Source organism: Microbacterium sp. M28 (assembly GCF_025836995.1).
Lineage (GTDB): Bacteria > Actinomycetota > Actinomycetes > Actinomycetales > Microbacteriaceae > Microbacterium.
The window spans coordinates 2,773,702-2,889,044 of the sequence record NZ_CP107546.1 but is presented as its reverse complement, the minus strand read 5'-3'; the positions used below and the strand labels follow the sequence as shown (position 1 = coordinate 2,889,044).

The 115,343-nt window shown below is 68.9% G+C and carries 103 protein-coding genes and 4 tRNA genes (2 of these 107 only partly in view); 67 read left to right on the top strand and 40 right to left on the bottom strand.

Annotated elements, in window-relative coordinates:
• A protein-coding gene (locus tag OED01_RS14005; RefSeq protein WP_264155896.1) for an HTTM domain-containing protein crosses the window boundary here: on the top strand, positions 1-309 show its end. 753 nt of this gene lie to the left of the window's left edge; 309 of the gene's 1,062 nt are visible here — the last part of the coding sequence; the start codon falls outside the window, past its left edge; the stop codon is at positions 307-309.
• Position 310: 1 nt separating this feature from the next.
• Here the strand turns inward: OED01_RS14005 and OED01_RS14000 are convergent, their stop codons facing one another.
• Positions 311-730 carry an OsmC family protein gene (locus OED01_RS14000; protein WP_264155895.1) on the bottom strand — a complete coding sequence of 140 codons (420 nt, stop codon included), beginning with the start codon at positions 728-730 and terminating at the stop codon, positions 311-313.
• A 164-nt stretch (positions 731-894) separates the two neighbouring features.
• On the opposite strand from OED01_RS14000, the gene OED01_RS13995 reads away from it, so the two are divergent.
• The 13 genes from OED01_RS13995 to OED01_RS13935 all read left to right on the top strand — a co-directional run bounded on the left by OED01_RS13995 (position 895) and on the right by OED01_RS13935 (position 21,372).
• Positions 895-2,976, top strand: coding sequence for an acyl-CoA dehydrogenase family protein (locus tag OED01_RS13995; protein WP_264155894.1), 2,082 nt, complete (start codon positions 895-897; stop codon positions 2,974-2,976).
• Positions 2,977-3,016: 40 nt separating this feature from the next.
• Positions 3,017-3,586: a DNA-3-methyladenine glycosylase I gene (locus OED01_RS13990; protein WP_264155893.1), complete on the top strand. Its 570-nt coding sequence runs from the start codon at positions 3,017-3,019 to the stop codon at positions 3,584-3,586.
• A 129-nt stretch (positions 3,587-3,715) separates the two neighbouring features.
• A complete protein-coding gene (locus tag OED01_RS13985; RefSeq protein WP_264155892.1) occupies positions 3,716-9,793 on the top strand; it encodes an Ig-like domain-containing protein in 6,078 nt (2,025 codons plus the stop codon).
• A gap of 47 nt (positions 9,794-9,840) precedes the next feature.
• Positions 9,841-10,812 carry an AAA family ATPase gene (locus OED01_RS13980; protein WP_264155891.1) on the top strand — a complete coding sequence of 324 codons (972 nt, stop codon included), beginning with the start codon at positions 9,841-9,843 and terminating at the stop codon, positions 10,810-10,812.
• Entirely contained in the window at positions 10,812-12,074 is a 1,263-nt protein-coding gene (locus OED01_RS13975; RefSeq protein WP_264155890.1) for a DUF58 domain-containing protein, read from the top strand. Before OED01_RS13980 ends, OED01_RS13975 begins: the two co-directional genes overlap by 1 nt.
• On the top strand, positions 12,071-14,452 hold the full coding sequence (locus OED01_RS13970) for a transglutaminase domain-containing protein (protein WP_264155889.1): 2,382 nt from the start codon (positions 12,071-12,073) through the stop codon (positions 14,450-14,452). The genes OED01_RS13975 and OED01_RS13970 overlap by 4 nt, the downstream gene beginning before the upstream one ends.
• Positions 14,449-15,738 carry an RDD family protein gene (locus OED01_RS13965; RefSeq protein WP_264155888.1) on the top strand — a complete coding sequence of 430 codons (1,290 nt, stop codon included), beginning with the start codon at positions 14,449-14,451 and terminating at the stop codon, positions 15,736-15,738. The genes OED01_RS13970 and OED01_RS13965 overlap by 4 nt, the downstream gene beginning before the upstream one ends.
• Positions 15,735-16,547, top strand: coding sequence for a PP2C family protein-serine/threonine phosphatase (locus OED01_RS13960; RefSeq protein WP_264155887.1), 813 nt, complete (start codon positions 15,735-15,737; stop codon positions 16,545-16,547). Before OED01_RS13965 ends, OED01_RS13960 begins: the two co-directional genes overlap by 4 nt.
• Positions 16,547-17,893, top strand: a complete 1,347-nt coding sequence (locus OED01_RS13955; RefSeq protein ID WP_264155886.1) for an FHA domain-containing protein — start codon at positions 16,547-16,549, stop codon at positions 17,891-17,893. The genes OED01_RS13960 and OED01_RS13955 overlap by 1 nt, the downstream gene beginning before the upstream one ends.
• Positions 17,890-19,497: a serine/threonine-protein kinase gene (locus tag OED01_RS13950; protein ID WP_264155885.1), complete on the top strand. Its 1,608-nt coding sequence runs from the start codon at positions 17,890-17,892 to the stop codon at positions 19,495-19,497. The genes OED01_RS13955 and OED01_RS13950 overlap by 4 nt, the downstream gene beginning before the upstream one ends.
• Before the next feature lie 14 nt (positions 19,498-19,511).
• On the top strand, positions 19,512-20,222 hold the full coding sequence (locus OED01_RS13945) for a hypothetical protein (RefSeq protein ID WP_264155884.1): 711 nt from the start codon (positions 19,512-19,514) through the stop codon (positions 20,220-20,222).
• 12 nt (positions 20,223-20,234) lie between these two features.
• Positions 20,235-20,990 carry a hypothetical protein gene (locus tag OED01_RS13940; protein ID WP_264155883.1) on the top strand — a complete coding sequence of 252 codons (756 nt, stop codon included), beginning with the start codon at positions 20,235-20,237 and terminating at the stop codon, positions 20,988-20,990.
• Between the two features lie 34 nt (positions 20,991-21,024).
• Complete coding sequence (locus OED01_RS13935; RefSeq protein WP_264155882.1) at positions 21,025-21,372, top strand: hypothetical protein; 348 nt, start codon at positions 21,025-21,027, stop codon at positions 21,370-21,372.
• Positions 21,373-21,427: 55 nt separating this feature from the next.
• On the opposite strand, the gene OED01_RS13930 is transcribed toward OED01_RS13935, so the two are convergent.
• Both OED01_RS13930 and OED01_RS13925 read right to left on the bottom strand, forming a co-directional pair.
• Positions 21,428-22,177 carry a hypothetical protein gene (locus tag OED01_RS13930; protein ID WP_264155881.1) on the bottom strand — a complete coding sequence of 250 codons (750 nt, stop codon included), beginning with the start codon at positions 22,175-22,177 and terminating at the stop codon, positions 21,428-21,430.
• The gene (locus tag OED01_RS13925) at positions 22,161-22,838 is read right to left on the bottom strand and encodes a hypothetical protein (RefSeq protein ID WP_264155880.1); all 678 of its coding nucleotides are present in this window, start codon (positions 22,836-22,838) and stop codon (positions 22,161-22,163) included. Before OED01_RS13925 ends, OED01_RS13930 begins: the two co-directional genes overlap by 17 nt.
• Positions 22,839-22,914: 76 nt before the next feature.
• Between OED01_RS13925 and OED01_RS13920 the strand changes: the two genes are divergently transcribed.
• The 16 genes from OED01_RS13920 (at position 22,915) to OED01_RS13845 (ending at position 40,389) form a co-directional block, all read left to right on the top strand.
• The gene (locus OED01_RS13920; RefSeq protein WP_264155878.1) at positions 22,915-23,985 is read left to right on the top strand and encodes a hypothetical protein; all 1,071 of its coding nucleotides are present in this window, start codon (positions 22,915-22,917) and stop codon (positions 23,983-23,985) included.
• The gene (locus OED01_RS13915) at positions 23,982-28,319 is read left to right on the top strand and encodes an FtsK/SpoIIIE domain-containing protein (RefSeq protein WP_264155877.1); all 4,338 of its coding nucleotides are present in this window, start codon (positions 23,982-23,984) and stop codon (positions 28,317-28,319) included. The genes OED01_RS13920 and OED01_RS13915 overlap by 4 nt, the downstream gene beginning before the upstream one ends.
• A gap of 91 nt (positions 28,320-28,410) precedes the next feature.
• Positions 28,411-28,995: a hypothetical protein gene (locus OED01_RS13910; protein ID WP_264155876.1), complete on the top strand. Its 585-nt coding sequence runs from the start codon at positions 28,411-28,413 to the stop codon at positions 28,993-28,995.
• A gap of 109 nt (positions 28,996-29,104) precedes the next feature.
• Positions 29,105-29,398: a WXG100 family type VII secretion target gene (locus OED01_RS13905; protein ID WP_060928559.1), complete on the top strand. Its 294-nt coding sequence runs from the start codon at positions 29,105-29,107 to the stop codon at positions 29,396-29,398.
• Between the two features lie 52 nt (positions 29,399-29,450).
• Complete coding sequence (locus OED01_RS13900; RefSeq protein ID WP_264157975.1) at positions 29,451-29,876, top strand: WXG100 family type VII secretion target; 426 nt, start codon at positions 29,451-29,453, stop codon at positions 29,874-29,876.
• Positions 29,873-30,172: a hypothetical protein gene (locus tag OED01_RS13895; RefSeq protein ID WP_264155875.1), complete on the top strand. Its 300-nt coding sequence runs from the start codon at positions 29,873-29,875 to the stop codon at positions 30,170-30,172. Before OED01_RS13900 ends, OED01_RS13895 begins: the two co-directional genes overlap by 4 nt.
• Before the next feature lie 4 nt (positions 30,173-30,176).
• Positions 30,177-33,809, top strand: coding sequence for a WXG100-like domain-containing protein (locus OED01_RS13890; RefSeq protein WP_264155874.1), 3,633 nt, complete (start codon positions 30,177-30,179; stop codon positions 33,807-33,809).
• Positions 33,806-34,237, top strand: coding sequence for a hypothetical protein (locus OED01_RS13885; protein ID WP_264155873.1), 432 nt, complete (start codon positions 33,806-33,808; stop codon positions 34,235-34,237). Before OED01_RS13890 ends, OED01_RS13885 begins: the two co-directional genes overlap by 4 nt.
• 22 nt (positions 34,238-34,259) lie before the next feature.
• The gene (locus OED01_RS13880; protein WP_264155872.1) at positions 34,260-35,063 is read left to right on the top strand and encodes a hypothetical protein; all 804 of its coding nucleotides are present in this window, start codon (positions 34,260-34,262) and stop codon (positions 35,061-35,063) included.
• Entirely contained in the window at positions 35,060-35,833 is a 774-nt protein-coding gene (locus OED01_RS13875) for a PoNi-like cognate immunity protein (RefSeq protein WP_264155871.1), read from the top strand. Before OED01_RS13880 ends, OED01_RS13875 begins: the two co-directional genes overlap by 4 nt.
• 12 nt (positions 35,834-35,845) lie before the next feature.
• A complete protein-coding gene (locus OED01_RS13870) occupies positions 35,846-36,772 on the top strand; it encodes a DUF1444 domain-containing protein (protein WP_264155870.1) in 927 nt (308 codons plus the stop codon).
• Positions 36,773-37,310: 538 nt separating this feature from the next.
• On the top strand, positions 37,311-37,691 hold the full coding sequence (locus OED01_RS13865; RefSeq protein WP_264155868.1) for a hypothetical protein: 381 nt from the start codon (positions 37,311-37,313) through the stop codon (positions 37,689-37,691).
• 135 nt (positions 37,692-37,826) lie between these two features.
• The gene (locus OED01_RS13860; protein ID WP_264155867.1) at positions 37,827-38,360 is read left to right on the top strand and encodes a hypothetical protein; all 534 of its coding nucleotides are present in this window, start codon (positions 37,827-37,829) and stop codon (positions 38,358-38,360) included.
• Positions 38,341-39,240, top strand: coding sequence for a hypothetical protein (locus OED01_RS13855; RefSeq protein ID WP_264155866.1), 900 nt, complete (start codon positions 38,341-38,343; stop codon positions 39,238-39,240). The genes OED01_RS13860 and OED01_RS13855 overlap by 20 nt, the downstream gene beginning before the upstream one ends.
• Before the next feature lie 3 nt (positions 39,241-39,243).
• Positions 39,244-39,873, top strand: coding sequence for a hypothetical protein (locus OED01_RS13850; protein ID WP_264155865.1), 630 nt, complete (start codon positions 39,244-39,246; stop codon positions 39,871-39,873).
• Between the two features lie 24 nt (positions 39,874-39,897).
• Positions 39,898-40,389, top strand: a complete 492-nt coding sequence (locus tag OED01_RS13845; protein WP_264155864.1) for a DUF6630 family protein — start codon at positions 39,898-39,900, stop codon at positions 40,387-40,389.
• Positions 40,390-40,401: 12 nt separating this feature from the next.
• Here the strand turns inward: OED01_RS13845 and OED01_RS13840 are convergent, their stop codons facing one another.
• Positions 40,402-40,872, bottom strand: coding sequence for a recombinase family protein (locus OED01_RS13840; protein ID WP_264155863.1), 471 nt, complete (start codon positions 40,870-40,872; stop codon positions 40,402-40,404).
• 42 nt (positions 40,873-40,914) lie between these two features.
• Positions 40,915-41,904, bottom strand: a complete 990-nt coding sequence (locus OED01_RS13835) for a malate dehydrogenase (protein ID WP_264155862.1) — start codon at positions 41,902-41,904, stop codon at positions 40,915-40,917.
• 35 nt (positions 41,905-41,939) lie between these two features.
• On the opposite strand from OED01_RS13835, the gene ypfJ reads away from it, so the two are divergent.
• Both ypfJ and pip read left to right on the top strand, forming a co-directional pair.
• On the top strand, positions 41,940-42,827 hold the full coding sequence (gene ypfJ, locus OED01_RS13830) for a KPN_02809 family neutral zinc metallopeptidase (protein WP_264155861.1): 888 nt from the start codon (positions 41,940-41,942) through the stop codon (positions 42,825-42,827).
• Positions 42,828-42,882: 55 nt separating this feature from the next.
• Entirely contained in the window at positions 42,883-43,848 is a 966-nt protein-coding gene (pip, locus tag OED01_RS13825; protein ID WP_264155860.1) for a prolyl aminopeptidase, read from the top strand.
• Here the strand turns inward: pip and OED01_RS13820 are convergent.
• Genes OED01_RS13820 through OED01_RS13810 form a run of 3 tightly spaced genes read right to left on the bottom strand, consistent with a single transcriptional unit; the run spans position 43,845 to position 46,419 of the window.
• Positions 43,845-45,587, bottom strand: coding sequence for an aldehyde dehydrogenase family protein (locus OED01_RS13820; protein WP_264155859.1), 1,743 nt, complete (start codon positions 45,585-45,587; stop codon positions 43,845-43,847). The genes pip and OED01_RS13820 overlap by 4 nt on opposite strands.
• A 57-nt stretch (positions 45,588-45,644) precedes the next feature.
• On the bottom strand, positions 45,645-45,908 hold the full coding sequence (locus OED01_RS13815) for a glutaredoxin family protein (RefSeq protein ID WP_264155858.1): 264 nt from the start codon (positions 45,906-45,908) through the stop codon (positions 45,645-45,647).
• Between the two features lie 58 nt (positions 45,909-45,966).
• On the bottom strand, positions 45,967-46,419 hold the full coding sequence (locus OED01_RS13810; protein WP_264155857.1) for an FAD synthase family protein: 453 nt from the start codon (positions 46,417-46,419) through the stop codon (positions 45,967-45,969).
• Positions 46,420-46,600: 181 nt separating this feature from the next.
• Here OED01_RS13810 and OED01_RS13805 point away from each other — a divergent pair, with 181 nt between their 5' ends.
• From OED01_RS13805 to OED01_RS13795, 3 genes are all read left to right on the top strand, one after another.
• On the top strand, positions 46,601-47,788 hold the full coding sequence (locus tag OED01_RS13805) for a glycosyltransferase (protein WP_264155856.1): 1,188 nt from the start codon (positions 46,601-46,603) through the stop codon (positions 47,786-47,788).
• A 57-nt stretch (positions 47,789-47,845) separates the two neighbouring features.
• Positions 47,846-49,165 (top strand): phenylacetate--CoA ligase family protein, encoded by a 1,320-nt coding sequence (locus OED01_RS13800; protein ID WP_264155855.1) that lies wholly within the window; start codon positions 47,846-47,848, stop codon positions 49,163-49,165.
• A gap of 96 nt (positions 49,166-49,261) precedes the next feature.
• Positions 49,262-50,164, top strand: coding sequence for a YveK family protein (locus tag OED01_RS13795; protein ID WP_264155854.1), 903 nt, complete (start codon positions 49,262-49,264; stop codon positions 50,162-50,164).
• 6 nt (positions 50,165-50,170) lie between these two features.
• Here the strand turns inward: OED01_RS13795 and OED01_RS13790 are convergent, their stop codons facing one another.
• The 3 genes from OED01_RS13790 to OED01_RS13780 all read right to left on the bottom strand — a co-directional run bounded on the left by OED01_RS13790 (position 50,171) and on the right by OED01_RS13780 (position 53,867).
• A complete protein-coding gene (locus OED01_RS13790) occupies positions 50,171-51,742 on the bottom strand; it encodes a glycoside hydrolase family 16 protein (RefSeq protein WP_264155853.1) in 1,572 nt (523 codons plus the stop codon).
• Positions 51,743-51,846: 104 nt separating this feature from the next.
• Positions 51,847-52,749, bottom strand: coding sequence for a hypothetical protein (locus OED01_RS13785; protein WP_264155852.1), 903 nt, complete (start codon positions 52,747-52,749; stop codon positions 51,847-51,849).
• Positions 52,746-53,867, bottom strand: coding sequence for a Gfo/Idh/MocA family protein (locus OED01_RS13780; RefSeq protein WP_264155851.1), 1,122 nt, complete (start codon positions 53,865-53,867; stop codon positions 52,746-52,748). Before OED01_RS13780 ends, OED01_RS13785 begins: the two co-directional genes overlap by 4 nt.
• Positions 53,868-54,059: 192 nt before the next feature.
• Here OED01_RS13780 and OED01_RS13775 point away from each other — a divergent pair, with 192 nt between their 5' ends.
• From OED01_RS13775 to OED01_RS13765, 3 genes are read left to right on the top strand one after another with little or no spacing between them, the layout of a single operon-like run.
• Positions 54,060-54,968, top strand: a complete 909-nt coding sequence (locus OED01_RS13775; RefSeq protein ID WP_264155850.1) for a glycosyltransferase family 2 protein — start codon at positions 54,060-54,062, stop codon at positions 54,966-54,968.
• Between the two features lie 3 nt (positions 54,969-54,971).
• A complete protein-coding gene (locus OED01_RS13770) occupies positions 54,972-55,421 on the top strand; it encodes a glycosyltransferase family 28 protein (RefSeq protein ID WP_264155849.1) in 450 nt (149 codons plus the stop codon).
• Positions 55,418-55,987, top strand: coding sequence for a glycosyltransferase (locus OED01_RS13765; RefSeq protein ID WP_264155848.1), 570 nt, complete (start codon positions 55,418-55,420; stop codon positions 55,985-55,987). Before OED01_RS13770 ends, OED01_RS13765 begins: the two co-directional genes overlap by 4 nt.
• A gap of 11 nt (positions 55,988-55,998) precedes the next feature.
• On the opposite strand, the gene OED01_RS13760 is transcribed toward OED01_RS13765, so the two are convergent.
• The 6 genes from OED01_RS13760 to OED01_RS13735 are packed head-to-tail and all read right to left on the bottom strand — an operon-like array spanning position 55,999 to position 65,509.
• Complete coding sequence (locus OED01_RS13760) at positions 55,999-57,510, bottom strand: lipopolysaccharide biosynthesis protein (RefSeq protein WP_264155847.1); 1,512 nt, start codon at positions 57,508-57,510, stop codon at positions 55,999-56,001.
• Positions 57,500-58,843, bottom strand: a complete 1,344-nt coding sequence (locus OED01_RS13755) for an O-antigen ligase family protein (protein WP_264155846.1) — start codon at positions 58,841-58,843, stop codon at positions 57,500-57,502. Before OED01_RS13755 ends, OED01_RS13760 begins: the two co-directional genes overlap by 11 nt.
• Positions 58,844-58,850: 7 nt before the next feature.
• A complete protein-coding gene (locus OED01_RS13750) occupies positions 58,851-59,564 on the bottom strand; it encodes a CDP-alcohol phosphatidyltransferase family protein (protein ID WP_264155844.1) in 714 nt (237 codons plus the stop codon).
• Positions 59,561-63,259, bottom strand: a complete 3,699-nt coding sequence (locus tag OED01_RS13745) for a fibrinogen-like YCDxxxxGGGW domain-containing protein (RefSeq protein WP_264155843.1) — start codon at positions 63,257-63,259, stop codon at positions 59,561-59,563. The genes OED01_RS13750 and OED01_RS13745 overlap by 4 nt, the downstream gene beginning before the upstream one ends.
• A 28-nt stretch (positions 63,260-63,287) precedes the next feature.
• Entirely contained in the window at positions 63,288-63,974 is a 687-nt protein-coding gene (locus OED01_RS13740; RefSeq protein ID WP_264155842.1) for a hypothetical protein, read from the bottom strand.
• Positions 63,974-65,509 carry a sugar transferase gene (locus OED01_RS13735; RefSeq protein WP_264155841.1) on the bottom strand — a complete coding sequence of 512 codons (1,536 nt, stop codon included), beginning with the start codon at positions 65,507-65,509 and terminating at the stop codon, positions 63,974-63,976. Before OED01_RS13735 ends, OED01_RS13740 begins: the two co-directional genes overlap by 1 nt.
• 348 nt (positions 65,510-65,857) lie before the next feature.
• On the opposite strand from OED01_RS13735, the gene OED01_RS13730 reads away from it, so the two are divergent.
• From OED01_RS13730 to OED01_RS13720, 3 genes are all read left to right on the top strand, one after another.
• Entirely contained in the window at positions 65,858-67,018 is a 1,161-nt protein-coding gene (locus OED01_RS13730) for a low temperature requirement protein A (RefSeq protein WP_264157974.1), read from the top strand.
• Between the two features lie 157 nt (positions 67,019-67,175).
• On the top strand, positions 67,176-67,445 hold the full coding sequence (locus OED01_RS13725; RefSeq protein ID WP_264155840.1) for a hypothetical protein: 270 nt from the start codon (positions 67,176-67,178) through the stop codon (positions 67,443-67,445).
• Between the two features lie 211 nt (positions 67,446-67,656).
• Positions 67,657-68,688: a fatty acid desaturase family protein gene (locus OED01_RS13720; RefSeq protein WP_264157973.1), complete on the top strand. Its 1,032-nt coding sequence runs from the start codon at positions 67,657-67,659 to the stop codon at positions 68,686-68,688.
• A gap of 9 nt (positions 68,689-68,697) precedes the next feature.
• Here OED01_RS13720 and OED01_RS13715 read toward each other — a convergent pair whose 3' ends face one another.
• The 4 genes from OED01_RS13715 to OED01_RS13700 are packed head-to-tail and all read right to left on the bottom strand — an operon-like array spanning position 68,698 to position 72,242.
• Positions 68,698-69,321: a response regulator gene (locus OED01_RS13715; protein WP_264155839.1), complete on the bottom strand. Its 624-nt coding sequence runs from the start codon at positions 69,319-69,321 to the stop codon at positions 68,698-68,700.
• Positions 69,318-70,490: a sensor histidine kinase gene (locus tag OED01_RS13710; RefSeq protein WP_264155838.1), complete on the bottom strand. Its 1,173-nt coding sequence runs from the start codon at positions 70,488-70,490 to the stop codon at positions 69,318-69,320. The genes OED01_RS13715 and OED01_RS13710 overlap by 4 nt, the downstream gene beginning before the upstream one ends.
• 37 nt (positions 70,491-70,527) lie before the next feature.
• A complete protein-coding gene (locus OED01_RS13705; RefSeq protein ID WP_264155837.1) occupies positions 70,528-71,361 on the bottom strand; it encodes an ABC transporter permease in 834 nt (277 codons plus the stop codon).
• Entirely contained in the window at positions 71,358-72,242 is an 885-nt protein-coding gene (locus tag OED01_RS13700; RefSeq protein WP_264155836.1) for an ABC transporter ATP-binding protein, read from the bottom strand. Before OED01_RS13700 ends, OED01_RS13705 begins: the two co-directional genes overlap by 4 nt.
• A 113-nt stretch (positions 72,243-72,355) precedes the next feature.
• Here OED01_RS13700 and OED01_RS13695 point away from each other — a divergent pair, with 113 nt between their 5' ends.
• Complete coding sequence (locus tag OED01_RS13695; protein ID WP_264155835.1) at positions 72,356-73,753, top strand: amidase; 1,398 nt, start codon at positions 72,356-72,358, stop codon at positions 73,751-73,753.
• Between the two features lie 13 nt (positions 73,754-73,766).
• Here the strand turns inward: OED01_RS13695 and OED01_RS13690 are convergent, their stop codons facing one another.
• Genes OED01_RS13690 through OED01_RS13660 form a run of 7 tightly spaced genes read right to left on the bottom strand, consistent with a single transcriptional unit; the run spans position 73,767 to position 82,624 of the window.
• On the bottom strand, positions 73,767-75,167 hold the full coding sequence (locus OED01_RS13690) for a threonine/serine exporter family protein (protein ID WP_264155834.1): 1,401 nt from the start codon (positions 75,165-75,167) through the stop codon (positions 73,767-73,769).
• A gap of 29 nt (positions 75,168-75,196) precedes the next feature.
• Positions 75,197-77,842: an exo-rhamnogalacturonan lyase family protein gene (locus tag OED01_RS13685; RefSeq protein WP_264155833.1), complete on the bottom strand. Its 2,646-nt coding sequence runs from the start codon at positions 77,840-77,842 to the stop codon at positions 75,197-75,199.
• Positions 77,839-78,498 (bottom strand): YesU family protein, encoded by a 660-nt coding sequence (locus tag OED01_RS13680; protein ID WP_264155832.1) that lies wholly within the window; start codon positions 78,496-78,498, stop codon positions 77,839-77,841. The genes OED01_RS13685 and OED01_RS13680 overlap by 4 nt, the downstream gene beginning before the upstream one ends.
• Positions 78,495-79,376, bottom strand: a complete 882-nt coding sequence (locus OED01_RS13675; RefSeq protein WP_264155831.1) for a carbohydrate ABC transporter permease — start codon at positions 79,374-79,376, stop codon at positions 78,495-78,497. The genes OED01_RS13680 and OED01_RS13675 overlap by 4 nt, the downstream gene beginning before the upstream one ends.
• Complete coding sequence (locus OED01_RS13670; protein WP_318841108.1) at positions 79,376-80,347, bottom strand: ABC transporter permease; 972 nt, start codon at positions 80,345-80,347, stop codon at positions 79,376-79,378. Before OED01_RS13670 ends, OED01_RS13675 begins: the two co-directional genes overlap by 1 nt.
• A gap of 56 nt (positions 80,348-80,403) precedes the next feature.
• Complete coding sequence (locus OED01_RS13665; protein WP_264155830.1) at positions 80,404-81,936, bottom strand: extracellular solute-binding protein; 1,533 nt, start codon at positions 81,934-81,936, stop codon at positions 80,404-80,406.
• 43 nt (positions 81,937-81,979) lie between these two features.
• On the bottom strand, positions 81,980-82,624 hold the full coding sequence (locus tag OED01_RS13660) for a YesL family protein (protein WP_264155829.1): 645 nt from the start codon (positions 82,622-82,624) through the stop codon (positions 81,980-81,982).
• A gap of 327 nt (positions 82,625-82,951) precedes the next feature.
• On the opposite strand from OED01_RS13660, the gene OED01_RS13655 reads away from it, so the two are divergent.
• Both OED01_RS13655 and OED01_RS13650 read left to right on the top strand, forming a co-directional pair.
• Positions 82,952-83,251 carry a hypothetical protein gene (locus OED01_RS13655; protein WP_264155828.1) on the top strand — a complete coding sequence of 100 codons (300 nt, stop codon included), beginning with the start codon at positions 82,952-82,954 and terminating at the stop codon, positions 83,249-83,251.
• A 3-nt stretch (positions 83,252-83,254) separates the two neighbouring features.
• Positions 83,255-83,908 (top strand): nucleotidyltransferase domain-containing protein, encoded by a 654-nt coding sequence (locus OED01_RS13650; RefSeq protein WP_264155827.1) that lies wholly within the window; start codon positions 83,255-83,257, stop codon positions 83,906-83,908.
• Between the two features lie 9 nt (positions 83,909-83,917).
• On the opposite strand, the gene OED01_RS13645 is transcribed toward OED01_RS13650, so the two are convergent.
• The 5 genes from OED01_RS13645 to OED01_RS13625 form a co-directional block, all read right to left on the bottom strand.
• Positions 83,918-84,214 (bottom strand): hypothetical protein, encoded by a 297-nt coding sequence (locus tag OED01_RS13645; RefSeq protein WP_264155826.1) that lies wholly within the window; start codon positions 84,212-84,214, stop codon positions 83,918-83,920.
• A 67-nt stretch (positions 84,215-84,281) separates the two neighbouring features.
• Positions 84,282-84,683, bottom strand: a complete 402-nt coding sequence (locus tag OED01_RS13640) for a hypothetical protein (RefSeq protein WP_264155825.1) — start codon at positions 84,681-84,683, stop codon at positions 84,282-84,284.
• A gap of 108 nt (positions 84,684-84,791) precedes the next feature.
• Positions 84,792-84,864: transfer RNA gene (locus OED01_RS13635), tRNA-Phe, on the bottom strand.
• Positions 84,865-84,935: 71 nt separating this feature from the next.
• Positions 84,936-85,009, bottom strand: a tRNA-Asp gene (locus OED01_RS13630).
• A 31-nt stretch (positions 85,010-85,040) separates the two neighbouring features.
• Positions 85,041-85,113: transfer RNA gene (locus OED01_RS13625), tRNA-Glu, on the bottom strand.
• A gap of 233 nt (positions 85,114-85,346) precedes the next feature.
• Here OED01_RS13625 and OED01_RS13620 point away from each other — a divergent pair.
• On the top strand, positions 85,347-86,741 hold the full coding sequence (locus tag OED01_RS13620; RefSeq protein ID WP_264155824.1) for a M23 family metallopeptidase: 1,395 nt from the start codon (positions 85,347-85,349) through the stop codon (positions 86,739-86,741).
• Between the two features lie 71 nt (positions 86,742-86,812).
• Here the strand turns inward: OED01_RS13620 and OED01_RS13615 are convergent, their stop codons facing one another.
• Entirely contained in the window at positions 86,813-87,304 is a 492-nt protein-coding gene (locus OED01_RS13615; RefSeq protein ID WP_167945513.1) for an inorganic diphosphatase, read from the bottom strand.
• A 100-nt stretch (positions 87,305-87,404) separates the two neighbouring features.
• Between OED01_RS13615 and tilS the strand changes: the two genes are divergently transcribed.
• On the top strand, positions 87,405-88,397 hold the full coding sequence (gene tilS, locus OED01_RS13610; RefSeq protein ID WP_264155823.1) for a tRNA lysidine(34) synthetase TilS: 993 nt from the start codon (positions 87,405-87,407) through the stop codon (positions 88,395-88,397).
• Position 88,398: 1 nt separating this feature from the next.
• Here the strand turns inward: tilS and OED01_RS13605 are convergent, their stop codons facing one another.
• On the bottom strand, positions 88,399-88,932 hold the full coding sequence (locus OED01_RS13605; RefSeq protein WP_264155822.1) for a DUF937 domain-containing protein: 534 nt from the start codon (positions 88,930-88,932) through the stop codon (positions 88,399-88,401).
• An 84-nt stretch (positions 88,933-89,016) separates the two neighbouring features.
• Here OED01_RS13605 and hpt point away from each other — a divergent pair, with 84 nt between their 5' ends.
• The 12 genes from hpt (at position 89,017) to OED01_RS13545 (ending at position 99,077) form a co-directional block, all read left to right on the top strand.
• Entirely contained in the window at positions 89,017-89,568 is a 552-nt protein-coding gene (hpt, locus tag OED01_RS13600) for a hypoxanthine phosphoribosyltransferase (RefSeq protein WP_264155821.1), read from the top strand.
• 116 nt (positions 89,569-89,684) lie between these two features.
• Positions 89,685-90,143 carry a carboxymuconolactone decarboxylase family protein gene (locus tag OED01_RS13595; RefSeq protein WP_264155820.1) on the top strand — a complete coding sequence of 153 codons (459 nt, stop codon included), beginning with the start codon at positions 89,685-89,687 and terminating at the stop codon, positions 90,141-90,143.
• Positions 90,144-90,168: 25 nt separating this feature from the next.
• The gene (locus OED01_RS13590; protein WP_264155819.1) at positions 90,169-91,056 is read left to right on the top strand and encodes a sigma-70 family RNA polymerase sigma factor; all 888 of its coding nucleotides are present in this window, start codon (positions 90,169-90,171) and stop codon (positions 91,054-91,056) included.
• Positions 91,057-91,134: 78 nt separating this feature from the next.
• Positions 91,135-93,150 (top strand): ATP-dependent zinc metalloprotease FtsH, encoded by a 2,016-nt coding sequence (ftsH, locus tag OED01_RS13585; protein WP_264155818.1) that lies wholly within the window; start codon positions 91,135-91,137, stop codon positions 93,148-93,150.
• Positions 93,151-93,152: 2 nt separating this feature from the next.
• Positions 93,153-93,761, top strand: coding sequence for a GTP cyclohydrolase I (folE, locus tag OED01_RS13580; RefSeq protein ID WP_264155817.1), 609 nt, complete (start codon positions 93,153-93,155; stop codon positions 93,759-93,761).
• A complete protein-coding gene (gene folP / locus OED01_RS13575) occupies positions 93,758-94,561 on the top strand; it encodes a dihydropteroate synthase (RefSeq protein WP_264155816.1) in 804 nt (267 codons plus the stop codon). The genes folE and folP overlap by 4 nt, the downstream gene beginning before the upstream one ends.
• A 2-nt stretch (positions 94,562-94,563) precedes the next feature.
• Positions 94,564-94,941 carry a dihydroneopterin aldolase gene (folB, locus tag OED01_RS13570; protein ID WP_264155815.1) on the top strand — a complete coding sequence of 126 codons (378 nt, stop codon included), beginning with the start codon at positions 94,564-94,566 and terminating at the stop codon, positions 94,939-94,941.
• A complete protein-coding gene (gene folK / locus OED01_RS13565; protein ID WP_264155813.1) occupies positions 94,941-95,504 on the top strand; it encodes a 2-amino-4-hydroxy-6-hydroxymethyldihydropteridine diphosphokinase in 564 nt (187 codons plus the stop codon). The genes folB and folK overlap by 1 nt, the downstream gene beginning before the upstream one ends.
• Positions 95,501-95,989: a DUF3180 domain-containing protein gene (locus OED01_RS13560; RefSeq protein WP_264155812.1), complete on the top strand. Its 489-nt coding sequence runs from the start codon at positions 95,501-95,503 to the stop codon at positions 95,987-95,989. Before folK ends, OED01_RS13560 begins: the two co-directional genes overlap by 4 nt.
• Positions 95,940-96,536 (top strand): PH domain-containing protein, encoded by a 597-nt coding sequence (locus tag OED01_RS13555; protein WP_264155811.1) that lies wholly within the window; start codon positions 95,940-95,942, stop codon positions 96,534-96,536. The genes OED01_RS13560 and OED01_RS13555 overlap by 50 nt, the downstream gene beginning before the upstream one ends.
• Complete coding sequence (locus OED01_RS13550) at positions 96,533-98,398, top strand: PH domain-containing protein (protein ID WP_264155810.1); 1,866 nt, start codon at positions 96,533-96,535, stop codon at positions 98,396-98,398. Before OED01_RS13555 ends, OED01_RS13550 begins: the two co-directional genes overlap by 4 nt.
• Entirely contained in the window at positions 98,388-99,077 is a 690-nt protein-coding gene (locus OED01_RS13545; RefSeq protein ID WP_264155809.1) for a DUF2520 domain-containing protein, read from the top strand. Before OED01_RS13550 ends, OED01_RS13545 begins: the two co-directional genes overlap by 11 nt.
• Positions 99,078-99,091: 14 nt before the next feature.
• Here the strand turns inward: OED01_RS13545 and OED01_RS13540 are convergent, their stop codons facing one another.
• Positions 99,092-100,903 carry a DUF2207 domain-containing protein gene (locus OED01_RS13540; RefSeq protein WP_264155808.1) on the bottom strand — a complete coding sequence of 604 codons (1,812 nt, stop codon included), beginning with the start codon at positions 100,901-100,903 and terminating at the stop codon, positions 99,092-99,094.
• Between the two features lie 56 nt (positions 100,904-100,959).
• Here OED01_RS13540 and lysS point away from each other — a divergent pair, with 56 nt between their 5' ends.
• Positions 100,960-102,480, top strand: coding sequence for a lysine--tRNA ligase (gene lysS / locus OED01_RS13535; protein WP_264155807.1), 1,521 nt, complete (start codon positions 100,960-100,962; stop codon positions 102,478-102,480).
• A 13-nt stretch (positions 102,481-102,493) separates the two neighbouring features.
• On the opposite strand, the gene OED01_RS13530 is transcribed toward lysS, so the two are convergent.
• Positions 102,494-103,618: a DUF4192 domain-containing protein gene (locus OED01_RS13530; protein WP_264155806.1), complete on the bottom strand. Its 1,125-nt coding sequence runs from the start codon at positions 103,616-103,618 to the stop codon at positions 102,494-102,496.
• Positions 103,619-103,751: 133 nt separating this feature from the next.
• On the opposite strand from OED01_RS13530, the gene OED01_RS13525 reads away from it, so the two are divergent.
• From OED01_RS13525 to OED01_RS13515, 3 genes are all read left to right on the top strand, one after another.
• Positions 103,752-103,928 carry a hypothetical protein gene (locus tag OED01_RS13525; RefSeq protein ID WP_264155805.1) on the top strand — a complete coding sequence of 59 codons (177 nt, stop codon included), beginning with the start codon at positions 103,752-103,754 and terminating at the stop codon, positions 103,926-103,928.
• An 83-nt stretch (positions 103,929-104,011) separates the two neighbouring features.
• Positions 104,012-105,466, top strand: a complete 1,455-nt coding sequence (gene cls, locus OED01_RS13520; RefSeq protein WP_264155804.1) for a cardiolipin synthase — start codon at positions 104,012-104,014, stop codon at positions 105,464-105,466.
• 19 nt (positions 105,467-105,485) lie between these two features.
• Positions 105,486-106,217, top strand: a complete 732-nt coding sequence (locus OED01_RS13515) for a hypothetical protein (RefSeq protein ID WP_264155803.1) — start codon at positions 105,486-105,488, stop codon at positions 106,215-106,217.
• 3 nt (positions 106,218-106,220) lie between these two features.
• Here OED01_RS13515 and OED01_RS13510 read toward each other — a convergent pair whose 3' ends face one another.
• Positions 106,221-107,219, bottom strand: a complete 999-nt coding sequence (locus OED01_RS13510; RefSeq protein WP_264155802.1) for a diacylglycerol/lipid kinase family protein — start codon at positions 107,217-107,219, stop codon at positions 106,221-106,223.
• A 72-nt stretch (positions 107,220-107,291) separates the two neighbouring features.
• Between OED01_RS13510 and serS the strand changes: the two genes are divergently transcribed.
• The 5 genes from serS to OED01_RS13485 all read left to right on the top strand — a co-directional run bounded on the left by serS (position 107,292) and on the right by OED01_RS13485 (position 112,177).
• Positions 107,292-108,587 carry a serine--tRNA ligase gene (serS, locus tag OED01_RS13505; RefSeq protein WP_264155801.1) on the top strand — a complete coding sequence of 432 codons (1,296 nt, stop codon included), beginning with the start codon at positions 107,292-107,294 and terminating at the stop codon, positions 108,585-108,587.
• Positions 108,584-109,423, top strand: a complete 840-nt coding sequence (locus OED01_RS13500) for an HAD family hydrolase (protein WP_264155800.1) — start codon at positions 108,584-108,586, stop codon at positions 109,421-109,423. The genes serS and OED01_RS13500 overlap by 4 nt, the downstream gene beginning before the upstream one ends.
• Positions 109,424-109,498: 75 nt before the next feature.
• Positions 109,499-109,583: transfer RNA gene (locus tag OED01_RS13495), tRNA-Ser, on the top strand.
• 87 nt (positions 109,584-109,670) lie between these two features.
• Positions 109,671-110,864 carry an LCP family protein gene (locus OED01_RS13490; protein WP_318841107.1) on the top strand — a complete coding sequence of 398 codons (1,194 nt, stop codon included), beginning with the start codon at positions 109,671-109,673 and terminating at the stop codon, positions 110,862-110,864.
• Positions 110,865-110,899: 35 nt separating this feature from the next.
• Positions 110,900-112,177 carry an LCP family protein gene (locus tag OED01_RS13485; RefSeq protein ID WP_264155798.1) on the top strand — a complete coding sequence of 426 codons (1,278 nt, stop codon included), beginning with the start codon at positions 110,900-110,902 and terminating at the stop codon, positions 112,175-112,177.
• Positions 112,178-112,200: 23 nt separating this feature from the next.
• On the opposite strand, the gene OED01_RS13480 is transcribed toward OED01_RS13485, so the two are convergent.
• Both OED01_RS13480 and OED01_RS13475 read right to left on the bottom strand, forming a co-directional pair.
• Positions 112,201-113,616, bottom strand: a complete 1,416-nt coding sequence (locus tag OED01_RS13480) for a rhamnulokinase (RefSeq protein ID WP_264155797.1) — start codon at positions 113,614-113,616, stop codon at positions 112,201-112,203.
• Positions 113,613-115,343, bottom strand: the 3' portion of a protein-coding gene (locus tag OED01_RS13475; RefSeq protein ID WP_264155796.1) for a bifunctional aldolase/short-chain dehydrogenase. Its footprint extends 306 nt past the window's final position; only the last 1,731 of its 2,037 coding nucleotides appear in the window; its start codon lies beyond the right edge, outside the window; the stop codon is at positions 113,613-113,615. The genes OED01_RS13480 and OED01_RS13475 overlap by 4 nt, the downstream gene beginning before the upstream one ends.

Genomic DNA, 115,343 nt, shown 5'->3' with positions numbered 1-115,343 from the left:
GTCCTGAGCGACCTCGTGACGGCGTGGGGGCCGATGGTCGTCGCGATCAGCTGGGGATCCATCCTGCTGCAGGTGGCGTTCCCGCTGATGCTCCTGACCCGGCCGACGCGTCTGATCGGACTCCTGGGCATCCTCTCGTTCCACATCGGCATCGCCGTGCTCATGGGTCTGCCGTGGTTCTCGCTGACCATGATCGCCATCGACTCGATCTTCATCAGGGATCGCACGTGGCAGCGCCTGAGCGCGGGCGTCGTGAGGCGCTGGGAGGCCTCCAAAGCGGATTCGCCACCTGAGGTGGCGGCCGCCTGACTCAGTCGGCCGGAGGATACGCCTCGACATGCGTGCGCACGGTGGCCGCTCCGGCCAGCAGCTTCGACACCGGGCAGCGGGCGTGCGCCGCTGCGAGGACCTCGCTGGCCTCCGCGGCGGAAGCGCCTTCGACTGACAGGTGGGCGTCGACGTGGAACTCGTAGCCGACCCCGGCGGGTGCCGGATGCAGAGCGGCCTCGACTCTGACCGCTGTCCGCCGTGCGCCGTTCACGATGACCTGGGCCGTGCCGTTCAGGCACGTCGCCCAGGCGAGGGCCAGCAGCTGCTCGGGATTCGTCGCCGCGGCATCCGGATCGGGACCGAGCGGCGAGGCGACCGCGACGCTCAGCCCGTCCCGCACTGCGCTGACACCGTCGGCGCCGGTGCGGTTGACGGCTTCGGTCCGGTAGATCGCGTCCATGAGTCCACCGTAGGCCCGCCCCGAGATGGACGGATGTGGGGAAGGGACAACCCACCGTGGCCCCGTGCGCGGGTGCGCTTGGCGAATGCCCACAGGTCGTTTTCCTCCACGTTGGAGGAGTCCTACCATCGAAGCAATCCTGATTCCCTCTGAGAGGTACACGCATGGTCGACGCCGCCGTCCGCCCCCAGGCCGCTTCGGGCGCCTCGAACGCCCCACGCATCGATATCGATCGTGTGAACGAACTGCTGCTGGGCACGTGGGCCGACACTCGCCGCGAGGCGCGCGAGATGATCAAGGACTCGGCGTTCTGGCGCAAGGACGAACTCGGCAAGGACGAGCACCGCGAGCGCGTGCTCAGCCAGCTGCACCTGCTCGTCGAGAACCGCGCCGTGCACCGCGCCTTCCCGAAGCGGTTCGGCGGCGAAGAGAACAACGGCGCCAACATCGCGGGGTTCGAAGAGCTCGTCGCCGCCGACCCCAGCCTGCAGATCAAGTCGGGCGTGCAGTGGGGGCTTTTCGGCTCGGCGATCCTGCAGCTGGGCACGGCCGAGCACCACGAGAAGTGGCTGCCCGGCGTGATGGACCTCTCGATCCCCGGCGCCTTCGCGATGACCGAGATCGGACACGGCTCGGATGTCGCGGCGGTCGGCACCACCGCGACGTACGACCCCGAGACCGAGGAGTTCGTCATCCACACGCCGTTCCGCGGCGCGACCAAGGAGTACCTCGGAAACGCCGCGCTGCACGGCATCGCCGCCACCGTGTTCGCCCAGCTCATCACCAATGGTGTGAACCACGGAGTGCACTGCTTCTATGTGCCGCTGCGCGGCGAGGACGGCAACGACCTGCCGGGCGTCGGTCGCGAGGACGACGGGCTCAAGGGCGGCCTCAACGGCATCGACAACGGACGCCTCAGCTTCGACCACGTGCGCGTGCCCCGCACGAACCTGCTGAACAAGTACGGCGACGTCGCCGTCGACGGCACCTACACGAGCTCGATCGACAGCCCCGGTCGTCGCTTCTTCACGATGCTGGGCACGCTCGTGCAGGGCCGCGTCTCTCTGGACGGCGCCGCCTCCTGGGCATCCGCGCTGGGCCTGAAGATCGCGATCACCTACGCGACGCAGCGCCGCCAGTTCGACGGTGCCGACGGTCAGGAGGTCGTGCTGCTCGACTACGGCAAGCACCAGCGACGCCTGCTCCCACGGCTGGCCACGACGTACGCCCAGATCTTCGCGCACGACGAGTTCCTGCAGAAGTTCGACGGCGTTTTCTCGGGACGCACGGACACACCGGACGACCGGGAGGACCTCGAGACCCTCGCGGCCGCGCTCAAGCCGCTGTCGACCTGGCACGCGCTGGACACCCTCCAGGAGGCGCGTGAAGCGTGCGGTGGCGCCGGCTTCATGTTCGAGAACCGGTTCGTGGGTCTGCGTGCCGACCTCGACATCTACGTCACGTTCGAGGGCGACAACAATGTGCTCCTCCAGCTCGTCGGCAAGCGGCTGCTGACCGACTACGCCAAGCAGTTCCAGGGCAAGGATGCCGCAGCACTCGCGAAGCTCGTCGCGGCGCAGGCCGCGGGCAAGGTGTTCCACGGTGCAGGGCTCCGCCAGCTCGGCCAGGCGGTCGCCGACCTCGGGTCGACGGCGCGTTCGGTCGAGAACGGCCTGCGCGAGGAGCAGCAGCACGAGCTGCTGGCCGGCCGGGTGCAGCAGATGGTCGCCGACATCGCCGGGCGCCTGCGTCCGGCAGGCAAGGACAAGGTCCTCGGTGAGCAGCTGTTCAACGAGAACCAGTCCGAGCTGATCGAGGCGGCCCGCGCGCACGGAGAACTGCTGCAGTGGGAGGCGTTCACGGATGCCGTCCGCACCATCGAGGATCCCGACACGAAGCAGGTGCTCACGTGGCTGCGCGATCTGTTCGGCCTGCAGCTGATCGAGAAGCACCTGGCATGGCATCTGATCAACGGCCGCCTGTCCATGCAGCGCGCCGCCGCCGTCTCGAGCTACATCGATCGGCTGTGCCGCCGGTTGCGCCCGCACGCCCTCGATCTCGTCGATGCGTTCGGCTACGAGCAGGAGCACCTGCGCGCGCCGATCGCGAGCGGCATCGAGCAGCAGCGTCAGGATGAGGCGCGCGCCTACTACGCCGAACTCGCGGCCTCCGGCTCTGCGCCGGTCTCCGAGAAGGCGCTCAGGGCGAAGCAGCGCGAAGAACGAGACGAGGCGAAGCGCGCCTGAGCGCGCGAGCGATGTCGGACGGGCGGCATACGCTGGGTGCATGACGTCCCTCGCCACCGGTTCCGATGGTCGCGTCCGCTGCGCGTGGGTCGGAGCGGACGCGGAGTACGAGCGCTACCACGACGAGGAATGGGGTCGGCCGCTGCACGGCGACCGCGCGCTGTTCGAGAAGATGTCGCTCGAGGGGTTCCAGGCGGGGCTCAGCTGGATCACGATCCTCCGCAAGCGCCCGCGGTTCCGCGAGGTCTTCGCCGGATTCGACCCGGACGCCGTCGCGGCGTTCGGCGAGGACGACGTCGAACGGCTGATGCAGGACGCCGGCATCATCCGCAACCGGGCGAAGGTCACCGCCACCATCGGCAACGCCGCGCTGGTCTCCGCGATGGGCGAGGACGAACTCGACGAACTGATGTGGTCCTTCGCCCCGGCAGCGGGACTCCGGCCGCGCAGCTTCGCCGATGTCCCGGCGGTGACCGCCGAATCGACGGCGATGAGCAAAGAGCTGCGCAGGCGTGGATTCCGCTTCGTCGGCGCGACGACCATGTACGCGCTGATGCAGTCCGCCGGCATGGTCGACGACCACGTCGAAGGCTGCTGGCGCGCCTCCTGAGATCGATGGGGAGAGGTCCCCATCGATGACGACCAGACTCGCCGGTTAGGATGTGCTGGGTTCACGTCTGCGCGCGCACGATGATCTGTGTTCGGCCGACGGCTCATACTGTCCCGGGGGGAAACGGAAATGAAGGCTCTGAGCTGGGTCCGAGCGCGGCCTAAGGCGCTCGCGTCCGCGGCGGCTGTCACCGCCGGCGTCGTGACGATCACGACCCTCGCACTCGCCTACGACGGCAAGCCCACGACCGAAGTCGACCTCAACGACGGCGGCGTGTGGATCACGAAGTCGTCGAGCCTGATGGTGGGGCACTTCAACAACGAGTCGACGGTGCTCGACGGCGGGCTGCGGACGACAGGCGAGGACTTCGACATCCTCCAGGACGAGTCGACCGTCCTCGTCGTGAACCGCGACGAGTCGACCGTCACCTCCGTCGATCCGGCCCGCGTCGCGCTCGGCGATCCCACCGCCATCCCCGGGGGTGCGCAGATCGCGCTGGGCGAGGACACCGCAGCGATTCTCGAGGGGCAATCGGGCAGCCTCTGGGTACGGCAGGCGAGCCGACTGTCCGGCTTCAAGTTCGCGGGCAGCGATCCGCTCCTCGAACTCGGCAAGGGCGCAGCGGTCACCGTCGGTGTCGACGGCACGGTGTACGCGGTCTCGCCGGAGAAGTCGGCGGTCTACACGATCGGAGTCACTCCACAGGGCGACCCCGAGGAGCCCACTGAAGCCTCCGTCGAAGGGCTCAAGAAGGACAGCACGCCGACCATCACGGCCGTCGGTGACGTCCCGGTCGTGCTCGACCCCGAGCAAGGCGTCGTGATGACACCCGGCGGCTTCCGCACCGAGATCGCGGATGCCGACACCGCCGTTCTGCAGCAGGCATCGCAGGGCACCGAAGCGGTGACGGTCGCGACGGCGACCGACCTGCTGCGTATTCCGCTCGATGGCGGCGAGGTCGAATCTGTCGGCTCCGGCTCGGAGGGCTCGCCCTCGGCGCCCGTGTCCGTGCTCGGCTGCTCGTACGGCGCCTGGAGCGGTTCGGGACTGTTCGTCCGCGACTGCGCGGGGGAGTCCTCCGATCTGAAGGCGCCCATCCCGGACGTGAAGCCGACCGCGAACCTGACCTTCCGCGTGAACCGCGACGTCATCGTGCTCAACGATGTGGTCGGCGGTGCGGCCTGGATCGCGACGGACAGCCTGCAGCAGGTCGACAACTGGAACGACCTCACGCCCCCCGAGGGAGAGACGCAGGAGGAGGAGGACACCACGGAGGAGACCGTGGAGACCTCGCTCCCCGAGCGCAGCCAGCAGAACACCGCCCCGATCGCCGTCGACGATTCGCTCGGCGTGCGGCCAGGCGGCACCACTTTCCTGCCCGTCCTCGACAACGACACGGATGCCGACGGTGATGTGCTGGTGGCCGCGCTGAAGGGCAATCAGCCCTCGATCGGTGAGGTGCAGCCGATCAACAACGGCAGCGCCCTGCAGATCGCGGTGCCGGAGGACGCATCCGGTTCGGTGGGCTTCGAGTACGAGATCGACGATGGTCGCGGTGGCAAGGACACCGGGATGGTGACGGTCGCGGTGCGCGACTGGAGCACGAACGCGGCACCGGAGCCGAAGCGCAAGAGCTCCTTCGCGGTCGAGGCCGGCGGCACGGTGTCCTACAACGTACTGCCCGACTGGATCGACCCCGACGGCGACGACGTCTACCTCAAGGACGTCTCGGCGGCACCGGGCGACGAAGTGGACTTCACGACCGACGGCCAGGTGACGTATCGCGCAATCGCGAGCCCGCCCGGCCGCGTGGAGATCCAGGTCGTCGTCGCCGATGGCTCGGGTGAACTCGCCAACGGCGTCATCCAGGTGGATGTCCGACCCGTCGGGTCGACCCTGCCGAAGACGAACGCCGACCACGTCGTCACCAAAGTCGGTCAGCAGGTCACGGTCGCCCCGCTCGCGAACGACACGAGTTCCAGCCGTGAGCCGCTGCGGCTGAACCGCGTCGACACCCTCGCCGATGCGACGATCGCACCCGACTACCCCAACAAGACGTTCACCTTCGTGTCCCAGAAGCCCGGCGTGTACTACGTCCAGTACTTCGTGACGGCCGGCGTGCCGTCGGCGACGGGGCTCGTGCGCATCGACGTCGAGGAGGGCACAGACGAGGATCTCGCTCCCATCGCCGTCCGCGACGTCGCCCTGCTGCCCACAGGCGGCGAGGTCCTGGTCGGCGTGCTGAACAACGACACCGACCCCGGCGGCGGCATGCTCGTGGTGCAGTCCGTGACGGTCGAACCCGGCAGCGGCGTCTCGGTGTCGGTGCTCAACCACGAGACCCTGCGCATCGGCGATCAGGGGTCGCTCGACGAACAGGTGCGCATCTCATACCGGATCTCCAACGGCACGAAATCCGCCGAGGGTGATGTCGTGGTCATCCCGATCCCGGCGCCGGACAAGCTCCTTCCCCCGATCGCCAACGACGACACGGCCGTGGTCCGTGCCGGCGACGTGGTCAGCATCCCCGTGCTGGACAACGACACGCATCCCAACGACCTTGCGATGCACGTCGAGCCCGAGCTGATCGAGCCGTTCATCGAGCCGGAGGACGGCGAGGCGTTCGTCTCGCAGGACACCGTCCGCTTCCGCGCCGGCCCTGAGGCGAAGACCGTCTACGCGACGTACAACGCGGTGGACGAGAACGGCCAGATCGACGCCGGATACATCACCATCCAGATCCTCGCGGTCGACGAGGAGAAGAACGCCGCACCGCGGCCGCGCGATGTGACCGCCCGCACGATCAGCGGTTCGACCGCGAACATCGCGATCCCGTTGGACGGCATCGATGCCGACGGCGACTCGGTCGAACTCCTCGGGCTCGACTCGAACCCGAAGAAGGGCCGCGTCACGGTCGAACAGAACTATCTCGTCTACGAGGCGTACGAGGACTCCACCGGAGTGGACGCGTTCACCTACAAGGTCCGCGACAACCTCGGCAAGGAGGGCCTGGCCACCGTGCGCGTCGGCATCGCCCCTGGGGAGCAGTCGAATCAGTCGCCTTACGCGGTGAAGGATGCCGTGGTCGTACGCCCCGGCCGCGAGGTCGCGGTGCCGGTCCTGGCGAATGACTCCGACCCGGAGGGCGATGAGGTCGTGCTCGTGGACGGCGGCATCACACTGCCCACGGGCGTCGACGGCCTCGACGCACGGGTCTCGGGTGACCGCGTCCTGGTGCAGGCGCCGGACCGCGCGGTCGAGACATCGTTGCAGTACACGATCGTCGATGAGCGCGGAGCCGAGGCTAAGGCGGTGCTGCAGATCACCGTCGACGAGGATGTCCCGCTGCTCTTTCCCGTCGCGCGGGACGACCGGGTGAAGTCGGAGGACGTCAAGGACGAGTTGACGGTCGACGTCGAAGTGCTCGCGAACGACGAGGACCCGGACGGAACCACCGATTCGCTGGAGCTGACGGCCGAGACCGGCGGTCGCGTGCTCGAGAACGGCAAGGTCCGTGTCACGGTCGGCGACGAGCGTCAGCTGATCCGGTACACGATCACCGACCGCGACGAACAGGCGAACTCGGCGTTCATCTTCGTCCCGGCGCTGAGCGATCTGCGACCGGTCGTGGACTCCACGAAGTCCATCGAAGTGGTCAGCGGCGAGACCGTCGTCGTCCCGCTCGACGACTACGTCACGGTCGCCGGCGGCGGATCGGTCGTGATCACCGAGGCGGAGAAGGTCGCCGCGGCGCACGCCAACGGCGACGACCTGATCCAGGACGAGCGCACGCTGGTCTACACCTCAGCGCAGGGGTACTTCGGCGCGGACGCCCTGAACTTCGAGGTCACGGACGGTACAGGCCCCGATGACCCCGAGGGGCGCAAGGCGACGCTCTCGATTCCGATCACGGTGCTTCCGCCGGACAACCAGCAGCCGACGTTCCTGCGCGGTGAGATGAACGTCGCTCCGGGCGAGAAGGCGGCCGAGATCGATCTCGCCGAGCTCACTGACGACCCCGACCCCAAGGACAAGCACACCTTCGCGTACGTCAGCGGCACCACCGACGGACTGAGCGCGCGCATCGACGGGTCGAAGCTGCTCGTGGAGGCCTCGTCGAACACGCCGAAGGGCACGGCGGCGACGCTGACCGTCCGGATCTCCGACGGCGAGACGGACCCCATCGAGGGTGCCGTCAACGTCCGGGTCACCGCATCCACGCGGGAGCTGCCGACGGCGAACACCGACACGTTCCCCGAGTCGAACCAGGGCGAGACCATCACGGTCCCCGTACTCCAGAACGACTTCAACCCGTTCGCGGGCGAGGGCGACCTGAAGCTGCTCTCCGTCCAGACGGAGAGCGGATCGGGAACGGCGAAGGTCGTGGGCGACCAGGTCGAGGTGACGCCGGACGCGAAGTTCGTCGGCAGTCTCGTGATCCGATACCGGATCGGCGACATCACGGAGGATCCGGATCGCGAGGTCGACGGACAGATCGTCCTCACCGTGCAGGGCAAGCCGGATGCTCCCGGTGTCCCCACGGTGTCGAGCGTTCAGGACCGCACGGTCGTGCTGTCGTGGTCGCCGCCGGCGAACAACGGCGCGCAGATCACCGGATACACGGTGCGCTCGGTGCAGGGCGACTCCTACACCAAGCAGTGCTCGTCGACGACGTGCACCCTGGACGGGCTGACGAACAACGTCAAGTACCTCTTCCAGGTGACGGCCACGAACCGCGTGGGCGAGTCCGAGGCATCGCCGTCGTCCGCAGAGGCGCGCCCCGACGCACGGCCGGACACACCGGCGGCTCCCACCCTGACCTTCGGCGACAAGCAGCTGAAGATCGATTGGGAGACCCCGACGACGCCCGGATCCCCGGTGCAGTACTACACGCTGGAGCTCTCCGGCGGCGTGGGCGCCGGGCAGAAGACCAACATCACCGGCAACAGCTATACGTGGACGGGTCTGGAGAACGGATCGTCGTACACGGTGCGTGTCCAGGCGCACAATCTCGCCCCCGAGCCGTCGAGCTGGAGCGGAAGCTCCCTGCCGGAGGTTCCGGCAGGGCCCCCGCTGGCGCCCGCCGCGCCGACGACCTCTGAAATGGCGCCGGTCGGCGACCGCGCCCAGATGAACGTCGTCTGGAACCCGCCGAACGACAACGGCGACTCGATCGACGGATACCAGCTCGACGTGATGCAGGGTTCGAGCGTCGTCAACACGATCGCGGTCGGTGCAGGCAAGACTTCGCAGGCCGTGGTCGTCGACACGTCGACGACCGCGTACACCTACAGGGTGCGGGCCGAGAACAAGGCGGGCTGGGGTGCGAACAGCCCGGCGTCCGAACCACGTCGTGGCGTGATCAAGCCCGCCACCCCGCCCCGCCCATCCGCGGATGCTGGCGACGGGAGGGTCACTCTCTCGGGTTACCAGCTCTCTCAGTCGCAGCTCAACGGTGCATCGACCGGCGAGACGAGCTACCAGTTCAACCTCAACAAGGGCGGCGGCTGGCAGAGCAACTGGGACGGTAAGACCATCTCGGGGCTCAACAACGGCACGTCGTACTCGGTGAGCGTCCGCGCGGTCGCGACGGTCGACGGCAAGCAGTACATCTCTGACGGCTCGGCGGCATCGAATGCCGTGACGCCGTATGGCATCCCGCCCAGACCGAATGTGTCCGCGACGAACAATGGTCAATCGATCACGTTCTCGTGGAGCGGGAACGGCAACAATGGTGCCGCTCTCGATCAAGCGCGCGTCAGCGTGAACGGCGGCGGCTGGCAGCCGGTTGCCGTGAATGGCTCGACGACAGTCGGTAACGGGTACAACCAGACACACTCGATCCGTGTCCAGGTGCACAACGCGGCCGGCTGGTCCGGCGATGGCACCGCGTCGCGGTCCACCAGCGCCCCGCCGCAGCCCAAGGTGTGGGTCACACAGGGCGCCGCTGCCGGCAGCTGTGTGAACGGGTGCCGTCAGTTCGTCGTGAACTTCGAGAACCTGAATATCGGCGCCTACGACGTCAGGTGCTACTCCAGCATGTATCCCGGCGGCGTGAGCAACTACAACTATCGCGTGAACTTCAACGGAAACGGGGCCCAGCAGATCGGCTGCTGGACCGGCCGTGATGGGCAGGATGTGTGGGTCGACATCCTGGGCTGGGGTGGCGGCGTCGACACGCAGAAGCACTTCTGGCCGAGACCGTAGCCGCGCGCCGTCAGACATTTCGAGTCGAGAGAAAGACATACACAGACATGACGATGACCCCCGAACAGGCGGCCTGGTTCCAGGGCACCTTCCACCGCCTCGTCGACAACATCGACAAGGCGCTGCAGGGCAAGCGCGAGATCGTGAGCCTCGTGCTCGCGTCGATGCTGGCCGAGGGCCATGTGCTCCTCGAGGATGCCCCGGGAACGGGCAAGACCAGCCTCGCCAAGGCGCTCGCCGCGACGGTCCAGGGCACCAGCGCGCGCATCCAGTTCACGCCCGATCTGCTGCCCTCCGACGTCACGGGCGTCACGATCTACGACCAGCAGGCGCACCGCTTCGAGTTCCACAAGGGCCCGATCTTCGCCTCGATCGTGCTCGCGGACGAGATCAACCGCGCCTCGCCGAAGACGCAGTCCGCGCTTCTCGAGGTCATGGAGGAGTCGCGCGTCACGGTCGACGGCGTCACGCACGAGGCGGGGCGACCGTTCCTCGTGATCGCGACCCAGAACCCCGTCGAGCAGGCCGGCACGTACAAGCTCCCCGAGGCGCAGCTGGACCGCTTCCTCATCAAGACGTCGATCGGCTATCCCGATCTCGCCGTCACCGAGAGCATCCTGGCCGGGGCATCCGACCGCAACCCGTCCGCGAGCCTGTCGGCGATCATCACGACCAGCGCCGTGGCCGACATGGCGGATCTCGCCGCGACGGCTCACGTCGAGCCGGCCGTGCTGCGCTACGTCGCCGAGCTCACCGAGGCGACGCGCGCCGACAACAGCATCCGGCTGGGCGTCTCCGTGCGCGGTGCGATCGCCATGGTGCGCATCGCGAAGGTGTGGGCCGCGGCCCACGGCCGCCACTACGTGCTCCCCGACGACATCAAGGAGCTCGCGCACGCCGTCTGGCAGCACCGCCTGCTGCTGGATGCCGAGGCCGAGTTCGCGGGCACGACCGGCGACGCCGTGATCACCCGCGCGCTCGAGACCGTCGCAGCGCCGCAGGCGCGAACGGCGGCGTGATGACGTCGGAGGCACCCCCTGTCGCGCTCGCGGCGACCGCACGCGACGCCGGCTGGCGGGATGTCGCGGCGCTCGTCGGCGCCCGCGTCTGGGCGCGTCTCCGACTGATCCTGTCCGCCATCCGTCCGCTCGCCTGGGTCCTGATCGGCCTCGCGCTGGGGCTCTGGATCGTCGGGCAGTCGCTCGGATGGTGGGAGCTCGCCGTCGCCGCGGTGATCATCGCGGTCACGGTCGTGGTGTGCGCCCTCTTCCTGATCGGACGCACGGAGTACGACGTGGCGCTCGACCTGGCCCGAACGAGAGTGGTCGTCGGTGAGCGTGCCGTCGGTGCCCTGACCCTCAGGAACAACAGCGAACGCGCCATCCTCCCCTCCCGCGTCGTCCTCCCGGTCGGGTCGGGACGCGGCGAGTTCGGCATCCAGCGCCTCGCGCCGGGGGAGCAGGCGGAGGAGCTGTTCGCGATCCCGACGCAGAAGCGCAGCGTTGTCAAGGTCGGGCCGGTCAGTGTCGTCCGCGGCGACCCGCTGGGTCTGTTCGAGCGCGCGCATCGCCGCGACCAGCCGGTCGATCTGTACGTGCACCCGAAGACGGTGCTCTTCGACGGGCAGTCGCTCGGCTTCCTCCGCGATCTCGAGGGGATGCCTGCGGCCGATCTCTCCCGCGACGACGTGTCCTTCCACGCCCTGCTGGAGTACCAGCCGGGCGACGACCTGCGGCACGTGCACTGGCGTTCGACGGCCCGCACCGGCGTCATGATGGTGCGCCAGTTCGAGGAGACGCGCCGCTCGCACTTCGTGATCGGCCTCTCCCGCAACACCGCGGAGTACGCCGAGGACGAGGAGTTCGAGCGCGCCATCTCGATGGCGGGTTCCATCGGCCTGCGGGCGCTGCGCGACTCGCAGCGCGTCGACCTGCGCGTGCAGGGCCGGGACCTCCCTGCGGGAACCGGCAAGCGGCTGCTCGACTCCCTCTCGACCGTCGAACCGTCCAAGCCCAAGGACGGCGGCATCACCGAACTCGCGGGCGTTCTCGCCGCAACCATGGCACTCGCGAGCTTCGTCGTGCTCGTCACCGGCTCCAAGACCCGCAGCGAAGACCTGCGCGCGGCGTGCTCGCGCGTCCCGTTCGGTGCCCGTGCGCTGGCGATCGTCGTCGACCTGACGGTCGAGAACCCGACGCTGCGTCGGATCGGCGACGCGGACGTCGTGACGGTCGCCGCACTCGACCAGCTGCCCATCGCCCTGCAGAAGGTGCTCGCATGACCTCCTCGGCCCCGATCAGCCCGCGGCGCTGGGCTGTCGATCTCGGCGCGTCCGCGCTGCTGCTCGGCGTCGCCGTCATCGGCTTCTGGCCGACGTTCGCCGGCCCCAGCTACCTCTTCGCCGCGATCGGCGCCGTCCTGCTGGGCCTCGGCATCGCCGCGGTCAGCGCATGGCGGCGCTGGGGCATCCTCATCATCGCGGGGCTCACGCTCGCGGTGTACTTCGTGTTCGGCGGAGCGCTCGCCCTGCCGTACACGACGATCGCCGGCTTCATCCCGACGCTCGAGACCCTCCAGGCCCTGGCGATCGGGATGATCACGTCCTGGAAGCAGCTGCTGACGACGGTCGCCCCCGTCGCGGCATCCGACGGACACCTCATCGTGCCGTTCCTGCTCCTGCTCGTCGCCAGCGTGCTGACCGCATCCCTCGCTCTCCGCCTGCACAACGTGGGCTGGGCGCTGATACCGGCCGGCGCTGCGGTGATGTTCGGCATCGCCCTCGGTGTTCCCTCGCCGGCGGCGCCGATCGTGCAGGGCACGATCTTCGCGCTCGTGAGCGCCGGCTGGCTCGCGCTGCGCCAGATCTGGGCCCCCCAGAACGCGGCCGTGTCCGTCGGCGAAGTGGACCCCGCGCGCGCCTCGCACATGCGGTGGCGTCGGATCGGCGCCGGTGCGGCCGTGCTCGTGGTGGCGACAGCGGCCGGCGTCGCGACGAGCGCCGTCGCCGAGCCGCAGCAGCCCAGGCACGTCTTCCGCGACACGATCATCCCGCCGTTCGACATCCGCGACTATCCCAGTCCGCTCCAGTCCTATCGGAAGATCGTCCGCGACGATCTGGAGGACACGCTCTTCACCGTCAAGGGACTGCCGGAGGGGTCGCGCATCCGCCTGGCCGCCATGGATGACTTCAACGGTCAGGTCTACAACGTCTCGGACGCCGGCAACGGGTCGTCCGGCGCCTTCACCCCGTTGCGCGGGAACATGTCGGTCGACGCCGAGGGCGACAGGGCGACGCTGCAGGTCGAGGTCGGCGAGTACGACGACGTCTGGATCCCCACCGCAGGGCAGGTGAACGAGCTGTTCTTCACGGGCGACCGCGCGGAGGATCTGCGCCGGTCGACCTACTACAACGAGTCCAGCGGCACAGCCATCAGCACGATCCCGCTCGCGGACGGCGACACGTACACGCTCGAGACGACGCTGCCGGTCGAGCGAGACGACGACAGCCTGGCTGAGGCGGAGTTCGGCTCCGTGTCGATGCCCAAGCAGAGCAACGTGCCGGAAGAGCTGGCTGGGCTGGCGGCCGAGCAGACCGAGAAGGCGAAGACGCCGATCGAGAAGGTCGCCGCGTTGGAGATCTTCCTCTCCGAGGGCGGGTTCTTCAGCCACGGTCTGCAGGGCGAAGTCATATCCCGCGCCGGTCACACGTCCGAGCGCATCTCGGCGCTGATCGGCGGCGACCAGATGATCGGCGACGACGAGCAGTACGCCGTCGCCATGACGCTGCTCGCGCGCGAGCTCGACATCCCCGCTCGCGTCGTCATGGGCTTCTACCCCGACGAGGACGACGCCGCGAAGGCGAGCTTCGCCGCCTCGGGTGACGACGTGCACGCGTGGGTCGAGGTCAACTTCGCCGGTCACGGCTGGGTGGCGTTCGACCCCACTCCGCCCGAGGACCAGGTCCCGAACGACCAGAACACGAAGCCGCGTGCCGACCCGAAGCCGCAGGTGCTGCAGCCGCCGCCTCCGCCGCAGGAGCCGGTCGATCTGCCCCCGACGCTGCCGGACGACCGGGAGGCCGAGGAGGACGACTTCAACCTCGCGGGTCTGATCGGTGCGATCCTCGTGATCGGCGGCATCTCGCTCGGCGTCATCGCGCTGCTCGCCTCCCCGTTCATCGTGATCGGCGCCTGGAAGGCGGCTCGGCGCCGGTCGCGTCGTGCGGCCGAGCGCGCCAGCGACCGGATCAGCGGCGGCTGGGACGAGCTGGCCGACCGCGCCGTCGACTACGGGGCGCGGATCACGCCCGGCGCGACGCGCGCGGAAGAGGCGGGGCAGGTCGTCGAGACCATCGCGGTGCCCGCTGTCACCGTGCTCGCGCAGCGCGCGGATGCCGAGGTTTTCGGGCCGAACGATCCGACGCCGGAACAGGTGGACGCGTTCTGGCAGGAGGTCGACCAGATCGTGCTCGGCCTCGGCAAGGACGCCGGATTCTTCACGCGCCTGAAGGCGCGCCTGAGCCTGCGCTCCCTGCTCAAGGATTCGACGGTCACGTCGCGTCTGCAGGGCCTGAAGGATGCCGCGACCGCGCGCGTCCGGCGAGAACCTGGCACCATCGACAAGAACAGTCCACCCGCATCCGAGAGCGAGAGCGCATGACGATCCTTCCCTTCGGGCAGATCGCCCCGACCTCACGTCGTGCCGTCGCGTACGTCATCGACGCGCTGATCGCCGCCGGCATCGGCATCGTGCTCAGCGGCATCCTGGTCACGATCGCCGTCGCCACGGGCTCACCGGAGGGCCTCCTCGTCGTGCTCGCAATCGGCGTGCCGGTCGTGGTCGCCCTGGAACTCGCCTGGCTGGTGGTGTACACCTTCATGCAGTCCGGCACCGGCTCCATCGGCATGCGCGCCCAGGGCGTCCGGCTGGTGGACGCTGCGAACGGTGAATCGATCGGCTTCTGGCGCGCGCTGCTGCGCAACGTCGTCTTCGGTCTCGCGGCCTCGATCGTGGTCGGCTACTTCACCCCGCTGTTCGACGGATCGGGACGCTTCCAGGGCTGGCACGACAAAGTGGCGAAGTCCGTCGTGATCGACGCGCGTGCTGCCGCCCCGGCCGCTCCGCCCACCCAGGCGATGCCGGTCGCGCAGCCGTTCGCACAGAGTCAGAACAGGCAGCAGCCACCCACGCCAGGAGCTCCGGTGCGGCCACCGCTCCCGAACGCGCCGGTCGCCGGGTCCGCGCCGTCCGCATCGCCGTTCGTGCCACCCGCACAGCCCGCCGCTCCGGCGCAGCCCGTGCCGCCGACACCAGGGCCGGCCATCGCGACGCCGGCACCGGCCAACCCGACGAGCGACCCGCTCATCGCGTTCGTACCGGGAATCACGCAGGATGCGCCTCCCGTGCGCCCCGAGCAGCCCGTTCCTGCCGTCCAGCCGACACCTCCCGCTCCGGAGGCTCCGGTAGCGCCTGCAGCCCCCGCAGCGCCGATCGCGCCTGTCGCCGCCGCCATCCCGCCTGCACCGGCGGCGCCGGTCTCCGCACCGGCTCCCGTCGTCACGCCGTCCGCACCGGATGACCTCGACGACGAGGACATCGAGAGCACACGCATCAGCATCCCGGGGCACCGGCTCGTCTTCACCTGGGATGACGGCACCAAGGTCTCGGTGTCGCGTCGTACCGTCTTCGGGCGCAACCCCTCCGACGAGGACGGCGCCGTCGTCGCACCGGTGCGGGATGAGACGCTCTCGCTGTCCAAGACCCACTTCGAGGCGGCGGCCGAGGCCGCCGGCGGCTGGGTGCGCGACCTGCACTCGACCAACGGCCTGACGATCGTCCGCGACGGCCGTCGGTTGTCCTGCCCGCCGGGCGAGCGCGTGCCGATCCGACTCGGCGACGCCATCGAGATCGGCGACCGCATCGTGACGATCGGCGGGTACGCGTGAGCGCATCGCTCGTCGTGTCGGCCGGGGCCTCCAGCCACACCGGCCGCCGCCGCTCCTTGAACGAGGACGCCTATCTCGCGAGCGCCCCGGTGTTCCTCGTCGCCGACGGCATGGGCGGTCATGAGGCGGGCGAACGGGCCAGCGCCGCGGTCGTGGACGCGTTCTCGCCGCTGATCGGGCGCCCGGCGCTCGTGCTGGACGACGTCCGGAGGGCGCTCGGCGACGCGAAGGATGCCGTCGAGGCGCTGTCCTCCGAATCCACGGGTCGCGCAGGAACGACGCTCAGCGGTGTCGTGCTCGCGGCGGTCGACGGCATGGGCTATTGGCTCGTGCTGAACATCGGCGACTCGCGCACGTATCGCCTCGCGGATGGCGAGCTCGAGCAGATCACGGTCGACCACTCCGTCGTCCAGGAGCTCATCGAGGCCGGGGAATTGACCGTCGAGGAATCCGCGACCGATCACCGCCGCAACATCATCACGCGGGCGATCGGGGCGGGCAGCACGGGCGACGCCGACTACTGGATGTTCCCCGCAGAGCTCGGCGACCGCATCCTGATCTGCTCGGACGGACTGTCGTCCGAGATCTCCGACGACGACATCCGCGAGATCGTCTTCGTCGAATCCGATCCGCAGCGCGCCGCCGACGTGCTGGTCTCCAGGGCAGTGAGCGCCGGCGGCAGAGACAACGTCACGGCCGTGGTCGTCGACGCCGTGCTGGTCGCGTCCCGGCCCGGATCCCCGGTCGCCGCCGATGAACCCGATGTCGCGGACACGCGTCCGCGCGAATCCGCAGGAGGTATGCGCTGATGCGTACGAGCTATCGCCCAGGACAGTGGAACGCCATCGTGGGCACGACCGCCATCGTCGTCCTTCCAGCGCAGACGGACGCCGCCCTGATCGCCGAGGTGTGGGGGGTCATCGGTGACGATGCGGACCTCGGGGCGATCGTCGACCGCATCACTGCGGGCTCCGGAGGGTCCTTCGCCGACCTTCCCGAGTTCGCCGCCGTGACGTTCGCCGGCGACACGGCGCGCATCGCGGTACGCGGTGCACCCGAGATCGTCGTGGTCGCGTCCACCGGCGAGGAGCGCATCGACGGCCGAGAGGTGACGACCTGGAGCGAACGTCTGGTCCGCGGTGCCAGCCGCCTCGACGTCGTGCTGGCCGAGGGGGAGACGACCGAGCTGCCGCTCGTCGCCGGCGTCGTCCGGGTGGCGGCACTGGCCGCGCAGATCGGCGAGGCCGACATCGTCGCCCCGGTTCTCGCGCGCACCGCGCAGCAGGCCGATGAGGCTGCGCCCGTCGTCGCGGCACCCGCGGATGCCGAACCGATCGTGCCGTCTTTGCGTCGCCTGTCGCCCGCCGCAGGCAGCGCACCGGCCCCGATGTTCGCGCCTGCCCCACCGCCCGCTGCCGCGCCCCCGGTGGCGGTCCCGAGTGCATCGGCCCCGAGCATTCCCGAAGAACCGGCGCCCGAAGCGCCGCAGACCGAGCCCGACGAGTCGGCGCCGGCAGAGCCCGAGCCCACAGCATCCGAGCCGGACGTCTCCGAGTCGAACGCACCCGCCGACAGCGTCGACACGCTCATGCCGGAGGACGTCGCCTCGGCGTCGGACATCGACGAGTTCGACCTGCTCTGGGGCGAGACCGTGCACAAGCCGATCGACCGGCCGGCTGCCACCACGGCACCCGTCGACGGCGATCACGACGGCGCGACGATCTCCGTCGCCGAGGCCAGGGCGATGCGCGGGCAGGAGGCACCCGTGTCACCGGATGCTCCGACCATGGCGCTCCCTGTCACGTCGGCCAGCTCCACCGGACGGATCGTGCTGTCCACGGGACAGACCGCCGAACTGGATCGCACCGTCATCATCGGCCGGCGTCCCCGGTCCACCAGGGCATCCGGAGCGAGCCTGCCGCACCTGATCGCGGTCGAGAGCCCGCAGCAGGACATCTCCCGCAGCCACCTCGAGATCCGGCCGGAGCAGGACACGGTCGTCGCGATCGACCTGCACACCACGAACGGCTCGACGCTGCTGCGCCCCGGTGCAGACCCCGTCCGCCTGCACCCGGGTGAGCAGACGCTCGTGCTCAGCGGCGACGTGATCGACCTGGGCGACGGCGTCAGGGTCACCTTCGAGGACCTGCCGTGAGCAGACGCCCCTCGCCGCCTCCCGAGCTGCCGGGATTCAGCTATCTGGAGCCGCTCGGCACGGGCGGGTTCGCCGACGTCTTCCTCTACGAGCAGCAGATGCCGCGGCGCCGCGTCGCGGTCAAGGTGCTGCTCGCCGACCGCATCGCGAGCGCATCGGTGCAGGAGTTCGCGGACGAGGCGAACGTCATGGCGATGCTGTCCACGCATCCGGCCATCGTCACGATCTATCAGGCGGGTGTCGCCGGCGACGGTCGGCCGTACCTGGTCATGGAGTACTGCCCGCGGCCGAACCTGCAGATGCGGTCGCGGAAGGAGCCGTTCTCCGTGGCCGAGGCGCTGCGGGTCGGCATCCAGGTCGCGGGTGCCGTCGAGACCGCGCACCGGGCCGGCGTGCTGCACCGCGACATCAAACCGGCGAACATCCTCGTCACCGAATACAACCGGCCTGCACTGACCGACTTCGGCATCGCGTCCACGACAGGCGCGGTGAGCGAGGCGACGGGCATGTCGATCCCGTGGTCGCCGCCGGAATCGTTCGCCGATCCGCCGCAGAGCGGCCTGCGCTCGGACGTGTACGCGCTCGGCGCGACGCTCTACACGCTGCTCAGCGGCCGTTCGCCCTTCGAACGCCAGGGTGAGCGCAATACCGGCGCCGATCTCATGGAACGGATCGAGCGCGCACCGCTGCCCCCGTTGAGCCGGGCCGATGTGCCTGGAAGCCTGCAGCGGGTGCTCGAGCGGTCGATGGCGAAGAAGCAGGACGAGCGCTACCCCAGCGCGGTGGCGTTCGCCAGGGCGCTGCAGAAGGTGCAGATCGAACTGGCGCACTCGGTCACTCCGATCGACATCGTCGACGAGCATCCGGTCGCGGAGGCCGAGGAGGACGACGGCGACGGCCTGACGCGGGTCCGCGGGGTCGTCAGCATCGAACCGGATGCCGGGCACACGCGACCCTCGGCCACGACGCGCCCCTCATTCGGGCCGGCGGGGCCGATGTTCGTCGCTCAGTCCTCGGCGCCCGATTCCGTCGACGAGACCGTCCGCCGTGCGGATCCCTCGTCGGAGCCCGATGACGACCGGACGATGCTGCGCGGACCGCAGGTCGTACCCGCGCACGCGACGCCGCCGCAGCTCGCGACGACCCCGTCGGCACCGCAGACGACGGAAGCACCCGCTTCGCCGCGATCGAGACGCGGTCTGTGGATCGGGTTGGGCAGCGCGGCCGCCGTGCTGGCGATCGTCGGCGGGGTCATCGGACTCAACGCGGTCGTCGCCCAGCTCAACACCCAGCCTGATCCTCAGGAGACCGCGGTCGAGGAGAAGCCGCAGGAGGTCATCCCGACCGCCGTGCCGACCGTCACCGAACTGGCCGGCACCCGCGCCGGCGGCGACGTCACCTTCACCTGGACGAATCCCGCGCCGGACGACGGCGACGGATACATCGTGATGCAGGTCTCGCTCAGCGGTGAATCCGACCCGGTCACCACCGAGGAGACCACCTTCACGATCCAGAACGCACCGGCCGGCGAGGTGTGCGTTGACGTGCTGCTGCGACGCAGCAACGGACAGGCGTCGCAGCCCGCCAGGGGGTGCGTGACGTGAATTCGGTCGGAACGGTGACCGTGGAGTTCTCCGGCGAGTACTTCACCGTGACGACGGGGGGTCGTTTCACGGTCGGACGCGAGGGAGACCTCGCGATCGACGACAACCTGTTCCTGCACCGCCACTTCCTCGAGATCGCGGAATCGGGCGGGTTCTGGTGGCTGTCGAACATCGGCACTCGGCTCACGGCGACGGTCACGGATGCCGCGGGCGGTGTGCAGGCGTGGCTCTCGCCGGGGGCCCGGTTGCCGCTCGTGTTCGAGCGCACCACCGTCGTCTTCAGCGCCGGCCCCACGACCTACGAGCTGATCGTGCACGCCACGCAGCCGGCGTTCCGTCCCACTCGACGCGAGGACACGAACGGTGAATCCACCATCGGGGACGTTCCGCTGACGGCCAGCCAGCGGCTGCTCATCCTCGCCCTCGCCGAGCCGCAGCTGCTCCGCGACGGTACGGGCATGAGCGGGCTGCCGACCTCGGCGAAGGCGGCCGAGCGCCTGGGGTGGACCGTGACCCGGTTCAACCGCAAGCTCGACAACGTGTGCGACAAGCTGGACCGCATCGGCGTGCCGGGGATGCGGGGCGGGCAGCGGGCCTTCGCCACGAACCGGCGCGCGCGTCTGGTCGAGTATGCGATCGCGACGCGGCTCGTGACCAAGCAGGACCTCGCGCTGCTCGATGCGCCGAGCGTCGCGGACGAGGATGAAGATGTCGAACGACCCTAGGAGTATGGCCGAATGTCCGATCTGAGCCCCATCGGCCTGTCCCGCACGCACGAGGAGGAGTGGCGGGAGTTCTTCCGCACCGGCCGCGTCTTCACAGCCCCGGTCGACCGTGAACGGCTGCAGCACCGCATGAACGTCAACACCACAGTGCTCGCGGTCACAGGCGTCATCGTCGCGCTCGTCGCGGTCGGAGCGGTCGTCGCCGCGATCACGGACTTCGGTCGGATCGCGACCTACATCCTGTTGATCCTGCTCATCGTGGCCGCCGGCTTCGTGTTCCTCAAGTTCTGGTTCACCCGTCGTCGCCTGCGCGCCGGACTCGCCTCCGCCGACGACTACCTCGTCGTCTCCGCCGAGGGCATCCGCTTCGCCGGACACGTCGATCTGCCCTGGACGATCGTGTTCGGCGGCATCGGCACAGACATGCGCGGTCTGTCCGGCAACCGCCCGGCCGCGCGCATCTCCCGTGCGGCCGGAGTCGCGGAGGCGGAGTTCGTGCTCGGCGTCCACGGCATCCGTGCGATCCGGGATACGGCGCCGAAGGACCTCCACGGCGTCTTCGAGGTCATGGCGCATCATGGCGGCATCCGCATCCCACTGGACAACGTCGTCGCGCCCGAATTCGTGCGATCCTCCCTCGCGGCGATCAGCATTTCGGGACACCTCGCCGGTGTCCGCGCCGACGTCTCGACGGAGCGCGACGTCGTGTTCAAGGCGACCATGGCCGTCCTCGGAGAGCCCGAGAAGTTCGAATCGGCCATGCCGTGACCCCGGTCGCGCATACCGAGATGATGGAGGAGTGATGGCAGATATCCGAGCGCAGCGCTGCGGCGACCTCGCCGACCCCGTGAGCAGGCTCACGGTCGCGGTCGTCACCTGCAACGAGCACAGCCCGCAGAGCCTGACCGACGTGATCGACGCGGCGAAGTCGGTGCTCGCGATCGCCGAGCTCGGCTCCGCAGGCGTCGACGACGCCGACTACATCGCGTGGGCGTCCGGTGCCCCGGCCACGCTCGAGCGGATGATCGAGGCCGCCGAGGCGAAGGACACCCGCGCCGTGTGGGCGGCGTTCTCGCACCCGGAGTTCGGGCTGCATCGTCTCGGCGCGGCGTGCGCCGGGCTGCCGCGCTGGGCGGCTCCTGGGGCCTGACCGCTGGCCGGCAGCAGGCCGGGCCGGCGGCCGACCGCGTGAGCAGTCGGGCGCTTCAGCAGCCGGCCGGGTCGCCGAGGTCGGGCATCTCGATCTCCTCGCCCCATCCGGCGAACGCGATATCGAGGGTGCCCGCGGGGTCGGCCCTGGTCAGCGAGAGCGGCAACGGAGCGCCGACCGCGTGCAGGTGAAGGGCGCCGAGCGTGCCCTCGGGCCCCAGGAGCAGGTCGACCTCGCCATCGGCGGGCTGGCCGAGCGCCACCGCATCCGCGGTCAGAGCGGAGACGGTCTGCAGGGGATGCAGCAACGGACCCCATTGCGTGACGGCGGGGGAGTCGTCGGCGACGCAGGAGTACACGTCGGCCGGCAGCGCCCATGCCGCCGCCGTCGTCGCTGACGGACGCACATACGACCGGCCGTCGTCGACCACCACGACGGTCTCCCCGCCGCCCATGTCGAACCGCGCGACCGTCTGACTGTTCGACCCGTGCACCGCGAGTCGGATGCTGCGGCCGCGCGCATCGGAGAACGTGCCGGACATCGCCACGGGGCCGGCGCCACGGATGGCGGAGAGAACGACCGCACGCGCGCTCGGGCCGTCGAGCAGATCGATGCCGTTTCCGGACTCGGGATCCCATGCCTCGAGATCGAGGTGCTCCGGCGTCGGCACGGGCGTCGGGGTCGCGGGCCCGCCGGAGGGAGCCCCGGTCGCCGCAGGTGCGCTGCTCGACGAGGAGCAGCCGGTCACCAGCAGGCCGACCGTCAGGACGATCGCGGCCAGGCGCAGATCACTCGGCCGCGGCATCCGCCACGCACTCCGATGCCGCGCCCTGTGCGTCCAGCGTGCCTCGGTCGAGGCCGACCTCGGCCTTCTCGTTGTCCTTCGCCGGCCGAACGACCACGCAGGAGCCGTCGTCGATGAGCCCTGCCGCACGGGGGATCCACGCCTGGGTCCCGGTGACCAACTGGGAGACGTCCACCTCGGGTCCGGAGGGGCCATCGACCACTATCACCTGGTACGGCACGTCAGGCCCGGTCCACGCGACGCGCACGGCGTTCTCGGTGACTTCGAGAGCCAGATCGGATGCCGCCGGCTTCGCCGAGAAGCCGCCCAGCACCAGGAAGACCACGAACGCGATCAGCGCGAGCACCGTGGTCCCGATGGAGATCAGGAAGGCGGGATGCCGCCACAGCGGCCGCCGCGAGTCGGGGGCGTCCTCGAGCTCGGGGAGCACATCGCCCGACGTTTCGAGCGTGCGGATCGTGCCGTGCACGGCCTGCAGGCTGGGGCGGGCGGTGTCCCAGCCGAGCTGGCCGTCCGGTGCTCCGGCGGGGGCCGTCTGCGTCCGAACCCAGGGCACCGGTGCCGCCGTGATCATGCCGCCATCCGGCTCGGATGCCGTGACGACGCCCGCCTCGACACGTGCGTCGGCGCGGCGGCGACGGGTGGGCGGGATGTCGTTCATGGGGGCGCGGTGGATTCTCTCTCGGAGGCTGGCGCGTCTATCCTAGTCTTGGCCTGCTCGCGATACTTGGAGTCCCATGTCCTCGAAGCCACGCTGGCGTCGCGCGGCGCTCGTCGTCCTGGCGCTCGCGGGCGTGCTCTTCACCGCCCTTCCCGCCGCCGCGGAGAGCGGCGGAGAGGAGGAAGAGGAATGGTCCGACGGAGCCGTCGAGATCACGTATCGCGAAGCCACTGAGATCCGCCCCGGTGAAGGCTGGCGCATCGTCTGCGAAGGAGTCGGAACGCTGCCGGGGGTCACGATCACGTGCTCGGACGACAGCGTGACGCTCGCCGCCGAGAAGTACGACCCGAAGTGGGGGACGAATCCGTTGCGGGTTCCTCAGGCCTTCGGAGATCGCGTGCTGGATCTCACGTACCGGGTGCGGTTCGAACCGCCGCCCGCGCCGGAGATCGCCGTCACGCGGCTGGACGAACCCATCCCGGTCGGCGAGCAGTTCCTCGTTCCGATCTCGGCGCTGGCGATCACGTGCGCCGTGTGCTCGGAAGAGGGGGGCGCGAAGATCGAAGCAGGTACGCCGCCGCCTGGCGTCGCCGTCGGCGTGACCGACACCCATCTGGTGCTGCGCGCATCAGCGCCTGGCGATGCCGTCATCCCGATCGCGGTCACCGACGACGCCGGACAGAAGGTCGACGTCGAGCTCACAGCATCCTTCGTCCCGGCATCCGGCCCCGCGCCCTTGGGTGCTCTGCACATCGTCAGCCCGGCCGACACCTGGGAGCTGGCCGACCTGGTGTGGGGCGACGACGTCCTGGTGGTGTGCAGCCCGACGCAGTCCATCGGGATCGGATGCACCGACGACGGCCGTGCCGAGCGCACGGGCACCGGGCCGGCGCAGTTGCTGTTCCGGGCCGTCGACGCCGATGGCCGGATGGCATGGGGCAGCATCACGGCGACCGCGCCGAGCGAGACGCCGGCGGACGGAGTCGACGCCGAGCAGGACGCAGTCGTCACGCTCGCAGCCCCGGCCTGGAAGACCTCGGCGCCGCTGGTGCAGATCATCGTCCCCGCAGACGGCGCGCAGGAGCCCGAAGCGACGACGCCGCTCGCCGATCTGGCGAAGCAGCTGGAAGGAATACCCGCATCATGAGCCTTCGGCTGACCGTCGCCGACCGCCCCGGCGCGTCGCACCCCGAGTCCTGGATCGTCAAGATCGATGAGGCCAGCACGATCTCCGAGATCGGCGAGTCCCTGGACGTGCCCTCCGACGTGCTGGCGCCGGGAGTCGACCCCGCATCGTCGTTCACCACGGCCGCGATCCGCAGCGGCGCGATCGTGCCGACCAGGACGCCGGCGGTCCTCGCGCCCGGCACGCTGAGGCTGGAGTTCGTGGCAGGCCCGTTCGCCGGCGAGGCGGTGGCGATGGAGTCCGGTGCCACCGTCCTGGTGGGTCGCGGCGGCACTGCGGGGCTGCGCGTCGACGATCCGCATCTCAGCGACGAGCACGCCAGGATCACCGTGTCCGGTGGAGTCGCCGCCGACGGATCGCTGCTGCCGCTGACGGCGCACATCGAGCTCGTCGACGCCGGTGCGCGCCTGGTCGTCAACGGCTCCGAGGGTGAGAGGGCGGCGGACATCGTCCCCGCCGACCTCGTGCAGCTGGGCAGCAGCGTGCTGCGCATCGGCGTCGCCCCGGCATCCGACGCCGACATCACGGTCGACGAGGTCGGCGCGCGGGCCTTCAACCGTCCGTCCCGCATTCGACCGGCGCAGAATCCGCCCATCATCACGCTCCCCGGTGACAAGCCGGAGGAGCAGGACGCCTCGCCGCTGCCGTGGTTGTCGGCGATCGTCCCCGTCGTGCTCGGTGTGACGCTCGCGATCGTGTTCCAGCGTCCCGTCATGCTGCTGATGGCCGCGGCGTCGCCGGTCATGGTGATCGGATCGTTCTTCGCCAACAAGAAGATCGCCAAGCGCAAGGGCGAGCGCACCGAGGCCGACTGGATCGACGAGATCGAGGCCGCCAGGGTGCGCATCGCGGCGAATGTGCGCCAGCAGCGGCTGACCAGCTGGTACCACCACCTCGATCCGGTCTACATCCGCGACGTCGTCACCCGTCCGCTGTCCCGACTGTGGGAACGCCGCCGAGGGGAGGCCGACGCGCTGCGCGCCAGGGTCGGCGTCGCCGACGTGCCGCTCGAGGTGCGCTTCGAGGGCGGGCCGCAGAAGGAGCGCAGGGAGGAGCGCCGAGTCGGCGTCTCCCCGTCGCCCGTCGCGGTGGATCTCGCCGCCGGCCCCGTCGGCATCGCCGGCCCGGCGGACGTCGCCGGGGGTGTCGCGCGCGCCATGCTCACCGGGCTCGTGGCGCTGCGCTCGCCGCGGGATCTGCAGGTCGTCGTGCTGTGCGACCGGGAGCAGGAGCGCGCCTGGTCGTGGGTGCAGTGGCTGCCCCACGCGCAGCCGGGAGTGGGCCCGGTCGCGCTGATCGGCAACACCGACCTGACACGTCGTGAGCGCATCCGCGAGATCGGCGCGCTGCTCGATATCCGCATGCGCATCGGCAAGGACCGCCGTCTGGAATCCGAATCCCAGATCGTCCTCGTCGTCGATGGGGCTCGGCGGTACCGCATGCTGCCGGGGATGGTCACGATCCTCGAGCACGGCGCCGCGTACGGCATCCACGTCGTCGCCCTGGATTCGGACCGATCGCGATTGCCGGAGGAGGCGTCGACCGTCGTCGTCGCGGATCCGGGCGACGCGCTGCTGGGCCGCGTGGAATCCGGTGAGGCGTACCACTCGCCCGTCCTGCTCGACCAGGTGAGCGTCGGGTACGCCGAGGAGATCGCGCGGGAGCTGTGCTCGATCGAGCACGTCCGCGGTGTGGGCGACGACGCGACCGTGCCGAGCAACGTCCGTTACACCGAACTGCTCGGGATCGACCTGGACGACCCGCAGCCGATCATCGACCAGTGGCAGGTGGCGCCGCGGCAGTCCTACGTCGTGATCGGGGCGGGGTCCGAGGGCGAGTACGCGATCGACATCGCGACCGACGGACCGCACGCGCTCGTCGCCGGGACGACGGGTTCGGGAAAGTCGGAGTTCCTCCAGGCACTGGTGATCTCCCTCGCGCTGGCCAACCGTCCGGATGCGCTCAACTTCGTGCTCATCGACTACAAGGGCGGATCGGCCTTCGCGGACTGCGCCCGCCTCCCGCACACGGTCGGCATGGTGACCAACCTCGACGCCCGCGAGACCGAGCGCGCTCTCGCCTCGCTGGATGCCGAGCTCAAGCGCCGCGAGCGCGTGCTCCGCGACGACATCGGTGCGAAGGACGTCGACGCCGCGTGGGAGAAGGATGCCGCGGCCGCCGCGCGGCTCGGGCTGGCGCGCCTCATGATCGTCGTCGACGAGTTCGCCGAGCTCAAGACCGAACTGCCCGACTTCATCAACGGGCTCGTGCGCATCGCGCGCGTCGGCCGCTCCCTCGGGGTCAACCTGGTGCTGGCGACCCAGCGACCCTCGGGTGTGGTGACGCCGGAGATGCAGTCGAACATCAACCTGCGCATCGCACTGCGCGTGACCGATCGTGCTGATTCGACGGACATCATCGGAACACCGGATGCCGCGCTCATCTCGGCCTCCACTCCGGGGCGCGGGTATGTCAGGGCCGGACTCGATGCGGCGCCGGTGCCCTTCCAGACGGCGCGCGTGGCCGGACTGCGCATCGGCCACCAGCGCACCACCAGGGTGCTGCCGCCGGCCGCGCGCTTCGACTGGCAGACGGTCGGTCTGCCGGCGCGCTTCCCTGCATCCGAGACGAAGACCCATCGCCCCGACCAGGACGACACGGACCTGCGCGGCCTCGTGCAGCTGGCAGGCCAGGCCACCGCTGCGCTCGGCATCGAGCGCAGCCCGTCGCCGTGGCTGCTGCCGCTGCCCGATCTGCTCCCGCTGGACCGGTTCGACGAATCGTCCGCGCCCGAGGGCGGGCTGGTCCTCGGCCTCGTCGACGTGCCGTCCAAGCAGACTCAGCGTCCGCTGGTCTGGAACGCCCTCACCGGATCGCACCTGCTGTTCTTCGGTGGCAGCCGATCGGGACGCACCACGGCGGTCCGCACGCTCCTGGCACAGGCCGTGCAGCGCTTCACCCCCGCAGACCTGCACCTGTACGCGGTCGACTACGGCACGGGGGCCCTGCTCCCGTTCGCGGATGCGCCGCACACGGGCGCGGTCATCACGCCGCAGGATGCCGGACGTCTGCCTCGCCTGCTCGACCGGCTCAGCCTGGATCTGTCCCGGCGCCAGGCGATCCTCGCACGCGCCGGCGTCGGCAGCATCGCCGAGCAGCGCAGGCAGGCCGATGCCAGGGACGCCCTGCCCTACGAGATGCTCGTGATCGACGGCTGGGAGCGACTGGGCGCGTCCATGAGCGCCGACGACATGGTGCTGCTGCGCGACCAGGTCATGCGCCTGCTGCGCGAGGGGCCGGCCGTCGGACTGCGGGTGATCCTCACCGCAGACCGCTCGATCGCCTCCGACAAGGTGTCGACGTTCATCGACACGCAGTACGCCCTGCGCATGCGCGACATCAACGACTACCGCAGCGCGGGCATCATGATCCGCGACCTGCCTCCGAACATGCCAGCAGGGCGGGCGCTGTTCGGCCCCGAGGGCACCGAGGCGCAGCTCGCTGTGCTGTCGGCCGACCCGAGCGGTGAAGGTCAGACCGCTGCGGCCCGCGGCATCGTGGAGTACGTGACGGGGCACTTCGGACAGTTCCCCCAATTGGCGGAGCTGCCGCAGCCGATGCGGGTCGACCCGCTGCCCGCCCGGATCGGGCTCAGCGTCGTCCACTCGCTGCCGATCCTCGCCGGCTCGCCGACCGAGACGCCGGTCGTCGCGGTCGGCGGGGACCAGCTGTCGCGGGTCACGATCGACTGGCCGGGCGTCGGCGGATTCGTGGTCGCCGGCGACCGGCGCAGCGGCAAGACGTACACGCTGGCGGCGATCGCGCACCAACTCGGCTGGCACAAGACGCCGCTCGTGGTGGTCGCCCGCGACGGGTCGATCCTCGCGGACGTCGCCAAGAGCCACGGAGCGCCGCTGCTGTCGCCGCGGAGTCCGGAGGAGGAGATCGCCGCGGCCCTCGCGCCGGGCGACACGGCGCTCACGATCGTCGTGGACGACAGTGAATCGATCAGGGATTCGGCGCTGGACAGGGCGCTCGGTGCAGCGCGCGGTCACGCGCGGTACATCGTCGGCGTCGGCGCCGAATCCGCCGGCTCGTCTTTGACGGTCGCACTGACCGAGGCGAAGAAGGGGCGCTGCGGCATCCTGCTGTCGCCGCCGTCGACGATCATCGGAACCCAGGTGTTCGGCGTGCAGCTGGCGCGGACTTATATCGGTCGGGGCGCACCGGGCAGCGGTGTCTTCTTCAGCGACGGCTCCTACATGCCGGTGCAGGTGCCCGACCTGACGGCCTGACGGATCCCGTCCTCAGACGGCGGGGCTAGACTTGCGCGGTGGGTCCGGAGACGTCCGCGACCGAGAACGACCAGGTGGGGGACTTTCTTCGATGAGCACTCAGTGCCGGTTCTGCGGCGAAGCCGTTCGACCGGACAGCATGTTCTGCCCCGCATGCGGTCAGATCATCGGGATGCCCGGATCGGCCGTGCCGCCGTTCCCCGGAGGTGCGACCCCGCCGCCGTCCGGCGCCCCGGTCATCGAGCGCCGTGCCGAGCCCCTCGCGCCCGTTCCGCTGCCTGCGCCCCTCGCCGCGGAGCAGCCCGCTGCACCGCAACCGCAGAGCCCGACCCCGGCTCCCGCACCGGTGCCGGCCGCTGCATCGCACGTGTCCCTGCCGAACGGCCGGCGGATCGACCTGGATCGCGTTCTCGTCTTCGGACGCTCGCCGGAGAGCGGCGCTGCGGCGTACCAGGGAACACCGGTGCGGCTGGATGACCCGGAGCGGGCCATGTCGCGCGTTCACCTTGTCCTCGCGCCGACGTCGGTCGGCGTGGTCGCGACCGACCCCGGGTCGGCCAACGGCACACTGCTCGAGCGCGCCGGGACGCAGTACGCGCTGGTCGCGGGCACCCCGTCGGTCATCGAGCCGGGAGACCGTCTGCTCCTGGGTGATTCCGTACTCCTCGTCGGCTGAGAAGTCCGACCATGGGGAGTTCTCCCCATGGGTGCCGGTTGCACCCGTGTGTTAGGAATGATCGACAGACCTAATCCGCGGCGTCCGCCGCAAGAGCAAGGGGTAAGACATGGCTGAGATCAAAGTCACTTCGGAGTCGCTCGCAGGCGTCGCCAACCAGCTCGCGTCGGGGGCGACGTCGATCGAGTCGCAGCTGGGCAACCTCAAGTCCCTCGTGCAGGGCCTGATCGCCGGCGACTGGGGCGGAAGCGCTTCGCAGACGTTCAACGAGCTGTACGAGCAGTGGGACGCCGCGGGCATCCAGCTGAAGGAATCCCTCAACGGCATCAGCGACCAGCTCTCGAAGGCAGCGCTCGCCTACGAGGAGTCCGAGAACAACATCGGCAACAGCTTCCGTTCGTAATTCTCGTCCGCCCGGTTCGCCGGGCTGCTCTCGGTGAGGGGGGTGCCTCTTGGTGCAGTTCCATGTGTCCACGCCGGCGCTGGGTTACTCGGCGTCGGCGATGACCGGCGCGGTCGCGCAGTTCGACGCGCAGCTCGCGCAGGTGAACGCGGCCGTGAACGCGGTCGTCGGCGCCACCTGGACGGGGAGTGCTGCTGACGCGTTCCTCGAGGAATGGACGGCATTCCTCACCAGCGCCGGGCTCACGCGCGAATCGCTGGTGAGCATCGCTGCGCGGTTGCAGGCGGCGCAGGGGGGTTACGAGGGCAACGAGGCGCAGCTGACGACGTCAGCGCGGTCGTCGACCGTGAACGTGCGGACGCCGTCGACCGGCGGGGGCGGCGCGCGGCAGAGCGAGACGGCCGAGGCACGGCCGGTGTTCGAGGCGATGCCGGCCTCGGTCGAGTTGAAGAACTTCCAGGGGGGAGCTGACGCATGAGCGCCAGCGGAGCACACACGTACGAGACGGCGGACATCCGCGGTCTCGAGTCCGCGCTGAAGCAGCTGCAGGGGTACTGCGCCGAGCTGCAGGCTCACGCCGCCGGTGCGACCGGAGCCGTGAGCGCGCAGTGGAGCGGTATCGCGAACAGCGAGTTCGTGAACTGCGTCCAGACCTGGCAGGTCGGTGCGAGCCTGCTGACGGCGCACGCCGAGTACCTCGCACTCTGGGCCGGGGATGCCGCCACGCAGTACGAGACCGCGCAGACGTCGGTCAAGAGCATGTGGAGCGCGTGACGACATGGTGAAGGTGACACCGACCAAGTTCTCGACGGCGGCGGATGCGTTCGACGCCGTCTCCCAGCAGGCTCTGGATTACGCGATCGCCGCGCGGGGCACCCTGAGCGGATACGGCGGCATGGCCGGAACCGATCCGGGCGGCGAGTCGTTCTCCGAGGCGTACGACCAGATGGCGGCCGCGGCCCTGCAGACCCTCTACGACATCGCGGTGGCCAGCCGTGGTCTCGACCGTGCGCTGACCGCGAGCGGGGGCACGCACGCGCAGGCCAACGGCAACGCCGAGGGCATCGCGTACGACGCGTCCGGCGCGTTCGTGCTGCGACCCGAGATCCCGGAGACCAGCGTGTCCCCGCCGCCGTCCGCGTTCGGCGGACGACCGGACACGATGGTGCAGGGACTCGACAGCGCCGCGATGTGGGTGTGGGACCAGGTCCTCAACTTCATCGGAACCCTGTTCCCGGACGGCGACCCGGAGAAGCTCGAAGAGGCGGGTCGCGCGTGGTCGGGCATCCTGGGCGACATCCAGGGGCTGCGCACCGACATCCGTCTCGCTGACAATGCGCTGATCGGCATGGAGAGCGGCGAGCTCGCCTCGATCGAGACGAAGGTCAACGACTTCGCGGACGGACTGACGACGTTCCTCAGCACCGACGAGGGCATCGGCGCGATCGACGACATCTGCAAGGAGTACGCGCAGACGATCCGCGAGACGCTCGAGGAGACGCGTCAGATGATCGCGCAGCTGGTGATCGAGGTGATCGCCGGTGCGGGTATCAGCTTCGCGCTGTCGTTCGTCACCTTCGGTGCCGCCGGCGTCGTCGGCGGTGGCGCGATCGCGGCACGCATCGCCGTGGTCGCAGGGCGCATCGCGTCCCTCGTGAGCAAGTGCGTCGGCACGGCCAGTCGCCTCGCGATCCGGCTGCGGGCGATCGTCGCCGGAATGCGCGCCGCGGGTGCGGCGTTCCCCAAGCTCACCCGCGTCGGCATCGAGCTCGTCTCCGGCACGGCATCGACCGTGCTCGCCGAGTCGGTGCAGGGCGGCGACGCGAACTACCTCGCCGCGTTCACGTCTGGTCTGGCCGGTGGGTCGATCACGTCGGCCATCACTGCTCCGTTCGGCAAGGCGGGTGAGCGATTCCTCGTGCGGGCGCTCAGCAACGGTGCCGGCGGCGCGGGTGGCACCGTCGTGGACTCCGGTGTCCGCGGCGAAGACATCACCCCCGGTTCGATCGCGATGGGCGCGGGGCTCGGTGTGGCCATGTCGGCCCGCCTGCCCGGGCGTCGTGGCCCGGGTGCGTCGTCGTCGTCCGGAGGTGGAAGCGGCGTCGACGTGGATGCTTCGGGCATCCCGACCGGCGCGGGCAACGCGGCGAACAGCAGCTCGGTGGACGGCGCGGCTCCGCGTGCGGAGTTCGACGGCCCGTCGGGTCAGGGCGGCGACGTCAGCAGCAGCGGTGGCGACGGCGGCGGAGCTCAGAGCAACCACGGCGAAGCGCCTGCGGAGCAGGAGATCGTCGTCACGCCGGAGAACAGCGGCTCGAGCAACGACGGTCCTGGTGCCGACGGTCCTGTGAACGATGGGCCTGTGAAGGACGGTCCTGTGAACGACGGTCCTGTGAACGACGGTCCTGTGAACGATGGGCCTGTGAACGACGGTCCGCAGCAGACCGCACCGGGCAACGACGGTCCTGGTGGCGATGGCACGGCGAATGACGGCCCCGGCCAGAGCGGCACTGCGGACGACGCGCCGTCGAACTCGACTCCCGAGCAGAGCGCCGGCGATGACGGTGCCGCAAGCGACGGTTCGCAGCAGAACGGTCCGGATGGCAGCGACGGCAGTGCGAACGGTGGCTCAGGCACGAACACCGGTGCCGGCGCGGTCGAGCCGCCGGCCGGCGCGGGTGGTTCGGGATCCGATGGCGGTACGTCCTCGAGTGAACCAGGCGGCCTGCTGCCGGATACCGCTGCGCCGGACGGCTCCACCGAGATCCGTGTCGACGAGCCGGTTGCGGATGGGACGGGCGACGGAGCGGATGCCGGTGACGGCGCGGACACGACCGGCGACGCTGACGCTGATGCCGCGACACCGCCCGCCGATCCTGCTGCTGGCGCAGCGTCCCCGAACCCGCGCGTGCAGACGCTGGTGGACGCGGACGGCAACACGCTTTCGTTCAAGGACTGGGACGCCGCGCACAATGCGGACTCGGATGTTCCGCTGAACCACCGCAAGGGTGAGTTCGGCGAGCTGCACGCGCAGGCCTACATGGAGGCGCAGGGCTGGACGCGCATCGACGACGGCGCCGACGGTTCGCACGCCACCAATGCGAACGGTGTGGACGGCATCTACTCGCGCACCGACGCCGACGGGAACACCGAGTTCGCCGTCATCGAGGCGAAGTACAACACGGCTCGACTGGGCGACACGCTCGACGGACGACAGATGAGCCGTCCCTGGATCCGGGCCCGGTTGGACGCAGCGTTGGGCGACGTCTCTCCTGAACTGCGCGCGGATGTCAGGACGGCATTGCGCCGCGGCGATCTCGACGCCGGTGTCGTGCGCGTGATGCCCAACGGCGACGTCACCGTGCGCCAGCTCGATAACAGCGGCTATGTGGTGAGAGACACCGGGGCTCATTTCGCGACCGCGGATGGCCCCCAGTCACCCGCCTCGCCGGACGCATCGTCGCCCCAGAACCGGGATACTCCTGGGGCCGAGGCGCCGCTGACCGCGGAGACGCACGTCGATGGGGCCGAGGCGACGGCCGATCCTGTCGATGGCTCGAGCGAGGCGCCGCTGTCGGACGCCGACGCGGTCAACGACAGCGTCCAGGACCCGGAAACGACCGGAAACGGCGGCGACAGCGGCGACGATGTCGGCGGCCAGGGTGGTACCCCTCCCGGACGCGAATACACACTCGCTGACGGCAGCACGTACGAGACGCGCTGGGCGCCTGAACAGCTCGACGGACTGAGTTCGGCATATGACGAGCTCGCTGCGGCACTCCCAGAAGGGCGGACGATGGACGACCTCGCGCGTCTCATCGACGTGCCCACCGAGGCTCTGAGTCCCGCTGATCGCGCGTTCCTGCATGACATGCGCATGGCGGTCCACTATGACGGAGACACCGTATTCCAGAAGGTCTTGCCTCCTGGTGAGGATTTCGCCCGTCTGAACGGGACGTACGCATACGACGATGACTCGGTCGCAGGCTTCGTGACCCGGCTGCAGGATGTCCTGCACTTCCACGACTCGGAGGCTGTGTACGCAGGGTTGCGTCTCGATTATCCGGGGACGACGTTCAACAATCCGTTCGATGAGCCGATTCACGCGCAGATGATTCGGTATCAGCATGAAGACGATGTCGCTCTGAATGTTCCGTTCGACGCTGTCATGCAACCGGGCTCCTCGTTCAACGGCGGTTATCCGTTCACGGGCAACGGGATGACCGCGTCGGGTCTCCCCGTGTCCGACGGAAACGTCGTACCCGAGTTCAAGGAGCCGGGCGCGTCGCAGATGCGTCCCGGAGCTGAGATGTGGGAGGTCACGCCGAACGGCATCTATCGCCTCCTGGGCGTTCTCGACCGGAACGGATCCTGGCAGGCCGTCGCGAATGTCTCGCCAGCGTCACGATGACGGAATCGGAGCTGCACCCTCGAGGGCTGTTCGGGATCGTCGACGATGTCGAGCTGCGGTTCTACAGCTGGGCGAGCGCCGGAACTTTCGGAACGCCGGTAGACCACGTGAACGCGCGTACTGAGGACGTACCGCAGGGCGTCACGCTGGTGGAAGGCTATCGGAAGACGCCGGGCATCGTGTCGATCCCGATTTCGGAAGTCGAGGATCTCCGACAATGGGATTGGTTCGTCGTCTTCGAGGGTGTTCGCTATCGAGTGGTGTCCGAACGCGACGGTAAGTTCCTGATCAGCACGGGTGATTCCGCTGTTGCAGCGAAGAGCGCTGAGTGGGACGGCAACTTCCGCGATGATTGGATGCGGTGGATCGATCCGTCGGGCTTGCCGGTGACGGTTGAATCCCATGAGGTAAAGCTGCCCAGGGCATGATGGAGGTATGGCGATGACCCCGATGCAGAAGCTGATCTGGCCGACTCTCATGGAGGCGTATGTGCGGCAGGGATCGGCACTGCTGGCAGGGCCGGCGGTACGGATCGCGGATGCGCTCGCCTGGCGCACCTCGGGCGATGTTCTGTCCGCGTACGGTCTGAGCAACGCCCGGACGGACTTCGTCGATGTCATGCGTTTCGAGCCGTCCCCCGTGTCGCGTGTTTCGGTCCCCGCGCCTGGCTCGGTGTCGGCGGCAGCGGGCTTCGGGAAGGGGTTTCTTCCGGGAGCGGGCGGCCTTGTGCCGGTGTGGGATATCGCGCCGACCGAAGTGCCGAACGGCGCGGAGTTGTGGCGGATTCATGCTGATGGGCGGCAGGAGTTGGTCTCTGCCTATGCGGGACCTGCGTTCGGCTGGCGGTCGACGGGTGTCTACGCGCCGCCGTCCATGGTGTCGGGGCCGCGTGTTGTCTGGAACGGGGCCGAGTACGTCGCGTCGTGGGTGGATCGCGAGCATGTGGAACTCGTGGCGACGGGGGCCGAGCCTCCGGATGGATTCGAGCAGACCCGGCCGCACGTCTTCCGTCGTGTTGTCGCAGCCGACGCCTGTGAGCGCCTTTTCGAGGTCTCGTTCGTCGCCACCTGGAACGGCGTCCCGGCTCACATCGTCCAGTCCAACGCTCAGGAGGCGGCGATCGTGCTCGCGGGTGATGCCTCACAGGCGGGTGCGGGCGCGGTGGCGCTCGAGCCCGGGCTCGTCTGGCGTGTTGTGCCCCGCTCGGAACTCGCCGACGTCCGTGGCACGACCAACGAGCTGGAGCCAGCATGACCGGCGGGGGGAACGGCTTCAGCGCGAACCTGCGTGATGCGAGAGCCGACGCGTCATACTTCGGGGGCGTCGTCGACCACCTCAGCGCTTTCATCCGTTCGGATGACGAGGAACTGGCGTTGCCGGATTCTGAGTGGCCGTTCCCTGAAGACCGCGCGCTTGCCGCCGATGACGCGATGCGCATCCGCTGGGCGCGTTTCAGCGCGCTGTATTCCGCCGGAGCGACGGCCGAGGAACTGCGTGCGGAGTTCGATGTTCTCCTTGAGAAGGCGGAGCAGGTTCTCGATCTCGCACAGCGGGAGCTGTCGGATAAGACCCGGTCATCGCGTTACGCGTTCGGCGGGGACAAGGACCGGTACAGGCAGGCGTTGTGGCTGGTCTCGCTCGCCCTGGCCTTCGATGTCGATGAGGCGACTTTCGAGCGGGCGTCCGAGGCTGTGCGACTCTCGTGGAATGACCGATTGATCGACGGTTTGATCGCTACTCGTCGGGCAGATCATCCCGTCGGCGCGGATTTCGCCTTCCCGGGGACACGCGCTTTGGGTGACGCTTTGGAAACCGCCGATCCTGGGGCGGTCGGGCGGTATCTGGACGACTGGTATTCCGTGTGGAAGAACACGTGGGGCTGGGGCGGCCACACGATGCTCGGCAAGCGGAAGTACTGGGGCTATTGGGCGTTCGAGGTGGCGGGCGTGGTGAAGGCGCTCGGGATCGATGACGCGTCGTTCCGGGAGAATGAGTTCTATCCGCGTGATCTCGTGGGTGTGTGAGTCGGGGTGGGTATGGCTGAGCAGGTGGTGATTCCGGGCTCTCTCGGTGAGGCGTCGTCGTTGCTGACGGCGCGTCCGGTGGGGTTGGTTCCGTTCCAGATCCGTGGGCAGGTGCTGGCGCTGCAGGGGGCTGAGGCGGGGATCGATGCCGCGGTTCCTGTGGTCGCGGACTATTTCGTGGGAGCGGTGCTGGACCTGCCCTCAGCGGACGTCCCGGTGACGGTTCGGATGCTGGATGACTGGGGCGTCGACATGGAGGCCGTGGTCGTGGAGGCTGCGCGGAACAGGGCGCAGGTCGAGGCATCGGTGGACGCGTTCGAGGAAGCGCTGGTGATTTCGGGGGTGTCGTTCGCTGCGGCCTCGTTGCGCGATCCTGGAGCTGTCTCCCGGTTCCGGGAGGGCGCGACTCCGGTGATCGTGGTTCCGGATGCCGGGACGGTGGTGCTGGGATTCGCGGAGGATCCGGGGTCGTTGGTGTCTGCGGCTCGTGCGGTGGAGCGGGTGCTGGCGCAGTCGTCTCACACGGTGTCGGTGACGGCGTTGGTGCGTTCGGAGAGCGGGTGGGTGCCGTTCGAGTGGCCAGAGGCCGTGTCCGCTGAGGTGTCGCGGCTCGGCAAGCGCTGGGACAGTGTGCAGTACGGTGCCGCACGGACGGTCGTTCAGGAGAGCTATGCGGCGGCGGGCAGTGACGTGTTCGTCGCGGAGCTGGTGCTCGCGGCGGATGCGACGGGTGAGTACGTCACGTATGCGTCGGTGACCGAGGGGGCCGTGTCGGTGGTGCCGCGTGCGCAGTTCCTGGTGCTCAACGCCGCGGATGGGCGGATCGGTCAGGTGCCGTTCGGTCGGGTTCTGGATGCCGGGGTGCTCGCTCCTGCGCCGGGCACGGTGCCGGATTACTTCAGCGTGACGCGGTTCCCCGCCGAACTCCTCGGCAGCTGAGAACGCAGACCCGGTGTCGCGATGACCGAAGGTCTGCACCCTCGTGGCCTCTTCGGGGTGCTCAACGGCGTTGAATTGTCATTCGCTGAGCGAGGGAGGGCCGCAACGAGTGGTGTCCGAGCGCGATGGCAAGTTTCTGATCAGCACGGGTGATGCCTCGATTGCTGCGAAGAGTCCGGAGTGGGAGGGCAACGGCCGCGATGATCGGATGCGGTGGCTCGATCCGATCATGTCGAGCTGTGGTTCTCCAGCTGGGCGAGCGCCGGAACTTTCGGAACTCCGGTGGACCACGTGAACGCGCGTACTGAGGACGTACCGCGAGGCGTCGCTCTGGTCGAAGGGTATCGGCAGAGTGGGAGGGCAACGGCCGCGATGATCGTCGATGTCGTGATCAACCCGCTCAACGAGCGCCTGGTCCTCACACACGCAGACAGGTCCCACGCTGGCGAGTCATTCTCTTGAGGGGTCGCAGGTCAGCCCGGAACTCGCCGCAGGGCTAAACTGCCCCTGTCTTGTGTCCGAACCAGCAGGAGCACTCATGTCCACGGACCCCGCCGTCGGTCTCGTTCGATCGCTCGTCGAGAACATGCGCAGAATCGGTGACGACTGGGCGGCACTCGCCATGGTTCTGGAGTTCGGCGGCGGACAGCTCAGCGGCTCCTACGGGTACGCGTACTCCGAAGATGGCGCACCGGCCGCCACATCCGCGCGACCGACGCTCATCGAGCCGGCGGTGAACGCTTACCTGGAGTCGTCCTTCCCGCCCGAAGATGCACGTCCCGTGAAGATGCTGGTGCAGTTCGATCGCGCGACCGGGAACTACGAGATCACGTTCGAGGACACCGATGCCACCCGCTGGCAGGTGACGCCAGCGACCCTCGGCACGATCCGCGACGACCTGCGGCCGAGGTTCGCATGACTCCGCCCGACGGAAGCGATCGTGCTGACGAACCCACCGGGACTCCCGTGGTGACGCGTGATGAGTGATTCGAGCCCGTTCGGTCCGGATTCGCCGACCGCAGGAGCGATCCTTCCGGCGACCGCGAGGGATCTGATGATCCGATCGCACGCGCTGCCGCCCGGAGCGCTCGAAGCAGCCCGCGACGGGTGGCTGGCTCCGGGCATCCCGATTCTGGTCCGTGGTGAGGCGAAGATCCTCCCCCTCGCCTGGTGGGGCGATGCTGCGGTCTACAACCCGTATGCGGAACCCGCGTACATCGCCGCTTTCGCATCGCACGTCCAGGGTGCCGCCCTGCATCGGGCAGGACCATGGACGCTGCTGGACCTGTCGGCGGACCGTCCGGACGGCATCGGTTCGTACACGGCGGCGCTTCGCGGTGCCGGTGCCACCCGGGTGGAGTGCTGGGTGTACTCGTCCGCCATCGGCGTCACGCTCGTCTGGGCCGGGGCACAGGACACGTGCGACGCCTCTTTGGCGGTGCACGTCATCCCCGCCGGGTGGGTGTCCGAACGCCACGCCGGTCCGAGCGCGGCCGGCATCGACGTGCGCTGGTCTTGGGCCGAGGTGGTCGCACTCGACAGCGACGCATCCGGCCGAGAGGAAGACGGTGAGCATGGACGTCGATGAGCTTCTGCACGTGGTGCGTACCGAGAACCTCGACACGCCGATCATCGACGGCGCCGGCTTCCGTCGAGGCGATGCTGTGGTCGTCGACCACGCGGGGGCGCGTTGGACCGTGCATGTGCTGGATGAACACGAACACGCGATCGGATCGACGGTCCGCATGTTCACCGACGAGACGGCCGCGATGTGGCACGTGTTGCGACGACTGCGGCAGATCGCCGAGGCACGGCGCACCGGCGCTGCACGTACCGACCATCTCGGGAGCCGTCGTTCGGTGGACTTCGCGCCCCGTTCGATCGGAACGGGAGCCGCTCTCCCGGTGAGCGCCGCAGCCGTCCTCGACGCGATCGTGTCCCGTCTCGCTGAGCCGAAAGCGCCCGTGGAGCGCCGCGATCAGTGGCTGGCCGACGACGTGCTGGTGTTCTCGCGGGGCGACGCCTGGATCGTGCCTCTGTCCTGGACTCCCGCGCACCCGGATATCGACGGGAGCGAGTACCCGCATGCCGCCGACCGCGCCAGCACCCTGTTCGCCCAGATCGGAACGGCTGCTGAACACCAGCACGGCTGGCCGATCGCTCTCGAGCTCCGAGCGCAGCACGGCGCCGAGTCCCCCCGGGACGAGAAGTCCCGCTATACGGCGGAGCTGACGCGCACGGGCGCGACGAGCGCGAGCTGGTGGGCGTTCGGGGATGTCGCAGTGGTGCGTATCCTCCATCGCAGCGCCGACCCGGAGCCGTCGACCCAGATGGCGCTGCACGTCGTCCCCACGCACTGGGTGAAGGAGGGGCAGCGGCGGAAGAAGGCAGCGGGTGCACCTCTCGATCTCGGCTGGTCCTGGGCGGACGTCGTGGAATTCACCCGCACCGAGCACGAATCGGAGTGAGACATGGGCTTCGACATGGACCTGCGCAGGACCGCGTCCACGGCCTTCGGGCCGGCTTCGCTCGTGGCGGGCGGCGTTCTGCCGTACGAGGGGCGCATCTTCGTGACGAGCACGGGCACCCAGGAGGCCGCGTTCGAGGCCCGGACGGATGGCTGGGTCGGTCCCGAGACGCCCGTGCTCGTGCGCGGGCCCGTCCGGATCATCCCGTTGGCGTGGCTGGGCAGCCCTGAGGGATCCGGCGCATCGCCGGAGGAGATCGCCGCGTTCACCGACACGATGCTGAGCTACGCCGCGTACGTGGGCCGCGCGTGGAGTCGGCTCGATCTCGAAGACCCGCCCTTCGACGGCATCCGGCCGTATGCGGTTGCGCTTCGCGACGGCGGCGCCACCCGCGTCGACTACTGGATGTATTCCGAAGAGATCGGTCACGCGCTGGTGCACGCGGGAGATGCGGAGGCCGGCACGATGTCGCTGGCCCTGCACCTCGTCCCGGCGCCGTGGCTGTCGGAACGTCTCTCCGAACAGGCCTCGCGACGCAAGCGCAGCCGTCCGATCCCGCCGAAGCCGGATCTCCGATGGTCATGGTCCGAGGTGATCGCCCTGCACGGGGCGCGCCTCGCCGCCGACTCGTGATCGCCGCGTGGCAGGATTGTCGGCATGACCGAAGCAGACGTCTGGACCCGCCTCGCCCGACTGCTCGATGACGATCCGGAGCTGATCGCTTCGGTCGGCCTCGCGGCCTCGGATCCTGCGGCCTACTTCTCCGCGCATGAGCGCGACCTCGTCGACCGCGGCATCGAGGAACCCGCGGACGTCGATCCCTGGCTCGTGGTCATCGACGGGCTGGACGAGGCCGGAGCGCTCGCCTACATGGATTGGAAGGACACCGGCGTCGAACTGGCCGAGGCACTAGCCGGGCTCGCGCGTGTCGCCCGCACGGGCGTCGATCTCGACCCCGTCGCCGACGTGGACGGCGACCTGAGTGCCGCCGTCGCCGCGGCGGATGCGCTGCTCGCCCCGCACAGCCTGCGCGTCGTCTACCTCGAAGAGGATTCCGATGCCTACCCGCTGGTCGTCGTGCCGGCGTCGGATGCCGAGACGATCGTCGCCGCGGCGACGCGGCTCGGGCGCGAGGCGCGTACGTTCTGACTCCGCCGCGCGTCAGCGCATGGCGTCGGCGAGGTGCCGCGAATCCTGGCTGAGCACCTTCACCATGATGCCGCGCTGGCGCAGGTCCGCGACGGTGCGGGCCTCCTCCTCACGGTCGCGCCCCAGGGCGTGCACGTTCGCGACGACGAGGACGTCGCCCTTGTTCAGCGTCGAGATGAAGCGCGCGAGGCGATCGCTCCAGCTCTCCAGGATGTCGGGGGCCGGATGCCGGAAGCCTTCGATCGGAACCCCGAAGCGGGTCAGTTCATCGCGCTGGGTCACCACAGACGGCATCCCGTCGCGGGCGACGACCAGACCGACCAGGCGGGATCCTCGGGGGCGTGCATGCCACCAGTCATGGTTCTGCTGCAGCTCGGTGAAGCACTTCGGGCACTCCGCCGCCGCGTGCGGCAGGTGCACCGGACTCGTCAGCGCACCGCCGATGTGCATCGCACCCGTCGTCAGGTCTGTCAGATCGCTCATCGTTGCACCTCCGCTTCCATTCTGCCCTGCCGGCGCGGCGCCTCACACCAGACCGAGCGCGCGGACCGCCTCCCGCTCTTCGACGAGCTCGGCGACCGACGCGTCGATGCGGGCCTGCGCCCAGGCATCCGGTTCCAGGCCGTCCACGATCTGCCACTGGCCGTCGATCGAACGCACCGGGAAAGAGCAGATCAGCCCGTCCGGAACGCCGTACTCGCCGTGCGAGACCACCCCGGCGCTTGTCCAGTCGTCGGTGCCGTGGACCCAGTCGCGCACGTGATCGATCGTCGCATTGGCGGCAGAGGCCACCGAGGAGGACCCGCGCACCTCGATGATCTCCGCCCCGCGCTTCGCGACCCGCGGGATGAAGCTCGACTCGAGCCACCCCGTCACGTCGTCGAACCGCTCCGCCAGCGCCTCGGATGCCGGTCGACCGGCGACTGTGGCGTGCGAGACGTCGGGGAACTGCGTGGCGGAATGGTTGCCCCAGATCGGGACGCGCCGCACGTCCGAGACCGGCGCGCCGAGGGCGAGCGCGAGCTGCGCCCTGGCGCGGTTCTCGTCCAGCCGGGTCAGCGCCGTGAACCGTTCGGCAGGCACTCCCTCAGCGGATGCCGCGGCGATCAGCGCGTTGGTGTTCGCCGGATTGCCGACCACCGTGACCCGCACACCCGGTGCCGCGTTCTCGGCGATCGCGACGCCCTGGGGTCCGAAGATCCCGGCGTTCGCCGCGAGCAGGTCGCCGCGCTCCATGCCGGGGCCGCGGGGGCGTGCGCCGACCAGCAGTGCGAGGTCGCATCCCGCGAAGGCGGTGTCGGCGGCATCCGTCACTTCGACGTCCTCAAGCAGTCCGAACGCGCCGTCCTGCAGCTCCAGCGCCGCGCCCTCGGCGGACTTCAGCCCCTGTGGGATCTCCAGCAGCCGCAACCGGACCTTCTCCTCCGGTCCGAGCAGATCTCCGGCGGCGATGCGGAACAGCAGGGCGTAGCCGATCTGGCCTCCGGCACCCGTGATGGTGATCGTGGTGGTCATGTCCCGAGACTACGCCGCGCGCTACCCTCGTTTCCATGACGTTCAACCCGGATGCCGACATCTCGGGCCACCGCACCAGGCGCCGTGGCCGGACAGCAGCCGTCGCGGGCGGGGGAGTGGTGGGACTCGGCGCGATCGCCGTGCTCGTCGTCAGCCTGCTCTCCGGCGGCGAGATCGACCTGTCGCCGTTCCTCGGCGGCGGTACCGGCGATCAGGGCTCGTCCTCGTCGGAGGGGACGCTGGACGAATGCGACTCCGGTGCGGATGCCAACGCGAAGGTCGAGTGCCGGATCGCGGGTTCGCAGGTCGCGCTGGACGAGTACTGGAGCGGGCAGCTCGACGGCTACACGGAGCCGGGGATGATCGTCGTGGACGGGCAGACCTCGACGGCGTGCGGCACGGCATCCAACGCGGTCGGACCGTTCTACTGCCCTGCGGATGCCACTGTCTACATCGACCCCACCTTCTTCGCCGTCATGCAGCAGCAGTTCGGCGCCTCAGCCGGCGACCTGGCCCAGCTCTACATCGTCGGTCACGAGTGGGGCCACCACATCCAGAACACCACCGGCACCATGGCGGAGTACCCGAACAACGGCACGGGGCCCGCCAGCAACGGCGTCCGGATGGAGCTGCAGGCCGACTGCTACGCCGGCGCCTGGATCGGGGACATGACCGAGGCGACCGACGCGGACGGCGATCCGTACCTGGAGACGCCCACCGAGACACAGCTCGAGGATGCCCTCAACGCGGCTCTCGTCGTCGGCGACGACCACATCCAGGAGATGTCCGGTTTCTCGAACCCCGAATCGTTCACCCACGGTTCCAGCGCGCAGCGCCAGTTCTGGTTCGCGAACGGGTACGAGAGCGGTCTCGGTGTGTGCGACACATTCGCCGTGCCGGACAGCCAGCTCGAAGCCGGGTAGCCCACGCGGTAGCGTGAAACGCAGTGGACGTTCGAGGACCGGGGGGTCGCAGACGATGAACCTGGATGCACTGTATCCGCCCATCGAGCCGTACGACAGCGGCATGCTGATCGTCGGCGACGGCCAGCGCATCGCCTGGGAGGTCAGCGGCAACCCCGACGGCAAGCCGGTGGTCTTCCTGCACGGCGGGCCCGGCGGAGGCACGTCGGACTGGCACCGGCGATTCTTCGATCCGGAGAAGTATCGCATCGTGCTGTTCGACCAGCGCGGCTGCGGGCGCAGCACGCCGCACGCGAGCACGCCGGACATCGACATGCGCTTCAACACCACGGCGCACCTCATCGCGGACATCGAGCTGCTGCGCAGGAACCTCGGCATCGACCGGTGGCAGGTGTTCGGCGGATCGTGGGGCAGCGCGCTCGCACTCGCCTATGCCCAGGCGCATCCGGATGCTGTGACCGAACTGATCCTCCGCGGCATCTTCACGCTGCGCCGCATCGAGCTCGAGTGGTTCTACGAAGGGGGAGCGGCCGCACTGTTCCCCGATCTCTGGGAGGACTTCATCGCCCCCATCCCCGTGCTGGAGCGCAACCGCATGATCGAGGCGTATCACCGCAGGCTCGCCGACCCTGATCCCGAGGTGCACGTCCCCGCCGCGGTGGCGTGGAGCGGCTGGGAGTCCAGGGCGATCACCCTCCGCCCGGACGCGGACACCGTCGCGCGCATGACGGAGCCGGATGCCGCAGTGGCGTTCGCGCGGATCGAGAACCACTTCTTCGTGAACCGCGGATGGTTCGCCGAGGGGCAGCTGATCGACGGCATCGACGCGATCCGCCACATCCCCGCCGTGATCGTGCAGGGGCGCTACGACGTGTGCACGCCGATGATGACCGCGTGGGACCTGCATCGGGCATGGCCCGAGGCCGAGTTCGTGATCGTCGACGACGCCGGTCACGCAGCATCCGAGCCCGGCATCCAGCAGGCGCTGCGGGACGCGACCGACCTCTTCGCCGACGACTAGGCCCGCAGAGCCTGCAGCAGCGTCCGCAGGAGACCGGAGACGGACCCGGTGGCGCGGAAGCGCGTCAGTCCCTCGGACACCTGCGCCCCGGTCCGCGACGTGACGAACCAGGGCGGCTTCGGCAGGATCGTGAAGCGGCCGCCGCCGCTGACCCACGGCAGCGACCGAGGGAACGGGCGGAAGGGGCCGCGGACGATCGAGCGCTCCACGCCGTCCAGCAGCAGCGCGTTGTGGACGATGCCGATGCCGCTGCCGACGTCCTGCACGGTGCCGCCGGGGAAGGCGCCCCAGGTGAGCGTCGGGGTGATGAACCCGAAGGCCGTCCAGGCGTTGATGGCGATCGAGCCGTAACGCAGGGCCGTGATGGCGCGCTCGAATCCGGAGCCGAGCGCGCGCTCGGTGGCGGGGTCCACGAGCACGTTGGCGCCGAGCGTCCCCTGCAGCTTCTCGTTGGCGTGCTGCACCGCGGCATCCACGAAATCCTGACCGAGCCCGTCGACCTCGACGACGCCGAGGACAGGCGCGAAGTACTCCGTCGACAGGAGGGGCTCCGCGTCGTCGGAATCGCCGATCTCCACGAGGAGCCGGTCACCGAGCGCGAGGGCATCCGGATAGTCGCTCGCGGCCTGCTCCATCCGGGAAGCCGACCCCGGATACCAGGTCGGCCGCTCCGGCGCCTTCGCGTAGGCGTGCCGCAGCGCGGTGAGGAACTGCTCGCGCTGAGCCCAGTCGTGCGACAGGATCACGACCTGCCCGGCGATGCAGTTGTGGCCGCTGTTCTGCAGGCGCATGGTCGCGATGTGCTCGGCATGGAACGTGACGTCGGCATCCGACCACTCGCCGGGGACGACGATGATGGGGGAGACTCCGCCGAGCTCTGCGGTGATGGGCTTCTTCAGCAGCGGGCGGTTCTCGCGGCGGCGGCGCTTGCCTGCGGCATCCCGACCCCAGACGATCGCGTCGAACGTCGCAGCCGACCCGGTGATGTGGACGTGCTCGATGCTCTTGTGCGCGGTGAGGTACGAGCCGACGGCCGGTCCACCGCGGACGATGCGCAGGAAGCCGGGTTCGATCAGTGCGGCCAGCGCGTGCTCGAAGACAGGCACCAGCGCGTCCTGGGTCGGGTTCACCTTGAGGAGCGAGACGCGGTTGTGCGCGAGCAGCTCGTAGAGCACGTCGAGGACGGGGATCGACGTGATGTTGCCGGCACCCAGCACGAGGCCGACGCCACCGGATTCCTGCGGCGTGCGCTGCGCGAGACCGGCGCCGGCGCGCACCTGACGGGGCGTGATACCGGGCTCGAGCCACACCTCGCCCGTGAACCCTGCGAGCAGCAGCCTGTCGGCACCGGTGAGAGGGAAGGCGTGCACTCGGGTGCGCCCGCCAGGAGCGCGGTCGACCCGAACGTCCTGGAGCGGGTTGCGCCCGTCCGCGATGCGCGTGAGCGTCTCGATATAGGCATCCAGAGCGCCGAGGGTGCTGTAGGGCCCGCTCAGCCACTCCTCGCCGCGCAGCGGATGGCCGCCGGGAAGGCCTTTCGAGTCGGATGCCGTGTTCGCCCACTCGTCGGCGGATGCCGCGACGGCGGCGCGCACGGCGCGCAGCAGGGTCACGCGCTGCGCGACCGACAGGTGCGACCAGGTTCGGGCTCCGTCGGTGAGATCGTCGATCGCGCCGTCGAGCGCGATGCGCTCGTCGTGGTCGATCTCGGTCGCGGTGCTCTTCGTCGTCGAAGCCATCGTCGCCTTCCTGTCCGGTGCTGTCAGCCTATGCCGCGTCGGCGGCCGCCTCGGGCGTCAGATCAGCGACAGTTCGCGGAGCTTCGCCTCGACGTCCGCGTTCGACGGCTCGACGTGGTGCGACGCATCCGGGTAGACGACGACGGGGATGTTCGTGCGCCCGGAGATCTCCTTGGCGACGTCCGCGGCGGAGGGGTCGGCCACGAGGTCGATGTAGGTGTAGCCGATGCCGAGTTCGTCGAGCTGCTTCTTGGTGCGGATGCAGTCGCGGCACCAGTCGGCGCCGAACAGGGTGATCGAATCAGTCGCGGGGGTGGTCATACATCCAGGATAAGTCGCCCTGTCTGAGTGCTCCGGACGGCGGCGCCCTGCCGCTTGGCTAGCGCTGAGCGGCCAGCGCGGGCACGGCTCCGGCTGTGAGGGCGTCGAGCGCTCGCCGCAGAGCGGTGCTGGAGGTGTGCGCGGTGTACGGGAAGTACACGACCTCGACTCCGACGGCCTCGAACTCGCGCTCGAGGCGGAGACCCTTCTCGGTGCCGCGCCAGTCGTCGCCCTTGAAGAAGTGCGTGAATCCGACGTCGCGCCAGGCGTCCATCTTCGAGGGCGTCGTCTCGACGTGCACGTCGTCGACGAACGAGATGTGACGCACGATCTCGGCGCGCTCCGCGGTCGGGATCAGCGCCTCGATGCCCTTCACCTCTCGGAGCATCTCGTCGTTCACCACCCCGGCGACGAGCACATCGCAGTGCTGCTTGGCGTGGCGGAGCAGATTCAGATGCCCCACATGGAACAGGTCGAAAGCCCCGGCGGCATAGCCGATACGCGTCCCCATGATCTCCCCAGATCGGATTCCCCAGAAAGACGGCCCCCACGGCCGTCAACGGCTCCCACAGCCGTATCCGCTCAGTGTAGCGATCGGCGCGCCCGCCCGCACCCCTTTCCCGACGCGGAGCGAACGCATGGTCGGACATGAAACGATGGATGCCGGCATTCCGAGCAGGGGAGGGGGACACATGGAACTCGACGTCACCGTGATCGTCCCCACCTTCAACGAACGCGACAACATCGCCGAGCTCGTGTCCCGGGTCGGGGTGGCGCTCGAGGGCCGGCGGGCCGAGATCCTCGTCATCGACGACAGCACCGATGCCACGGCGGCTGAGGTCGAGCACGTCGCGGCATCCGCTTCCCTCCCGGTGCGGGTGATCCATCGGGAGCAGAACACGGGCGGGCTCGGCGGCGCGGTCGTCCTCGGGCTGGCGGAGGCCGGGGCGGACATCTGCGTCGTCATGGACGGCGACCTGCAGCATCCGCCCGAGCTCATCCCGGCGATGCTCGATCGGCACGCCGCGGGGGGAGCCGACGTGGTGGCGGCATCGCGCTACATCGGGGGAGGCGACTCCCAGGGCCTCGGGACGACAGTCCGCTTCGGCGTCTCGAGAGCTGCGACCTGGCTGACCAAGGCGATGTTCCCTCGGCGACTCGCACGCAGCACCGATCCGATGACCGGCTACTTCCTCGTCGACCGGCGGCGGATCGACGTCGCCGAACTCAGGCCGCAGGGGTTCAAGATCCTGCTCGAGATCCTCGCGCGCTCCGACGTGCGCATCGCCGAGGTGCCGATGGAGTTCGCGGAGCGCCGGCACGGGACCTCCAAGGCGAGCCTGCGCCAGGGCGCGACGTTCGTCGCGCACCTGACCCGCCTCCGGTTCGGCAAGATGTCGCTGTTCGCCCTCATCGGGCTGCTCGGTGCCGTCGCGAATCTCGCCATCATGTGGATCCTGACCGCGGCCGGCATGCCCTACGTCTGGGCGGCGATCATCGGCGCAGAGGTGACCATCATCGGCAACTTCCTGCTGCAGGAGCGTTTCGTCTTCGCGGACATGCGCTCGGATGCCCGCTCGCTCGGCGCACGCTTCGCGGCGTCGTTCGTCTTCAACAACGTCGAGGCCGCGCTGCGGATCCCGGTGATGGCGCTCATGGTCGAGTCGTGGCACATCTCGAGCGTCCTGGCCACAGCGATCTCGCTCGTCGTGGCGTTCTTCGCGCGATTCCTGTTCCATTCGCTAGTCGTCTACGCACCGAAGCGCGCGCGGGTGCGCGGGGATGCCGGGGCGGAGGCCGCCGAGCCGAAGCCGGACACGGCGACGCTGCGGATCATCCGGGCGATCGACGCCGAGGCGATGAAGCCGGGGGAGCTCTAGGAGCTGCACGGCCTACGATGGGAGCGATCGGCACGGGGCCGAGGCTTGTGGGGAGCGATGAAGAGAGAGATCTTCGCCCTGAAGACGCGTCTGCTGATGCGCGATGATCGGCGTGCTTTCGCGAGGATGGTACGCAACGAGACGTTGGACCCTGCGGGTCTCGGTGATCTCGTCGGCGAATCGAGCACACGTATCGCGCTGCACGCATTCGATCGGTCCCCGTTCTATCGCGACCTCTACGCGAACTCGGGATTCGCGCGCGTCGACGTCGCGGAGCGCTCCAATTTCTCCGCGCTTCCGATGGTCACCAAGCAGGCGCTGCGCGATGCCGGCGAGGAGGTTCTCGCGACGACCATCGACCCGCGCCGCGCTCTGCCGTCGGAGACCGGGGGAAGCACGGGCAGCCCTCTGCGCGTGCGGAACGACGCGGCGGCCCCCACCGCGGCCATGTGGTGGCGGATCTACCGGTGGTGGGGAGTCCACCCGGCGGACGACACGGCGTTCATCTACCGGCAGATGCGGCACGGGGCGGCGGCCGCGAAGTACGCGGCGCAATGGTGGCCGACGCAGCACTTCCTTCTGGACGCGCGATCGATCACGGATGAAGCGATGGAGGCGTTCATCGCGCGGTGGCTGCGCATCCGTCCCCGCCTGCTCGTCGCCTATGTCGAGGGGGCGACGGCGCTGGCGGCGCATCTTGTCCGCACGGGGCGCACGCTGCCGGCCACGGCGGTGTCGGTCACCGCGGCCATGCTGCAGCCCGGACAACGCCTGCTGCTGGAACAGGCGTTCGAGGCGCCGGTGTTCGACACGTACCGCTCGGCCGAGATTCCCTGGATCGCCGCCGAATGCGCCGCCCATGAGGGACTCCATGTGCTCGCCGACCAGCGTCGCGTCGACATCGTCGATGAGCGCGGGCGACCCGTCGAAGCCGGCGCGGAGGGATCCGTCGTCGTGACCGACTACAGCAATGAAGTCTTCCCGCTCGTCCGATACGAGATGGGCGACCGGTCACGCGTGATCGCGGGACCCTGCGTGTGCGGCCGGTCCTTCGGACGGATCGCGCCGGTGCAGGGACGGCTCGCGGATGTGATCCGCACACCGTCGGGACGCCGTGTGACCGGGGGGCTGAGCGGTCTGTTCCTGGACTCGCCGGGGGAGATCAGGCAGATGCAGGTCGTGCAGCACGCGGACTACTCGATCACGATCCGGTTCGTGCCGACCGCGCCTGGAACGGCCGCTGAGGCCGGTGCGCGGGCGAAGCGGAAGCTCGATGACATGCTCCGTGGCGAAGTCGCCGTCGAAGCTGTCGAGGTGGAGGCCATCGAGGGCAGCGCGGGGAAGGCGCGCCTGGTCATCTCGGAGATCGAGACCTGACGCCCCACCGCTTTCACGGTGCGGATCCGGTCTTCGCTTGTAGGATGACGTCGGTGGACGCGCGGTGAGGCCGCGCGCCCGGACTGGGGGAACGTCTTGGCGACACATTGGACACTGGAAGATCTCTATCGCGGCATCATGCAGTCGTGGATCGTCCTGGTCGGCACGATCGTCCTGTTCACGGTCGCCGGTGTCGGAGTGTTCCTCATCTATCCGCAGAAGTACACCGCGGAGGCTCAGCACACCGTAGAGCCGATCAGCGTGCTGTCCTCCGGCTCCAGCTTCAACACGGTCAACATGGAGACCGAACGGGTCGTGGCCACCTCGACGTCCGTCTTGACCCGAGCAGTGGAGGGGCTGGACGACACGACGGTGGAGGGGCTGCGAGCGAACACGACGATCGAGGTTCCGCGGAACTCGCAGGTCCTCCTCTTCCAGGTGACCGCGAACACACCCGATCTCGCCGCGGAGCGCGCGAACGCCCTGGCGACGGCATACGGCGAACAGCGCACGGAGAATGCGCGTTCGGTGGTCGAGCAGACGACCGAGGAGCTCAGCGTCTCCATCCAGCAGCTGCAGACCCTGGCGGAGAGTCAGGCGCCCGGCAGCAGCGAGCGGGCCGCGACCGAGCTTCAGCTTCAGGCGCTGCTGGATCAGCAGGCGCGCCTCACTGCGACCCCCTTCTACTCGGGCACCCTCGTGACTCCGGCAGATGCGCCGCAGCAGTCGAATCGACCATCGATCCTCGTCTTCGTGGCCGCTGGACTCTTTCTCGGCATCCTCGTCGGAGCCATCGCCGCTCTGATCGCATCACGTGTCCGCAGTGGGCCGGGGAGCGCGTACAAGCGCGCGAAGCCCGAAGGCGCGCCGAACGAGGCGCCCCCGCTGCCGGACGGCGCGGAGGCGCCTGGTCCGACGGAGGAAGACGACTCGATCGGCGAACCGAGCGGCACGGACGACGGCACGCCGGGACCGGTCTCGGCGACGCACCGTCGCTGAACGCGATCAGTTGCCGTCGTAGCTCCACACCCTGACGTAATCGACCTGGAAGTCGAGATCCTGCGTCAGCGAGCGCCTGGCGGGATCGGGAAGACCCCAGTAGGTCGCTGAGGGGCCGACATGCAGGTTGAGTCGCATGTGCAGGGGCGTCCCGAAGTAGTTCGGGTCCCACAGGTCCGGATATGTGGCCGGTGTGACGCGCATGACCTCGACCCCATCGACGAAGGTCGCGGCGTAGGTCGGCGTCAGCTCGAAGGCGTACACGTGGAAACCATCCCACGGCACGGTGGCGGCGCCCTGCTCGCGATGACGCCACACCGACTTCCGGCCCGTGCCGTCTGTCTTCGTGTGGACGGTCGTGGCGGCGGTGTCCCTGAGCCAGGTGTCATACTCGGCTGGCATCGTCCCGCCGCGCCCCCAGGCTTCCATGATGTCGATCTCGCCCGACTGGGAGTTGCGCAGCCAGAAGGCGGCGAGCGACCCTCGGCTGTTCTCGCCGGTGGGCGTCTTGGCGCGGATCTCCCAGCGACCGTATCGCTGGCTCATGGCGACATCGCCCGTCTGAAGCCTGCGCTGGTCGAGGTATCCCGTCGTATGCCACAGATCGGTCGGCCCGCTCTGCGCCGCCGGCCGCTTCTCGGCCTGCGGCAACCAGTCCGCCCGGATGTGGAGGATGCCGGAGTCGTCGGTGCTGACCTGATCGCGTTCGACCACCGCTGCGTCGAAGAGCAGTCCGAGGTCGTCCCGCCCGCGTACGTTCCACTTCGTCGCGTCCACGGCCGGAGCCCCGGTCGAGGGATCGACGTGCGAGAACTCGTCGCGCCAGGTCGGCGCGCCCCAGCCCGCCACGTCGCCGCCGGACGGAGGCTTGACCTCAGGCCCCTCGGGGACTTCGGGAACTTCGGGGACGGGGGTCACCGGGGGCGTCGTCGTGATGGTGTCCTTGCGGACCAGATGAGCATCGAAGCTGACGTTCGGTGTTCTGCGCCAGTTGAACAGGACCTGCACCGCGATGGTGTTGCCGCCCTCCCTCAGCACGGACGACGGAATCGTGAACGTCACGGGCGAACTCTTGGCGCTGTCGGTCGAGGGAGCCTGCGTCGCGTAGGAGTTCTGGCCGACCTGTCCTGCAGGAGCGTTCTTGCGGCCGACCTCCACGCCGTTCACCCAGACGACGATGCCGTCGTCCGCCCAGGTGTTCAACCACATCCATTCCGGCAGGTCGGACGTCAGCGTGAAGGACTTACGGAAGTACGCGGACAGCGGGGATGTCGAGGGGGCGGGGATCATCGTGCCGACAGGGCCGAGGCGAACACCCTTGCCGAACGGGGCGCGGCCGGTCGGCCACGATGGGGCCACCGTCTTCCAGTTCGAGGGCGGAGCCGCGGCCGCGTGGTGATACGTCCAGATGGACTGTCGCGGTATCACTGAAGCGACGGTCGACATCGGCGCGGTCGCAGCCTGGGCTGGCGGTGAAGCGACCAGAGTCGCGGCGAGCACCGCGAGAGCGGCGAGAGCGGCGAAGACGGCGACCAGGATGCGGGCGGTGGAACGAGTGGGTGCAGTCGTGTTCTTCATATCGAGGGGGAGGAGAGGTCGCATGTGCGACGCGAGCTCTCCAGGTCTCCTGGGGCTTGCGGATGCCTGCCGAGCCCCCTCGATGCATCCTGAATGTACGGGAATCAGGCCCCAGTGTAGAGGTCCCTGCCCCAAAGCTCCCTGACAATGCTCGTCGTGCTCGCGATGGACCCGCGTGAGGAGGCCCCGAAGACGATCGACTCGACGTTCGCGTGGCCGTGGATCCACTCCAATGCGCGCTGCGGCGGGATCGCTCCGGATGCGAAGACCGACATCGCGACCGGTCGGAACGGACGGTCGCGCAGCGCCTGCTCGTATGCGTCGATCCCACCGGACATGCGGAAGCCGATCTCGTTGATGTTCGCGCAGACGATCGGGTTGGAGACCCCGACGCGGTCGAGCGCATCGAGCAGCAGCGGAAGATTCATCGTGATGAATCCCGGCTCGGCGCCATAGCGCTCCCGGACATGCCGATCGAAGATCGCGAACGCCTCATCGAACCCGAGCCCGAGCATCAGATCCACGACGACGTTCTGCAGGAAGATGACCGGAGTCCGCAGGCCCTGGAACATCTTCATCTCCGCATCGATGAGCAGCGTGATGATGCCCTCGATGTCCTTCTTGACGAACGACTTGCCGCCGCGCATCGCCGCGTTGAGCAGCCCCTCTTCGGGGAGGAACTGGCGGACGGCTCCGAGCATGCCGTTGTCGGTGATCGCATTGGCGTACTTGTGCGCATACGGCATGCACGGATAGAAGCGGTAGTCCGAATACCGGGCGGGATTCGCGCGCATATGATCGCAGACTTCGGCGATCCGATCATGCGTCGTGCACATCAGCGTGCGGATGCCGTTGTCCAGCGCGATGTCGATGACCTCCACGATCGCGCTGGTGTCCTGGAAGCGGATCGCCTGGGCGCGCGCCTTCTCCTCTGACATGTGGTTGATGCCGAAGAACTGGTTGTCGCCGAGCAGGAGCAGGTCCATCCCGGTGGTCGTGGCGGTCATGCGCTCTTCCTCTTCCCGAACAGTCCTCGTCTGGTGCCGGTCGAAGGCATTTCCGCGATGGGGCGCGACTCCGGCTCACCGGCCGCATCTCTGAGGATCTGCTCGATCACGCGGTCCGTGCGGGCCGCACTGGCGAAGCTGTTCTCGCGTGCCTGCGTCTCGCCGGCCGAGATCGCGTCGACGAAGCTCTCGAGCTGCGCACTGTACTCCTCGCCGCGCAGGTAGAAGGCGACCGGCTCGGTGAGCTCGGTCGTGTACTTGATGTTCCACCCGGATCGATAGCCCTCGGGTGCCGAGGCGTCGTCACGAAGATAGACCCGGATCTCCTGCCTGTCCGCGACGATGCGACCCTGCGATCCCGTGATCGTGATCGACGTCGACATCTTCCGATACGACTCGTCGGACCAGTTCACCGAGAGCTGTACGCTCAGGCCGTCCCGGTAGTCGAGCGTCGAATACACCTCGTCGTCGGTGTCGGCGGAGAAGATGCTGTTCAGCACCGATCCACGAACACGCTCCGGTGATCCCAGGTACCAGTGCACGAGATCCAGGGGGTGGGCGGCGTAGTCGTAGAGACAGCCGCCGCCGCTGGTGCGCTTGCTGCGCCAGGTCGACCCCTTGGCTTTCAGGACCACCGGGCCGTACGCCTCGGCCAGAACATGGGTGACGCGTCCGATGGCATTCCGCTCGAGCAGTCGCTTGACCTCCTGGAATGTCGCGATGAACCGATTGTGATAGCCGACCTGCGCGACGAGCGAGCGCGCCGCGGCCAGCCGTGCGAGATCGTCGGACTCCGCGGCGGTGAGGGTGAGCGGCTTCTCGCAGAAGACGTGCGCACCTGACTCGAGTGCGGTGCGGACGAGTGACGCGTGCGAACCGGTGGGCGTCGCGATCACGACGGCATCCGGCGTGGTCTCGGCGAGCATCTTCTCCAGCGTGGAGAACGTCGCCGCGCCGGTGTACTTGTTCAGGACATCGAGCAGGTAGTCGGTGGAATCGACGACTCCGACCAGTTCGACGCCTGGCAGTGCGCGCACGATCGACAGATGGGAGAGTCCCATCTTCCCGACTCCGACGACGCCGACGCGAACGCGTCGTTGAATGGTTTCCTTCGGCACGACAGATCCCCTCCCCAGAAGCTCCCCAGTTCGGCTGCCTCTTCCCACGGAGGCGCCGTTCGATATACTAGCCCCAAGCTGGCCTCATGTCAGCGATGATTCCGACGGGATGGGGCCCGGAGGGACTTTCTGGGGATTCCGATTCGACGTGCGAAGGCGCGCGCATCGGATGCGGCACATTGGGGAGTGCGCATGGTCGAGGTGTCCGTCGTCGTTCCGACGCATGATCGCCCGGAGCTGATGAAGCTCGCGGTCGAGAGCGTCCTGGCGCAGAGCAGCGGGGTTGCGGGCGAGATCATCATCGTCTTCGACGCATGCCCCATCGATGTGCCGACTCTCGACATCCCGGACGGCTGGTCCGTTCGGGGCATCGCCAACGCGCGCAGCCGCGGACTCGCAGGCGCCCGCAATTCCGGAATCGACGCGGCACAGGGACGACTGATCGCCTTCCTGGACGACGATGACGAGTGGCTGCCCGGAAAGCTGGCCGCACAGTTGAGGCGATTCGAGGAGCGTCCGGAGGCCGTTGTCGTCGGGACGGCGATGATGGTCGATGACGGGGAGCGAACGCACGTGCGTCTCGTACCCCGGGAGGACCTCACGCACGAGGACTTCCTGCGCAACCGCAATCCCGGGTTGCACTCGTCGAGCCTGATGTTCCGGCGCGACGTGCTCCTCGGCGAGCTGGGCGTGATCGACGAGGAGCTCCCACGCAGCTACGGCGAGGACTACGACATCCTCCTGCGCGCGTCCGCGCTGGGACTTGTCACCGTCGTCAACGAGCCGCTGGTACGGGTGCTCTGGAACGGGCAGTCTTACTACTTCGGCCAGTGGGCGGCGTATGCCGAGGCGCTGCAGTACCTGCTGCGCAAGCATCCCGATTTCGCGACGATTCCCGCCGCGCTCGGCCGCATCGAGGCGCAGATCGCATTCGCGCTCGCGTCGAGCCGCCAGCCCGAGCAGGCCCGCTCGTGGGCGGGCAGGGCTCTGCGGCACAACCCGAGACAGGTCAAGGCGGTTCTGGCCGTGGCGATCTCCTGGAAGCTCGTGACACCGCAGCGGATCACCCGCGTCGTCCAGGCGCTCGGTCGGGGGATCTGAATCATGAAGATCCTCATCGCATGCTCGTCCGGCGGCCACCTGACGCAGGCTCTGGCACTGCGTGAGTGGTGGGGACGGCACGAGCGCTGCTGGGCGACGTTCCCGGTGGAGGACGCACGATCGCGACTCGCAGACGAGAAGGTCTACGAGATCCACTACCCGACCGTCAGGAATCTACCGAACCTGGCCCGCAATTTCGCCCTGGCCCGCAGAGTCCTCGCCGAGGAGCGCCCTGACGTCGTGTTCTCGACCGGCGCGGCGATCGCGTTGCCGTTCTTCACCCAGGCGCGCCTGTTCGGTGCGCGGACCGTCTATCTGGAGCCGGTCGACCGGATCACGTCACCGGGGCTGAGCGGCCGCCTGGTCTATCCGTTCGCCGACGAGTTCCTCGTGCAGTGGGATCGGATGCGTCAGTTCTATCCGGGGTCCAGGAACGTGGGGGTGGTGCTGTGAGCTCTCCGCTCGTCGTCGTGTCAGCGGGCACGTATCACCTTCCGTTCGATCGGCTGTCGCAGTGGATGCAGACGTGGCTCACCGATCGTTCGGGAGTGCGTGTGGTCATGCAGCACGGGCCATCCATCGCCGTGGCGGGCGCCGAGAACGTCGAGATCCTTCCCTACGGCGAACTTCTCGACCTCTGCCGCGACGCGGATGCCGTGGTGCTCCAGGGCGGCGCCGGTGGTGTCATGGACATGCGTGCACTCGGCATCGTCCCCATCGTCGTGCCACGGGTCCCCGGGGACGGCGAAGTGGTCGATGATCACCAACTGGTCTTCACCGCCGAGATGTCCGAACTCGGCCTCATCCGCAGAGCGTTGACGTCGGACGAGCTCGGTGCGCTGCTCGACCAGGCACTCCGTGGTGACTCGCCGGTGCCCCGTGAGATCGCAACACCCGGCGCACGCGTCGTGCGCGGCCTGCTGGATCAGGAGCCCGTGCAGCGGTTGCGGTGGCATGTCGTCATCCGTCGCATGGTCCACAGCTTCGTCGCGATCGTCGCGTCGAAGCTGCGTCGCTGACGCCCGGCCGATCAGACCCGCGAACCGACGATCGGCACCTTCCGCCAGAGCGCCTCGATGTGCAGAGGCCGCCGGAGCAACCAGAGGACCACTGCGTACACGGCGCACAGGACGAATCCGCCGACGAGCAGCGTCAGCAGGCCGGTCCCGGCCCACCAGTTGACGAGTGCGCCGCCTCCGCCGAAGACCACGACGGGGACGATCATCGGGAGCAGCAGTCGTCCGGGCTGCAGACGGACGTGCATCCCGCGATGGACCTGGAACGCCGCGATCAGGTTGTCGATGACGACGACGATCAGCCAGGTGAAAGCCGCGCCCCACACGCCCCACAGCGGGACGAGCAACAGGTTGCCGCCGATGCTCAACGCCAGTGCGAGCATCTTGTTGTACATCTGCCAGGTGCTCCGTCCGCCCTGCAGGAGGATGCTCTGAAGCATCCCGCACGCGGTCTGGAACATCATCGCGGCAGCCAGCACGATCATCGGACCCCAGCCCGAGACGAACTCCTCACCGAAGATCATCAGCACCGCAGGGCCCATGGCGATCAGCAGAAGATAGAACGGCCAGTTCAGCAGGATCATCGCGCGGACGACCTTCGTGTGCAGTTCGGTCGACGCTCCATGCTCGTCACGCGCCAGCAGGGCCGAGATCGTCGGCGCGACCGCGACGCGCATCGCCTTGTCGACGACGCCGCCGGCGCGGACGGCGCGGGTGATGACGGCGTAGACGCCAGCAGCCGATGGCGAGGCGAGCGCTGCGACGATGAGCACGTCGGACCACTCCAGCGCCGTCTCCAAACCGGAGCTCACCGACCGGGGCGCGTTGAATCGCCAGAACCCGCGGAAGCCGGGCCGCGTGTGTCGGGTGCTCTCGGCTCGCCTTCGGAAGTCGCGGACGAACGGCCCGGCGATCACCACGGCGGTGACCACCAGCCATACCGGCAGCGGCCAGAGCCACGCCTCGAACGCACCCCATGCGGCGACTCCGGCGATCGAGACGGCGAGCAGGACGGTCAGCAATCGGCTCGCCGGGAGAAGCACGCTCTGCAGCAGTGTGAAGGCGGTGACGCCGCGCAGCATTCGGGCCGCGATCTGGAGGACTCCGATCACCGCTCCCGCCGCGACGAATGGAGCCATCGCCCGCAGGAGGTCGGCGAGGGCAGGCTCCTCGCCCGGCGCTGCGAGCCATACGCTCAGCGCGTCTGCGAGGACGTGCACGGCGATCGAGGCGATTCCCGAGAGAACGGCCACGGGCGCCGCCGCGTACAACACGATCCGCCATTCGGCGCCGGCGCGGCCGAAGGCTCGTTGCTCCGAGATGAAGCGGACGACGCCGCTGTTGGTGCCCAGGCGCAGCACCTGCGACAGGATCGTGAAGATCCCCATCGCCTGGAAGAAGAGGCCGGTTCCGCTCGCGCCGAGCGCGTTGCCCACGATCGCGGTGAGAAGCAGAGCCGCGAGAGCCGCGAACGCGGAACCGAGGAGGCTGATCACGCCACTGCGCGCGAGGCCCTCACTCTTCATTCTTCGCCCGCGCGAACGGTGTCGGCTGTGTCGTCCAGTACGACGAGTTGCCCAGGTACTTCTCCCGCAGCAGCACGGCGAGCGCGATGCCCACGAACACGAGCTGCCGGTCCAGACCGTAGAAGATGGAGAGGAAGACGGTCACGACGATGCTGGCGTGCATCCATACGGCCGACAGATTGGGCGCGTCGAAGGTGCGGACCGCTCCGAGGACGATCATGCCGAGGAACAGGATCAGGCCGACCAGCCCGAAGCAGAACATCGCGTTCCAGATCGCACCCTGCGTGCCGACGTAGATCTCGCTCCACGTGCTCGGCCGTGGAGCGCCGTAACCGATCACCGGTGATGCGAGCGTCCGCTCCCAGGTCTCCTGATACAGGTTGCCGCGGCCTTCCGTCGTGTCCACAGTCTCCTGCCGGGCGACGATGCCGTCGAGAAAGCCGGACAGGAAGAGGATCCCCGTGCCGGCGATGCCGAGGAGCGTCACCCAGAAGAACGCGAGCAGGCGTCCTCGGATCAGCAGACAGAAAAGGACGTACGCGACAGCGCCGGCGATGCCGAGGAACAGGCCCCGGTTCGTGGTCGCGATCGCCGGAGGGATCGCGGCCACGAGCGCGATGACGAGGAACCACATCGCTCGAGCAGTGCGGTGTCCGATGGCCGTGCCGATCGCGATCGGCGTGAGAACGGCCATGGCGGCGCCCCAGCCGTTCGTGTAGGAGAAGGGAGCCGACGGGCGGACGAACGGCTCCGCAGCGCCCCATGGGGTCTGGATCTCCGCCAGCGTGGGGAAGACGAGCTCCGAGACGTAGTCGTTGCTCGCTATCGCATCAGGCAGCAACCGGCCGATCGTGAAGCTGAGCTGTGCCTCGGGGAAGAACATCCCGAGATAGCCGCCGACGATGATGAAGACCCAGATGAACGTCAGGCCGTTGAAGATCCTCTTCGGTGACAGCGCCGTGCGCGCGTTCACGATGTACACCATGATGATCGCCAGGGCGAGGAACTGGCTGAACCGGACCCCGAGCCCGACGCCTCGGCCGAGTTGATCGATCATCATCGCGGAAGGGATCATCCAGAGGACGAAACCCACCCACGGCAGGATGCCGGGCACGATCAGAATGCGTCGTCGCAGGATGAGCAGCGCCAGCATCGGGATCGCCATGATGACGGATGCGAACGGCAGCATCCCGAAGAGCCAGAAGAGCGGGTAGCCCCAGAGCACGGTCAGCACCGGCCATGCGGGCAGGACACGCTGCTCCACCTCGAGGCTCGGATCCTGCCCGGTCGCGGCGATGAGCGATCTGCTGGGCGAAGCGATCAACGGTGACATGGGTGGATCAGCGATCCGTCGCATCGATCAACTGGCGGTGCTTGCGTCGGAGAGAGGCGAGGAAGATGATCGCATGCCAGGCGAACAGTCCCGTGTAGAGGATCGCGAAGACGACGGGTGCTCCGATGAACGCCACGACGAGGTACGTCGTGGACGGATCCTGCGGCTGCTTGATGAACGACTCGAGGACCCCCCGTCCATGTGCGTCCGAAGCGCCGGAAACGCGCGGCAGCAGTTTCTCCGCGAGCAATTGCGACAGGAACCACGCGGAGACGAGAACCGAGAAGAGCCCGGCGACCATCACGAGCCAGTCGGCCGATTCGGTGCGCGCCAGGTGCACGGCCACTGCGATGTGCACGAGCGGCGCCCGGATGCCGTCCACGACATGGTCCAGCCATTCTCCGGCGGGACCGCCTCTTCCCTGGATCCGCGCGAGCTGCCCGTCTGCCGAGTCCAGGATGTAGCCGGCCAGCAGGAGCAGCGCGGCGGCCGGGCCGGCCCACCAGGACGGGAAGCCGGCGAGGACGAGCACTCCGGCGCCGCCGAGCACCGCGCTGGCGGCTGTCACGCCGTTCGGTGAGGCGCCCCAGCTCGCGGCCACGACGGCGGCTCGACCTCCCAGCGGGCGATTGATCCATCGAAGGTACGCCGGAACTCCCGCACCCGGCTTCTGGGCGGAGGCGAGGGTGCGGCGGGCTTCAGCGTACGGAACCCTCATCATCCGCGAAGCATACTCAATGCGAGGTCGAAACTGAGGTCCGGAGTCGATCGATAGTTCGCATGGACCGATGCGGACAGCACGTTCTCCCCGTCGACCAGTAGCGTGGCGGGAACGGTGAAAGTCAGCCGGTTGGCCGCCGCCGTCGTCGCCCGCGGCGCCGCGGACGCGTACGAGTTCTGCGTCAGCGTACCTGCGGGCAGGTTCGCCCGGCCCAGTTCCGTCCCGTTGAGGTAGACGACGACGCCGTCATCGGCGATCACCGTCACCGTCCCGTCGAGGACGCCGGCCGCCTCCTCGACCACGAACGCGTGGCGGAACTGCGCGCTCAGCGGCTTCGTCGCCAACGGTGTCGGATCGATGTTCGTCGCCGCGGCTGCGACACCCCGGGCGAACAGCCCCGGGCCGGATGCCCACGCGGAATCATCGAAGGACGGCGCGTTCCAGTCCGCAGGCAACGGGTCCGCGGAGTACCGCCACGACCACGTCGCACCGTTCTCGATGACGACGGGCAGCTCGTCCTCCGTCGGGAGCGCCTTCGTCGTCGCCGTGACCGTCGCGGCCGGAGACGTCAGGGTGCCGAATGCGACGGCGGTGACGCTGTACTCGTAGCTCGTCTCGGGCGCGAGTCCCGTATCGGCGAACGTCAACGTCGCCGCATCGGTGGTCCCGATCTCCTGCCCGTCGCGGTGCACGACATACGACTGCGGTGCTGTTCCGGAGGCAGGGGCGGTCCACGTCAGCGTCGCGGCGTCGGTCGTCGTCACCGCCGTCAGGCCACCGACAGCCGCCGGTGCCGTCGGTGCTTCGCCGCGCTCAGCGGTGAACGCCAGGTCGAAGCTGAGGTCGGGTGTCGATCGGTAGTTCGCGTGGATCGAGGCCGCGAGGAGGTTCGTCCCATCGACGAGCACCCCGGCGGGTACTTCGAAGACGATCCGATTCGCGGCGGCGGCGGTGTGGGTGACGACGGAGCTGGCGTACGAGTTCTGCGAGACCGTCCCTGACGGCATCCGCACGCGACCCAGTTCGGTGCCGTTGAGATAGACGACGGCGCCGTCGTTCGCGATCAGCGAGATGGACCCGTTGACGACGCTCAGGGCATCCTCGACCTCGAACTCGGTGCGGAATTGCGCGCTGAGCGGCTTGGTCGCCAGGTTCGTGGGGTCGATGTTCGTCGTCGCCGCTGCGACGCCACGGCCGAACAGCCCCTGACCCGTGCTCCAGGACGAATCGTCGAATGCCGCAGTGGCCCAGTTCGACGGGAGCGCATCGGAAGAGTAGCGCCACGCCCACGTCGCTCCGTTCTCGATCAAGGTGAGAGCCGACTCCGGCGCGGGCTCGACGACGAACGCGGTCGTCGACGCCGAGCGGTTGCCTTCGGAGTCGCGAGCCCGCACGAAGTAGTTCGTCGGCTCTTCGGTCACCGGAACGGTGTACGTGGCGGTGGGCGTCGACGCGATCACACGGTTGCCGCGGATGATCTCGTACGTCACGCCGCCGGCATCCGTCGATGCACCCCAGGTGAGAGTCGCCTCGGTGCCCCCGTTCCCCGGCGTGGCCGTGATCGCACCCGGCGCCGACGGCGCTGTCGCGTCACGGGGGGCGAAGCGGATGTACCCGCCCGACCACTGGCCGACTTCACCCGCTCGTACCGAACGGCTGAAGTCCCCGCCTACCCAGAGCACACCGGTGGAGTCGAAGAAGGTACCCCAGGCACCGTAACCGGCGCGCGCCTGCACGACGGGCGACCACTCAGGGAGGTAGCTGCCGGAGGCGGCGTCCCATGCGCCGACCAGGTTGATCTTGTCGGCCTGATTCCATCCCGAGCCGACGTCGCTCCAGGTATAGGCGTCCTGATAGACCCAGTGGCCGCAGTGGCAGCCGGCGATCACGAGAGAACCATTGTCGTCGACGGTCTGGAAGTCGCCACCCGCTTTCGTGATGGAGCCGCGCTCAAGCGCGAAGGTGTCGCGGTCGTACGCGAACAGCGAGTGCTCCGAGCCGCCCAGCCAGACGCGACCGCCTGATTCGGTCACGCCGAGCTGCCACACGTTTCCGGTGATGTTCCCCGACGCGTCCGTGCTGGACTTGGAGAAGGTCGGCACCCACAGCGGGGACACGACCGGAGCGCCGGGCGCCGTCTGGATCGCAGCGGCGCTCGGCGTCGATGAGGTCTGCTTCATCTTGAAGTAACCCGAGAAGTAGGCGCGATCGCCCTGAGCAGACGCGTCCACGGCGATGGATGTGCCGTTGAGGAACGCATTCCAGTTGGTGTCGGGGCGGCTGGTCGCGAGGGTGACGCGCCCACCGTTCCACGCACTCGCGCTCGTCGAGGCACCCACCGCGGTGAGGTGCGTCAGCGAGCCGGCGACGTACAGATACCCGCCCTGCACGTCCAGATCACGCACATAGGGGACACCGCCCGTCGTGCGCTGCTCGGCGGCGACCTGTGCACCGGAGAGCTGACCCGTGTCCGGGTCGAGGAACGCGATCGCCGCCTGGGCGGTACCGTTGACCGTCGAGAACTGGCCGCCGATTGCGATGCGACCGTCGGGCAGCCCGGCGATCGCCTTCACCTGGCCGTTGAGGACGGGCCGGAACGTCGGCACCCACTGGCCGGTGTTCACATCGAACGCGGCGATGTACGACTGCTGCACCTGATCGGCGCCGCCTTCCGTGCGCTGGACGAACTTGAAGTTGCCGCCCGCGTACACCTTGCCATCGACTTCGCCGAACTCGGCGATCTCGGTGTTGAGCTCCCCGCTGCTCCCGTTGGCGAACCCGGAGACGCCCCAGGAGGTGTTCATGGCGTCGCTTTCCGGGACAGCGGCGACGGTGGTCGCCGCAGTCCCGGATGCAGGGACGGCTCCGAAGTCCAGGTCCGCGAGTGCGAGTTGCGGCCGCAGGTAGACCTGCGTGAACGGACGCGCGTATCCGCGGCCGGAAGGACTCCAGACGAACGAGTCGTCGGCGGTGGAGCCGCCAGTGCTGGAGCCGAAGGCCCAGCCGTTCAGGTAGTTGTGGGTCGCCTGTTCGTTGAAGACCACGCGACGCAGTTGGTTGTTGCTGCCGAAGTTGTTGGTCTGTCCTCCCGTGCCGCCGGCGCCGTCGAACGAGTAGCTCTGCACTCGGTGCTCGGCGCCGAACGTCCACACCCAGCGATCGCGCTTCGAGAGCTTGAAACGCGCCTCCTGCCACTGGCTGCCGGTCGTGTTCGTGGCGCGGCGGAGTCGGATTCCATCAGGGAGCGCGTCCACGCGACTGCCGTTGAGAAGTCCGTCGATCGTCGTGGACGGCAACTGAGCGGGCTGGAATGCCCCGGTCCCCGTGGGCGTGTTGCGCAGCTGCTCCGGCGTCCGCAGGCCGTTGTAGCCTTCCTTCCACGCCTCACGGCCGCGGCCGACGAGGACCCACCCACCGCCGTTCGTCGTCTGGTCGCAGTAGAACTGGTCGGGTGCGCCGAGCTTCGGCGTGACGAGCCAGTAGATGCCGTCGGAGGAGGCCGGATGGTTCTGCTTGATCTCCCAGCAGGAGGCCGCCGCGGTCTCCTGCGTCAGCCCGTCCGGCAACGGCGTCGCCGCCGAGGTCGCGGGCAGCGGAGAGAACAATGCGCCGATCATCGCGGCGACCACGACCGCAGCAGTGGCGGTCGAGCGTGCGATACGAGATCGCCGCGGAGTGGAGTTCGTGTTCATCATCGTCTTTCGCAGGGTTGGTCCGAGTCCGTCAGGCTGCTGCGCAGTCCTGGACGTCGGGGATGTCGTGGGTGGAGATCTTCCAGGTGTCGTCCTCGAAGACGGCTCCATAGAGATGAGCGACGGGCCGGCCGGGGTCGTACAGCGAGTCCTTCAGCGAGTTTCCGGCAGCGTCGTGCACGTCGATGTCGGATGCATCGACGCACACCCGCATCGTGATCACGGCGGGTGTCGCCTCGAGATCGGCATCGATGACCGCCACGGAACTGACGACGGCCTTGCCGGTCTGCGTGTAGCCGAGGTCGAACTGCTCGCGCGCCTTGGCCTGCAGCTCTCCGAGGGCCCAACCGGTCGCGACGGACTCGAGGCCCACCGCCGAACCATCGCCGCGCTCGGCGATCTCGTCGGCCGCGGTGACCAGGATCTCGACCGCCGCCATCGCGCGTTCGGACTCTGCTTCGACGTCATCGCCGAGCGGTGCCGGCGTCGGCGCGGTGACCGATGCCAGCGGATCCTCGGACGCCGCGTCGTCATCGCCGTCGTCGACGACGGTCACGGGCGATTCGGTCGGCGCTGTCGCGGGGGTCCCGGCGTTGTTCATGGTGACGGCGATCGCGATCGCCGCTCCTGCGACGGCCAGCACGCCGAGGATCGCGAACGGCATCCATCGACGACGTGCTCTCGGTTCTTCTCCTGCGACCTCTTCGAACTCGGACATCAGTACGCCCCCTTCGGCTGCACCATCGCGCGTCCCGTGCGCCACATGATCTGCAGATCGTTCATGACCGACCAGTTCTCCACGTACCGCAGGTCCAGTCGCACGCTCTCATCCCACGTGAGGTCGCTGCGACCGGACACCTGCCACAGGCCCGTGATGCCCGGTTTGATGTACAGGCGCCGATAGACGGTGCCGTCGTACGCGGTGACCTCGCTGGGCAGCGGAGGCCGCGGACCGACGACGCTCATGTCGCCGATCAGCACGTTCCAGAACTGCGGCAGCTCGTCGAGCGACAGCTTGCGCAGGACGCGACCCACACGCGTCACCCGGGGGTCGTCCTTCATCTTGAACAGCAGGCCGGCCCCTTCGTTCTGCTCCTTGAGCGCGGCGAGCTGCTGCTCGGCATCCGTCTTCATGGAGCGGAACTTCACCATCCGGAACGTCCGGCCGTCGCGGCCGACGCGGTCCTGACGGAAGAACACCGGACCGGGGGAGTCGGCCTTGATGATGAGCGCGAGCGCCGGAGCGAGCAGCGCGATCGGCACCAGGGCTGCGACCGCGACGACGACGTCCAGGGCACGCTTGAGCAGGTGCACCCCGCCCTCGTACGTCGGGATCTTCACCTGGATCAGCGGCAGGCCCTCCACCTGCCGCAGCGACACCCGCGGGCCGGCCACGTCCGTGAGCCGGCTCGACAGGATCAGCTCGGATGCCGTGCCCTCCAGCTGCCATCCGAGCTGCTTGACGAAGTCCGGATCCCCATCCGGACGGCTCGCCACGATGATCGTGTCCGCGCTGAGCTGCGTGGCCACCGTCGCGACGGTGTTCACGTTGCCCAGCACGGGGTAGCGATCCCCGTCGACCTCCAGTTCGACGGCGTTCCCGTCGAACAGCGTGGCCCCGACCACGTGGTAAGCGGTCTCACCGCCGCGGCGGAGCGCGTCGATGACGTACCTGACGTCCTCGGCGTCGCCCGCCACGACGGTGCGCGAGGAGTACTGCCCCTCGCGCCGGCGCTGCAGGAGCCACTTGCGCCACACCCACCGCGTGAGGAGAAGCCCCAGCATCCCCACGGGCAGGGCGATCACCAGCAGCGGCCGCAGCCCCTGCCATTCCCACAGCACACCGACGATCGCGAGGCACCCGAATGCCAAGCCGCTGGCGTGCGCCACGCGCGTGTATTCGGCAGCCCCAGAGCCGAACACCGCCGCAGCGCGCGTGCTCAGCGCGCTCAGCATCAGGAACCACATCGCGGCCAGCAGCACTCCGTCGCGCATCACGACCGCGGCCGGAGTGCCCAGGACGAACAGCTGCGCGGCGGCCGTGAGCGCGATCGCGACGACGATCACCGCAGCATCCGTCACCCGAAGACTCATCCGGTACCGGCGCTCCCACAGCTGTCGCCGCTCGAGCGTCGCAGACACCCGAGGCGTCACGACGGCGCGCGATGCGTCCTTCAGCGGGCGCGGCGCGGCGACGGGCGCGAAGGCCGTCGCGGTGCGCGTGAGCCCGACAGCGTCCTCGACGGACGTCATGCTCGGTCTCCCCGAGCACGGAATGAACGCAGAATTCCCCAGTGCGCCATGACTTCCCCAGTTTTATCCCCAGTTCGCGAGCGTTGTGCTCGCGGAATCGTCTGCTTCCCGACCCCTCGGGATCCTGCTGCTCGTCCAGACCCCACGTCTTGACGGATGGATGTCGTTCCCAGGCGACATCCGGATGCAGCAGGCACTGCAGACTGCGCTCACTCTAGCGGAAGAGGCGCGGAAGCGGAAGATATTTCATCCGACTGGACGAAAAGGATGCGGCCGATCGCGTCAGCACTGCTCTACTGTGTTCCCGTGACCGATCAGAACACCCTCGGCCGACTCCGACTGGGCCGTATGCGCCCCCGCGACCCGAACGAGCCGCACCGCACCGCCAGCACGCTCGAGCTGTTCTTCGATCTCGTCTTCGTCGTCGCGATCAGCGTCGCGTCGGCGCAGCTGCACCACGCCCTCACCGAGGGCGACTTCGTGCACGGCATCACCTCGTTCGCGATGATCTTCTTCGCGATCTGGTGGGCGTGGATGAACTTCACGTGGTTCGCCACCTCGTTCGCCACGGACGACTGGCTCTATCGCGTGCTGACGTTCGTGCAGATGGGCGGTGTGCTCACGCTCGCCGCCGGTATCCCCGCCGCGTTCGAGCACGGCGACTTCACGATCCCGGTGATCGGGTACATCGTCATGCGGATCGCGATGATCGCGCAGTGGCTTCGCGCCTCGCGTGCGGACGAGCCGCTGCGATCGGTGACGCGGCGCTACGCCGCCGGCATCGCGGTCGTCCAGCTGCTGTGGGTGGGGTTCCTCTTCATCCCGGCGTCGTTGCAGATCGCGGCGTTCGTCCTGTTCGCGCTCATCGAGATCGCCGTGCCGGTGTTCGCCGAGTACCGGCATCAGACACCGTGGCATCCGCACCACATCACGGAGCGCTACGGCCTTTTCACCCTGATCGTGCTGGGGGAGAGCCTGCTCGCGTCGGCGAACGCCATCGTCGGCGCGCTGGAGGAGGTCGACACACTCGGTCCGCTCATCTCTATCGCCGTGCTGACCCTCGTCGTCACCGCTGCCCTGTGGTGGATCTACTTCTGGCCGCCGCACCACCATGCGATCACGTCTTTCCGCCGCTCGCTTCGATACGGGTACACGCACTACTTCGTCTTCGCCGCGGCCGCCGCGTTCTCGGCGGGGATCGAGGTCGAGATCGACCTGCTCACCCACCACAGCGAGCTGTCGAACATCCAGGCGTCGTTCACCGTCACGATCCCGATCGCGATCTTCCTGCTCGGCGTCTGGTGGATCGCGATCCGCGAGAACGCGGACGGCATCGTGAACATCGTGGTTCCGGCCGGAGCGGTGCTCGTGCTCCTGGATCCCATCCTCCCGATCCCGGTGACGCTGACCGCCGTGATCCTCGTCGCGATCGTCGCGGTGCTCGTGATCCGGCCGCCCGTTCCGAGGAACGCGCACCGTTCCCAGCCCGTGTCGGATGCCGGCTGGTAGACTGTCTCTGCAACGTGAGTGACATCGCCGCAGATTCGGCCATCACGTCGCCACTGATCAGGGCCATCACGGACCACGCACACCGACGCGCGCGGCATCCGCTCTGATCACATGAGAAGCGAGGTGCGCATGCGCGCGCCCGCCACAGAGCAGAGCAATGAGCAGTAACACCATGAGCATCATCCACGAGTCCCTCGACTGGAAACAGGCCGACGACGATGTGCACGTCGCGACCCGAGACGGCGAGTTCGCCGGTTTCGTCGAGTACGACGGCAGCGCGCACCTCGTGCGCGACAACCACGGCACCGAGCTGGGGTCCTTCCCGACGCTGGCCGACGCCCGCCGTGCCCTCGAAGGCGGCGATCGCCCCGGACGGCATCCCCTGCGGCTGAGACTGCGCCGTCGCATCCGCCGCGCACGCGCGTGACAGGCGCGCAGATCGCGCCGGCGTATTCCCGCCGCCGTATACGGGGCCGGTTACGCTGAAGTGAAGCGATGGGCACCCGCCTTTGGCTTCCGCAGCTCAAAGGGCTCCCGATCGGCAGGAGAGCATCATCTCCAGTACTCAGCTCGACTCGACCACTTCGACTCTCGGCCCCGTGCGCCAGACGTACTCGGGCAACGCCGAGTTCCCCCCGATGGCCAATGCGTACCGCGAGGTGCAGCAGGTCGTCCGCGAGACCGGGCTCATGCAGCGCACCCCGGTCTTCTACTCCCTCGTCGGCGGTGCGCTCGCGCTGGCCTTCGGCGGCGCGATCACCGGCTTCATCCTCCTCGGCGACAGCTGGTTCCAACTGCTGATCGCGGGCGCCCTCGGCATCCTGTTCACGCAGGTCGCCTTCCTCGCGCACGAGGCCGCGCACCGGCAGATCCTCACCTCCGGCCCGGCGAACTTCCGCCTCGCGCGCGTCCTGGCCGCCGGCGTCGTCGGTATCAGCTACGCGTGGTGGGACTCCAAGCACACCCGTCACCACGGAAACCCCAACCAGGTGGGCAAGGACCCCGACATCGACGTCGACACCATCTCCTTCCTGGAAGAGGACGCCGCGAAGTCGCGGGGCTTCATCCGCATGATCACGCGCAAGCAGGGCTGGCTGTTCTTCCCGCTGCTGACGCTCGAAGGTCTGAACCTGCACTACCTCGGCCTCAAGCACCTCGTCACCCGCAAGGGCGTCAAGGGGCGCTGGACCGAGCTCAGCCTCATCGTCCTCCGCTTCTCGATCGTGCTGATCCCGGTCTTCCTGATGCTGCCCCTCGGCATGGCGTTCGCCTTCATGGGCGTGCAGCTCGCGGTCTTCGGCGTCTACATGGGCGCGTCGTTCGCGCCGAACCACAAGGGCATGCCGATCATCGCGCCGAACGCCCGCCTGGACTTCTTCTCCAAGCAGGTGCGCACCTCGCGCAACGTCAACGGCGGCTGGTGGGCCACCTGGTTCATGGGCGGTCTCAACCACCAGGTCGAGCACCACCTGTTCCCGAACATGTCGCGCCTGCACCTGTCGAAGGCGCGAGGCATCGTCCGCGACTACTGCTCCGCCAACGGCGTCCCGTACACCGAGACCAGCCTCCTGCGCTCGTACGCGATCGTGATCGAGTACCTGAACCGGGTGGGGCTGGCGGCGAGCGATCCGTTCGACTGCCCTGCGGCCTCGCAGATGCGTCGCGCCTGACGCGCGGCGCTAGAGGATCCCGAGTTCCAGCGCCAGGGTCACAGCCCTGGTGCGGTCGGAGACGCCGAGCTTCTCGAACACGTGGAGCAGGTGCGTCTTCACGGTCGCTTCGCCGATGAAGAGTTCGCGAGCGATCTCAGGGTTGCTGCGACCGGCGGCCACCAGCCGCAGCACCTCGAGCTCTCGTGGACTGAGCTGCGGTCGTGCGGCGGCATCCTGGCGCATCCGCGTCACGAGCGTCGCCGCGATCGCCGGCGCGAGCACCGTGTCTCCCTCGGCGACGGCCCTGATGCCTGCGAGGATCTCCTCGTGCGGTGCGGCCTTGAGCAGGTAGCCGCTGGCGCCTGCTTCGATCGCTCCGAGGATGTCGTCGTCCGACTCGTACGTCGTCAGCACGAGCACGCGGACCTCCGGCATCGCCTGGATGATCCGGGCGGTTGCCTCGGCACCGGAGAGCCGCGGCATCCGCAGGTCCATCAGAACGATGTCCGGACGGGTGCGTGACGCGATGGCCACGGCTTCCGCACCGTCGGAGGCCTCGCCGACGACCTCGATGCCGTGATCCAGGGCGATGAGGCCCACGATGCCGGCGCGCACCACGGGGTGATCGTCGGCGACGACGACTCGGATCATGATGCGCCCTCCTGTGCTCGCAGCGGGATGCGGACGGTCAGCACCGTGCCGGTCGGCCGGGCATCCCGCACTTCCAGGATGCCGCCCACCAGCGCCACCCGATCGCGCATGCCTGCCAGGCCGAAGCCGGTGCCGGCGTCGATCTCCGCGCCGCCGTACCCATCATCGCGGACGCGGAGCACGGCGTCGGATCCGACCTGCAGCGTCAGCCAGGCCGTTCCCGCGACCGCGTGCTTGCGGACGTTCGCCAGCCCCTCCTGGGCGCACCGCAGGAGGACCACCTGAACCGCGCGCGGCACGGCGTCCTCGGTCGCGTCCACATGCACGGTCGTCCCCGTCTCCTGCTCGAATCGCGCACCGAGCCGATGCAGCGCCTGGGCGAGGGAACCGGACGGATCCGTCGCCGGAGACTCCACCACGACGAGCGCCCTGGCTTCGCGCAGCGCGTCGCGGGCGGCATCCTCGATGAGCGCGATCGTCTCGGGCGATACATCGCGTCGGGCGCGCTCGGCCAGCATGACGATGCTCGTCAGGCTCTGCGCGATGGTGTCGTGGACTTCGCGGGCGAGGCGTTCGCGCTCGGCTGTCGCGCCGGCCTCGCGGCTCGCGGCATCGAGGCTCGCCTGCGCGGACGTGAGCTCGGAGAGCAGGCGCTGGCGCTCCGCACCCCATTCCGCGATCCGGGTGATCCACAGACCAAGAGCGATCGAGAATGCGGCCGACAGCGCGGAGGTGAGGAATCCGGCCAGCAGAGCCCAGGGGGCGAAACCGCCCCCGCTCCAGTAGGCCAGCCCGAGGACGACGGCGTTGATGAGCGTGGCGACGATCGCCTGGCGCGGAGACCGTGCGGCCATCCACAGCAGCGGCAGCACGATGGTCTGCAGCAGCAGCATGCTCGGCTGCATGCCCACTCCAATGGCGAGCAGGACGATCAGCGCGGACTGCAGGGCGTAGGACGTCGCGCGCGTGGGGATCGGGGATTCCCGGATGCTCACGTAGCGCCGTGCGCCGAAGGCGTAGACGGCGCCGATCGCGAGTGCGATCGCGACCAGAATCCATTGCGACCCCGGCGTACGCGGATCCTCGATGAGCGCGAGCACGCACATCACCACGATCAGGGCGCCGACGGCGATGTCCCAGCCGAGTTGTTCCTTGCCGATCCGATTCATCACACCCACTCTGGCACCGGGGCCCGTCGTGCGGGTGTCATCCGTCCCTGCGTATCCAGCGGAAGGTCACACGGCTCAGCACGAGGCCGATCACGATCCACAGGGCCAGCATGAGGACGATCATGCCGAGCTGCCAGGAGCCGGCTGCCTCGGCGTTCTTGAAGTCGTCCGGGAGGAACACGGATCGCATCCCCTGTGCGATCCACTTCACCGGTAGGATTCCCGCGGCGTTCTGGAGCCATTCGGGCAGCGCTGCGAAGGCGATGTAGACGCCGGAGACGAACTGGATCAGCAGCACCACCGGGATGACGACGGCGCTCGCGGTCTTGCCCGAACTCGGCACCGACGACAGCGCGATGCCCAGCAGCGTGCAGGCGATGAGTCCGAGCACGAAGATCCAGGCGAAGCGCAACCAGGCCGCGGCATCCGTCGGCAGCGCGGCGCCGTACACGCCCGCCGCGACCGCCATGAGCAGCGCTATCTGCAGGATGGCCGTGACGAACACCTGCCCTGTCTTGCCGAGGAAGTACGTCGCGGGCGAGATCGGCGTCCCGCCGAGACGCTTGAGGGTGCCGTCGCTCTTCTCGGTCGCGATCTCGAGCGCGGGTCCCTGCAGGCCGGAGAGCAGGATGCCGCCGGCGATGAGCCCCGGCAGGTAATAGGTCGCCATGCTCACCGCGCTCGGGCCTTCGCCGATGTCGCCCGTGAAGATCGTGGCGAACAGGACGTACATCAGCGTGGGGAACAGGAACGTGAAGAACACCTGATCGCCGGCGCGGAAGTACTGGCGCAGTTCGAACGCGATCCGGCGTATGCCGAGTCGGACGGTGCGGGTCGGGCCGAGGGACGGCACCGGTGCGGTGATGATCATGCTCGCTCCCCGATGAGAAGGTGGTCCTCCGTGGGCCGGGTCTGATCACGGATCAGTCCCAGATAGATGTCCTCGAGCGTCGGGCGGACGACCTCGAGTCCGCGCGGCTCGCCGCCGTCGCGGTAGAGCTCGGCGATCACCGCTCCCGGCTCTGCGGTGCGCCGCTCGTGGGCCACGCCGGCGGCGTCGGTCCAGCGCACCAGCGGGATGCGGGCTTCGGCTCCGCCGATCTCGTCGATGTCGCCGATCGCGGCGATCCGACCGGCGGTGATGACCGCTGCCCTGTCGCTGAGCTGCGCGGCCTCGTCGAGATAGTGGGTGGTCAGCAGGATGCTGGTGCCCTCCGCCTTGAGCGAGCGGATGAGATCCCAGAACTGCCGCCGCGCCTGCGGGTCGAACCCCGTCGTGGGTTCGTCGAGGAACAGCAGTTCGGGGCGGCCGACGATGCCGAGGGCCACATCGAGGCGTCGTCGTTGGCCGCCGGAGAGCTTCCCGACTCGGACCTTGTGCTTCGTCTCGAGGCCGACGGCGGCGATCACGTCGTCGACCCGTCGCGGGTGCGGGTAATAGCCGGCGAACTCCGTCAGCAGCTCCCGGACCGTGACGTTGCCTGTTTCGCCGCTGGACTGCAGGACGATGCCGAGGCGGGCCTTCCAGTCCAGTCCGCCGCGCTGGGGATCGACGCCGAGCACGCGCACGTCGCCGGAGGTGCGATGCCGATATCCCTCCAGGATCTCGATCGTGGTGGATTTGCCCGCGCCGTTCGGGCCGAGGAGGGCGAAGGTCTCGCCGCGGCGGATGTCGAAGCCGATGCCGTTCACGGCGGTGAACGCGCCGTAGGACTTCCGCAGCTCCTGCACCTGGATCACAGTGTCGGTCATGGTTCCAGCGTGGCGGCGCGATACGCGCCGCGGTAGCCGTGGACGGACGGATTCCGGCATCCACCGGTTGATGGATGCCGCCGTCGCGGATGCGATGTCCGTAGGCTCGAGCCATGGCCGAGTTGCATGACCTCACCGCGATCGAACAGCTCGCGGCGCTTCGCACCAAGGAGATCGCTCCCGCCGATCTCGTGGCGCACTACCTCGAGCGGATCGCACGTCTGGATGCCGGTATCGGCGCGTTCGTCGAGGTGACGGCAGATGCCGCCCGCGAACGCGCGGTCGCGCTCTCCGGCGCTCGCATCGACGGCGCACTGTGGGGTCTGCCCTTCGCCGACAAGGACCTCGTCGCCCGCGCCGGTGTGCCGACCCGGTTCGGGTCGCGCCTGCACGAACGGTTCGTGCCGGAGGACACGGCCGATCAGGCCGCGGTTCTCGACGAAGCGGGCGGGATCAGTCTCGGGAAGACGGCGACACCGGAATTCGGGATGACCGGATACACCGAGACGCGGATCGGCCCTCCGACGCGTGACCCCTGGAATCCGGCGAACGGCGCCGGAGGCTCGAGCGGGGGCGCGGCCGCAGCGGTGGCTGCCGGGCTCGTGCCGTTGGCTCCCGGATCGGATGCCGGAGGATCGATCCGGATCCCGGCGGCCACAGTGGGGCTGGTCGGCATCAAGCCCTCACGGGGCCGCGTGCCGTTCGCCTCGGGGCTCGACAGCCCCGGAGGGCTCGCCGTCGCCGGGCCCATCGCGCGGACGGTCGCGGATGCCGCGCTGCTGCTGGACGTGCAGGCCAGCGGCCGGCCGTATTCGTACGCGACGGCCGCGCCGGGCGATGGTCCGTTCCGGGAGGCGACCGAGCGCGTCGCCGGCCGGACCCGCATCGGCGTCACCACGGTCTCCCCGTGGGACGACGACGAGGACATCCGGCTGGATGCCGACGCCGCACGAGCGGTCGAGGTCGCCGCGGCGCTGCTGGCGGACGGGCACGATGTCGACCGGTTCGACTGGCGTCCCCGGGGGTACGCGGCGATGTTCACGGCGCTGTGGCGCACGAGCGCCGCCCGCATGGCCCTGTCGGACGCCGAGCTCGATCACGTGGAGCCGATCACGGCATGGCTCGCCCGCGAGGGCCGACGGCTGACCGGGCGCGAGGTGCTCGACGCGCTCGCCGCGGCGACCGTGTTCGAGCGGGAGACGATCACGGCGTTCGCGCCGTTCGAGGCCGTGCTCACCCCCGCGCTCGCACTGCCGGCGAGAGCGGTGGGCTGGTTCGATGCCGAGGACGCAGCGGAGAACTTCGCTCAGCAGGTCCGGTACGCGCCGTACTCGAGCTTCGTGAACATCTCGGGGCTGCCGGCGATCGTGGTGCCCGTGACGACGGATGCGTCCGGTCACCCCGTCTGCGTGCAGCTGATCGGGCGCCCAGGCGGCGAGGCGATGATCATCGCGATCGCCGCAGAACTCGAGCGTCGCGTCGGATCGATGCCGCACCCGCCGATCTGGTGAGGACTCCGCGCGGTCAGTGCCGCACGCGCGCGCGCGACTTGGCGACCCCGGCGAGCGTCGCGCGCAGCGGAGTGCCCAGGTAGAGGCCGAGTGAGGCTCCGGCGGCGAGGCCGACCCCGATCGACGCGGCCAGCACGAGCGGCGCGATGCTGACGAGCATCGCCTCGGGAGTGCCGTCCGAATCGGCCAGCCCGAGCAGGCCTCGGAACACGGTGAGCCCGGGGACCAGCGGCACGATCGCGGCCGTCGTGACCGCGACCGACGGCACATGCAGTCCGCGCGCGATCAGGATTCCGAGGAAGCTGGCCAGCAGCGCACCGAAGGCGCTCGCGGCGCCCTCCTGCACCCCGAGCGTGATCGCGGAGCTGTACCCGAGGATCGCGATCACGCTCAGGACGGCGCTGACGAGGACGATCTGCAGCCCGGCGCCGTTGAACAGGGCGACGGCGACCGCGATGATGATCGCGCCCGCGATCTGCGCGGGCAGCGGACCGAACGGAACGGCGTCGTCCGGAAGCGCCATGCCGAACCCGACGAGCTGGGCGAGTCCGAGTCCGATGAGGATGCCGAGGACGACGCCGACCGTCTGCATGATCAGGTCCAGGATGCGACCGCCGGCCGTCAGGGCGAATCCGTCGATCGCGTCCTGAGCCGCCGCGACGACGGAGAGCCCCGAGAGCATCAGCACGATCCCCGAGGCGACCATGATCGAGGGGCGCACCCCGTCGAACGGCGCGATTCCCGCGGAACCGAGCGCGGACACGACGACCGCGAACACGGTGATGATGAACGCGCCGGCGATCTGACCGAAGAACGAGGGCACCTGCAACCGGGCGAGGCCGGCCTGCGCGAACGCCGCGCCCAGGGCGGCGATGAAGGCGAGGACGATGAGGGCGGGCGTCGCATCGAACAGGATGGCGACGCCGATGGTGAGCAGCGCCCTGGCGAAGATCACGACGACCGGGCGGTACAGGAACGGCGTGCGGCGGATCATGCGGTACGCGGCGCGGGCCTCGCCGAGGTCCATGCCGTCGCCGATGTCGGCGAGTAGCGCCTGCAGCCGTTGCAGCTTCGCATGATCGGGGGATGCGGCGTGCACCACCCGCAGAAGAGTGGTGGGGGAGTCGTCCTCGCCGCGGTGGTACGAGACGGTGATCGACGTGAACGTCACGTCGACCTGCACGCCCTTGAGGCCGTACACCTGCGCGACCCGTGTGATCGCGAAGGTGACGTCGTGGGCGGAGGCGCCGACCGCGAACATCGCCGCGCCGATGTGCACGGCGAGATCGAGGATCTTCGACACGATCGTCGCGCTCAGCACCGGGTGGACCTCGGTGAGCGCGACGCGCGACGGGTCGCTCCGGATGGCCTTGCGGACGGAGGTCAGAAACCGCCACTGACGTTCGGAGGACATACCCCCATTCTCGGGCACGTGCGCGGCCGCTACGCCTCCGGAAGCCGGTCGCCGATCAGGGCGAGGTTCTGGATCGCGGCCAGGCCGTACTGCGCGACGTCGTTGGTGCCGACGCTGGGCGCCTCGTCCACCGGGTTGAGCACGGCGGGCCCTTCGATACGGCGCAGCACGAAGTCCCGCCGGTGCACGAGCCACTCGCCGATCCCCTCGAAGGCCCGCCACGCGGCATCCGCCAGCGCATCGTCGCCCGTCTGGGCCGCCACGTATGCCGTCAGCCGGCTGTGCGCCTGCTCGAGGTGGATGCCGGTGAGCCGTTGCCCGACCGCGGCCTCCTGCTCCTCCGGTGACGCCAGATAGAGCCGGCAGTACTGCAGCCAGGCGTCACGGAAGCCGGGAACGTCGACGAGCGAGATGAGCTCGCTCGCGACCTCGACCAGACCGAACACCGCGCTGAGGTGCGAGACCGAGATGCGGTCGCGCGTCGTGTCGAAGCGGCCGGTCTCGATGTCGTACAGGGCCTCCCCGGTGAGGAATCCGTTCGGCAGCGCGCCGATGTCGGCCATGGTGCCCAGCAGCCGGTCGCGCGAGCGCTCGTTGCCGGTGCGCTCCCAGTCCGCGAGCCAGGTGGCGGCAAGCGCTCCCCAGTCGGTTCCGAGGCCGACGGCCAGCGCCGTCCGATCGGGGCGGTAGGTCGCGGCATCCGGGCGCACCTTGCGCGTCGGATCCGTGTCGACGAAGCGCTCGTCGCTGTCGCGGAGCTCGGTGAGCAGGTCGCCGACGCGTTCGTCGGCCGTGAGGTAGTGGAAGATGCGGCGATAGATCGGGCTCGAGATGCGCAGCTGCTTGGCGCTGCATCCCCAGTGCTGGACGTTGTGCCGGGAGCCGAGCCCCTGCCAGCGACCCAGATGGTAGACGTCGACCTCGCCGGTGTGGCGGGTCATCGCCTCGGCGAGGCGGAAGACATCGGCGCGACCGCTGCGCAGGTACGAGTACCAGAGCCAGAGATCGGGGGAGAGCTCGCTGTTGTCCCAGGCGTAACCGCCCACGTCGTAGCGCCACACGTGGCGGTCGAGATCGTAGGCGTGCATGACGTCGCCGTAGTTCCAGAAGCCGTACCAGCGGCGCTGGTCGATCTGACCGAGATAGAAGTCGAGCAGGAAGTCGTTGCTGTCCTCGATCTCGGTGCGCGCCGGCGTCGACCGATCGATCGGCGCCCAGTCGCCGAACACGCCGACCGCGTGCAGGTGCTCGGGCGTCGGCTGCAGCAGCGGCGGACGCTGCATCGCCTCGACGGAGGCGGCGACCTGTTCGATCGCCGGTGTCGCGCCATAGGTGAACAGGGTCAGCTCGTGGGTGCGGGCGACACCGTGGGCGTCTCCGAAACCGGGCTCGTAGTCCTCGTACGTGATCTCGAGGCCCTCGAGCTGGGTCGCGAAATCATCCTGGCCGAGCCCGTCGTGGTAGAACCGGACATCCATCGGCTGGGCCTCTGGTGCGTACAGCCACGCCGTCAGCTCGGCGCGCTCGCCGCCTGCTCCTCGGAGGTCCAGCTGGCCGGGGTGCGACTGCCAGAACGAGCGGATGCCGAGGCCGAAGCCGCCGGTCGGGTCGCTGATCGCGATGTATCCCTCTGCCCTGGTCCCGGCACCGGCATCGATCCATGCGTGCCCCGGCGCCGTGCGCTTGCGGATGCCGAATCCGTCCGCGCTCAACTGCGTCAGTGTGATGTCGTTCCACGCGGGGATGAGGTCGAGCCGTTTCGAGACCTCGGGGTTCCAGGTGTCCGTCGGCGGCGTCTGCTCGCCGCGGATCTGCGCGGCGCGGACCTCGGCGCCCGGATCGCGGCGCAGCCCGGTGAGACCGCGGACGGCCTCGGCGAAGAAGCCGCCGTCGGCACCGGCGATGCGCACGTGACGGTCGTGCAGTGCCGCGTGCAACGGCACGTCGGCGCGGAGCCCGAGACCGGCGAGGAAGTCGTGCTCGGCGTCGCCGTCCCAGATCACGGTGTGCACGAGGCGCACCTCGGCGGAGCCGGCGATGATGACGAAGCGGAGAGTGAACGGCAGCCACTCCCGGTCGCCGTCCTCGTCCCTGTGCGCACCGTCGACGCGCACGACCGCCCGGATGGGACCGTCCTGCTCGACGTCCACCGTGTGCACGCGTGAGCGGAACCGCCGGCGCGTGGCAGCCCCGCCGTCCTCGGGCAGCTCGTCCTGCAGGAGGCTCACCAGTCGTAGGTCTTCCGCGATGATGCGCCCGTCGCGGATCACCCGGCGGGCCAGCACGTCGGCCGGTCCGCTCGGGAAGGCGATCTCGAGGATGCCGTCGCCCACGACGATCTCGTCTCCGGAGCGCTCGACGCGCACGGCGGACGGGGCCGTCGGGACGGCATCCGCACCCGTCACCACCTCGTACGCGCGGGGCGCGTCGAGTGCTCCGACCGCGCAACCGGCCCACTTGACCGAGCCGTCCGGCCAGGTCGCGAGCGGCCAGAACTGCGCGGGGACGGCGCCGCCGCCGACTTCCCGCAGACGCAGGACGGCAGGGTCTGCGACGGTGCCGCGGGCCAGCGGCACGCCCCACGTCGCACCGCCGCGCAGCCGTGCGGGCGGAGCGTCGTCGAGCCAACGGAGCGGGACGGTCTCGATCGGGTCGGTCACGGTCGAGTCGGTCACAGCGAGTGAACCTCCAGGTTGCGGTAGCAGGCGACGAGCGGCGACATCTGGCGGAAGCCGATGCGGCCGGAGGTGATGCGAGGGCCCGCGCTCTCGTCATCCGTCCAGTCGAACAGGGGCAGGTCGTCGATCGAGAAGGCGACGCGCGGTCCGTCTTTCACGACCTCGATGCGGTAGAACGCCGCGCGGGCGTCGACGACCGGGGGCAGCGGGTCGGCGCCCTGCGAGACGAGGTGGAACCCCGGTGACTTACGCAGGTTGCAGGTGTGGAACGCGCGCTCCGCCTCCCATCGGCGCCGGAAGTACGACACGTGCAGAGCGCGGATGTCGCCGGAGTGGTACTGGGGGTAGGCCCCGCTGCGCGGCGTCAGCGCGTCGTCGAAGATGCCGTCGGCATCCGGCGCCTGCTCGGCATCCGCCGCGGCGCCGAAGAACAGCATCGCCAGCCCCGGCTCCGAGCGCGGCGAGAACTCCCATGTGATCCGGATGCGGTCGCCGAACACCTCGGGGCACCAGAACGTGAAGTGGTCATCGAACCCTCCGCCGCTCGAGAGCAGCATCCCTTCTTCCGTCGGCTGGGCCGAGACGGGGCCCTCGGCGACCCAGCCGTCCAGATCTTCCTGCGACGTCAGAGCGTTGCGGTAGACGAGGGTCATCCCTTCACCGACCCGATCAGCATTCCCTTCGCGAAGTGCTTCTGCAGGAACGGGTAGAACAGGATGATCGGCAGGGTCGCCACGATGATCACCGCGAACTTGATGCCCTGAGCCGGAGGCAGCTGCGTCGGGTCCTGCTCGACGACCGACAGGTCGGTGGCGACGGTCACCTGGCGCAGGAACATCTGCAGCGTCCACATCGAGTTGTCGTTGAGGTACAGCAGCGGCGACATGAAGTCGTTCCAGATGCCGACCGCGTAGAACAGCGCGAATGTCGCGAGGACCGGCTTGGACAGCGGCAGGATGATGCTCCACAGCGTCTGCAGCTCGTTCGCGCCGTCGATCTTCGCCGACTCCTCCAGCTCGGCGGGGAGCTGCTGGAAGAAGTTCTTGATGATGATGAGGCTGAACGGATTAATCGCCATCGGCAGGATCAGCGCCCAGTAGTTGTTCAGCAGCCCGAGGTCCTTCACCACGAGGAACGTCGGGATCATGCCGCCGCCGAACACCATCGTGAACACGATGAGCGACAGGATGAGCTTTCCGCCGGGGAGGTTCGCCTTGCTGAGCGGGTACGCCATGGATGCGGTGAGGGCGAGCTGCACGACCGTGCCCACCGCGGTCACCGCGATCGTCGTGATCAGGGCCCTGACGAATGCCGGGCTGGTGAAGATCGCCTCGTACGCCTTGAGGGAGAACGTCTCCGGCCACAGGAAGAACGATCGCGTCGCGAGCTCGGCCTCGGTCGCGAACGACCCGGCGAGTACGAACGCGAACGGCACGAGCGCGAGGATCGCGACGGCGACCATCAACGCGATGTTGAACACGTCGAACACACGCCCCGCGGGTGTGTTGAATCGATACTTCTCGCGAGCCATCAGAAGATTCCTGCCTGGGTGAAGCGCTTGGCGAGCCAGTTCGCGCCGAAGATGAGGACGACGCCGACGACCGCCTTGAAGAGGCCGACGGCGGTGCTGTAGCTGTAGGAGCCCTGCGTGATACCCATGAAGTAGACGTAGGTGTCGAACACGTCGGCGACCGAGCGGTTGAGCGAGTTGGTCATGAGGTAGATCTGCTCGAAGCCGGTGTTGAGCACCTGGCCCATCTGCAGCACGAGCATGACGACGACGGTCGGCGCGATCGAGGGCAGCGTGATGTGCCAGACGCGTTGGAACCGACCGGCGCCGTCGATGATCGCGGCCTCGTACTGGGCCTGGTCGACGCCGGCGAGGGCGGCGAGGAAGATGATCGTTCCCCAGCCGGTGTTCTTCCAGATGTCCTGCAGGACGATGATCGGCCGGAACCAGGCCGGGTCGGCGAGGAAGTTCACCTCGGTACCGAGGATGCCGTTGATGAGCTGGAACAACGGACCGATGTCGAGCGCGAACAGCAAGTAGGTCAGCGAGGCGACGACGGTCCAGGAGAGGAAGTGCGGGATGTAGATGAGGGTCTGCACCGTCCGCTTGAGCACGATGAGGCGCATCTCGTTGAGCAGCAGCGCCACGATGATCGTGAGCGGGAACGCGATCACGAGGCTCAGCAGAGCCAGGATCAGCGTGTTGGCGAGCAGCCGAGGGAAATCGGGGCTCGAGAAGAAGTCCTCGAAATGCTCGAGGCCCACCCAGGGGCTGTCCTGGATGCCGAGGAAGGGCACGTAGTCCTTGAACGCGATGATGGCGCCGTACATGGGCCAGTACCGGAACAGGACGAAGTAGATGATGCCTGGCAGCAGCAGCAGATAGAGCCACTTGAACTGCGTGAAGTGCACGCGGACGCCGCGGCGCCGCTTGGACGCCTTCTCGACGGTCAGCGTCTCGGTCGCCGTGACGGCGTTGTCGAGCATGGTCATGGGAAGAACCTCTCGGGAGGCCGGGGCGGCACGCGGTGCCGCCCCGGCGATCCGGATCAGGAGTCGGCGTCCGCCAGCTCGTTGATCTCGGTGATCACGTCGTCGCCGCCGCTCGAGCGCCACAGCTCGATGGCGTCCTTGAGGCCGTCGAGGTCGAGCTGGCCGGCGATGTACTGGATGCGTGCGTCGGCCACGATCGTGTCGAGCTGCGCACCCTTGGAGACGTAGGTATCGGACACGTAGGCGGCCGACGGGTCGTAGACGGCGGACTCGAGATCGGAGGCCTCGATCTCCTTGCGCTTGTCGTACATCTCCTGCTCGTACTCCGAGGCCTGCTTGGGCAGGTAGCCCTGGAAGCCGGTGACGTTCGTGCCGAGCTGCGCGTACGCGGCGGAGGTGTCCTTGTCGACCTGGCTCGCGCTGTCGATGCCGACGGCGAGGTCGCCGTCGAGCTCGTACGTGACGCCCTCGATGCCGTTGTTGAGCAGCGGGCCGACCTCTTCCGAGTTCAGCTCGTTCAGCACCTCGAGCACCCCGCGCAGCTGCTCTTCGGTCTTCACCTGCGCTTTCGGGATCGCGAGGAAGCCGCTGTAGCCGGCGGTCGGGAGGGCGTGCAGCTCACCGTCGGGGCCCTCGAGGTTGCCCGTGACGTCGACGTAGTTCTGGAAGCCCTCCGGGTCCTGCTCCTTGAGCAGACTCATGAGCTGACCGGCGCGGGAGTGCACGTCGATGATGATGCCGCCCTTGCCCGTGAGGAACGGCTCATTCCACTTCGCGGAGTCGAAGGTCGCGTAGTCGGCGTTGACGACGCCGTCCTCGACGAGCTGGCGCTCGAACTGGACGGCCTCGAGCCACTCGTCGGTGGTGAAGTTCGGGACGAGCTCGCCGTCGCGTTCGGTCCAGCGGTTGCCGGCGCCGTACCAGGTCTCGATGGCATCCCACGGGCTGTTCGTGCCGATGGTGCCCGGCCACTTGGGGATGATGAGGCCGTAGGTGTCGGCCGCGCCGTTGCCATCGGGGTCGTTCTCGGTGAAGGCCTTCGCGACCTCGTGGAGCTCTTCGGTGGTGGTGGGCATCTCGAGGCCGAGGTTCGCCAGCCAGTCCTTGCGGATGATCACGGCCTCGCGCATGACGTCGCGCGAGCGGAAGATGCCGTAGACCTTGCCGTTGATGCTCGAGGAGTGCTGCACCTGCGGGAATGTGGTCTTGAGGTTGTCGTAGTCGTCGAGGTACTCGGTGAGGTCCCAGAACGCCCCGGCCTCGGCGTTGCGGACGAACCCGGGGTCCTTGCCCTGGATGACCATGACCTGCGGAAGGTCGTCGCCGGCGAGGGTGATGTTGACCTTGTCGCCGTAGGACGAGTTCGGCACCCACGTCATGTCGAGGTCGACGCCGATCTCGTCTTCGATCGCTGTCTCGAACTGGTTGCCGTCCTCGGGGGCGTTGGTGGAGAGATACGGAGCCATGATGGTCAGCGTCTCGAGCTCGGCGGCATCCGCTCCGGCATCCGGACCGGCGGAGCAGCTGGTCAGGGCGAGGGCGGCGACGGCGGCGAGGCCGATGCCGGAGGCGATGGTGCGGTGCTTCATGGGGGAACTCCTTCGTTCGGTGGGGAGGGGAGAGGTGGGGAGATCAGGTCGTGGGATGCGCCTCGGCGAGGCGGCGGTCGTTCGCGGTGAAGAAGCCGATGCACAGCGCGGTGCTGAGGGTGAGCCAGGCGCCGAGCGAGAGGAACGGGATGATGCCAGGGAGGATGAAGCTCGCCGTCACGACCACCACCGCTGCGAGCAGCAGCAGGATCGCGTGCGGGAGATTGCGCATCACCCAGCGGAATGCCGTCGGTGCGTAGGCGCGCAGGGGGACTTCGTAGTGGGCGAACATCGTGACGGCGACGGCCGTGACGGCGACGGCGAGGGCCAGAGCCGCGCTGGTCAGGATGCCGAGCGGGGCGCCGAGAGAGCCGGCGGCGTACTGGCCGATAGCGCTGGCCGCGAGCAGGACCGTGATCACGAACGCGGGGCCGAGTGCGGCGTTGGCGCGCCAGAACTCGCGTCGCCAGGCCTGTGCGAAACAGCGCCAGGCGGCGAACCCGTCGCCGCGCAGGCGACGGCGGGTCAACTCCGTGGCGGCTACGGATGCCGGCGCGGCGCCGAGCACGATGCCGCCGGCGAGTGTGAAGGCGATCCACAGCACATTGACCGTCGCGACCCACCAGATCCAGTCGAAGGCGGCGTGCACGCGCAGAGCCCAGCCGGGGGCGGCGGTGGTCGTCGTCATCAGCTCTCCAACGTTGCAGGGCAGGGCAGTCGCGTTCGGAATGCGTTTTCCGAAATACGGCTCCGTGAACGCTAACTCCGGTTCGGGGTGTCCGTCAAGCCGAAACGGCCTCTGTGATAAAAACGTTTCAAATTGGGTCGCGGCGCGACGCCGGCGCCGCCGAGGTCAGGTGGAAGAGAAATGTCGGTCATGCGTGGGCATGACCGACATTTCCCTTCTCCGCCGCGAGCGGTGGTGGAGCCAGGGCCAGATCGGTGTGGCGCGCGGTCCGCAGGAGCCGGAGTAGTTCAACTGCCGCCCGCGCGTCGCATTGGTAGCGTGGGGGCGATGTTCGTCTTCGGTGTGCTGGCTGCGGTGACCGGCGTGGTGGTGTTCCATCTCGCGCTGGCGAGCACGTTGCACGCGAATGCAGGCATCCGGATCCCGCTCTTCCGCAACGGTGAGGTGGTTCCGCGGGGATCCGTCGCCTTGCGGGCGATCGGAGCCGGGCTCATCGTGTTCGGAGCCGTGATGCTCGGCATGACCGCGTGGTACCTGCCGTTCCTCGTCATCCTGGTGGGGCCGGTTGCCGCCTTGGTCGCCATCGTGGTGCACAACGCCGCAGCGCGGCGTCGCGCGAGGGCGTGAACGGTGTCGCCTGGTCACGTCCCCCTTCCGCAGCCGGAGTCCGCGAGGCCGCTGCCGCCGGAGGAGTTCGCGCGCTGGTACGGGCCGTGGGATCCGCTGACACCGGACTCGATCGCCGGCTTCCTCGAGGGATTCGACCGACCGTGGTGGATCGTCGGGGGATGGGCGCTCGAGAACGCGACGGGCGTCAGCCGCAGCCATGAGGACATGGACGTCTCGATCGCGCATCACGATGCCGAGGCGCTGCGCGTGTTCCTCGCAGAGCGCGGGTGGACGACCTGGAACGCCGACAGCGGCTGGCTGCGTCCGTTCGACGAGCGGTTCCGTGAGATCCGCAGCGACAGCGGGATCTGGGTGCGTGCCGATGCGCGTTCGCCGTGGGTGCTCGATGTGCCGCTGACGAGATTCAACGGCGACAGATGGACGAACAAGCGGCTTCCGTCGCAAGAGTACGACCTCGACGAGGTGACCTGGGTCGCGGAGGACGCTCTGCGCTACCTCAACCCCGAAGTGGTGCTGCTCATGAAGGCGGCGCAGGTGCGCGACAAGGACATCGTGGATGCCGAGGCGACGCTCGGTTTTCTCGACGAGCGCCAGCGTGCGTGGCTGCGGGGCACGATCGTCCATCTCGATCCCACGCATCCGTGGGCGGCATAGCGGCGAAGCTCAGGCGGGCGTCAGCCGGAGCCGCCCGCGCAGGAACGGCAGGGCCGGGGCGCGGTAGCTCAGCATCCCCTCGTCCTCCGGTCGGAGCGTGATCTCTGCCTGTCCGAAGCGCCACATGCGGTTGAACAGGAACACCCCGAGGATCTCGTCGTGTTCGGACGAGACCTGCCAGGTGCCGAGACCCCACTGCGTCGGCTGGCCCTTTCCCTCGATCACCAAGGTCGGACGGATGCCGGCGTACAGCGCGAACCAGGGCTTGTGGAGATTGAGCTCGACGCGACGGGTTCCGGAGGTCATACCGTTCACGCTACCGGCAAGCGGGCGGCGTCCCCGGGTCAGCGGAGCTGGTGGTCGCGCGCTGGTCTCACCAGGCGTAGACGTTGTCCGAGAGCTTCGTCGCCCCTTCGGGCGTCGGCATCCCGTCCGGCAGCACCTCGAACTCGCCGACCACACCTCCGACGTTGAGGGGGCCGCCGCCGCTGCAGCCGACCACCCATTGTTCTCCCGCATCGGCGACGAGACACAGCGATGACTCTTCGAGGCCCTGTGCCAGCCAGATCGACGTCCCGTCGTGCTCTCCGATGTAGCGACTGGAGGCGACGTCGACCGATTCGTACGCGTCGTCCTCGAGCTGTGGGAGCTCGTCCTGGCTGTCTTGCTCGCCCTGCAGGTCGGCGTAGAGGTCTGGCGTGGTTCCGCATCCGGTGAACAGAACGATGGATGCCGCCGTCAATACGAACGCACCAATGCGTCGAGCGTGGGTCATGGCGCCATCCTGCCGTACCGAAGGCCGGGGCCGCACCAGGGCAAAGCAAAACCCCCGCCATGTAGAAGCTAGGCGAGGGTTTCTAAGGTGATTGTAATGATCACCCTGTGGCTCCGACGGGCGTCGATCCCGTGACCTCACGATTTTCAGTCGTGCGCTCTACCAACTGAGCTACAGAGCCTCGCGGCACGAACGAACCTGCCGCGTCTTAGACGACAGGCCCTCTTCGAGAAAAGGGCCTGTCGCTCAGAGCGACCCTGACGGGACTTGAACCCGCGACCTCCGCCGTGACAGGGCGGCACGCTAACCAACTGCGCTACAGGGCCATGCTTTTAAATTGTATCGGAACCGTAGGAGTGACCCCAACGGGATTCGAACCCGTGCTACCGCCGTGAAAGGGCGGCGTCCTAGGCCGCTAAACGATGGGGCCGAAGTCTGTCCCGGGGGACTTCCTTGCCGACGCTCAAGCATAAAGGATGCTTCGACGAAAACGCGAATCGAGGGCGCGTCCTCTTTCCGATCGGGCGTGTCGGGAGGACGATGGAAGTCGTCGGTCGCGTCGTCCCAGGCAGACCCGTGCCCAAGTCGAACGTGCGCTAACCCTGTTGCAGATGTGAAACTTGTTGTTAGTGTGACATCTGTGAAACCGGCGGAAGGAGCCGTGTGAACGAGAAGGTTACGGACGAAGCTGCCCGAGCGGCGTCCGAAGAATGCGGCTGTGCCCCGAGTCCGACGGAGCGCGGTGCTTTCTGGGACCGTGGATCGATCACGCGTCGGAGCGCGATCGGCCTCGGCGCGCTCAGTGTCGTGGCGTTGAGCGCCTTCGGCATCTCGAACGGCGTCAACTCCGCGCATGCCGCGACCTACCCGAGCTGGGACGACGTCCAGCGTGCGAAGCAGAACGAGGCGGCCAAGGCCGCCGAGATCACGCGCATCGAAGCCCTCATCGCCGGGCTGACGCAGAAAGTCGCCGACACTCAGGCCGCGGCCGAAGCGGCGTCCAACGCGTTCTACGAGGCGCAGCAGGCGTACTTCGATGCCGCAGCCGAAGCGGAGGACCTTCAGGCGCAGGCCGATGCGCAGGCCGGAGCCGCCGACGCCGCAGCGACGAAGGCGGGGCAGGTCGCTTCTCAGCTGTACCGCAACGGTGGCGACGACACCGCCCTCCAGCTCTTCTTCTCCGGCTCCGCCGCGGACGCCGATCAGTTGCTGTCCAAGCTCGGCACGATGGACAAACTGCTCGAGTACAACCAGACGGTCTACGACGACGCCGTCGCGGCGCGCGACGCCGCTCAGCAGCTCAGCGATCAGGCGACGGTCGCGCGCGACGAGCGCGACCGCCTCCAGAAGGTCGCTGAGCAGAAGATGATCGAGGCGCAGGACGCCGCGGATGCGGCGCAGGCGGCTCTGGACGAGCAGGCGGCGAACCGTGAAACCCTCGAGGCCCAGCTCGCTGCCCTCAAGGACACGACGGCCACGACCGTCGCTCAGTATCAGCAGGGCGTGGAAGTGCGCCGGAAGGCTGAGGAGGAGCGCCGGAGAAAGGAAGCGGCCGCTGCTGCAGCCGCGGCCGCAGCCGCGTCATCCGGTGGCGGAGGCGGCGGTGGTGGCGGAGGTGGTGGCGGCGGCGGCGGCGGTAACGGCAGTGGATGGGTTCGTCCGCATGGCGGCCGGATCTCCTCCGGCTACGGTCCTCGCCCCGTGAAGTGCTCGAACGGAAACTGCTCCTCGGGGTGGCACCGTGGACTCGATTTCGCCAACGGATGCGACGCGGGAATCTACGCCGCGGCCGCAGGTGTCGTGGAGTATTCCGGCGACAACGGCGGCTACGGCAACTACATCAAGATCGCGCACAGCGGTGGGGTCGGCACCGGATACGCCCACATCCGGCGCGGCGGGCTCCTCGTCAGGCGCGGGCAGCGCGTCGACGCCGGCCAGCTCATCGCCTATTCGGGCAACACCGGAAGCTCGCTGGGCTGTCACCTGCATTTCGAGGTGTACCGCCCGCACAAGGTCAACCCCGCAGACTTCCTCCGTTCGCGCGGCGTCTCCGTCTGAGCGCTCACCTGACGCATGAAGCCCCCGGCCGCATCGCGGTTCCGGGGGCTTCGTGCGTCGGGTGCGAGGGGTCAGTGACCCTGCTCGCCGAACCGGACGATCGCCTCATCGAGGATGCGCTGCGCCTCCGCGGCATCCCCCCAGGCGTCGACCTTGACCCACTTGTTGGGCTCGAGGTCCTTGTAGTGCTCGAAGAAGTGCTCGATCTCCTTCTTCGTGTACTCGGCCAGGTCGCCGATGTCCTGGATGTGCGCCCAGCGCGGGTCCTTGCTCAGGACGGCGACGAGCTTGTCGTCTCCGCCGGCCTCGTCGCTCATCTTCAGCACGGCGACGGGGCGGACCTCGACGACGACGCCCGGGTAGATCGCGTGGTCGAGCAAGACCAGGACGTCCAGCGGGTCGCCGTCCTCTCCGAGCGTGTTGTCGAAGTAGCCGTAGTCGGCCGGGTATCCGAACGTCGTGTACAGGACGCGGTCGAGGTGGACTCGTCCGGTCTCGTGGTCGACTTCGTACTTCACGCGGCTGCCGCGCGGGATCTCGATGACGGCGTCGTGTGCGCCCATGCGTGTGCTCCTCAGAAAAGACGGTTGGATGCCGCGGACAAGCCTACTTCGCGGAAACCGCCTCGCGTGAGACTCCTTGCGCAGCGGCTACCGTGGAGGCGTGCCCTCGCTGAATCCTGCCGTCGCAGAGGTCCGACTCGCCGTCCGCTCCGCGCTCGCCGATCTTCCGGACGGATCCACCCTGATCGTCGCGCTCTCCGGTGGCGCAGATTCGCTCGCGCTCACGGCGGCGACGGTGTTCGAAGCACGCGCCAGGAACATGAAGGTCCTCAGTCTGACGGTCGACCATCAGCTGCAGGAGGGCTCGGACCGCGTCGCGGCGACGGCCGCCGTGTCAGCGGAGGACATCGGAGTAGACGACGCGTTGCAGACCAAGGTCGACGTCTCCGGCCGTGGCGAGGGCATCGAGGCCGCGGCGCGCAATGCTCGATACGCGGCCATCCGGGGGATTGCCCGCGCCGAACGCGCGGCCGCCGTGCTGCTCGGGCACACGCTCGACGACCAGGCCGAGACAGTCCTGCTCGGCCTCGCCCGCGGCTCCGGCGCCACGAGCCTGCAGGGGATGGCACCCGCACGCGAAGACGAGGGAGGGCTCCGCTGGCTCCGCCCGCTGCTGTCCGTGCGGCGCGAGACGACGAGAGCGTTCTGCGCGGCATCCGAGCTCGAGATCTGGGACGACCCGCACAACGCCGACGACCGCTTCGCCCGCGTGCGCGTGCGCGAACGCGTCCTTCCCGTGCTCGAGTCCGAGCTCGGGCCCGGCATCGCGCAGGCGCTCGCCCGGACGGCCGAGCAGCTCCGTGAGGATGCCGAGGCCTTCGACGAGATGATCCACGAGACCATCGAGGACATCGTCGAGCACGCCGAAGCCGGCATCTCGGTCAGCGTCGCGGCGCTCGCCGCGAACCCGGCCGCACTGCGCAACCGGATCATCCGCCTCGTGGTCGACAGCGAGTTCGGCGTGAGCCTGACCCGCGCGCAGACGCTCGAGGTCGCACGCCTCGCCACGGACTGGTCCGGTCAGGGACCGATCGATCTACCAGGGTGCACGGCGGCACGCCGCGGCGGACGGATCGTCTTCACCGCGCGCTGAGCTACTTCCTGCCGCCGAACAGGCTGCCCAGGATCCCGCCGAGGTCGATGCCGCCGCCGGTGCCTGCCTGCGACCCGCCGCCGAGGATGCCGCCGATGAGGTCGCCGATCCCGCCGGATCCCTCCCCGGATGCGCCCGCCTTCTCCGCCTTGCCCTTGCTCGCGTTCGCGATGAGGTTCATCACGATCGGGGCGAGGATCGGCAGGAGCTTGCCGAAGTCGATCCCCGCGGTCTCCTTCGACTCGGTGAGCTTGGTGGTGACCTCGGCCTTCTTGTCGCCGAGGACGTGCCGGACGATCCTGTCGCCGTCGGCCTCGTCGATCTCGTCGACCTTCGTCGGCGTCGCGCCTTCGTGCTTGCGCAGCGCCTTCTGGATCGCCGCGGAGCCCTCCGCGCTCTCGGCGTTCTTCGCGAGGCCGGTCAGCAGCACCGCGCCGCCTTCTTCGACCGCCTTCTTCGCTTCGCCGGGCGACACCCCCAGCTTCGCGGCGATGTCGTCGATCGGAACCTGCGCGAGGATGTCATCGAGGGCCATGCGAATTCCTTCCGTCGGGGCGTTCGCCCTGGTCACGCTCACATTAGTGCCGAAGGGCACCCCGGCGTCACATAAAATCGATCCATGCGCGCCGCGGAGATCCAGGACGACCTTGCACAGATCCTCGTCACAGAGGAGGAGATTCAGGCCAAGCTCGTCGAGCTCGCAGCACGGGTCGCCGAGGACTACGCCGGAAAGGACCTGCTGCTCGTCGGCGTCCTTAAGGGTGCGGTCATGGTGATGGCCGATTTCGCACGCGCGCTGCCGATGCACGCGCCGATGGACTGGATGGCCGTGTCGAGCTACGGCTCGAGCACCAAGTCCAGCGGCGTGGTCCAGATCCGCAAGGACCTCGACACCGACCTGCACGACAAGCACGTCCTGATCGTCGAGGACATCATCGACTCCGGCCTGACCCTGAGCTGGCTGCTGGAGAACTTCGCCTCGCGCGACCCCGCCTCGATCGAGGTACTCGCCCTGCTGCGCAAGCCGGAGGCGGCGAAGGTCGAGATCGACTGCAAGTACGTCGGCTTCGACATCCCCACCGACTTCGTCGTCGGCTACGGCCTCGACTACGACGAGCGCTACCGCAACCTGCGCGACGTCGCCGTGCTCGCACCGCACGTCTACTCTTGACCCGTACGTCCGAACGCCTGTCACACTTCGGGTCCCTCATCCGACACCTTCAGTGAGGGCCGATGAGCTGCCGACGAGATCCGTCGTCATCCTCGCGGTCCGCGGAAGGATGCATGATGACCCGGATCGACATGACGCGCACGAACAAGCTCGGATACGCCGCCGTGCTGGGGCTCGAGGCCTATGCCCGCAAGAGCGTCGACGCACGGCTCTACGACCTGATCAAGCTGCGTGCGTCGCTGCTGAACGGCTGCGGTTACTGCGTCGACATGCATTCCACCGACGGCGCCAAGCAGGGCATCCCGCAGCGGATTCTGCACGCCGTCGGAGCCTGGCAGCACGCGAAAGGCCTGTTCGAGGAGCGCGAGCTGGCCGCGCTGGCGCTGACCGACGCGATCACCAGGATCGGTCCTGACAGCGTGACCGACGAGGTCTGGGAGGCCGCCGCCGCGCATTTCGACGAGGGCGAGCTCGGTGCGCTCGTCCTGGCCATCAGCACCATCAACGTCTGGAACAGGGTCGCCATCGCGACGGAGATGACTCCGCCGGTCGATGACAAGCATCCGATCGCGTGACGGCGACCGCCGCTAGCGTGGAGGCATGAGCGCCGTCACCCCCGCCACCACGGCGTGGGCCGCCGAACAGGGGCGCCTGATCGGCATCGCGTATCGGATGCGCGGAGACATGGGTCATGCCGAGGGCGTCGTCTCGGAGGTGGCGATCGAAGCGCTCCGTGAGGAGCGCACCGGGTCCGGCCGCGTGCGCTCCTGGCCGGCGTGGCTGACCACGGTCTGCGTCCGGCGAGCGATCGACCGCGTCCGCTCGCTCGCCGCCGTGCGCGAGGAGTACCTCGGCCACTGGCTGCCCGAACCCGTCGCGACCTCCCGCCTGCCGGAGGATGCCGTGGCCGACCGCGAGATGCTCTCGCTCGGGCTGCTGCACCTGGCCGAGCAGCTGGCGCCCGAGGCTCGGGCGGCCGTGGTGCTGCACCGCGCCTACGGGATGTCGGCGGGAGAGATCGGCGAGATCCTGGAGAAGACCCCAGTGGCGGTGCGCCAACTGATCTCGCGTGCCGAACGCCGTCTGCGCCTCCCCGCGCAGGGCGCCGCGCGCCGTGCGGCACCGCCCGACGTGGCGAGAGCGCTCGTCAGCGCGCTCGCGGCGGGGGAGATCGAGGCACTCCTGGCACTGCTCGCGGATGACGCGATCCTGTGGAGCGACGGGGGAGGACGTGTGAAAGCAGCGCTCAACCCGATCTTCGGAGCCGATCGGGTGCGCCGGTTCTTCGTCGGCGTGCGGGAAAAGGCCGTCGCGGTGGACCCGGTGCGCCCCTTCACGATCGAGACGCTCGACGTCAACGGGGAGCCGGCGTTCGCGTTGCGGCACTCCGGCCGCACGGATCTCATCGTCCTCGAGTTCGACGAGGGCGGCCTCATCGACGGCATCCTCCAGGTGAGCAACCTCGACAAGCTGCAGCGCGCGGTCTGAACCGCGCTCGGGGCGGGCTGTCCGCCGTGGGCGAATCACAGCGGCCCTCAAGCGGGCGGGCGGTACGCTGAAGCCATCATGGATGTGAAGAAGATCACCCGGAATCCCCTGATCTACGTGGCGCTGATCGGTGTGCTCCTGTTCGGCGGATTCCTGCTGATCTCGAACCTCGGAGCGCCGAAGCAGATCACGGTGCAGCAGGGACTCGAGCTGCTCGCCGGCGACACCGTCACCGAGGTCACCAACACCGACGGCGATCAGCGCGTCGACATGACCCTCTCGAAGGAGTTCGAGGGTGCGAAGGACGTGCAGTTCTACTACGTCGACGCCCGCGCGGATCAGATCGTCGAGGCGATCGACGCGGCCGACCCCAAGGACGGGTTCACCGACGTCGTTCCGCGCGCCACCTGGTTCGACAGCTTCCTGTCGCTGCTGATTCCGCTCGTCCTGCTCGGCCTGCTGTTCTGGTGGCTGCTGAGCTCGATGCAGGGCGGCGGCGGCAAGGTCATGCAGTTCGGCAAGTCCAAGGCCAAGCTCGTCAACAAGGAGACTCCGACCGTCACCTTCGCCGACGTCGCCGGCGCCGACGAGGCCATCGAGGAGCTCCAGGAGATCAAGGAGTTCCTGCAGGACCCTGCGAAATTCCAGGCCATCGGCGCCCGTATCCCGAAGGGCGTGCTGCTGTACGGCCCTCCAGGAACCGGCAAGACCCTGCTCGCACGCGCCGTCGCCGGCGAGGCGGGCGCACCGTTCTACTCGATCTCCGGCTCCGACTTCGTCGAGATGTTCGTCGGTGTCGGCGCTTCGCGCGTGCGCGACCTGTTCAACCAGGCCAAGGAGAATGCGCCGGCCATCATCTTCATCGATGAGATCGACGCCGTCGGTCGCCACCGCGGCGCCGGCATGGGCGGCGGCAACGACGAGCGCGAGCAGACGCTGAACCAGATGCTCGTCGAGATGGACGGCTTCGACCCGAACGCCAACGTCATCGTGATCGCCGCGACCAACCGTCCGGACATCCTCGACCCCGCGCTGCTGCGCCCGGGTCGCTTCGACCGGCAGATCGGCGTCGACGCGCCCGATCTCAAGGGCCGTCTGCACATCCTCGAGGTGCACGCGAAGGGCAAGCCGCTGTCGAAGTCCGTCGACCTCGAGGTCGTCGCGCGCAAGACCCCCGGCTTCACGGGTGCCGACCTCGCGAACGTCCTCAACGAGGCGGCACTGCTCACGGCGCGCTCGAACGCGCAGCTCGTGGACAACCGTGCGCTGGACGAGGCCATCGACCGCGTGATCGCCGGTCCGCAGCGCCGCACTCGCGTCATGAAGGACCGCGAACGCCTGATCACCGCCTACCACGAGGGCGGCCACGCGCTCGCGGCCGCGGCGATGAACTACACCGACCCGGTCACGAAGATCACGATCCTGCCCCGCGGCAGGGCGCTGGGCTACACGATGGTGCTGCCGCTGGACGACAAGTACTCCGTGACCCGCAACGAACTGCAGGACCAGCTCACCTACGCGATGGGCGGGCGCGTCGCCGAGGAGATCGTCTTCCACGATCCGACCACCGGCGCATCCAACGACATCGAGAAGGCGACCAGCATCGCCCGGAAGATGGTCATCGAGTACGGCATGACGACCGCGCTCGGCCCGGTCAAGCTGGGCTCCGAGGGCGGAGAGCCGTTCGCCGGACGTGACATGGGACGAGGCCGCGAGTACTCCGAGACCGTCGCGGAGCGCGTCGACGTCCAGGTGCGCGCGCTGATCGAGCAGGCGCACAACGAGGCCTACCAGGTCATCAGCGACAACCGCGACGTGCTCGATCGGCTCGCGCTGGCCCTGCTCGAGGAGGAGACGCTCGATCACAACCAGATCGCCGAGATCTTCCACGACGTGCGCAAGCTGCCCGAGCGTCCGCTCTGGCTGTCGAGCGAAGACCGTCCGGTGTCCACCCGGCCCCCGATCGAGGTCCCGAAGCGGGTCGTGCCGGCGGATGCTGCGGCATCCGAAGCGGCTCCGGCGGATGCCGCGGCGACCAGGGGGACGGCCGAGTCCGCTCCAGGGTCCGGGCACACGCGTCCGGCGACCGCCTGATCGTGACCGTCGACATCCAGCGGGTCGCAGCGCTCACGCGTGAGCTGCTCGAGGCGATCGGCGAGGACCCCGAGCGTCCCGGGCTCAAGCAGACCCCGCAGCGGGTGGCCGATCTGTACGCCGAATTCTTCGCCGGCGTGGGCGAAGACCCGGCGGCTCCGCTCGCCCACACCATCAGCGTCTCGCGCGGCCCTGCCCCGGAGACCCTGCCGAGCGGTGCGGTCGTGCTGCGCGACATCCGGTTCCGCTCGGTCTGCGAGCACCACCTGCTGCCCTTCGCCGGCCGTGCCCACCTCGCGTATCTGCCGGGTGAGCAGGTCGTCGGACTCGGCGCTCTCGTGAAGGTCGTCGAGACGCTGGCGACCCGCCCGCAGGTGCAGGAGCGACTCGGCGAGCAGATCGCCGACACGATCGACGCCCACCTCGACACGCGGGGCGTCCTGGTCGTTCTGGATGCCGTGCACGGCTGCGTCACGATGCGCGGCGGCCGTCAGCCCGAGGCATCCACTCTCACGGTCGCGGCTCGGGGCGCGTATGCCGACCCGATCGCCCGCGCCGAGATCATCGCGTTGATCGCGGCGTCCTCCGGTCACGGAGCCGAGCTGCCGTGACCACGATCTGGGGAATCGTCAACGTCACACCCGACTCGTTCAGCGACGGCGGGCGCTTCCTCGACACCGCGCGCGCGATCGAGCACGGTATGCAGCTCCGGCGCGACGGCGCCGACGTGCTGGACGTCGGCGGCGAATCCACCCGCCCCGGCGCGGAGCGCGTCGACCCGTCGATCGAGCAGGAACGCGTGCTCCCGGTCATCGCGGCGCTCGCCGCCGAAGGTGCGACGGTCAGCGTCGACACCCTCAACGCGTCGACGGCCGTGGCGGCCGTGTCGGCCGGCGCGCGGATCGTCAACGACGTCTCGGGCGGTCTCGCCGACGAGCGCATGCTCTCGGCCGTCGCCGGCACGGACGCCGACTACGCGCTCGGCCACTGGCGCGGCCCGTCCTCCGACATGTACGCGAACGCGTCGTACCGTCGCGCGGCTCGCGAAGTCGCGGGTGAGTTGCGCGACGGCGTCGGCAGAGCCGCAGCCGCTGGCATCGCCCCGTCCCGCCTCATCCTCGACCCCGGCATCGGATTCGCGAAGGCGGGCCAGGCGAACTGGGACGTCCTCCGCGGCCTGGACGAGATCACCGCGCTCGGCCATCGCGTTCTGATCGGCACGTCGCGCAAGCGCTTCCTCGCTGAGACGCTGCGAGCAAGTGAGGGCGATGACATCTCGCTGGAGCGCCGCGACCTCGCGACCGCCGTCACGAGTGCACTGGCCGTGCGCGCCGGAGCATGGGCCGTGCGCGTCCACGACGTCGTCGCCACCCGCGACGCCATCGCCGTCGCCCGTGCCTGGGAGAGCTGAGCATGCACACCGAAGACGAGATCATGCTGACCGGACTCACGGCGTTCGGACGACACGGCGTCTACGCGCACGAACGCGAGAACGGCCAGGAGTTCACGGTCGATCTTCGCCTCCGCCTGAGCCTCGCGGAGGCCGCGGCATCCGATGACGTCCGTGACACCGTGCACTACGGCGAGCTCGCCGACCAGGTCGTCGAGATCCTGACGGGCGAGCCGGTGAACCTCATCGAGACACTCGCCGAACGGATCGCGGAGGTCGCGCTCCGCGACGAGCGGGTGCGCGCCGTCGAGGTCACGGTCCACAAGCCGCACGCGCCGATCGCGCACGCTTTCACTGACGTCTCGGTGACCGTCCGCCGCGACAGACAGGACGCGCGCTGATGGTCCGGATGCCACCGCTGCCGCCGATCGATCCGAGGCCGGGACGCGACGCGGCCGTCGCCGTCGTCGCCCTCGGGGCGAACCTCGGCGAGCGTCGCGAGACCGTCGAGCGCGCGGCCGCACGCATCGCACGGCTGCCGCTGGTCGATGACGTGCGGCTGTCACCGCTGCACGAGACGGTCGCCGTCCGGCCGGACGGCCCCGATCCCGAAGCGCCGACCTACGTGAACGCCGTTGCGCTGGTCACGACGCGGCTGGCGCCGCAGGTGCTGCTCGGGATGCTGCACGCCATCGAGGAGGAGCACGGCCGCGAGCGGCGCGAGCGCTGGGGCGACCGCACCCTCGACCTCGATCTCATCGTGTACGGCGACGTCACCTCGGATGCCGAGCATCTGCTGCTGCCGCACCCCCGTGCGGCCGAACGGCTGTTCGTCCTGGAGCCCTGGCTGGATCTCGATCCGGACGCGGAGATCCCAGGACGCGGGCGAGCGGCCGATCTCGCGGCCCGCCTGCGGGCGGATGCCGCGGGCGAGCACGACGAGCAGGGCGAGCGTGATCGATGAAACGCACATCCGCCCTCGTGCTGATCGTGCTCGCCCTCGCGGGCGCGGCGGGAGGCTTCGGGCTCGACCACCTGCTGACGGTCACCGGGCGCGCGACCTTCACGCCGTCGTCCTGGCTTCCGGTGCTCCTGCTCCTGCTCGCCGCGGTGTGTCTCGGCCTGGCCTGGCCGGTGCGCCGCAGCGTCCGCGGCGGGTCGGGCAAGCGGATCGATCCGTTCCGTGCCCTCCGCGCGGCGACGCTGGCGCGGGCGTCGAGCCTGCTGGGCGCGCTGCTGGCGGGCTTCGGCGCGGGCATCCTGCTGTTCCTGCTGTCCCGTCCCGTCGGGCCGCCGGTAGGGTCGATGGTGTCGATGGTCGCCCTCGTGGCGAGTGCCGTCGTCCTCGTGGTGGCCGCACTCGTGGCCGAACAGTTCTGCACCCTGCCGAAGGATCCTGATGACCGACAGCCAGACGAACCCTCCCCAGGTGCCGACGCCGCGCACTGACGCCGGCCCGACGCAGAGCCCCGTGCTGGATGCGGGCACGTACGTCGGCATCCGCGAGCCGCGCGGCGCGGGCCGCCTCGCCCTGGACGGGCAGTGGCACCAGATCTCGCCGCGCTACGTGACCTCGCAGTTCGTGCAGAACGCGATCTTCATCGCCGTCGTGGTGATCGCCGCCCTCGTCCTGAGCCTCGTGCTGCACCAGACGTGGGCGTGGATCCCCGCCGGGGTGATCGTCGTGATCACGCTCATCACGATGATCGTGCTGCCGCGTCAGGCCAAGGCGATCGGCTACATGTTGCGCACGGACGACATCGTCTTCCGGAAGGGCATCCTGTGGCAGCGGATGATCGCCGTACCTTACGGGCGCATGCAGCTCGTCGACATCACGCACGGTCCGCTCGATCGCGCCTTCGGGGTGTCACAGCTGAAGATGGTGACGGCGGCGGCGACCACCGGCGTGCAGATCCCGGGACTCAGCCAGGCGGCGGCGGAAGCGCTGCGCGACACGCTGATCGAGGTCGCCGAGACCCGCCGGACCGGCCTGTGAGCGTTCCGACCTTCGGCCAGCCCGGCCAGCCCGGCATCCCCGAGCCGTCTCCGGCGGCGCCTCAGACGCTCGGCGACGACACCCTCGCCGACGGCGAATGGCACCGCCTGCACCCGCTGACCCCGCTGTTCAAGGGCGGGCTGGTGCTCATCATCGTCGCCGGCATCGTCATCAGCAACTTCCGAGACCGATTCATCTACTGGCTCGTCAACCTCGTCGCACCGCCGGGCGAACTCGAAGACGACGCGGTGGACTACGCCCAGGCCGATCCGATCGACTGGATCCTCACCAACAACCTGATCCTGGTCGCCCTCCTCGTCACGCTCGGTCTCGTCCTGGTCCTGGTCGCGGCGTTCTGGCTGGTCTGGCGGTTCCAGGAGTTCCGCATCACCGACGATCACGTCGAAGTGCGCAAGGGCATTGTGTTCCGCTCGCACCGCCGCGCGCCGCTGGACCGTGTGCAGGGCGTGAATCTGACGAGGCCGTTCCCCGCTCGACTCATCGGCATGGCGAAGCTCGAGGTGGTCGGAGCCGGCACGGACGCCAACGTCCCGCTCGAATACCTGTCGACGCCCAAGGCCGAGGCCGTGCGTGCCGACATCCTGCGCCTCGCATCCGGCGCCAGGGCCGCGCGGGAGGCAGCGCGCACCGGACAGCCGGCGCCCGCGGCGAGTCGGCGTCAGCAGGTGGCCGGGACGGTGAGCCATGGCATCAACGACCTGATCGACGGCGTCGACCTGGCCGATGTCGCACCGGAGAGCGTGGTGAAGATCCCGACCGGCCGCCTGGTCGGATCCCAGCTGCTCTCCGGCTTGCTGTGGCTCGTCTTCTTCGGTGTGCTGTTCGCCGTGATGATGGCGTTCGTCGTCCCGGTGATGCTCGCCGACGAGGGGGAGGGCGCCGGGTTCGCGATCCTCGGGATCAGCCTCGGAACGGGAATCCCTCTGGTGATCGCCACGGTGGCGATCACGTGGGCCCAGATCTCGAAGTCGCTGCGCTACTCGATCGCGCCGACTCCCGATGGCGTGCGCATCACGTACGGCCTCTTCACGACGGTGACCGAGACGATCCCACCGGGGCGCATCTTCGCCGTGGAGGTCACGCAGTCGCTGCTGTGGCGTCCGTTCGGCTGGTGGACGATCAAGATCAACCGCATGAGCGGCAAGAGCGCCGCACAGCAGCAGTCCGGCAGCGCGCAGCAGTTCAGCATCGTGCTTCCCGTCGGCAAGCGTGCGGATGTCGAGCGGGTGCTCGGGCTCATACTGCCCGACCTGCCGGCGGACGACGTCCCCCTGGTGTGGCAGCACGGCATCCTCGGCCCTGCGCAGGACGACCCGTATGTGCGGATGCAGCCTCGCGCCTGGTGGCGGCGCCCGGTGTCGTGGAAGCGGCACGGTCTCGCGCTCACCGACTTCGCTCTGATCCTGCGCCGTGGTGTGATGTGGCGCAAGCTCGCGCTCTTCCCGCTGGCCCGCATGCAGGGCGCATCGGTCTCGCAGGGCCCCATCGACCGGGCGCAGCGCGTGGCATGGATGAAGGCGCACAGCGTCACCGGGCCGATCCTCGGCGAGATCGTCGGAATCGACAGCGCCGAGCTCATGACCGTGTTCGATGACATGGCCAGGCGCACGTCGAAATCCGTCGGCCGTGACCGCGGCCACCGCTGGGCGGAGCAGTCGGACGCCGTGCAGGGCGCATGGTCCGCACCGGCGTTCCCGGCGGACGCTGGTGCCTTCCCGCCTGCGCCGCCCGCGGCCGGGGCTGTACCGCCGCCCGCGCAACCGGTCGCCTTCCCGGCTCCGCCGCCTCCGCCCCCCGTAGCACCGCCGGTCTCGCCCGAGGAGCCTCGGCGTGAACCGTGAGGGCCGCCTCGGCGTCGGCATCGTCGGCGCCGGTCGTGTCGGGCCCGTGATCGGCGCGGCGCTCGCCGGAGCGGGTCATGCGATCGTCGGCATCACGGCGTCCTCGGACGAGGAGCGCGCATCCGCCGTGCTGCCGGACGTCCCCGTGCTCGATGCGCCGGAGGTGCTGCGCCGCAGCGAGCTCGTGGTGCTGGCGGTGCCGCACGACGAGCTGCCGGCGATCGTCGCGGGTCTCGGGCGCCTGGGCGCATGGCAGCCGGGACAGCTCGTGCTGCACACGGATCCCGCCTACGGCATCGGTGTCCTCGAGCCGGCGCAGCGTTCGGGAGCCATCCCCCTGGCGGTCCATCCGGCGATCGCGTTCACCGGAACGACGATCGATCTGCGTCAGCTCCAGGCCGCGTTCGCCGCGGTGACGGCCCCAGCGCCGGTGCTGCCGATCGCTCAGGCACTCGCCGTCGAGCTGGGGTGCGAGCCGGTCGTGATCGCCGAGGAGGACCGACCGGCGTACGCCGAGGCGATCGCCACGGCATCCGAGTTCTCCCGATCGATCATCGTCCAGGCCACCGGACTGCTGCGGGGCATCGGCGTGGAGAACCCCGGCGGGTACCTGTCGGCACTGGTGCAGTCGACGGTCGAGCGTGCCCTGCGCGACTCGACCGACCCGCTGCTGCCCTGACGCTCAGCGCCGCCTCAGCGCCCTCCGGAGAACCCGCCGCCGCCCCCGCCGCCCGAGAACCCGCCGCCGGTCGACCCGCCGAAGCTCGACGAGCTTCCGCTGCTGGGTGAGGCGTACGACGACGATGCGGCGCTCACGGTCGAGAATCCGGCGAGCCGGACCGCGAGTCCCGTCGTCACCCCGTTCGCCCACACCGGGGACTGCTGGTCCCTGGCGTATGCGGTCTCGAGGACCTCACCCCATTCGCGTTCCTGTCCGAACAGGACGGCATAGGGCAGGAGCATCTCGTACACGTGGATCACGTCGACCGAGCCGTCCGGACGCCGCTCGGCTCCCGTGTACGACTGCAGCATCCGCAGCCGATCGGCCTCGGCCACGCGGATGAACTCGCGCACCCCTTCGAGATGCTCCAGCGCCGCAGCGCCCTCCGGCGTCGGCACGGTGCGCGGGGACACCGCCGCGATGAGCGAGACGAGAGCCCCGGTACCGATGAGGACGGAGACGAGAATGCCGGGCGCGGCGCTCTCCCGGCCCTGCACGGCTCCCCAGATGCCGAGTGCGAGGCCGACCGCGGCGACGCCGAGCGCGACCGTGCACAGCACGATCGCCGTGCGGCTGCGCGCCGTGGTGGTGAGGCCGCGCTTGACGGCGGCCTTCTTCCCTGCGGCGACGAGGCCCTGCATCCGCTTCGCGAACGCGGAGCTGTCCTTCGGCACCGTCATGACGACATCCGGCTCGTCGTTGTTGAAGAGCGCCTTCAGGGCGCGGTGATCGAGCGGGTCGGGAATGGGCGCGGTGAGGCGGCGCAACCGAGGGCGGGTCTGGTCCTTCGCGCCCTCCGGCAACTCTTCGAGGCGGAGCAGACCCCGCACCGCGAGGTGGATGATCTGGGCGGTGATGGGATTGCGGGCCCGAGGCACGATCGCGTTCGCGAGGATCGGCGGCATCGAACTCGGCACGTCGTACTGCGCGATGATCACACCGGTCGCGCGGCGCCGCGAGCGCACCAGGGCTGATGTCGCGAACCAACCGCCTGCGGCGAGGAGAGCCGCGGCCCCGCTCGTCGCGAGCGGGACGACATCGGTGGTCGGATTCGGGAGCCGGGTGTCCGGCTGGACGACCGTGCCCGGTTCGAGGCCGATCCCGACGGTGACGCCGTCGCCCGCGGCCAGATCGGTCTCCTCGACAGTGGCCGTCTCGCCGTCGAAGCCGAGGTCGCAGCGGTCCTGCGAGCCCTCAGGGCCGACATAGCAGGCGGACGACCCGGTGAGGTGCGCGCTCAGCTCGGGCGCCAACACGATGTCGGCCGAGAAGGCGTCGATCGGCTGCGTGCTGTCCAGCGGTAGGAGATCCCAGTAGAACTCGTCCACTCCGTTGCGAGCGGGAAGGATGACGTCCTGCATCTCGTACGTGATGACGTAGGTCGTCTCGCCGTGGACGTAGTCGTCGGTGCCGGTGAGGATGTACAGGACGTCGTCGTCCTCCTCGGTCTCGTACGGGACGGGACTGCCCTCGGCATCCTCCACAGACACCACACGCGTGTCGGTCGAGGCGCCCTCGTAGGTCGTCGGGAGCCCGCGGACGATCCCGCGATTCTGATCGTGTTCGGGGAACGCGGCGGTGAGCGTCTCGGTGACCCGCATCGCGGCGCGGCCGGCATCATCGGTGCCGAGTTCGTACACGGAGTCCCAGGACGAGTAGGAGAAGTCGTCCACATCGGCGGAGGCGGACGCGGGGACGGACGCCGCGGCGGCCGCCGGAGAGGCGCAGACCGCGGCGGCGAGGGCGAAGGCGGCGAGCAGGGGGAGTCCTCGGCGTGCGCTCATGGCTTTCACGCTACCCGCCCGCGATAAACTGGCCCCTGACTTCCAAGGAGCCCCGCATGACGAACGCGCCTGACGCGCCCGCCCCTGTCCCCGCCGACGAGGATATTCACGAGCAGAAGGCCGTTCGACTCGCCAAGCGCGAGCGTCTGATCGAGAAGCGCACGGATGCATCCGGCGGGGCGTTCCCCGTCGGCGTGCCGGTGACGCATACGATCCCAGCGCTGCGAGCCGACTACGGCGACCTCGAGGCCGGCGCCGAGACCGGTGTCGTCGTCGGTGTCGCAGGACGCGTCGTGTTCAGCCGCAACACCGGGAAGCTCTGCTTCGCGACGCTGCAGGCCGGCGACGGTTCGCGCATCCAGGCGATGATCTCGCTCGCGAACGTCGGCGAGTCCTCGCTCGCGGACTGGAAGGAGTACGTCGACCTCGGTGACCACGTGTTCGTCCACGGCGAGGTGATCTCCAGCCGCCGCGGCGAGCTGTCGATCATGGCTGATGCGTGGGCGATCGCATCGAAGGCGATCCTCCCGCTGCCCAACGCGTACTCCGAGCTCAGCGAAGAGGGGCGCGTGCGCAGCCGCTACCTCGACCTGATCGTCCGCGAGCAGGCCAGGACGACGGTCCGTGCGCGTGCCGCCGTGAACGCGAGCCTCCGCGCGACGTTCGCGAGCCACGACTACCTCGAGGTCGAGACCCCCATGCTGCAGGTGCAGCACGGCGGCGCGTCGGCACGTCCGTTCGTCACGCACTCGAACGCGTTCGACACCGAGCTGTACCTGCGCATCGCACCGGAGCTGTACCTGAAGCGCGCCGTCGTCGGCGGTATCGAGCGGGTGTTCGAGATCAACCGGAACTTCCGAAACGAGGGCGCCGACTCGACGCACAGCCCGGAGTTCGCGATGCTCGAGGCGTACCAGGCGTACGGCGACTACGACCAGATGGCGCGGCTCACTCAGGAGCTCGTCCAGCAGGCCGCGATCGCGGTGACCGGGTCCACGACGGTGACGTGGGCGGACGGCACCGAGTACGACCTGGGCGGCGAATGGGACCGCATCTCGATGTACGAGTCGCTGTCCGCGGCATCCGGCCGTACCGTGACCCCGGAAGACGCGGTCGAGGACCTGATCGCGTTCGCCGAGGCGAACGGGGTGGACGTCCCGACGCAGGCCACCCACGGAAAGCTCGTCGAAGAGCTCTGGGAGCACTTCGTCAAGGGCGAACTCGTACGCCCGACGTTCGTGATGGATTTCCCCGTCGACACCTCACCGCTCGTGCGCGAGCACCGCTCGATCCCCGGAGTCGTCGAGAAGTGGGACCTGTACATCCGCGGGTTCGAGCTCGCGACCGGGTATTCGGAGCTGGTCGACCCCGTCATCCAGCGCGAGCGCTTCGTCGAGCAGGCGAAGCTCGCAGCGCGCGGCGACGTCGAGGCCATGCGCGTCGACGAGGAGTTCCTGCGCGCGCTCGAGCACGGCATGCCGCCCTCCGGCGGCATGGGCATGGGCATCGACCGCCTGCTGATGGCGATCACGGGCCTCGGCATCCGCGAGACCATTCTCTTCCCGCTCGTCAAGTGACCTCGGTGCGGCGTCATGCCGCGTCGTCCATGCGTCGATCGAACGCCCACGCCGGTAGGGGCCTGGCGACCATGAGGTCGTTGAGCAGACGGCCGAAACTGTACTCCGGAGCGATGGCGCGCACCACGGCGAGATAGAGCTCGGAGTGCGACGGGCGCCGCAGCGCCCACGACAGCCATGCCGCCAGCGCGAGCGGGCCGATCCTCTTCCGACGCGGAGCGAGGGCGGCCAGGGTGCGCACCGTCCGCAGCGCCGCATGCAGACGCGGGATGCTCGGGCGCGGGCCTTCGCCGATCATCGTGTCGAAGGCTCCGTCGCCCGGGAGTGTGCCCGCGTCGTGATGCGTGATCTGCGATGCCAGAGTGCGTCGCCCGACGGCGAGATCGCCCGCCCATTGCATGAGTGCGACATCGCGGTACAGCGGTCGCTCCAGCAGCCAGAGCAGGGCGGCGCAGACGTACGGCGGCGGGTCGTCCGGAAGGTCCATGGCCGCTTCGAACAGCGCGGGGATGTCGTCGAGCAGCGAGGCCGCGGCGACCGCCTCCGGGTGCTCATGCTCCACTTCGGCCTCGCGGCCCATCCGCGCGCGGCAGATCACGTCCTCCAGCACGATCGAAGCGCGCCCGACCCGCTCCGTCATCAGCAGGCCGAAATCCGCCAGCTCGGTTCCCGCTGACTGATCGCCGCGGACATCGGAGGCATCCGGCGTCGGGTCGACGACACGGATCGTGTCGAGCGCATGCAGAGACGGCTCGTCGTCGAGGTAGCTCGCCCAGCCGTCCGGTGTCACGCACAGCGCATCGACGATGCCGAGGCGTCGGTCCTCGGCAGCCGAGAGCAATTCGTCGACGACGACGCCGTGCGGCAGGACGAGACCGTCCCTGGTGGGCTGCGCGTGCTCCTCGGTGTAGACCACCACGGCCAGCGCGTCGATGCGCTCGACTCTGGCGATCAGGTCGACGGCGCCCTCGGCGAAGGCGGTCGGGTCATCGTCGGGAAGGTCGATCCGCAGCGCACCATAGGTGCGCTTGCCCTCGAAGGGCGTCAGCACGATGCTCCGCGTCGGAGTGAAGCCCGCGAGGGCGGGGACCAGGCCGAGGAACTCGGCGGAGCCGGAGGCTTTCATCACGGTTGTCATCACGCGAGTGTGGCAACCGCGGTTGCCGCGCTGGGGGCGAACGGCTGATTGTGGAACGATTGCGTCGAACCCGTCGCCTGTGCAGGGCGGGTGGGCGAGGCGCGCCCACAGGCGGGCGGCGTACGATGGAGGAATGGAGAGCATCTGGACCGCGGTCGCCTGGTCGATCCTTCCGACCCTCGCGGTGTGCGTGGTGTTCTTCTTCGTGCTCCGAGGCATCCTGCGCTTCGACCGCACCGAACGCAAGGTGCACGCGCGCATCGAGGCCGAGGAGCGCGCGGCGCGCGGTCTGCCGCCCAAGGCGTCCTGACCGGGCCTTGTCCGGCCCACCCACTACGCTGAGTCCAGGACCGGCGGGAGGCGGACGGTTCGGACAGCACGGGGGTGACGCGCATGGATGCCTGGCCGTGGTGGGTGCTCGCAGGTCTCGCCGTCATCGACATCGCCATCCGCATCACGGCGATCATCATCGTTCCCCGCAACCGCCGACCCACGGCGGCGATGGCCTGGCTGCTGGCGATCTTCTTCATCCCGTTCTTCGGGGTCTTCCTCTTCCTGCTCATCGGCAACCCCCGGCTGCCCCGCGCCCGGCGCCGCAAGCAGCAGCAGATCAACGACTACATCGCCGAGACGAGCGAGCACCTGCACTTCGGCACGCTGCGTCCGGACGCCCCGGACTGGTTCGGTCCGCTGGTGCGCATGAATCAGCACATGGGGGCCATGCCGCTCTCTGGAGACAACGGCGCGCATCTCATCTCCGACTACCAGGAGTCGCTCGACGCGATGGCCGACGCGATTCGCACGGCGGGCGCGTACGTGCACGTCGAGTTCTACATCCTGCAGTCGGATGCCGCGACCGACAATTTCTTCCGCGCGCTCGAAGAGGCCGCGGCGCGCGGCGTCTCGGTCAGAGTGCTGCTGGATCACTGGGCGAACCGGTACAAGCCGAAGTATCGAGCGACCATCGACCGGTTGAACCGCATGGGCGCGGACTGGCACGTCATGCTCCCCGTGCAGCCGCTCAAGGGGCACATGCAGCGCCCCGATCTTCGCAACCATCGCAAGCTCCTCGTCGTGGACGGACGCGTCGCCTTCCTCGGATCGCAGAACATCACCGATTCCACGTACAACCTGCCCAAGAACATCAAGCGCGGGCTGCACTGGGTCGACCTCATGGTGCGCCTGGACGGTCCGATCGTCGCGAGCGTCAACGCCATCTTCCTCAGCGACTGGTACAGCGAGACCGACCAGGTGCTCGCGGACATCGACATCGCCCATGCGACCCAGGGCACCGGTGACCTCGACTGCCAGGTCGTCCCGTCCGGGCCGGGGTTCGAAGTCGAGAACAACCTGCGCCTGTTCCTGAGCCTGCTTTACTCGGCCAAGCGCAAGATCATGATCGTGAGCCCGTACTTCGTCCCCGACGAGGCGCTGCTGCTCGCGGTCACCGCGGCATCCGATCGCGGGGTCGCCGTCGAACTGTTCGTCTCCGAAGAGGGCGACCAGGCGATGGTCTATCACGCGCAGCGCAGCTACTACGAGGCGCTGCTGCGCGGAGGCGTGCGGATCTGGATGTACCGGAAGCCGTACATCCTGCATACCAAGAGCCTCACGATCGACGACGAGGTCGCGGTGATCGGGTCGAGCAACATGGACATGCGATCGTTCGGTCTCAACCTCGAGATCTCGCTGCTCGTGCGCGGCGAGGAGTTCGTCCGCGAGATGCGCGACGTCGAGGACGCGTATCGCCGACTCAGCCGCGAACTCACGCTCGAGGAGTGGATGCAGCAGCCGCTGCGTTCGACCGTTCTCGACAACCTGGCCAGACTGACCTCCGCGCTGCAGTGAGGACGGCTACTCTGGGGCCATGACCAGGATCTCCCGCGCTGCCACGTCCCTGATCGGCCTCGTCGCTGCCGCCGCTTTCCTCGCCGGCTGCGCGGGAACACCGGGCGACACGAGCCCGACCAGCACGAACGCACCGCAGCAGAACGCATCGCCCGCACCGGAGCCCGAGGACGGGTTCGAGGCGGCATGGCTCGACGACGGCCGCATGTTCGCGGTGGTCAGCTGGGGCTCATCGACGTGCATCCCGCAGGTCGACGAGGTCACGGCATCCGGTCAGCAGGTCTCCGTCTCGATGGTGGATGCCGACCCCGACGCCGCGTGCACCGCGGACTACGCTCCGCGTGCGAGCGTCGGCGCCTTCCCGGAAGGGGTCGACCCGACCAAGGACGTCGAGCTGGTCGTGACCTACAACGACATGACCGACGACGCCGACCTGGACGCAGACCCGTCGCTGACCGGCGTCCCCGGCGGGCAGACCGAGTACACGCCCAGCGCCGGCTGGTTCGAGGATGAGAGCCTCGTCCTGCTCACCTGGGGTTCCTCTTCGTGCATTCCGGTCGTCGAGTCCGTCGAGGGCAGCGGGGCCAGCGGCACCGTCACCTTCGCCGCAGAGGAGGACAAGCCGTGCACGATGGACATGGCTCCGCGGGCGACGGTCGTCGCTTTCGCCGACGACCAGGTCGATGACGACGGCTTCCAGCTCACCCTCGTCGGCGCAGGTCTCGACGCGACGATCCCCGTGCGAGGCTGACGGTCAGAGCGCGTCGGTCGACACCGAATCGGGGATCGCGAGCGTCAGCGCACCGGGGTCGGCGCGGCAGTGCACACGGACGGCCGTGCCGAATTCGTCGCCGTCCAGTTCTATGGGCGTCGGGTGCGTGCCTGCCGCCTCGGCAGTGATGCCGCGCAGATAGCGCACGGAGGCGTCGCGCCCTCGGCGCTCCAGCACGAGGCGGCCGGCGCGGAAGCGACGCAGGACCGAGTTGTCCCACCAGATCTTGCGCCAGACGCCCAGCCATCCGAACAGTCCCGACGGTTGGATGATCGCGACGTCGAGCGTGCCATCGGTGATGGATGCGCTGGGGATGAGCGAGATCCCGGCGGGGAGCATGCCGCAGTTCGCGAACAGCACGCTGTAGACCTTGGTCGAGTGCAGGCGCGAGTCGTCCAGCTGATAGACGATGCGGAACGGCCTCGCCGCCGCAAGCGATCGCGCGGCGCCGTCGACGTACGCCACCCACCCCACCGACTTCTTCAGATCGGGACGCGTGTTCGCGATCATGTCGGCGTCGAGGCCCATACCGGCCAGCACGACGAACGCATGCGTCTCGGACGAGCCGTCCTCGCGGGTCAGCGTCGCCCAGCCGAGGTCGACGGGCACGGTGCGCCCCGCCAGCGTCGCACGGACGATCGAAGCAGGGTCGGTCAGCGGCAGGCCGAGGTTCCTGGCGAACAGGTTGCCTGTTCCGCTGGGCATGATGCCCAGCGGCACTCCGGATTCCGCCATGGCCTCCGCCACAGCGCGCACCGTGCCGTCTCCACCGGCGACCAGGACGGCGGACACGCCTTCCGTCAGCGCCTGACGGGTCAGTCCCTGGCCGGCGTCCTCGACGGTGGTCGGAAGGCACAGCGGAGGCGACCAGCCGGCCTCCTCGGCGATCGAGGCCACCAGCGACTGCAGCTGCGCCTCGTTCACCTTGATCGGGTTGTAGACGAGTGCGACTCGGTGCATGGCAGCCGCGGTCGTCATCATGGCCATACTCTAAGGCCTCCCGCTGCGGCGACCGCTCGCGGCCGCCGCAGCGCCACGCCATAGACTTGATGGATGATCGACCTCGCTCTTCTCCGCGACAACCCCGACGTCGTCCGCCGCTCGCAGATCGCGCGCGGACACGACGCGTCCACCGTCGACGCAGCGCTCGAGGCCGACCGATCGCGCCGGGCGGCGCTGACGTCGTTCGAGGAGCTCCGCGCCGAGCAGAACGCGTTCGGCAAACAGGTCGCGAAGGCTCCCAAGGAGGAGAAGGCAGCACTCGTCGCGCAGGCGAAGGACCTCGCCGAGCGCGTCAAGCAGGCGCAGCAGGTCGCCGGAGAAGCAGCGGACGCTGCGGCATCCGCTCTGGCTCGTATCGAGAACGTCGTGATCGACGGCGTCCCCGCGGGCGGCGAGCAGGACTTCGTCGAGTTGCGCCGGGTCGGCCAGGTGCCGACGTTCGACGCATCCGAGTACCCGAACGGACCGCGCGACCACCTCGAGATCGGTGAGATCCTCGGTGCGATCGACATGGAGCGCGGCGTGAAGGTGTCCGGCTCGCGCTTCTACTTCCTCCGAGGTATGGGGGCACGGCTCGAGATCGCCCTCATGAACCTCGCACTGGACAAGGCGCTGCAGCACGGCTTCGTGCCGCTCATCACCCCGACGCTCGTACGCCCCGAGATCATGCAGGGAACCGGGTTCCTCGGCGAGCACGCCGACGAGGTCTACCACCTCGACAAGGACGACGACCTGTACCTCGTCGGCACCAGCGAGGTCGCGCTCGCCGGATACCACAAGGACGAGATCGTCGACCTGTCCAAGGGGGCGCTGCGCTACGCCGGCTGGTCGACCTGCTACCGCCGGGAGGCGGGCTCTTATGGCAAGGACACCCGGGGCATCATCCGCGTGCACCAGTTCAACAAGCTCGAGATGTTCGTCTACACGACACCCGAGGATGCCGAGGCGGAGCACCTGCGTCTGGTCGCGCTCCAGGAGGAGATGCTGACGTCCCTCGGGCTGGCGTACCGCGTGATCGACGTCGCGGCGGGGGACCTCGGATCCAGCGCCGCACGCAAGTACGACATCGAGGCGTGGGTGCCCACGCAGGACGCGTTCCGCGAGCTCACCTCGACGTCGAACTGCACGAGCTTCCAGGCGCGCCGGCTGGACGTCCGCTACCGGCCCGCCGCCGAAGAGGGGCAGGCGAAGACGCAGCACGTCGCGACCCTCAACGGCACGCTGGCGACCACGCGCTGGATCGTCGCGATCCTCGAGACGCACCAGCAGCCGGACGGATCGGTGATCGTGCCGGAGGTGCTGCGACCGTACCTGGGCGGACTCTCCGTCCTGGAGCCGGAGGCATGACCGCCGCTGCGACCGACGCGCGCTGGCTCGTCGCCCTGGACGTCGACGGCACGATCCTGCTTCAGGACGAGTCGATGAGCCCTGGCGTGCCGGAGGCCGTCGCGCGCCTGCGGGATGCCGGTCACGTCGTCACGATCGCGACCGGTCGCAGTTGGATGGCCACGCTCCGCTACGTCGAGGCCCTCGAGATCACCCCCGAGTTCGTGGTGTGCTCGAACGGCGCCGTGACCATGCGCCGGGTGGACGGCGACTGGACGCGCTGGCACGTCGAGACGTTCGATCCGCGCACGGTGCTGAATCTGCTCGGCGACCGGCTGCCCGAGGCGCGGTACATGGTCGAATTGGCCTCCGGGCAGCGGCTGTACACCGCTCAGCTCGACGACTGGACGCTCGACGGCGGTCGTCAGGTCTCGTTCGAAGAACTCGGGGAGCGGCCCGTGTCCCGCGTCGTGGTGGTCTCTCCGGGGCACGACGAAGAGGACTTCCACCGCCTCGTCACGGAGGCGGGTCTCAACGAGGTCTCCTACGCGATCGGCTGGACCGCCTGGCTCGACATCGCTCCGCAGGGCGTCGACAAGGGAACCGCGCTCGAGCGGGTCCATGCCGAGCTCGGCATGGAGGCGGGAAAGGTGCTCGTCGCGGGCGACGGCCGCAACGACATCGGCATGTTCGGCTGGTCGCGCCGCGTCGGAGGACGGGCGGTCGCGATGGGGCAGGCGCCGCAGGAGGTCAAGGACGCCGCAGGGGAGGTCACGGCTGACGTGATCGACGGCGGTCTGGCGCTCGCGCTCGAGTCCCTGCTTACAGGGTCCCCTCAGGTCATCGCGGGAGAATGAGAGTCGGCCTGGCCGCTGTTCTTCCCGAACTCGGCTAGACTCGACGCCTGTTCGGGCTGGTGCATTCCTGCCCGAGGAGGGTTGTCCGAGCGGCCGATGGAGCTGGTCTTGAAAACCAGTGGGCAGAGATGTCTCGTGGGTTCGAATCCCACACCCTCCGCAGATTCCTGAAAGGCCCCGAGTGAGCGATAAGACCCCACGCCGTCGTATCGTGGCGCGTCACGGTCAATTGCCGCGGCCCCGTGCGGTGTCCCAGCTGATGAAGATCATCGGCATCGCTCTGGCCGTCGTGCTCGTGAGCGGGGTCGGCGTCGCGGCGTATGTGGGTTCGACTCTGCTGAACACCGTGTCGGAGAACTCCGTCGACCTCGAAGGCCAGGAGTCGGTGCCGCCGGACATCGGGGCGTACGAGGGCGGGTTCAACATGCTTCTCGTCGGCGTCGATGAATGCGAGCCGGAGTACGCCGAGCTCTTCGGCAAGCGGTGCGACGACGCCGAGGGCGACGCGACGTTGAACGACACGAATCTGCTCGTGCACGTGTCCGACGCTCCGCGGCGCGTGACGGTGGTCAGCATCCCGCGCGACACGATGCTCGCCATCCCGTCCTGCACCGACGACGAGGGCAACACCCGATCGGCGATGAGCAAGCAGCCGCTCAACAGCGCCTGGGAGTACGGCGGGCTGAACTGCGTCGCGCAGACGGTCACGGAGCTCACCGGTCAGCAGATCCAGTACGCGGCTTCCGTCACCTGGGGCGGCGTCATCGAGATCACCAACGCGATCGGCGGTGTGGACGTCTGTCTCGCGAGCGGAATCAAGGACAAGGCCACCGGGCTGAACCTGCAGGCCGGAACCCACACGATCCAGGGGTATGAGGCGCTGCAGTTCCTCCGCACCCGCAAGGGCGTGGGAGACGGCAGCGACCTGGGTCGCATCGGCAACCAGCAGCAGTACATGTCTTCCCTGGCACGCAAGATGCTCAGCTCCGAAGTGCTCGGCGATGTCGGCACCATGCTCAAGCTCGCCGAGACCGCGGTGCAGAATCTGACGACGAGCACCTCGCTGACGCCGATGACGATCGCTCAGATCGCGCTCGCACTCAAGGACGTCCCGACCTCGGACATCGTGTTCGTTCAGTACCCGACGGGTACCGACCCTGACGACGAGAACAAGGTCGTTCCGATGCGCAGCGCGGCCGATGAGCTGTTCGCCGCGATCGAGGCGAACCAGCCGTTGCAGATCACGCACGAGAACTCCTCGAACGAGGGCGTCGTGGTCGAGGAGACGCCGGCGACGACCCCGCCTGCGGAGCCCGCAGCCCCGACGGAGTCGGCGACCCCCGTCCCGGACCCTGCTCAGACGGCGGTCGCGCTTCCCGACACGATCAAGGGAAACTCCGCGGCGCAGCAGACCTGTTCCAACGGTAACGTCAAGGATTGACCAGGGGGCATCCCCCGTTCGATCCGGAGGATGTCATGGTGAATCGGAAGGCGCGTCGTCGCACGGTCGCACGGCATGGGCAATTGCGCAGTCCTCGCCCGCTCGCACAGGTACTGACAGCAGTCGGCATCGCGGTCGCGGTGGTCCTGGTCAGCGGCGCCGGAATCGTCGCCTTCGTCGGGACAACGCTGATCACTGAGGTCACAGCCGACGCCGTCGAGCTCGAGGGACACGAGTCGGTGCCGCCGGACATCAGGGCGTTCGAGGGCGGTTTCAACCTGCTCCTCACCGGCGTCGACACCTGTGAGGAGAAGTACGCGCACCTTTTCGACAAGCGCTGCACCGGAGCGGATGCCGAGGGCACGCTCAACGACGTGAACATGCTCGTGCACGTGTCCGACCAGCCGCGGCGGATCACCGCGGTGAGCTTCCCGAGGGATCTGATGCTCCGCATCCCGGCGTGTGCGGGCGAAGACGGCGAGGATTTCGGCGGCACGGGCAAGGGGCAGCTGAACACGGCGTACACGGCGGGTGGGCTGAACTGCGTCGCCAAGACGATCTCCGAACTGACCGGGCAGGACATCCAGTTCGCCGCGGCTGTGACCTTCGGCGGCGTCATCGAGATCACGGATGCGATCGGCGGCGTCGAGGTGTGCCTCGCGAGCAGCATCAAGGACAGCCACACCGGACTCGACCTGGATGCCGGGACGCATACGGTCTCCGGACTGACCGCGCTGCAGTTCCTGCGGACACGCCACGGTCTCGTCGGCGAGAGCGATCTCGCGCGCATCGGCAACCAGCAGGTGTACCTCAACTCGCTCGTCCGCAAGCTCAGAGCGGATGAGACGCTCGGAGACGTCCCGACGGTGCTGCGCCTGGCGAACACGGCGCTGAGCAACCTCGAGGCCAGCACGTCGCTCACGAACCCGATGCTGATCGCTCAGATCGCGCTCGCCGTGAAGGACGTGCCGTTCGAGGACATCACGTTCCTGCAGTACCCCGTCGCGACGGACCCCGACGATCCGGACCGCGTGGTTCCGATCCGCTCCGCCGGCGCAGCGCTCTTCGAGGCCATCGCTGCGAACCAGCCCCTGGAGATCACGCACCGGAATTCGAAGTTCGACGGTGTCGTGGTCGAGCAAGGGGAGACGACGGCACAGCCCGAGCCGCCGGCGTCCCCGCACCCCGCGGACTCAGCCGCGCCGACGGATGCCGCGACCCCCGTGCCCGAGCAGACCGCTGTCGCGCTGCCGGAGTCGGTCAAGGGGACCACGGCCGAGCAGCGGACCTGCTCCAACGGCAACGGGCGATAGCCCGGCAACGGACGAGCGAGACCTCACCTAACGACGGACTGCGGGTCGTAGCGCACGGGCTGATGCGTGCGGGACACGAGCATGCGCAGCTCCTCGAGTGTCGCCGGCGCCGCGTCGAGCGCGCGCGCCTGGACCAGGACGTTGCCCAGCGCTGTCGCCTCGACGGGCCCGGCGAGCACCGGAAGTCCAGAGCGATCGGCCGTGGCCTGGCAGAGCAACCGGTTCAGGGACCCTCCGCCGACCAGATGGATGCTGTCGAGCTCCCGTCCGGACAGCTCACCGGCGGTCCGCACCGCATCGGCGAAGGCCAGCGCGATCGACTCGACGATCGTCCGGGCGAACGCCGCGCGGCCGTCCGGCGCGGCTGCGCCGGAGGCTGCGAGGACCGCGGAGATGCGCGCCGGCATGTCGCCGGGGGCGCTCAGCGACGGATCGTTCGCGTCGAAGACGGGGATGTCGCCCGTGACGGCGGCCGCGGCATCCAGCAGCCCGGGCAGATCGATCGACGAGCCGTCCTCGGCCTCCCAGGCACGGACGGTCTCGCTCAGCAGCCAGAGCCCGGTGACGTTGTGCAGGAACCGGAACCGGTCGTCGACGCCGCGCTCGTGCGTGAAGTTCGCATCGCGGGCGGCATCGGTCAGTACCGGCTCGGTCAGCTCGACGCCGACCAGTCCCCAGGTGCCGCACGAGATGTACGCCGAGCCGGCCGTCGCCATCGGCACCGCGACGACAGCGGATGCCGTGTCGTGCGAGCCGACGGCGATCACGGGAAGGTCCTTGCCGATGCGCTCGGCCAGTGCCGGGTGCAGGCGCCCGATCACCGTGCCGGGGTCGACCAGCGGGGGCAGGATGCTGCTCGGGATGCCGACGCGCTCGGTCAGCTCGAGGTCCCACTCGGACGATTCGACTCCCAGCAGCCCCGTCGTCGACGCGTTCGTGCGCTCGGCCACGCGCGCGCCGGTGAGCAGGTAGGCGATCAGATCGGGGATCAGCAGGGCGGTGTCGGCGTCGGCGATGCGCTCGTCGGCGCGGTACTGGTAGAGCGTGTTGAACGGCAGGAACTGCAGGCCGTTGCGCCGGTACAGCTCGGCGAGCGGAGCGATGTCGTGCACCTCGGAGACCCCGCGCGCGGTGCGCTCGTCACGGTAGTGGAACGGCTCGGCCAGTAGCTCGCCGTCCCGCAGCAGCCCGTAGTCGACCGCCCACGAGTCGATCCCGATGCTCTCGATCGCCGGCTCCCGGCGGACCGCCTCGGCCAGGCCGTCGAGGATGTGCCGGTAGAGGGCATCGAAATCCCAGTGCAGGCCGTCCGCGCGCTCGACGGGCCCGTTCGGGAAACGCGAGACGAGTTCGAGGTCGAGCGTCGTGGTTCCCACGCGTCCGATCATGACCCGTCCGGACGTCGCGCCCAGATCGACCGCGGCGACCGCCCTGGTCATCGGAGGAACGCGGCGGCGACGCCGGAGTCGACGGGGATGTGCAGGCCGGTGGTGCGGCTCAGCTCAGGGCCGGTGAGCACGAACACGGCATCCGCGACGTTCTCCGGAACGACCTCGCGCTTGAGGATCGTGCGGTTCGCGTAGAACTGTCCGAGGTCCTCTTCGGCCACACCGTACGTCGCGGCGCGGTTCGCGCCCCAGCCGGAGGCGAAGATGCCGGAGCCGCGGACGACGCCGTCGGGGTTGATGCCGTTGACGCGGATCCCGAACTCGCCGAGCTCGACCGCGAGCAACCGAACCTGGTGCGCCTGGTCGGCCTTCGTCGCGGAGTACGCGATGTTGTTCGGCCCGGCGAAGACGGAGTTCTTCGACGAGATGTAGATGATGTCGCCGCCGAGCTTCTGCTCGATCAGGACCTTCGCGGCCGCCTTGGACACCAGGAACGAGCCCTTGGCCATGACGTCGTGCTGCAGGTCCCAGTCCTTCTCCGTGGTCTCCAGGAGCGGGCGAGACAGCGACAGGCCGGCGTTGTTCACGACGAGGTCGACACCGCCGAAGGCCAGCACGGCCTCGTTCAGTGCGGCCTGCACCGCATCGGCATCCGCCACGTTCGCAGCGACGCCGATCGCGACATCGGTGCTGCCCAGTTCGGCGGCGGCGGCCTGCGCCTTCTCCAGGTCGAGGTCGGCCACGACGACGCAGGCGCCCTCCGCCGCGAGGCGCGTCGCGATGGCCTTGCCGATGCCGGATGCCGCACCCGTCACGAACGCGATGCGGCCCTGGTGGGACTTCGGCTTCGGCATCCGCTGCAGCTTCGCCTCCTCCAGCGCCCAGTACTCGATGCGGAACTTCTCGGCATCCGAGATGGGGGAGTAGGTCGACAGCGCCTCGGCGCCGCGCATGACGTTGATGGCGTTGACGTAGAACTCGCCGGCGACGCGTGCGGTCTGCTTGTTCGCTCCGTAGGAGAACATCCCGATGCCGGGGACCAGGACGATGAGCGGGTCGGCACCGCGGATCGCGGGCGACTCCTCGGTCGCGTGCGCGTCGTAGTAGGCCTGGTAGTCGGCGCGGTACTGCTCGTGCAGCTCGTGCAGGCGGGCGATCTGCTCCTCGAGCGATGCCGTCGCCGGCAGATCGAGAATCAGCGGCTTGACCTTGGTGCGCAGGAAGTGGTCGGGGCAGCTCGTACCGAGAGCGGCGAGCTCCGGTGCGCGCTCCGACGCGAGGAAGTCGAGTACGACGTCGGCGTCGGTGAAATGGCCGACCATGGGCTTGTCGTGCGACGCGATGCCGCGGATCGTGGCGGCGAGGGATGCCGCGCGTTCGCGCCGCTCGGCATCCGGCAGCGCCTCGAAGCCGGAGCGGACGCCGCCGAACGGCTCCGCCTTGCCGTTGGCTTCGATGTAGGCAGCCGCGGTGTCGATGATCCACAGCGAGTTGGCCTCGGACTCCTCGGACGTGTCGCCCCATGCGGTGATGCCGTGGCCGCCGAGGATGCAGCCGACGGCCTGCGGGTTGGCCTTCTTGATCTCGGCGATGTCGAGGCCGAGCTGGAAGCCGGGGCGGCGCCACGGCACCCACACGACCTTGTCGCCGAAGATGGTCGCGGTGAGCTGCTCGCCGTCCGCGGCGGTGGCGATCGCGATGCCGCTGTCCGGGTGCAGGTGGTCGACGTGCGCCGCGTCCACGAGGCCGTGCATCGCCGTGTCGATCGACGGAGCGGC

Coding starts and splice junctions, on each gene's coding strand:
- OED01_RS14000 (WP_264155895.1), bottom strand. CDS start 730: ATGGACGCGATCTACCGGACCGAAGCCGTCAACCGCACCGGCGCCGAC.
- OED01_RS13995 (WP_264155894.1), top strand. CDS start 895: ATGGTCGACGCCGCCGTCCGCCCCCAGGCCGCTTCGGGCGCCTCGAAC.
- OED01_RS13990 (WP_264155893.1), top strand. CDS start 3,017: ATGACGTCCCTCGCCACCGGTTCCGATGGTCGCGTCCGCTGCGCGTGG.
- OED01_RS13985 (WP_264155892.1), top strand. CDS start 3,716: ATGAAGGCTCTGAGCTGGGTCCGAGCGCGGCCTAAGGCGCTCGCGTCC.
- OED01_RS13980 (WP_264155891.1), top strand. CDS start 9,841: ATGACGATGACCCCCGAACAGGCGGCCTGGTTCCAGGGCACCTTCCAC.
- OED01_RS13975 (WP_264155890.1), top strand. CDS start 10,812: ATGACGTCGGAGGCACCCCCTGTCGCGCTCGCGGCGACCGCACGCGAC.
- OED01_RS13970 (WP_264155889.1), top strand. CDS start 12,071: ATGACCTCCTCGGCCCCGATCAGCCCGCGGCGCTGGGCTGTCGATCTC.
- OED01_RS13965 (WP_264155888.1), top strand. CDS start 14,449: ATGACGATCCTTCCCTTCGGGCAGATCGCCCCGACCTCACGTCGTGCC.
- OED01_RS13955 (WP_264155886.1), top strand. CDS start 16,547: ATGCGTACGAGCTATCGCCCAGGACAGTGGAACGCCATCGTGGGCACG.
- OED01_RS13940 (WP_264155883.1), top strand. CDS start 20,235: ATGTCCGATCTGAGCCCCATCGGCCTGTCCCGCACGCACGAGGAGGAG.
- OED01_RS13935 (WP_264155882.1), top strand. CDS start 21,025: ATGGCAGATATCCGAGCGCAGCGCTGCGGCGACCTCGCCGACCCCGTG.
- OED01_RS13930 (WP_264155881.1), bottom strand. CDS start 22,177: ATGCCGCGGCCGAGTGATCTGCGCCTGGCCGCGATCGTCCTGACGGTC.
- OED01_RS13925 (WP_264155880.1), bottom strand. CDS start 22,838: ATGAACGACATCCCGCCCACCCGTCGCCGCCGCGCCGACGCACGTGTC.
- OED01_RS13920 (WP_264155878.1), top strand. CDS start 22,915: ATGTCCTCGAAGCCACGCTGGCGTCGCGCGGCGCTCGTCGTCCTGGCG.
- OED01_RS13915 (WP_264155877.1), top strand. CDS start 23,982: ATGAGCCTTCGGCTGACCGTCGCCGACCGCCCCGGCGCGTCGCACCCC.
- OED01_RS13910 (WP_264155876.1), top strand. CDS start 28,411: ATGAGCACTCAGTGCCGGTTCTGCGGCGAAGCCGTTCGACCGGACAGC.
- OED01_RS13905 (WP_060928559.1), top strand. CDS start 29,105: ATGGCTGAGATCAAAGTCACTTCGGAGTCGCTCGCAGGCGTCGCCAAC.
- OED01_RS13895 (WP_264155875.1), top strand. CDS start 29,873: ATGAGCGCCAGCGGAGCACACACGTACGAGACGGCGGACATCCGCGGT.
- OED01_RS13890 (WP_264155874.1), top strand. CDS start 30,177: ATGGTGAAGGTGACACCGACCAAGTTCTCGACGGCGGCGGATGCGTTC.
- OED01_RS13885 (WP_264155873.1), top strand. CDS start 33,806: ATGACGGAATCGGAGCTGCACCCTCGAGGGCTGTTCGGGATCGTCGAC.
- OED01_RS13880 (WP_264155872.1), top strand. CDS start 34,260: ATGCAGAAGCTGATCTGGCCGACTCTCATGGAGGCGTATGTGCGGCAG.
- OED01_RS13875 (WP_264155871.1), top strand. CDS start 35,060: ATGACCGGCGGGGGGAACGGCTTCAGCGCGAACCTGCGTGATGCGAGA.
- OED01_RS13870 (WP_264155870.1), top strand. CDS start 35,846: ATGGCTGAGCAGGTGGTGATTCCGGGCTCTCTCGGTGAGGCGTCGTCG.
- OED01_RS13865 (WP_264155868.1), top strand. CDS start 37,311: ATGTCCACGGACCCCGCCGTCGGTCTCGTTCGATCGCTCGTCGAGAAC.
- OED01_RS13860 (WP_264155867.1), top strand. CDS start 37,827: ATGATCCGATCGCACGCGCTGCCGCCCGGAGCGCTCGAAGCAGCCCGC.
- OED01_RS13850 (WP_264155865.1), top strand. CDS start 39,244: ATGGGCTTCGACATGGACCTGCGCAGGACCGCGTCCACGGCCTTCGGG.
- OED01_RS13845 (WP_264155864.1), top strand. CDS start 39,898: ATGACCGAAGCAGACGTCTGGACCCGCCTCGCCCGACTGCTCGATGAC.
- OED01_RS13840 (WP_264155863.1), bottom strand. CDS start 40,872: ATGAGCGATCTGACAGACCTGACGACGGGTGCGATGCACATCGGCGGT.
- OED01_RS13835 (WP_264155862.1), bottom strand. CDS start 41,904: ATGACCACCACGATCACCATCACGGGTGCCGGAGGCCAGATCGGCTAC.
- ypfJ (WP_264155861.1), top strand. CDS start 41,940: ATGACGTTCAACCCGGATGCCGACATCTCGGGCCACCGCACCAGGCGC.
- pip (WP_264155860.1), top strand. CDS start 42,883: ATGAACCTGGATGCACTGTATCCGCCCATCGAGCCGTACGACAGCGGC.
- OED01_RS13820 (WP_264155859.1), bottom strand. CDS start 45,587: ATGGCTTCGACGACGAAGAGCACCGCGACCGAGATCGACCACGACGAG.
- OED01_RS13815 (WP_264155858.1), bottom strand. CDS start 45,908: ATGACCACCCCCGCGACTGATTCGATCACCCTGTTCGGCGCCGACTGG.
- OED01_RS13810 (WP_264155857.1), bottom strand. CDS start 46,419: ATGGGGACGCGTATCGGCTATGCCGCCGGGGCTTTCGACCTGTTCCAT.
- OED01_RS13805 (WP_264155856.1), top strand. CDS start 46,601: ATGGAACTCGACGTCACCGTGATCGTCCCCACCTTCAACGAACGCGAC.
- OED01_RS13800 (WP_264155855.1), top strand. CDS start 47,846: ATGAAGAGAGAGATCTTCGCCCTGAAGACGCGTCTGCTGATGCGCGAT.
- OED01_RS13790 (WP_264155853.1), bottom strand. CDS start 51,742: ATGAAGAACACGACTGCACCCACTCGTTCCACCGCCCGCATCCTGGTC.
- OED01_RS13785 (WP_264155852.1), bottom strand. CDS start 52,749: ATGACCGCCACGACCACCGGGATGGACCTGCTCCTGCTCGGCGACAAC.
- OED01_RS13775 (WP_264155850.1), top strand. CDS start 54,060: ATGGTCGAGGTGTCCGTCGTCGTTCCGACGCATGATCGCCCGGAGCTG.
- OED01_RS13770 (WP_264155849.1), top strand. CDS start 54,972: ATGAAGATCCTCATCGCATGCTCGTCCGGCGGCCACCTGACGCAGGCT.
- OED01_RS13760 (WP_264155847.1), bottom strand. CDS start 57,510: ATGAAGAGTGAGGGCCTCGCGCGCAGTGGCGTGATCAGCCTCCTCGGT.
- OED01_RS13755 (WP_264155846.1), bottom strand. CDS start 58,843: ATGTCACCGTTGATCGCTTCGCCCAGCAGATCGCTCATCGCCGCGACC.
- OED01_RS13750 (WP_264155844.1), bottom strand. CDS start 59,564: ATGATGAGGGTTCCGTACGCTGAAGCCCGCCGCACCCTCGCCTCCGCC.
- OED01_RS13745 (WP_264155843.1), bottom strand. CDS start 63,259: ATGATGAACACGAACTCCACTCCGCGGCGATCTCGTATCGCACGCTCG.
- OED01_RS13740 (WP_264155842.1), bottom strand. CDS start 63,974: ATGTCCGAGTTCGAAGAGGTCGCAGGAGAAGAACCGAGAGCACGTCGT.
- OED01_RS13735 (WP_264155841.1), bottom strand. CDS start 65,509: ATGACGTCCGTCGAGGACGCTGTCGGGCTCACGCGCACCGCGACGGCC.
- OED01_RS13730 (WP_264157974.1), top strand. CDS start 65,858: ATGCGCCCCCGCGACCCGAACGAGCCGCACCGCACCGCCAGCACGCTC.
- OED01_RS13725 (WP_264155840.1), top strand. CDS start 67,176: ATGAGCAGTAACACCATGAGCATCATCCACGAGTCCCTCGACTGGAAA.
- OED01_RS13720 (WP_264157973.1), top strand. CDS start 67,657: ATGGCCAATGCGTACCGCGAGGTGCAGCAGGTCGTCCGCGAGACCGGG.
- OED01_RS13715 (WP_264155839.1), bottom strand. CDS start 69,321: ATGATCCGAGTCGTCGTCGCCGACGATCACCCCGTGGTGCGCGCCGGC.
- OED01_RS13710 (WP_264155838.1), bottom strand. CDS start 70,490: ATGAATCGGATCGGCAAGGAACAACTCGGCTGGGACATCGCCGTCGGC.
- OED01_RS13705 (WP_264155837.1), bottom strand. CDS start 71,361: ATGATCATCACCGCACCGGTGCCGTCCCTCGGCCCGACCCGCACCGTC.
- OED01_RS13700 (WP_264155836.1), bottom strand. CDS start 72,242: ATGACCGACACTGTGATCCAGGTGCAGGAGCTGCGGAAGTCCTACGGC.
- OED01_RS13695 (WP_264155835.1), top strand. CDS start 72,356: ATGGCCGAGTTGCATGACCTCACCGCGATCGAACAGCTCGCGGCGCTT.
- OED01_RS13690 (WP_264155834.1), bottom strand. CDS start 75,167: ATGTCCTCCGAACGTCAGTGGCGGTTTCTGACCTCCGTCCGCAAGGCC.
- OED01_RS13680 (WP_264155832.1), bottom strand. CDS start 78,498: ATGACCCTCGTCTACCGCAACGCTCTGACGTCGCAGGAAGATCTGGAC.
- OED01_RS13675 (WP_264155831.1), bottom strand. CDS start 79,376: ATGGCTCGCGAGAAGTATCGATTCAACACACCCGCGGGGCGTGTGTTC.
- OED01_RS13670 (WP_318841108.1), bottom strand. CDS start 80,347: ATGACCATGCTCGACAACGCCGTCACGGCGACCGAGACGCTGACCGTC.
- OED01_RS13665 (WP_264155830.1), bottom strand. CDS start 81,936: ATGAAGCACCGCACCATCGCCTCCGGCATCGGCCTCGCCGCCGTCGCC.
- OED01_RS13660 (WP_264155829.1), bottom strand. CDS start 82,624: ATGACGACGACCACCGCCGCCCCCGGCTGGGCTCTGCGCGTGCACGCC.
- OED01_RS13655 (WP_264155828.1), top strand. CDS start 82,952: ATGTTCGTCTTCGGTGTGCTGGCTGCGGTGACCGGCGTGGTGGTGTTC.
- OED01_RS13645 (WP_264155826.1), bottom strand. CDS start 84,214: ATGACCTCCGGAACCCGTCGCGTCGAGCTCAATCTCCACAAGCCCTGG.
- OED01_RS13640 (WP_264155825.1), bottom strand. CDS start 84,683: ATGACCCACGCTCGACGCATTGGTGCGTTCGTATTGACGGCGGCATCC.
- OED01_RS13615 (WP_167945513.1), bottom strand. CDS start 87,304: ATGGGCGCACACGACGCCGTCATCGAGATCCCGCGCGGCAGCCGCGTG.
- OED01_RS13605 (WP_264155822.1), bottom strand. CDS start 88,932: ATGGCCCTCGATGACATCCTCGCGCAGGTTCCGATCGACGACATCGCC.
- hpt (WP_264155821.1), top strand. CDS start 89,017: ATGCGCGCCGCGGAGATCCAGGACGACCTTGCACAGATCCTCGTCACA.
- OED01_RS13595 (WP_264155820.1), top strand. CDS start 89,685: ATGACCCGGATCGACATGACGCGCACGAACAAGCTCGGATACGCCGCC.
- OED01_RS13590 (WP_264155819.1), top strand. CDS start 90,169: ATGAGCGCCGTCACCCCCGCCACCACGGCGTGGGCCGCCGAACAGGGG.
- ftsH (WP_264155818.1), top strand. CDS start 91,135: ATGGATGTGAAGAAGATCACCCGGAATCCCCTGATCTACGTGGCGCTG.
- folB (WP_264155815.1), top strand. CDS start 94,564: ATGCACACCGAAGACGAGATCATGCTGACCGGACTCACGGCGTTCGGA.
- folK (WP_264155813.1), top strand. CDS start 94,941: ATGGTCCGGATGCCACCGCTGCCGCCGATCGATCCGAGGCCGGGACGC.
- OED01_RS13560 (WP_264155812.1), top strand. CDS start 95,501: ATGAAACGCACATCCGCCCTCGTGCTGATCGTGCTCGCCCTCGCGGGC.
- OED01_RS13555 (WP_264155811.1), top strand. CDS start 95,940: ATGACCGACAGCCAGACGAACCCTCCCCAGGTGCCGACGCCGCGCACT.
- OED01_RS13540 (WP_264155808.1), bottom strand. CDS start 100,903: ATGAGCGCACGCCGAGGACTCCCCCTGCTCGCCGCCTTCGCCCTCGCC.
- lysS (WP_264155807.1), top strand. CDS start 100,960: ATGACGAACGCGCCTGACGCGCCCGCCCCTGTCCCCGCCGACGAGGAT.
- OED01_RS13530 (WP_264155806.1), bottom strand. CDS start 103,618: ATGACAACCGTGATGAAAGCCTCCGGCTCCGCCGAGTTCCTCGGCCTG.
- OED01_RS13525 (WP_264155805.1), top strand. CDS start 103,752: ATGGAGAGCATCTGGACCGCGGTCGCCTGGTCGATCCTTCCGACCCTC.
- cls (WP_264155804.1), top strand. CDS start 104,012: ATGGATGCCTGGCCGTGGTGGGTGCTCGCAGGTCTCGCCGTCATCGAC.
- OED01_RS13515 (WP_264155803.1), top strand. CDS start 105,486: ATGACCAGGATCTCCCGCGCTGCCACGTCCCTGATCGGCCTCGTCGCT.
- OED01_RS13510 (WP_264155802.1), bottom strand. CDS start 107,219: ATGATGACGACCGCGGCTGCCATGCACCGAGTCGCACTCGTCTACAAC.
- serS (WP_264155801.1), top strand. CDS start 107,292: ATGATCGACCTCGCTCTTCTCCGCGACAACCCCGACGTCGTCCGCCGC.
- OED01_RS13500 (WP_264155800.1), top strand. CDS start 108,584: ATGACCGCCGCTGCGACCGACGCGCGCTGGCTCGTCGCCCTGGACGTC.
- OED01_RS13485 (WP_264155798.1), top strand. CDS start 110,900: ATGGTGAATCGGAAGGCGCGTCGTCGCACGGTCGCACGGCATGGGCAA.
- OED01_RS13480 (WP_264155797.1), bottom strand. CDS start 113,616: ATGACCAGGGCGGTCGCCGCGGTCGATCTGGGCGCGACGTCCGGACGG.